101 protein-coding genes and 5 pseudogenes are annotated in these 112643 nt (G+C 57.8%); 76 read left to right on the plus strand and 30 right to left on the minus strand.

Features of this window, described 5'->3' with window-relative positions:
- The 4 genes and pseudogenes from ACQUQ1_RS16105 to ACQUQ1_RS16120 form a co-directional block, all read left to right on the plus strand.
- Positions 1–441: pseudogene (locus tag ACQUQ1_RS16105) on the plus strand (hypothetical protein); the annotation flags it as partial.
- A gap of 63 nt (positions 442–504) precedes the next feature.
- Positions 505–2946: a DUF262 domain-containing protein gene (locus ACQUQ1_RS16110; RefSeq protein ID WP_435065339.1), complete on the plus strand. Its 2442-nt coding sequence runs from the start codon at positions 505–507 to the stop codon at positions 2944–2946.
- Between the two features lie 394 nt (positions 2947–3340).
- The gene (locus tag ACQUQ1_RS16115) at positions 3341–4159 is read left to right on the plus strand and encodes a ParA family protein (RefSeq protein WP_142987585.1); all 819 of its coding nucleotides are present in this window, start codon (positions 3341–3343) and stop codon (positions 4157–4159) included.
- Positions 4156–4563 (plus strand): hypothetical protein, encoded by a 408-nt coding sequence (locus tag ACQUQ1_RS16120; protein WP_435065340.1) that lies wholly within the window; start codon positions 4156–4158, stop codon positions 4561–4563. The genes ACQUQ1_RS16115 and ACQUQ1_RS16120 overlap by 4 nt, the downstream gene beginning before the upstream one ends.
- Positions 4564–4637: 74 nt before the next feature.
- On the opposite strand, the gene ACQUQ1_RS16125 is transcribed toward ACQUQ1_RS16120, so the two are convergent.
- Positions 4638–5681 (minus strand): hypothetical protein, encoded by a 1044-nt coding sequence (locus ACQUQ1_RS16125; RefSeq protein WP_435065341.1) that lies wholly within the window; start codon positions 5679–5681, stop codon positions 4638–4640.
- A 370-nt stretch (positions 5682–6051) separates the two neighbouring features.
- Between ACQUQ1_RS16125 and ACQUQ1_RS16130 the strand changes: the two genes are divergently transcribed.
- From ACQUQ1_RS16130 to ACQUQ1_RS16160, 7 genes are all read left to right on the plus strand, one after another.
- A complete protein-coding gene (locus tag ACQUQ1_RS16130; RefSeq protein ID WP_435065342.1) occupies positions 6052–6816 on the plus strand; it encodes an SDR family oxidoreductase in 765 nt (254 codons plus the stop codon).
- Between the two features lie 87 nt (positions 6817–6903).
- Positions 6904–7578 carry a helix-turn-helix domain-containing protein gene (locus ACQUQ1_RS16135; RefSeq protein WP_435065343.1) on the plus strand — a complete coding sequence of 225 codons (675 nt, stop codon included), beginning with the start codon at positions 6904–6906 and terminating at the stop codon, positions 7576–7578.
- Between the two features lie 130 nt (positions 7579–7708).
- A complete protein-coding gene (locus ACQUQ1_RS16140; protein ID WP_435065344.1) occupies positions 7709–8473 on the plus strand; it encodes an SDR family NAD(P)-dependent oxidoreductase in 765 nt (254 codons plus the stop codon).
- Between the two features lie 153 nt (positions 8474–8626).
- A complete protein-coding gene (locus ACQUQ1_RS16145; RefSeq protein WP_435065345.1) occupies positions 8627–9670 on the plus strand; it encodes a zinc-dependent alcohol dehydrogenase family protein in 1044 nt (347 codons plus the stop codon).
- Positions 9671–9729: 59 nt separating this feature from the next.
- The gene (locus tag ACQUQ1_RS16150) at positions 9730–10515 is read left to right on the plus strand and encodes a glucose 1-dehydrogenase (RefSeq protein ID WP_435065346.1); all 786 of its coding nucleotides are present in this window, start codon (positions 9730–9732) and stop codon (positions 10513–10515) included.
- 193 nt (positions 10516–10708) lie between these two features.
- Entirely contained in the window at positions 10709–11089 is a 381-nt protein-coding gene (locus ACQUQ1_RS16155; protein ID WP_435065347.1) for a cupin domain-containing protein, read from the plus strand.
- On the plus strand, positions 11090–12067 hold the full coding sequence (locus ACQUQ1_RS16160; protein WP_435065348.1) for an aldo/keto reductase: 978 nt from the start codon (positions 11090–11092) through the stop codon (positions 12065–12067).
- Positions 12068–12860: 793 nt separating this feature from the next.
- Here the strand turns inward: ACQUQ1_RS16160 and ACQUQ1_RS16165 are convergent.
- Both ACQUQ1_RS16165 and ACQUQ1_RS16170 read right to left on the minus strand, forming a co-directional pair.
- Entirely contained in the window at positions 12861–13883 is a 1023-nt protein-coding gene (locus tag ACQUQ1_RS16165; protein WP_435065349.1) for a threonine ammonia-lyase, read from the minus strand.
- A gap of 75 nt (positions 13884–13958) precedes the next feature.
- Entirely contained in the window at positions 13959–14657 is a 699-nt protein-coding gene (locus ACQUQ1_RS16170) for a helix-turn-helix domain-containing protein (protein WP_435065350.1), read from the minus strand.
- Positions 14658–14795: 138 nt separating this feature from the next.
- On the opposite strand from ACQUQ1_RS16170, the gene ACQUQ1_RS16175 reads away from it, so the two are divergent.
- On the plus strand, positions 14796–16418 hold the full coding sequence (locus ACQUQ1_RS16175; protein WP_435065351.1) for a transposase: 1623 nt from the start codon (positions 14796–14798) through the stop codon (positions 16416–16418).
- Between the two features lie 273 nt (positions 16419–16691).
- Here the strand turns inward: ACQUQ1_RS16175 and ACQUQ1_RS16180 are convergent.
- A pseudogene (locus ACQUQ1_RS16180) lies at positions 16692–16862 on the minus strand (type II toxin-antitoxin system PemK/MazF family toxin); the annotation flags it as partial.
- A 132-nt stretch (positions 16863–16994) separates the two neighbouring features.
- Entirely contained in the window at positions 16995–17396 is a 402-nt protein-coding gene (locus ACQUQ1_RS16185) for a hypothetical protein (protein ID WP_435065418.1), read from the minus strand.
- A gap of 430 nt (positions 17397–17826) precedes the next feature.
- On the opposite strand from ACQUQ1_RS16185, the gene ACQUQ1_RS16190 reads away from it, so the two are divergent.
- From ACQUQ1_RS16190 to ACQUQ1_RS16210, 5 genes are all read left to right on the plus strand, one after another.
- Complete coding sequence (locus ACQUQ1_RS16190; protein WP_435065352.1) at positions 17827–22299, plus strand: PAS domain S-box protein; 4473 nt, start codon at positions 17827–17829, stop codon at positions 22297–22299.
- 3 nt (positions 22300–22302) lie between these two features.
- Positions 22303–25011, plus strand: a complete 2709-nt coding sequence (locus tag ACQUQ1_RS16195; protein ID WP_435065353.1) for a response regulator — start codon at positions 22303–22305, stop codon at positions 25009–25011.
- A 158-nt stretch (positions 25012–25169) separates the two neighbouring features.
- A complete protein-coding gene (locus ACQUQ1_RS16200) occupies positions 25170–25493 on the plus strand; it encodes a HalOD1 output domain-containing protein (RefSeq protein ID WP_435065354.1) in 324 nt (107 codons plus the stop codon).
- 10 nt (positions 25494–25503) lie between these two features.
- The gene (locus ACQUQ1_RS16205; RefSeq protein ID WP_435065355.1) at positions 25504–26097 is read left to right on the plus strand and encodes a response regulator; all 594 of its coding nucleotides are present in this window, start codon (positions 25504–25506) and stop codon (positions 26095–26097) included.
- Position 26098: 1 nt separating this feature from the next.
- The gene (locus tag ACQUQ1_RS16210; RefSeq protein ID WP_435065356.1) at positions 26099–26482 is read left to right on the plus strand and encodes a DUF5658 family protein; all 384 of its coding nucleotides are present in this window, start codon (positions 26099–26101) and stop codon (positions 26480–26482) included.
- Between the two features lie 824 nt (positions 26483–27306).
- Here ACQUQ1_RS16210 and ACQUQ1_RS16215 read toward each other — a convergent pair.
- The 3 genes and pseudogenes from ACQUQ1_RS16215 to ACQUQ1_RS16225 all read right to left on the minus strand — a co-directional run bounded on the left by ACQUQ1_RS16215 (position 27307) and on the right by ACQUQ1_RS16225 (position 31116).
- Positions 27307–28806 (minus strand): RAD55 family ATPase, encoded by a 1500-nt coding sequence (locus ACQUQ1_RS16215; protein ID WP_435065357.1) that lies wholly within the window; start codon positions 28804–28806, stop codon positions 27307–27309.
- Between the two features lie 161 nt (positions 28807–28967).
- Positions 28968–29804: pseudogene (locus tag ACQUQ1_RS16220) on the minus strand (IS5 family transposase).
- Positions 29805–29862: 58 nt separating this feature from the next.
- Positions 29863–31116, minus strand: a pseudogene (locus ACQUQ1_RS16225) (RNA-guided endonuclease InsQ/TnpB family protein).
- 354 nt (positions 31117–31470) lie between these two features.
- Here ACQUQ1_RS16225 and ACQUQ1_RS16230 point away from each other — a divergent pair.
- The 5 genes from ACQUQ1_RS16230 (at position 31471) to ACQUQ1_RS16250 (ending at position 39683) form a co-directional block, all read left to right on the plus strand.
- Complete coding sequence (locus ACQUQ1_RS16230; RefSeq protein ID WP_435065358.1) at positions 31471–33147, plus strand: transposase; 1677 nt, start codon at positions 31471–31473, stop codon at positions 33145–33147.
- A 450-nt stretch (positions 33148–33597) separates the two neighbouring features.
- Positions 33598–34830 (plus strand): phage integrase SAM-like domain-containing protein, encoded by a 1233-nt coding sequence (locus ACQUQ1_RS16235; protein ID WP_435065419.1) that lies wholly within the window; start codon positions 33598–33600, stop codon positions 34828–34830.
- A 63-nt stretch (positions 34831–34893) separates the two neighbouring features.
- A complete protein-coding gene (locus tag ACQUQ1_RS16240; RefSeq protein WP_435065359.1) occupies positions 34894–36009 on the plus strand; it encodes an SMODS domain-containing nucleotidyltransferase in 1116 nt (371 codons plus the stop codon).
- Positions 36010–36027: 18 nt separating this feature from the next.
- Positions 36028–38394, plus strand: coding sequence for a ThiF family adenylyltransferase (locus tag ACQUQ1_RS16245; RefSeq protein WP_435065360.1), 2367 nt, complete (start codon positions 36028–36030; stop codon positions 38392–38394).
- Complete coding sequence (locus ACQUQ1_RS16250; protein WP_435065361.1) at positions 38391–39683, plus strand: SAVED domain-containing protein; 1293 nt, start codon at positions 38391–38393, stop codon at positions 39681–39683. The genes ACQUQ1_RS16245 and ACQUQ1_RS16250 overlap by 4 nt, the downstream gene beginning before the upstream one ends.
- Before the next feature lie 180 nt (positions 39684–39863).
- Here ACQUQ1_RS16250 and ACQUQ1_RS16255 read toward each other — a convergent pair whose 3' ends face one another.
- Positions 39864–40727, minus strand: a complete 864-nt coding sequence (locus ACQUQ1_RS16255; RefSeq protein WP_435065362.1) for a hypothetical protein — start codon at positions 40725–40727, stop codon at positions 39864–39866.
- 222 nt (positions 40728–40949) lie between these two features.
- Positions 40950–41249 carry a helix-turn-helix transcriptional regulator gene (locus ACQUQ1_RS16260; RefSeq protein WP_336136334.1) on the minus strand — a complete coding sequence of 100 codons (300 nt, stop codon included), beginning with the start codon at positions 41247–41249 and terminating at the stop codon, positions 40950–40952.
- A 136-nt stretch (positions 41250–41385) separates the two neighbouring features.
- Between ACQUQ1_RS16260 and ACQUQ1_RS16265 the strand changes: the two genes are divergently transcribed.
- From ACQUQ1_RS16265 to ACQUQ1_RS16330, 14 genes are all read left to right on the plus strand, one after another.
- Positions 41386–41553 (plus strand): DNA-binding protein, encoded by a 168-nt coding sequence (locus ACQUQ1_RS16265; RefSeq protein WP_004048632.1) that lies wholly within the window; start codon positions 41386–41388, stop codon positions 41551–41553.
- A 75-nt stretch (positions 41554–41628) separates the two neighbouring features.
- Complete coding sequence (gene xseA / locus ACQUQ1_RS16270) at positions 41629–42681, plus strand: exodeoxyribonuclease VII large subunit (protein WP_435065363.1); 1053 nt, start codon at positions 41629–41631, stop codon at positions 42679–42681.
- Between the two features lie 2 nt (positions 42682–42683).
- A complete protein-coding gene (gene xseB, locus ACQUQ1_RS16275) occupies positions 42684–42866 on the plus strand; it encodes an exodeoxyribonuclease VII small subunit (protein WP_435065364.1) in 183 nt (60 codons plus the stop codon).
- A 208-nt stretch (positions 42867–43074) separates the two neighbouring features.
- Positions 43075–43353 carry a hypothetical protein gene (locus ACQUQ1_RS16280; protein WP_008364407.1) on the plus strand — a complete coding sequence of 93 codons (279 nt, stop codon included), beginning with the start codon at positions 43075–43077 and terminating at the stop codon, positions 43351–43353.
- A gap of 6 nt (positions 43354–43359) precedes the next feature.
- A complete protein-coding gene (locus ACQUQ1_RS16285; protein ID WP_008364408.1) occupies positions 43360–43779 on the plus strand; it encodes a hypothetical protein in 420 nt (139 codons plus the stop codon).
- Positions 43780–43807: 28 nt separating this feature from the next.
- Positions 43808–45541 carry a hypothetical protein gene (locus ACQUQ1_RS16290; protein WP_435065365.1) on the plus strand — a complete coding sequence of 578 codons (1734 nt, stop codon included), beginning with the start codon at positions 43808–43810 and terminating at the stop codon, positions 45539–45541.
- Positions 45538–46395: a hypothetical protein gene (locus ACQUQ1_RS16295; protein ID WP_435065366.1), complete on the plus strand. Its 858-nt coding sequence runs from the start codon at positions 45538–45540 to the stop codon at positions 46393–46395. The genes ACQUQ1_RS16290 and ACQUQ1_RS16295 overlap by 4 nt, the downstream gene beginning before the upstream one ends.
- A 2-nt stretch (positions 46396–46397) precedes the next feature.
- Complete coding sequence (locus tag ACQUQ1_RS16300) at positions 46398–47459, plus strand: hypothetical protein (RefSeq protein ID WP_435065367.1); 1062 nt, start codon at positions 46398–46400, stop codon at positions 47457–47459.
- 6 nt (positions 47460–47465) lie between these two features.
- Positions 47466–48587, plus strand: coding sequence for a hypothetical protein (locus ACQUQ1_RS16305; RefSeq protein WP_435065368.1), 1122 nt, complete (start codon positions 47466–47468; stop codon positions 48585–48587).
- Positions 48571–50805, plus strand: coding sequence for a VirB4 family type IV secretion system protein (locus tag ACQUQ1_RS16310; protein WP_435065369.1), 2235 nt, complete (start codon positions 48571–48573; stop codon positions 50803–50805). Before ACQUQ1_RS16305 ends, ACQUQ1_RS16310 begins: the two co-directional genes overlap by 17 nt.
- A complete protein-coding gene (locus ACQUQ1_RS16315; protein ID WP_435065370.1) occupies positions 50798–54622 on the plus strand; it encodes an ATP-binding protein in 3825 nt (1274 codons plus the stop codon). The genes ACQUQ1_RS16310 and ACQUQ1_RS16315 overlap by 8 nt, the downstream gene beginning before the upstream one ends.
- Entirely contained in the window at positions 54619–55503 is an 885-nt protein-coding gene (locus ACQUQ1_RS16320; RefSeq protein ID WP_435065371.1) for a DNA primase, read from the plus strand. The genes ACQUQ1_RS16315 and ACQUQ1_RS16320 overlap by 4 nt, the downstream gene beginning before the upstream one ends.
- Positions 55500–57023 carry a primase-associated protein gene (locus tag ACQUQ1_RS16325; RefSeq protein ID WP_435065372.1) on the plus strand — a complete coding sequence of 508 codons (1524 nt, stop codon included), beginning with the start codon at positions 55500–55502 and terminating at the stop codon, positions 57021–57023. The genes ACQUQ1_RS16320 and ACQUQ1_RS16325 overlap by 4 nt, the downstream gene beginning before the upstream one ends.
- Before the next feature lie 197 nt (positions 57024–57220).
- Complete coding sequence (locus ACQUQ1_RS16330; protein ID WP_435065373.1) at positions 57221–57688, plus strand: pyridoxamine 5'-phosphate oxidase family protein; 468 nt, start codon at positions 57221–57223, stop codon at positions 57686–57688.
- Between the two features lie 175 nt (positions 57689–57863).
- Here ACQUQ1_RS16330 and ACQUQ1_RS16335 read toward each other — a convergent pair whose 3' ends face one another.
- Positions 57864–58220: a hypothetical protein gene (locus ACQUQ1_RS16335; protein WP_435065374.1), complete on the minus strand. Its 357-nt coding sequence runs from the start codon at positions 58218–58220 to the stop codon at positions 57864–57866.
- Positions 58221–58478: 258 nt separating this feature from the next.
- On the opposite strand from ACQUQ1_RS16335, the gene ACQUQ1_RS16340 reads away from it, so the two are divergent.
- The 7 genes from ACQUQ1_RS16340 (at position 58479) to ACQUQ1_RS16370 (ending at position 62588) form a co-directional block, all read left to right on the plus strand.
- Positions 58479–58850 (plus strand): DUF7522 family protein, encoded by a 372-nt coding sequence (locus tag ACQUQ1_RS16340; RefSeq protein ID WP_435065375.1) that lies wholly within the window; start codon positions 58479–58481, stop codon positions 58848–58850.
- Between the two features lie 720 nt (positions 58851–59570).
- Positions 59571–60011 (plus strand): hypothetical protein, encoded by a 441-nt coding sequence (locus tag ACQUQ1_RS16345; RefSeq protein WP_435065376.1) that lies wholly within the window; start codon positions 59571–59573, stop codon positions 60009–60011.
- A gap of 183 nt (positions 60012–60194) precedes the next feature.
- The gene (locus ACQUQ1_RS16350) at positions 60195–60740 is read left to right on the plus strand and encodes a hypothetical protein (RefSeq protein WP_435065377.1); all 546 of its coding nucleotides are present in this window, start codon (positions 60195–60197) and stop codon (positions 60738–60740) included.
- 73 nt (positions 60741–60813) lie between these two features.
- The gene (locus tag ACQUQ1_RS16355; RefSeq protein WP_405312245.1) at positions 60814–61104 is read left to right on the plus strand and encodes a hypothetical protein; all 291 of its coding nucleotides are present in this window, start codon (positions 60814–60816) and stop codon (positions 61102–61104) included.
- Positions 61104–61439, plus strand: coding sequence for a DUF7558 family protein (locus ACQUQ1_RS16360; protein ID WP_435065378.1), 336 nt, complete (start codon positions 61104–61106; stop codon positions 61437–61439). Before ACQUQ1_RS16355 ends, ACQUQ1_RS16360 begins: the two co-directional genes overlap by 1 nt.
- A gap of 49 nt (positions 61440–61488) precedes the next feature.
- Entirely contained in the window at positions 61489–62088 is a 600-nt protein-coding gene (locus ACQUQ1_RS16365) for a DUF7437 domain-containing protein (RefSeq protein WP_435065379.1), read from the plus strand.
- Entirely contained in the window at positions 62085–62588 is a 504-nt protein-coding gene (locus ACQUQ1_RS16370) for a hypothetical protein (protein ID WP_435065380.1), read from the plus strand. Before ACQUQ1_RS16365 ends, ACQUQ1_RS16370 begins: the two co-directional genes overlap by 4 nt.
- Positions 62589–62652: 64 nt before the next feature.
- Here ACQUQ1_RS16370 and ACQUQ1_RS16375 read toward each other — a convergent pair whose 3' ends face one another.
- A complete protein-coding gene (locus ACQUQ1_RS16375; RefSeq protein WP_435065381.1) occupies positions 62653–63435 on the minus strand; it encodes a winged helix-turn-helix domain-containing protein in 783 nt (260 codons plus the stop codon).
- Positions 63432–63635, minus strand: coding sequence for a hypothetical protein (locus tag ACQUQ1_RS16380; protein ID WP_160140710.1), 204 nt, complete (start codon positions 63633–63635; stop codon positions 63432–63434). Before ACQUQ1_RS16380 ends, ACQUQ1_RS16375 begins: the two co-directional genes overlap by 4 nt.
- 772 nt (positions 63636–64407) lie before the next feature.
- Here ACQUQ1_RS16380 and ACQUQ1_RS16385 point away from each other — a divergent pair.
- The 3 genes from ACQUQ1_RS16385 to ACQUQ1_RS16395 all read left to right on the plus strand — a co-directional run bounded on the left by ACQUQ1_RS16385 (position 64408) and on the right by ACQUQ1_RS16395 (position 67408).
- Complete coding sequence (locus tag ACQUQ1_RS16385; protein WP_435065382.1) at positions 64408–65274, plus strand: DNA-binding protein; 867 nt, start codon at positions 64408–64410, stop codon at positions 65272–65274.
- Between the two features lie 235 nt (positions 65275–65509).
- Positions 65510–66136 (plus strand): hypothetical protein, encoded by a 627-nt coding sequence (locus tag ACQUQ1_RS16390; protein WP_435065383.1) that lies wholly within the window; start codon positions 65510–65512, stop codon positions 66134–66136.
- A gap of 48 nt (positions 66137–66184) precedes the next feature.
- The gene (locus tag ACQUQ1_RS16395; RefSeq protein WP_435065384.1) at positions 66185–67408 is read left to right on the plus strand and encodes a hypothetical protein; all 1224 of its coding nucleotides are present in this window, start codon (positions 66185–66187) and stop codon (positions 67406–67408) included.
- Positions 67409–67506: 98 nt separating this feature from the next.
- Here the strand turns inward: ACQUQ1_RS16395 and ACQUQ1_RS16400 are convergent, their stop codons facing one another.
- Complete coding sequence (locus tag ACQUQ1_RS16400) at positions 67507–68061, minus strand: hypothetical protein (protein ID WP_435065385.1); 555 nt, start codon at positions 68059–68061, stop codon at positions 67507–67509.
- A gap of 307 nt (positions 68062–68368) precedes the next feature.
- Between ACQUQ1_RS16400 and ACQUQ1_RS16405 the strand changes: the two genes are divergently transcribed.
- From ACQUQ1_RS16405 to ACQUQ1_RS16445, 9 genes are all read left to right on the plus strand, one after another.
- Complete coding sequence (locus ACQUQ1_RS16405) at positions 68369–69295, plus strand: transcription initiation factor IIB (RefSeq protein WP_435065386.1); 927 nt, start codon at positions 68369–68371, stop codon at positions 69293–69295.
- Positions 69296–69389: 94 nt separating this feature from the next.
- The gene (locus tag ACQUQ1_RS16410; protein ID WP_435065420.1) at positions 69390–70271 is read left to right on the plus strand and encodes a hypothetical protein; all 882 of its coding nucleotides are present in this window, start codon (positions 69390–69392) and stop codon (positions 70269–70271) included.
- A gap of 138 nt (positions 70272–70409) precedes the next feature.
- Positions 70410–70598, plus strand: coding sequence for a hypothetical protein (locus ACQUQ1_RS16415; RefSeq protein ID WP_049908471.1), 189 nt, complete (start codon positions 70410–70412; stop codon positions 70596–70598).
- A gap of 91 nt (positions 70599–70689) precedes the next feature.
- Entirely contained in the window at positions 70690–71070 is a 381-nt protein-coding gene (locus ACQUQ1_RS16420) for a hypothetical protein (protein WP_435065387.1), read from the plus strand.
- 67 nt (positions 71071–71137) lie between these two features.
- Positions 71138–71800: a DUF6735 family protein gene (locus tag ACQUQ1_RS16425; RefSeq protein WP_435065388.1), complete on the plus strand. Its 663-nt coding sequence runs from the start codon at positions 71138–71140 to the stop codon at positions 71798–71800.
- Positions 71801–71874: 74 nt separating this feature from the next.
- A complete protein-coding gene (locus tag ACQUQ1_RS16430) occupies positions 71875–72291 on the plus strand; it encodes a hypothetical protein (protein WP_435065389.1) in 417 nt (138 codons plus the stop codon).
- A 104-nt stretch (positions 72292–72395) separates the two neighbouring features.
- Positions 72396–72887, plus strand: a complete 492-nt coding sequence (locus ACQUQ1_RS16435) for a hypothetical protein (RefSeq protein WP_435065421.1) — start codon at positions 72396–72398, stop codon at positions 72885–72887.
- 3 nt (positions 72888–72890) lie between these two features.
- Complete coding sequence (locus ACQUQ1_RS16440; RefSeq protein WP_179908205.1) at positions 72891–73256, plus strand: DUF7568 family protein; 366 nt, start codon at positions 72891–72893, stop codon at positions 73254–73256.
- Positions 73257–73329: 73 nt separating this feature from the next.
- On the plus strand, positions 73330–73725 hold the full coding sequence (locus ACQUQ1_RS16445) for a DUF7567 family protein (RefSeq protein WP_435065390.1): 396 nt from the start codon (positions 73330–73332) through the stop codon (positions 73723–73725).
- A 22-nt stretch (positions 73726–73747) separates the two neighbouring features.
- Here the strand turns inward: ACQUQ1_RS16445 and ACQUQ1_RS16450 are convergent, their stop codons facing one another.
- Positions 73748–74611: a hypothetical protein gene (locus ACQUQ1_RS16450; protein WP_336136711.1), complete on the minus strand. Its 864-nt coding sequence runs from the start codon at positions 74609–74611 to the stop codon at positions 73748–73750.
- A gap of 207 nt (positions 74612–74818) precedes the next feature.
- On the opposite strand from ACQUQ1_RS16450, the gene ACQUQ1_RS16455 reads away from it, so the two are divergent.
- Entirely contained in the window at positions 74819–75391 is a 573-nt protein-coding gene (locus tag ACQUQ1_RS16455; protein ID WP_435065391.1) for a hypothetical protein, read from the plus strand.
- 13 nt (positions 75392–75404) lie between these two features.
- On the opposite strand, the gene ACQUQ1_RS16460 is transcribed toward ACQUQ1_RS16455, so the two are convergent.
- Complete coding sequence (locus ACQUQ1_RS16460; RefSeq protein ID WP_435065392.1) at positions 75405–76769, minus strand: restriction endonuclease; 1365 nt, start codon at positions 76767–76769, stop codon at positions 75405–75407.
- Positions 76770–76904: 135 nt separating this feature from the next.
- Between ACQUQ1_RS16460 and ACQUQ1_RS16465 the strand changes: the two genes are divergently transcribed.
- The 15 genes and pseudogenes from ACQUQ1_RS16465 (at position 76905) to ACQUQ1_RS16535 (ending at position 86716) form a co-directional block, all read left to right on the plus strand.
- Entirely contained in the window at positions 76905–77570 is a 666-nt protein-coding gene (locus ACQUQ1_RS16465; RefSeq protein WP_435065393.1) for a DUF6166 domain-containing protein, read from the plus strand.
- Positions 77570–77701: a hypothetical protein gene (locus ACQUQ1_RS16470; protein ID WP_435065394.1), complete on the plus strand. Its 132-nt coding sequence runs from the start codon at positions 77570–77572 to the stop codon at positions 77699–77701. The genes ACQUQ1_RS16465 and ACQUQ1_RS16470 overlap by 1 nt, the downstream gene beginning before the upstream one ends.
- A 116-nt stretch (positions 77702–77817) precedes the next feature.
- Complete coding sequence (locus ACQUQ1_RS16475; protein ID WP_435065395.1) at positions 77818–78363, plus strand: hypothetical protein; 546 nt, start codon at positions 77818–77820, stop codon at positions 78361–78363.
- Complete coding sequence (locus ACQUQ1_RS16480) at positions 78360–78902, plus strand: hypothetical protein (protein WP_435065396.1); 543 nt, start codon at positions 78360–78362, stop codon at positions 78900–78902. Before ACQUQ1_RS16475 ends, ACQUQ1_RS16480 begins: the two co-directional genes overlap by 4 nt.
- 171 nt (positions 78903–79073) lie before the next feature.
- Positions 79074–80234: a hypothetical protein gene (locus ACQUQ1_RS16485; protein WP_435065397.1), complete on the plus strand. Its 1161-nt coding sequence runs from the start codon at positions 79074–79076 to the stop codon at positions 80232–80234.
- Positions 80235–80331: 97 nt separating this feature from the next.
- Complete coding sequence (locus tag ACQUQ1_RS16490; RefSeq protein ID WP_435065398.1) at positions 80332–80643, plus strand: hypothetical protein; 312 nt, start codon at positions 80332–80334, stop codon at positions 80641–80643.
- Between the two features lie 139 nt (positions 80644–80782).
- Positions 80783–81004: a hypothetical protein gene (locus tag ACQUQ1_RS16495; protein ID WP_435065422.1), complete on the plus strand. Its 222-nt coding sequence runs from the start codon at positions 80783–80785 to the stop codon at positions 81002–81004.
- Positions 81005–81127: 123 nt separating this feature from the next.
- Positions 81128–82129 carry a DUF6610 family protein gene (locus ACQUQ1_RS16500; RefSeq protein WP_435065399.1) on the plus strand — a complete coding sequence of 334 codons (1002 nt, stop codon included), beginning with the start codon at positions 81128–81130 and terminating at the stop codon, positions 82127–82129.
- A gap of 71 nt (positions 82130–82200) precedes the next feature.
- Positions 82201–82548, plus strand: coding sequence for a hypothetical protein (locus tag ACQUQ1_RS16505; protein ID WP_435065400.1), 348 nt, complete (start codon positions 82201–82203; stop codon positions 82546–82548).
- An 86-nt stretch (positions 82549–82634) separates the two neighbouring features.
- Positions 82635–83561 (plus strand): ArdC-like ssDNA-binding domain-containing protein, encoded by a 927-nt coding sequence (locus ACQUQ1_RS16510; RefSeq protein WP_435065401.1) that lies wholly within the window; start codon positions 82635–82637, stop codon positions 83559–83561.
- Between the two features lie 121 nt (positions 83562–83682).
- Positions 83683–84057 carry a hypothetical protein gene (locus tag ACQUQ1_RS16515; protein ID WP_435065402.1) on the plus strand — a complete coding sequence of 125 codons (375 nt, stop codon included), beginning with the start codon at positions 83683–83685 and terminating at the stop codon, positions 84055–84057.
- A 109-nt stretch (positions 84058–84166) separates the two neighbouring features.
- A complete protein-coding gene (locus ACQUQ1_RS16520; RefSeq protein ID WP_246989578.1) occupies positions 84167–85171 on the plus strand; it encodes a hypothetical protein in 1005 nt (334 codons plus the stop codon).
- Between the two features lie 5 nt (positions 85172–85176).
- Positions 85177–85626, plus strand: coding sequence for a hypothetical protein (locus tag ACQUQ1_RS16525; RefSeq protein WP_435065403.1), 450 nt, complete (start codon positions 85177–85179; stop codon positions 85624–85626).
- Between the two features lie 43 nt (positions 85627–85669).
- A pseudogene (locus ACQUQ1_RS16530) lies at positions 85670–85810 on the plus strand (DUF955 domain-containing protein); the annotation flags it as partial.
- 90 nt (positions 85811–85900) lie between these two features.
- A complete protein-coding gene (locus ACQUQ1_RS16535) occupies positions 85901–86716 on the plus strand; it encodes a hypothetical protein (RefSeq protein WP_435065404.1) in 816 nt (271 codons plus the stop codon).
- An 11-nt stretch (positions 86717–86727) separates the two neighbouring features.
- Here the strand turns inward: ACQUQ1_RS16535 and ACQUQ1_RS16540 are convergent, their stop codons facing one another.
- Together ACQUQ1_RS16540 and ACQUQ1_RS16545 are read right to left on the minus strand one after the other, a co-directional pair.
- The gene (locus ACQUQ1_RS16540) at positions 86728–87531 is read right to left on the minus strand and encodes a DUF6036 family nucleotidyltransferase (RefSeq protein WP_435065405.1); all 804 of its coding nucleotides are present in this window, start codon (positions 87529–87531) and stop codon (positions 86728–86730) included.
- A complete protein-coding gene (locus ACQUQ1_RS16545) occupies positions 87528–88454 on the minus strand; it encodes a MarR family transcriptional regulator (RefSeq protein ID WP_435065406.1) in 927 nt (308 codons plus the stop codon). Before ACQUQ1_RS16545 ends, ACQUQ1_RS16540 begins: the two co-directional genes overlap by 4 nt.
- Before the next feature lie 138 nt (positions 88455–88592).
- Between ACQUQ1_RS16545 and ACQUQ1_RS16550 the strand changes: the two genes are divergently transcribed.
- A complete protein-coding gene (locus tag ACQUQ1_RS16550) occupies positions 88593–88916 on the plus strand; it encodes a hypothetical protein (protein ID WP_092893735.1) in 324 nt (107 codons plus the stop codon).
- A 630-nt stretch (positions 88917–89546) separates the two neighbouring features.
- Positions 89547–90779, plus strand: coding sequence for a DNA replication protein Orc4 (orc4, locus tag ACQUQ1_RS16555; RefSeq protein ID WP_092893736.1), 1233 nt, complete (start codon positions 89547–89549; stop codon positions 90777–90779).
- 139 nt (positions 90780–90918) lie between these two features.
- Here the strand turns inward: orc4 and ACQUQ1_RS16560 are convergent, their stop codons facing one another.
- The 4 genes from ACQUQ1_RS16560 to ACQUQ1_RS16575 form a co-directional block, all read right to left on the minus strand.
- Complete coding sequence (locus tag ACQUQ1_RS16560; RefSeq protein ID WP_435065407.1) at positions 90919–93087, minus strand: type B DNA-directed DNA polymerase; 2169 nt, start codon at positions 93085–93087, stop codon at positions 90919–90921.
- Between the two features lie 2 nt (positions 93088–93089).
- Entirely contained in the window at positions 93090–93395 is a 306-nt protein-coding gene (locus tag ACQUQ1_RS16565) for a hypothetical protein (RefSeq protein ID WP_173231049.1), read from the minus strand.
- Between the two features lie 2 nt (positions 93396–93397).
- Positions 93398–94237 (minus strand): hypothetical protein, encoded by an 840-nt coding sequence (locus ACQUQ1_RS16570; protein ID WP_435065408.1) that lies wholly within the window; start codon positions 94235–94237, stop codon positions 93398–93400.
- A 385-nt stretch (positions 94238–94622) separates the two neighbouring features.
- Positions 94623–96536 carry a DUF262 domain-containing protein gene (locus ACQUQ1_RS16575; RefSeq protein WP_435065409.1) on the minus strand — a complete coding sequence of 638 codons (1914 nt, stop codon included), beginning with the start codon at positions 96534–96536 and terminating at the stop codon, positions 94623–94625.
- Between the two features lie 301 nt (positions 96537–96837).
- Here ACQUQ1_RS16575 and ACQUQ1_RS16580 point away from each other — a divergent pair, with 301 nt between their 5' ends.
- Entirely contained in the window at positions 96838–97524 is a 687-nt protein-coding gene (locus ACQUQ1_RS16580) for an SOS response-associated peptidase (RefSeq protein ID WP_121513809.1), read from the plus strand.
- A gap of 18 nt (positions 97525–97542) precedes the next feature.
- Here the strand turns inward: ACQUQ1_RS16580 and ACQUQ1_RS16585 are convergent, their stop codons facing one another.
- From ACQUQ1_RS16585 to ACQUQ1_RS16610, 6 genes are all read right to left on the minus strand, one after another.
- Entirely contained in the window at positions 97543–98571 is a 1029-nt protein-coding gene (locus tag ACQUQ1_RS16585) for a Cdc6/Cdc18 family protein (protein WP_092635360.1), read from the minus strand.
- A 179-nt stretch (positions 98572–98750) separates the two neighbouring features.
- Positions 98751–102389: a DEAD/DEAH box helicase gene (locus tag ACQUQ1_RS16590; RefSeq protein ID WP_435065410.1), complete on the minus strand. Its 3639-nt coding sequence runs from the start codon at positions 102387–102389 to the stop codon at positions 98751–98753.
- Positions 102390–105287 carry a DUF1156 domain-containing protein gene (locus ACQUQ1_RS16595; RefSeq protein WP_435065411.1) on the minus strand — a complete coding sequence of 966 codons (2898 nt, stop codon included), beginning with the start codon at positions 105285–105287 and terminating at the stop codon, positions 102390–102392.
- Positions 105288–105303: 16 nt separating this feature from the next.
- Positions 105304–105921, minus strand: coding sequence for a DUF7680 family protein (locus ACQUQ1_RS16600; protein WP_435065412.1), 618 nt, complete (start codon positions 105919–105921; stop codon positions 105304–105306).
- Positions 105918–109211, minus strand: a complete 3294-nt coding sequence (locus tag ACQUQ1_RS16605; protein WP_435065413.1) for an ATP-binding protein — start codon at positions 109209–109211, stop codon at positions 105918–105920. The genes ACQUQ1_RS16600 and ACQUQ1_RS16605 overlap by 4 nt, the downstream gene beginning before the upstream one ends.
- Positions 109208–109342: a hypothetical protein gene (locus tag ACQUQ1_RS16610; RefSeq protein WP_268895834.1), complete on the minus strand. Its 135-nt coding sequence runs from the start codon at positions 109340–109342 to the stop codon at positions 109208–109210. Before ACQUQ1_RS16610 ends, ACQUQ1_RS16605 begins: the two co-directional genes overlap by 4 nt.
- Before the next feature lie 218 nt (positions 109343–109560).
- Between ACQUQ1_RS16610 and ACQUQ1_RS16615 the strand changes: the two genes are divergently transcribed.
- Positions 109561–110136 (plus strand): hypothetical protein, encoded by a 576-nt coding sequence (locus tag ACQUQ1_RS16615; RefSeq protein ID WP_435065414.1) that lies wholly within the window; start codon positions 109561–109563, stop codon positions 110134–110136.
- Positions 110137–110192: 56 nt separating this feature from the next.
- Here the strand turns inward: ACQUQ1_RS16615 and ACQUQ1_RS16620 are convergent, their stop codons facing one another.
- On the minus strand, positions 110193–110867 hold the full coding sequence (locus ACQUQ1_RS16620; protein WP_435065415.1) for a hypothetical protein: 675 nt from the start codon (positions 110865–110867) through the stop codon (positions 110193–110195).
- Between the two features lie 126 nt (positions 110868–110993).
- Between ACQUQ1_RS16620 and ACQUQ1_RS16625 the strand changes: the two genes are divergently transcribed.
- On the plus strand, positions 110994–111470 hold the full coding sequence (locus ACQUQ1_RS16625; RefSeq protein ID WP_435065416.1) for a hypothetical protein: 477 nt from the start codon (positions 110994–110996) through the stop codon (positions 111468–111470).
- Between the two features lie 43 nt (positions 111471–111513).
- On the opposite strand, the gene ACQUQ1_RS16630 is transcribed toward ACQUQ1_RS16625, so the two are convergent.
- Positions 111514–112419 (minus strand): hypothetical protein, encoded by a 906-nt coding sequence (locus ACQUQ1_RS16630; RefSeq protein WP_435065417.1) that lies wholly within the window; start codon positions 112417–112419, stop codon positions 111514–111516.
- Positions 112420–112643: the final 224 nt, after the last annotated feature.

Consider the following 112643-nt stretch of genomic DNA (forward strand, 5'->3'; position numbering starts at 1 on the left):
TCGGACTGGAACGATCTCGGATTCTGGTGGTTGAGTGCCTCGTATGACCCGTACCAGAAGTGGTTCAAACTCACCGAAACGCCTGACGGGCGGACGATGCTTCAGCTCGGGAAGCAGGTCCGCGGTACTGAACACGTGCTCGCTCCAGTTCAGACTGAACACTCTCGGAATCGGGGGAAGGTTCACAGCTTGGCTTACGAGGTTGATTCAGCAGATACCTCCGCTGGCGAATGGGCAGATATCGAAAAGGCGTGGCTGGAAACCGGCTTACAGAGCACTTCGGTTATCTTCAAGCTCGTTGCAACTCCGAGCGGGGAGCTCGCTCTTTCGCTGGGAAAGTACAAGGAACACAGCGACGATGGCGAGTTCATTACCGTCTCTACCGAGTTCAAGCGTAATCTCAAAGAGAGTCTCCACGAACTCGCTAACCTTCTGGGGTGACCTGACTCGGCCCGGAAATCCGCCCACAACGGTAAATGGACGGACTACAAACAGCAGTCAATAATGTCGGACGAGGCTGACGATTTGTATGATAAGTACATCGACTACGATGGCAGAGATCTCGATACCCGGAATGTCGGTGATGGGAAGGTAGTTCGGCCGATTACGGCCGAGAATTTCGAGATGGAGAAACGGACTCTGGGGGAGGTTCTCACCGATCAGAAGTTCAACGTACCAGAGTACCAGCGACTGTACTCGTGGAAGAACATCCACCACGAACAGTATTGGTCGGACATCGAGCAGTTCGTGAATGCCGACCTGGTCGCTGACCGACGCGAAGTTTCTGACGTGTTCTTCAGCTCGATGTACTTCGCGGTCAACGACGACAAACAGGTGTATGAGGTCATCGACGGCCAACAGCGCCTGACGACGACACACCTGCTGTTGCGCGTCCTTATGGAGCACCTCGAGGACGTCGACCCAGCTTCTATCGAGGACGATACCCTGGCGGAGTTTCGGGACTACGGGATCGGACGAATCACCGATATCCTCTATGTGGAGGAGATGTTCGGCAAACGTGAGCCTCGGCTCACGCTGAATAAACACGACGCTGAATTTTTCAAAGCCCTCATGATGGGGCCCTCCGCCCAGGTGGACTACCTCAAGAACGAGGCCGACTTCAGCATTCACGGGAACAACAGCGATGCAGTACAAGTCTCGGAATGTCTGGACCGGTTCGGTACCACGGACGATGAACTCGCGGACTTGGATACTGACTCGCTGTCCTCAGGGGCGTTCTTCAAACTGTACCGCTCACACCGACGGTTGTTGAACGCTTACGAGTTCTACGACGAGAAGATTAGCGGCGTCGTCGCCGACGCCGAGACGCCGGACGAGACTGTGCGAGCGCTCGTGAATATCCTTAACTACGTCTACAACTCCTACCACGTCGGGGAGTACCTGATTCGAGAGGCGGAGTCGGACTTCCGGATGCAGATCTTCGAGATTTTGAACGACCGCGGCGTCGATCTGACGAAGATCGACCGTATCAGGGCGGCGGTCGTGAACGCGTTCTTCGATACCGACGTGAAAGACGAGTACGTCGACAAGTGGGAGGACATCGTGGTGGCGTTCGCAACCGATGGTGATGCCATCGACGACTACCTCTCGATCTATCTGAGTATCGTCGACGATGGCATCGACAGGATTGGTGACGCGAGCGCCGAACTGACGAACGCCTTCGACACGCGGAACATCGACTCGGATGTCGTCCCGCGGCTTCGGAATCTTGATGAAGCGAAGGCTTTCCTCGACTACGCACACGACCTCGTCGACTACTATCAAGATATCACGACCACGGAGCTCGCCGCTGACGATCTTGAGTTAGCCAGTCACCGAGAGCAGTGTCGGGAAATCCTTGTTCGCCTCAATAACCAACAGATGGACCAGTGGCGGCCATTCGTCCTGGCGCTCTACTATCACACCAATCCTGAATCGGAACGGGATGCAGCACAGTTCCACCGCGTACTAGAGACCATCGAGAAACTCAACCTGCGACGCCTCCTCATCTCTGAACGTCCGAGTATTTTCCGCGAGGTCTTCATCGAGGCCGTCGAGGAGTTCAATCTCGCACCAACTGCCGACGCCACTCCAGATAGTGTATACGAGGCTTCTCGAGAGTACCTCATCACCGAGATGCGTTCCTCTACGCCGACGCTGTTCGGCGACAGGTTCGTCGATACGGTCGTCCAGACGCAGTCCTGGAGTACCGGAACGGCGCGACTGCTCTTCGGGAAGATTGCCCAGGATCACTTCGACGACAGTAGTCGTGCCGTCGAGCGAGACCTGAACATGGGGAACATCCATCTCGAACACGTCCTCCCGCAGACTCCCGTCAGCGACCCGGAAGACCCGACGTGGCTTCGGGAGTTTTTCAAACTCGACTCGGAGCCGGACATCGAGATCGCGTCAGAGATCGAACGCTATATCGAGCTGGTGCAGCGCTCTGATCTCGACGAAGAGGAGGAGCGACTGAAAGACAATATCTCGGAGTTCATCACGCAGGGGTTCATCGACGATATCGGGAACTTCCTCCTGCTCCGTGACACCGATAATATCGGGGCGAGTAATCGGCCACTCGCCGAGAAGATGACGCAGTACTACTCCGAGATCGACGGTTTCGCCAGTATCTACCCCAATCGGTATTTCACGGCCGAATACGGCAACGTCGATCGCGACTCCCTCGACAAACTCCGTGAGCAGCACGATGGCGGTGACGTTTCGAATGTGGACGCCGATGTAGTGGCGTATTTCAACTCCTTCTGGACCTACGAGACTCTGCAGGATCGACGAATCGAGCTCCTCTTGGATATTCTGTCGACGCTTGGGTTCGATTCGTTTGAGGACGAGTTCGGGATTGAATCTGACCAAGATGAGGTACGCCACGAAATTCGAGAGAAGACGGACCAAGAGTTTGAGAAACGTCTGTCCGTCCGATCGCTTTAACCCCCTCTGAGAAGTCGGTTTTGCGAGTACCTGTCGAAGCCTTCTCAGCTGACTATCCTATCCAGCTTCGCCATCCACACAGAAGGTACGACCTCCTTTGCCGAAACGAAAGGAACGAACAAAACGAATGGAATGAAGGGAATGAAGTAAACGAGGTTGATGAATTGGATTCTCCAAACGAACTGGTTTGTCTCTGGTTGGCTTGTAGTAGAAACGAACAAAACGAACGGAACGAATTGAGTGATAGAAATGAACGCAATTAGTTCAACGAGCGAAACGAACAGTTGGTTTTAACACCGTAGTAATCCTCTCACCGAGTGAAACACCCTCACCGAACGCACCGAACTAAACGAGAAAAACGAACGAAACGAACACAACGAGAGAAACGAAGATAATGACCGACACCAACACCGCACGAATCACGGTGGCGAATCAGAAGGGAGGCGCGGGGAAGACAACCGACGTCATTCATACTGGCGGCGCACTTGCCGCCCGAGGTCACGACGTCCTCTTGGTCGATATCGACTACCACGGCGGGCTCACCTGCTCGCTTGGCTACAACGATCTGTACTACGATACCGACCGTACGACGCTGTTCGACGTCCTCGACTTCGACCAGATGGAGTCGGTGAACGACATCATCGTCGAGCACGAGGAATTCGACATCCTTCCCGCCAGCGAGAAACTCGCGAACAACAAGAACATCCAGACGCTGCTTGAGGCGCCGAAGAGTCGCGAGCGGTTGGAGATGACTCTCGACGAGCTCGACAAGGACTACGACTACATCATTGTCGACACGCCGCCATCCCTGAACGTCCTCACCGACAACGCCCTCGTCGCGACCGGCAACGTCGTCATCCCTGTCATTCCCGAGAAGCTCAACGCCAACAGCCTCCAGATTTTCGCAAAGCAGCTGAGCTCCCTCGAACAGGCGTACGGGGACATCAATCGGCTCGCGATTGTCTGTAACCGTGTTGAGCAGAACGCCGAGCATCGCGACACTATCGAGGAGATCAAGTCGGCGTACTCTCTCCCAGTGTTCGAGATCCCGAAGCGGACTGACCTCTCCCAGTCGATCGGCGAGGGGGTGTCCGTCTTCGGCTTCGGCAAGGAGAACCAGCGCGTCGAGGATGCACGCGACTTGTTCAACGAGATCGCCGACCTGTTCGACGAGACGTTCGAGAAGACCGCGCCTGAGGAGGTGAAAGCATGAGCGACGGCTGGGGCGATGCTTCCGGCATCGAGGGCAATTACGAAGAGGAGGACGATGAGGTCGATTCCGGTGAAACGAGTGAGGTGAGTGAAACGGTGGAAACTAGTTCATCGACCGAAACGACCGAATCGACTTCAACGAGTGAAACGAACGAAACGAGCAAAACGAAGACGAACATCAAGGACGAGTGGAACGGGCGCACGATCTACATTCCCGACGATGTCCTCGACGAGATGGAGGATACCTACCTTGAGTCCCAGCTGAAGCTCCGCAAGGCGGGCCAGGACGAGTTCAAGAAGAACCGCCACTTCTACCCGCTACTCGTCCAGTTCGGTGTTGAGGCGCTCTCTGAGGCGGATGCTGAGGAAATCCAGGCACGCCTCTCAAATCTTGGGCACGAATAGCTTCCGGCGAATGGAATTCAGGAATTCGTTGACGCCATTCAAATAGTCGGCACGTTAGGACTGGAGTCTCTTGACTACTCCTCGTTAGCGTATTCCCCCTTTCGTGCAAGGATATCGATATCCGTGACGTGCATCTCGTGATACTCGCCAAATTCTGTATCTTGGAGATCTCCCAGTTCGATTCGTCCATCAATAAGTACCTCATCCTTTCCAATGCTCTTCCGGGAAGCGTACTCGGACTCGAACTCCTCAATGGATGGCCCACAATCTTCATGCCAAAGATCCTCAAATTCCCACTCCTCCTGTTCACCTTTGTACTGATTTCGAGTCACCACAGCTACAGCCCGAACAGCAGTGCCTGGGTCGAGGTGATGTTGACGCTGCTGCTTTTCTATAAGCTCTCTTTCCTCCGGGTGCGTACTTCCTTCAGGAAGCTCCCCAACGTGTTCACACTCGTCGAAGAAATGCGAGCACGTTAGTCCACTCATTGGATTGGCGGCATTGATCTCACCAATTACGTCGACCAAATCTCCTTCAACCATCCGCTGAATTTGCTTGTCCTCATCAGGCTCGAGATCCGGAACTTCCCACGGATCTCCATGCACCTCGGTTACATCGATATCTTGGTCTTCGTGCTGATACAGCTCTACGTCTAACGTAGGATTGATGAAGTAGGTGGAAGGCGACGAACTGGTCATTAGGGCCAGAAGAGCCTCATATATGCCCTGCATCAGCCGTTCAGAAGCCAGTGGTTCCCTCACCGGGTGGACAAGGTTCAACATGTTCATCCCGAGCGATTGAGATGGGTCATCGACATCCCGCAAATCCCACGAACCTGTTGTTACTCTCTCAATCTCGAACTCTCCTTCGTGACCGTCTTGGATCGGATTTCGATTATTATCGTACGCCCGCAGGTGGGTATATCGAACCGCCTCAATTCCGTAATCACGATCGAGTCCAAGTGCTATTTCGAAAGCGTCCGCGTCTGAATTGTAATTCTCCTTCTCGAAGAAAGGGGAGAACAGTTCCTCAAATTGCGTCAGTGACATCCTTTCCAGCTGCTCGGAGGCTGCCAGGAGTTCATCACGAGTTATCTCCTCCATCTCTTCATAGCTCATAGCCTGTCGTATCCATTCAATCTCTATAGAAATTCTGTTCAGAATTCCAAAATAATCTAAGCCGGCAAAGTTCTCAGCTCTCTATTGGGTCAGGGACCGCTGAAGTTGCGACTCCCCTTCTCAATGCATACGCTCGAGTCTTAATCGGCACCTCCTGTATACTGGGGAGGTCACATTCGGGCCGGTTGGTAGATCCATAATTCATGGGATATCTACTGAGAAGGAATACGAGGGAAATCCCCACATAAGCGTGATGATCAGTAATTACGCTTGAATCAAGGCCTCACATCTTTCGTCGAAATGACTCTGACTTAAACACCCTTTCCTGATAGCACTATTCTAATCTCCGTTCAAGCCATCATCCCTAATGATGTCAACGGAATCCGTCTCCGAACTGGAAGGGCAAGTAGCAATTGTAACGGGCGCATCGTCCGGGATTGGGGAGGCCACAGCCAAGACCCTCGCTTCCCAGGGAGCGAGCGTTGTCCTCGCTGCTCGGCGTGAGGAGGAACTTAATGACCTTGCCACTGATATCGAGAATGATGATGGTGACGCGTTCGTCGTCCCGACTGATATTACAGAAGACGACGACATCGACCAGTTAGTCGAAACTACGACCGATGAGTACGGTCACATCGACATTCTCGTAAATAACGCGGGAGTGATGCCCCTTATCAATATCGCAGATGCGGATCGCGAGACACTTCAGACGACTATCGACGTCAATCTCAGTGGTCTGATTAAACTCACGCACGCCGTCATTCCGACGATGCTGGAGCAAGAGAACGGTCACATTATCAATCTGTCTTCAGTCATCGGACGGATCCCGATAGAGAACGGCTCACATTACAATGCGACGAAAGCCGGTGTGAAGATGTTCGGCGATTCTCTCCGGCTGGATGTTGTATCAGAAGGTATTCGGGTGGCGACAATTGAGCCTGGTTCGGTTGCTACAGAGCTCCCTGAGTCCATCGCTGACGAGGAAATCAAAGAGGAGATTCTGAACTCCGGAGGGTCGATGCGCCCACTCCAGCCGACTGACATCGCCGAAACGGTTGAGTTCATCGTCACACAGCCGAACCACGTGGATATCAACGAAGTTCTGATCCGGCCCACCGATCAGGTCCAACCCTAACTCCACTGAAGCGGGCGAAACTACCGAACTTCCAAATATGGAAAGCAGACAAATAGATAAGCCTGTCCGGTCTATGTTTCGTAGACAATGACGATTACTGCTGAGGTTCACCTTCGTTCGTCTTTGCTGCCGCTCGTCAGCGTCGCCGAATTGGAACAGGCTAACGAGGTCCAATGCCCACACGTCCTCGGACTGGACCAGGGACTTCAGATGTTTGTCGTTGAGATAGACTCCAACCAACCCCTCTCTGAAGAGGATCTTTTGGCACTCGATGAAGTAATTGAGGCGACTGAACTCGGTAATGCGAGAGGCAAAGAGGTATTCAAGCTGACCGCTGTGTTAAGAGAGTCAGTCGCAGAAGCGTTTGAGGACACGCCCGATGCAGGCCTTGTCGATGCGATACGAATCACCACCGAGGGCTGGTACGAGCAGAAAGTGTTCAAGGACTATCCCGCGTTTAAAACCTTCCAGACCAGCTGTGAGGAGCAAGACATTTCGGTCGAGATTCTTTCGATCACACAAGACTCCTCGCCGTCCGAGGAATCGGCACCGTATGGATTGACGGAGCGTCAATACGAGGCGCTCTCGCTCGCGCTTTCGCGTGGCTATTATGAACAGCCACGGCAGACAACTGCACGAGAGCTCGCTGACGAACTGGATATTTCTCAGCCCTCGCTGTCGGACCTCCTCAATCGCGCCGAACGCCAGCTTATCTCCGCGACGGTTGGTCCTCAGACACGGTTAGAGGTGCTTTCGCAGTAACGAACTGCAAATTTCAGAGGTGAAGAAGAGTTCTTTGAGAAGCCAGATAATTGGGCACTGGTTTCAGTGACTTAAACACCCTTTCAGGATAGCATTGAACTCATTGTTACGACTCGCTTTGAAGGAAGTGATGTCAGCAGAGTTCGGTTCAGAACTTGATGGACAGGTAGCGATTGTGACTGGCGCGTCGTCCGGAATCGGTGAGGCCACAGCCAAGGGCCTCGCCTCGCGGGGAGCGAGCGTTGCCCTCGCTGCCCGCCGCGAGAACGAACTTGAAGCGCTGGCCGACCAAATTGAATCGGACGGCGGTGATGCACTTCCTGTTCAGACCGATGTCACTGATGAAGACGATATCGATGCGCTCGTCGAAGCCACTATCGAAGAGTTCGACTCGATCGATATCCTCGTAAACAACGCCGGTGTGATGTTGCTCGAACCCGTCGAACGAGCCGACCGTGAGAACTTCCGGCAGATGGTCGAAGTCAATCTGCTGGGGTTGATGAACCTCACCCACGCCGTACTCCCGGTGATACAGGAAAATGGCGCTGGCCACATTGTCAACGTCTCGTCTACGGCTGGGCGGGACGCGAACGCGAATAACGCGGGCTACAGTGCGACGAAGTTCGGTGTCAACGCATTCACCGAATCCCTCCGTCAGGAAGTCACTACTGAGGGAATTCGTACGACAATCATCGAACCCGGTGCGGTCGAAACGGAACTTCAGGAACACATCCCGGACGACGAAATCAAAGAACAGGTCGAAGAGGGCTTTCTCGAGTCAATAACCCCGCTCCAGAGCGAGGACATTGCACGCGCGATTGTGTACGCCGTGACCCAACCCCAACACGTCAACGTTAATGAGATGCTTATCCGGCCAACCGATCAACAGCTCTGACGAGACCTTCAGCTCGTCCGGTCCACATAGGGGTGATTCCTCAAACGTTTTCCCCGGTGTCTGTCGCTTCTGTCTTCGTTCATACTTAAACGCCCTTTCAACATAGCATCGAATCTATGGGATACAGGCCTCAAATTGAGGCTGCATCAACGTATGAAGGCAGCAACCTACCATGGCCCAGAAGACGTCCGTATTGAAGAACATCCCATCCCGGAAATAGAGGAGCCGACAGACGCAGTCATCCGCATTACGCACACCGCGATCTGCGGCTCGGACTTATGGCCCTACCGTGGTGAAGATGAGTACGATGAAGGGACCCCCATCGGTCACGAACCGATGGGGATCGTCGAGGAGGTCGGAGCGGACGTCCGTCACGTCCAACCGGGCGATCGGGTGTTCGCCCCGTTTGGGACCAGCTGTGGTCAGTGTGAGTTCTGTCGTAAAGGACTCCACACCTCTTGTGTCAATGGTGGCTTCTGGGACGGCTTGGGCGTCGGTGGCGCACAGGCCGAGAAGCTTCGCGTTCCGTTGGCCCACGGGACGCTCGTTCGCGTGCCCGACCGGTATGCCAACGACGAAGAGACGCTTGAATCGCTCCTACCGCTAACAGACGTGATGGGAACGGGCCACCACGCCGCTGTCAGCGCGGATGTCGGCGCTGGTGATACAGCCGTCGTCATCGGCGATGGCGCGGTGGGACTGTGTGGTGTCCTTGCCTCGAAACGCCTCGGTGCCGAGCGCATCATTGCGGTCGGCCACCACGAGGAGCGTCTTGAACTCGCCGAGGAATTCGGCGCGACAGAGACCGTCTCCAGTCGCGGCGTTGAAGCGATCGAGGAAATCCAGGAGCTCACGTACGGCGGCGCGAACCACGTGCTCGAATGTGTCGGTGCTGAATCAGCGCTGGAGACGGCCGCGCAAGTGGTCCGCCCCGGTGGCGATATCGGCTACGTCGGTGTTCCCCACGTCGAGAGTTCCGAATTTGTCGAGCAACTGTTCTTCAAGAACGCCTCGTTCACCGGTGGCCCCGCACCTGTTCGAGCGTACGCCGAAGAGCTCATGGCTGACGTCCTGCAGGGTACACTCGACCCGTCGCCGATCTTCACGAAGACCGTCGATCTCGATGGCGTCCCGGAGGGATACGAGGCGATGGACGAACGAGAGGCAGTGAAGGTCATGGTGAAACTCGATGCGTAGCGTCCTGATGAACGTCCAACGTACAGTTCAACCGAACGCGCACCAAACGAGGGCAAACGATGTCACGTAAGCAAGAGCAGGTATCGACGAGCGAGAAATTTGATTTTGAAGACAAAGTGGCGTTCGTCTCCGGTGCGGCAGGCGGCATTGGACGCGCTACGGCGCTCGCATTCGCCTGCGAAGGGGCCAACGTCGTGGTTGCCGATATTGACGAGGTAGGCAACCAGAAAACAGCGGAGCTGATCGAGGAGATGGGGAGTCACGCCCTCGCCGTAACATGCGACTTGCGGGAGTCCGAGGACGTCCAGGCGGCGCTGGATGCCGCAATCGAGGAATTTGGGCGTCTGGATTACGCCTGCAACAATGCTGGCGTCGAACAGGGACCAGAGAAGACGGCGGAACTGGACGAGGACGAGTGGGATCGGATCGTCGACACCGATCTACGCGGGGTCTTCTTGTCCATGAAGTACGAAATCCCGCTCATCAAAGAGCAGGGCGGTGCGATCGTCAACATTTCCTCAGGTGCCGGAGTGAAGGGGTTCCCAGGAGCGGCGTATTGCGCCGCGAAACACGGCGTCGTCGGCCTCACGCGGTCGGCAGCGCTGGAGTATTCGGAGACTGATCTCCGTATCAACGCTGTGTGCCCCGGCATCATCGACACCGAGATGATCGATCGCGTCTTCGGCGACGACGAGGAGGGCCATGAGGAAGCAGTCAGCCAAGAGCCGATCGGACGGAAAGGTCGGCCGGAAGAGATCGCCGATGCCGTACTCTGGTTATGTTCTGATGCTGCTTCATTCGCCCTCGGTGAAGCCGTGGTCGTCGACGGTGGCCAGACGGCGTAGTGGGCCCTCACCAGCCATGATCCACTCAGGCTGATCTTGTGCATATAATCTCGATGACCGGCTATCATTAGATCACTGCTGTGGTCGGCACCACCCGCTTCCACTGGAGGACGGCTCCGGAGAGCGAAGGGGCACTTAAATGGGCTTTCTAGATAGCGCCGAACTCAAGCAACGAGCCGTCGTTATTCGATCTATGGACGTGACGAACGTTCCGTCGGCCGACAGAGAAGAAACGGACCACCCGGTGCAAGTCGGGTCGCCGCTTATCTCGGACGGTGTCGAGAGCGCCTTCAACGGAGTGTCCGTCAACGCCGCAGAGGTCACCTTCCGCCCCGGAGAGCGAACCAGGTTTCACGCCCACGCTGGCGTCCAGATATTGTACGTCACGAAGGGCATCGGGGTGGTCGGAAACCGCGAGGAGGAACACGAGGTGTCGGAGGGGGATATCGTCGTCTTCGAGCCTGGTGAGGAACACTGGCACGGGACAGGCGAGGATGCCGACTCTGAGTTCAGCCACGTCTACTTCCTCGCCGAACCCGACGAAGGCGAACTAGAGATTCAGGAGGCTCCCTGAATGGAGTACACAACACTCGGCTCGACCGGGATGGAGGTCTCGAAGATCTGTCTCGGGTGCATGAGCTTCGGATCGAACGAATGGGACGAGTGGGTTCTCGGCGAGGAAGACGGTCGCGAGATCATCGAGCGAGCGATCGACCTCGGCATCAACTTCTTCGACACCGCCAACGTCTACTCCAGCGGCACGAGCGAAGAGATCCTTGGGAACGTCCTCTCTGACTACGACCGAGACGAGCAGGTCGTCGCGACCAAAGTGCGGTTCCCGGGCGAAAAGGAGCACCAGAACGCCGAGGGGCTTTCACGGAAGACTATCGAGCAGGAACTCGAACATTCGTTGGACAGGTTGGGGATGGACACCGTTGATCTATATCAAATCCATCGGTGGGACTACAACACCCCGATCGAGGAGACACTGCGAGCCCTCGACGATGCGGTACGCCGCAATCAGGTCCGATACATTGGTGCCTCGTCTATGTGGGCTCACCAGTTTCAGGAGGCGTTGCACACCAGCGATCGCCTCGGCCTCGAACGGTTCCAGACGATGCAGAACCATTACGCGCTAGCCTATCGGGAGGAGGAGCGCGAAATGCTCCCTCTCTGCGAGAAAGAGGAGATTGGCGTGATCCCGTGGTCGCCACTCGCTCACGGCTACCTCACGCGTCCCCACGAGGAGATGGACGCGACAAAGCGTGGGGAGACACACGACCCGCTCTACGCCCATCCCTACGAGGAGGGCGGCGGCATTGAAATAAACGAACGAGTCGAAGAACTCGCCGAGGAGAAGGGCGTCACGATGGCCCAGATCGCCCTGGCGTGGCACTTCCACAAGGACATCGTCGACGCTCCGATCGTCGGAACGACGAGCGTCGAGCACCTCGAACAAGCGGTCGAGGCACTCGACATCGACCTGTCTAACTCGGATATAGAGCACCTCGAAGAACCCTACGAACCAGTTGAAGTCACCACACACGAGTAACTGATAACACAAATTACGATCGAACGATATCGAGACGATCTATCTGTTCTACAGCGGTTTTCTGAGCAGGCACCCACAACAAGCGCTCATTACGATCCCGATCGCAAAGATATAGAATTGTCCATATTATAGTCTGAAAACGTCTATTCCGCACATCTGCCACACCAATTCCATCGAAATTGTGCATCTGTCTCAGTTATACTCGCCGCAGTCTTTACTTACACAATCTCGGAGGATGGATTTGATGCGTGCCTTATATTCAGTTTTTAGAAGTCGGATGTATTATCCGTTCTCGGCGTTTAGGAATGTATCAATCCCGTTGAAGAGTTGTTGAATAGTCTTCCCGCCGGTGAATGGATTCAAGATGACGACTCGAAGTCACCGGCTATCCCGATAGGTCGGTAATGACACGAAAATGTCGAGTTTCGAAGCTACTTCTCCCCTATCACCTCGAAAGTGAGAGGTGGTCAGTATCGTTTCCATGTGGCCGAAGTACCCATGATGAGTGGAATTCGCCGATCCTTCGATGACTGTCTCGAAGTCACAGAGCAGATCGTCCTGGCATCGTGGGAAATCGGGAATCACTACGGAAGGAACAGTCGGGTCCGCTGGTAACGGTAACCGGTCGTCAGCGGCTTCAAATTGTACAAGAAGCTGGTCGAGAATCTTCCCCACAAAGTCACGCACAGCCTCAGCGTTGGCCTCACTCCGGTCCATAAACCCCGCCTCGGGCAGGTCGGAACGATTCGTGCGTGTCCTCTCGTGACTCGCCCACTTTGAACACGTAGTCTCGTCAGCTCAACAACACCTGCTCGACCTTCGGCGCAGGGAGGTTCCGGCCGGTGACGGGAATCGCGACCGTTCTGTCAACAATCTCGTCGCGGAGTTCCTCCAAGATGGCGATCGGTGGCGCACACGCTCCTTCCATCAGGATGCGTTCTTCGGCGAACATTGCGGCGACTGTCTCGACGATCGCCTCCTCACTGACGGTGTGCATCGCATCCAGTTGCTCCCGCATCACCGCAAGCGGGAGGGCGAACGGGACGCGAGCCGCGATGCCCTCCGCGAAGGTATCGGCCTCGTCTTGCGGAGTGGGCTCGCCAGTCTGCCATGCCCTGTATACAGCGTCCGCGTTGGCTGCCTGTGCACCGATCACGTCGGCGTCGGTGACCGTCCCGACCGACAGCGCGTAGCCAGCGCCGATGCTGCCAGCGCCAATCGGTCCGAGAACAATGTCGACATCGGGTAAGTCCTCGGCAATCTCTAGGCCGCCGGTGCCTGCGCCAGCGATGACGAGTCTTTCGTTGCCGGGATGGACGTACCGATAACCCTTTTCGGCAGCCAGATCCTCGGCCCACTCAGCTGATTCGTCGTAGTTGTCGCCCACCACTTCGACGCGGCCATCGAGGCGTTCGATCCCATCTATCTGATTCTGTCCGGCATCTTCGGGAACAGCCACGATCGCCTCAGTGTCGAACCAGCGAGCGGCCTGTGCCACCGCTCGCCCGTAGTTGCCGGTGCTTGCCGTAATGACGCCGTGATCGCGGAATTCATCGGCCAGATTGGCGAGGAGATTCGTCACACCACGTATCTTGAAAGAGCCCGTCGGGAGAGTGTCCTCACGTTTCAGGTAAACTTGGGCGTCGTACTCTTCGGAGAGCCACTCACTTTTGATCAGCGGCGTCTGAGGCAGATACTCGCTGATCGTTTGCCGCGCTCGGTATACGTCTGTGGTCGTCGGGGGGGTTAGGTCGTGGTACTCAAAGACCGCAGATTCGTCCGGCGAATCAATGCGTTGGTATGTTGGCGGTGACATACTCGAGGTAGGTGCTCAAAGGGGCTGAAGCTACCCCTCACATAGTCGGGGTCGGGCCCCAGGATTCGCGATCGTTCAGCCAGGGTCCAGCAGCTTCGATTCGGCCCGCCGGAGGTGTTCAAGAAACGTCGTTTTCGCCACACCGAGTTCGGCGGCAAGTTCTCCCGCCGTCACCTCCCTCGGCCATTCGTAGTAACCCCGCTCACGTGCCAGCGCGAGGGCTTCCTGCTGGCGCGGTGATAGGTCACGTTCCCGCTCATCCATCGAGTGAGTCGTCGGCGACTCCACACCAGCAATCCGTTTGAGGCTGATATCGGCGTCTCGCTCGGCCCGAATGGTATCCAGTGTCTCGAGGACCTCTCGGCGGGAGGCATGGACCAGCACCGACCACTCTTCGTGACCGTCAACCATCTTCGGGAGCCCGTCGTAGACGAACCCGCGCGTGACGAACGAGGAGTCGATGCTGTTGGCGGCATCGAACTCGACGAAGATTTCGCGGGTGTGACTGCCGATAGCCGGGCCTTCCGGAGTCGCTCCCAGTTCTGCAACCGTATTCGTTAGCGAGGAGTCTCGGATCGTGCCGACGGTCTGGTCGAGGGCGGCCTCAGAGTCCCCGGATACGATGTATCGTTCGCGAGCGACTTGCCCGTCAGTTAGTGACCCGTACGCGAACAGTTCGGAGTCGACGGTGGCGGTCACCTGGAGGGCCCAGCACTCGGGGTGCCAGAGCTCGAACGACAGCGAGAGCAGTTCGGGCTGGGCACGGTCAGCCATACACAAAATTCATCATTGAGACATAAGATTCCTTCGCCCGGCTGGAAAATGGGTGAGAACAGTTGACATCAGCAGTAGCCATTATTGCTCCGATCAGAGATCAGCAATAGGGAGTGCCACCTTAGAAGTCGTATAAATATGCAGAATTCGCTGGATCCACTCTCGGATCGTGCCTGCCGGATGACCCAGGCCTACAAGACCGGAATCGAGCTCAGAAAAATACTACGAGATAGAGCGTGTCTTCGGTCTGCGGTGAGCGAGGTCACCATCTACACGGAGCATCTCAAAGACAAATATTCGGAGTGGCACCCAGCGCCGGATTCGTTCGAGGGAATGCTCAGGCTGTTCATTTACCGGAAGATCACGGGCGACAGTTACCGAACGCTCGAAACGTATCAGGAGCTCGCCGAGCCGTTCGGCTTGGACCACGTCCCCGACGAGTCCGTGCTGTCTCGCACTTGGCGAAATCGCTTCGACGACGGCGTCTGTGAGTACGTGACCGTCGCCGCCCACTTTGTTGTCAAGGAAATCCATGACCACGGTCCTGCTGTCTCGGCAGTGCGCCCGAAAGAGGAGGTCACTAACTCGAAGCTGGAGTCAGCTGAAGACGATGAGCAGGACGAGTTTGGGGGCGTTGAGTTCTCGGACGAGCAGATCAGCCGGACGACCCGCCTTGCACGAGACCACGGTTTCGATGGGTTCGACTCCGGGCGAGCGCAGAACGCCTCCTACGAGGACGTGCAATTCTTCGAGTTGCAGACGTTCATGGGAATGGTTGGGTGTGGAACTGCGCAGGGTGCCGCTCGGTTTCAGTTTCGTCGTGGCGAGGAGTACGGTCCGCACGGGGACACGCATCTACGGGCGATCAAGCAATTTGAGCCGGAAACACTAATAAAGGGATTTGATGAGGCGAGCGACCGATTACTCTCGGCTATCGCCTCGGAGGCATCGTTCCGTCGGCCAGTGACCGCAGCAATCGACATCACGACGATCCCTTACTACGGCGACGTCGAGGGAATGCCGATGGTCAGTGGGATGAAGGGAGAGGAAGAGCGGGCGTTCAAATTCGCGACACTCTCGATTGTCGGTGAAAACATCCCGCTCGTGCTCGCTGTGGAGCCGGTTCGGGAAAGCTCAGCGTGGGATAGGAATCCCCCGAATCAGGTTCACCGTGTTGTCCGGCAGCTCGTTCAAAGAGCGAAAGAACACGTCCCTATAGAGACAGTGCTGTGTGACCGCGAGTTCGATTCTAAGCGCGTCTACCAGACGCTCTCGAATCTCGGCGTGAACTACCTCGTTCCCACACGAATCAACAGTACTGAGCGGGAGGTCATCGAGACGATGGATGCCGATGGACAAAGTGTGGCGGTTGAATCGGCGTCCGTTCACGTCGAATCGGGACGTCACTCGATGCAGTTCCTGTACGTGCCGTCGACGAGTGGTGAGGGGACGACTGTCTTCGCCACGAATCTCCGAATCGGCCCGGAAGAGGCTGAGTCGTTCTGTCGCCGCTACAGCCGCCGCTGGCAGATCGAAAACGAGTACAAATCTATCAAGGGCGATTTCCTCGCGAAGACCTCCTCAAAAGACTACCGCGTCCGACTGTTCTACTTCGTGTTCGCCGTACTCCTCTACAATATCTGGCGACTCACAGATTTCCTGCTGAAAGCGGGCGTCGATGGCGAAATGGACTATGCGCCGGTCCTGACCGCGGGTGAGTGTGTCGAGATCGTCGTTTCGGCATTGATCCCGCCCGACTGAGTGACCGATTCTCCACCGTGGTCACCGCTTGGGAGTGGCGACGCTCTGTAGGAGCACAATAATCCGCGCAATTTCCCATGCTCGCCCGATTATCTCGTTCTGAATGAACAGGAATCGAGCTATTCGTTGGGAAATAGAATACGAACCGGCGGAGATTCGACTTGGAACTGGCCTATCCTCCGAAACTGTGTACTTAGCGCTTGCCAGAAGTTGAGACTGGTCGCCTCAATGCATACGGATCTGACACTGATTTCTTTGTACAGGATCTCTCGATCAGCCGAACCCTTGACTTAATTTGAGCGCGTCGTCGAACTCGGCCATTGTCGAGTCGTCGAGACTGCCAGCCACCGAATGGATTCGGTTCTCGACAGACACGACTCGAATTTGGTCAAGCCGCACGGAGGGGCTTTTTTCAAACAGTGAGTCCGACGCTTCCACAAGTAACGCCAATCAACCCGTCAAGAAGCGAGAACGATGATACCCGACCGAGGACTTCTTCCGTCCGACATACTACGGTCGGTAGCGGCCGAAGCTCACAATAGACACTGGATATTGAACGGAGCAGATAAAACGATATCAACACCTAGGAGTTTGCGTGATGAGAATAAACGGATCGCGCTCGCGGTTGTAGTCGGCGACGTCTCCGGCGACCGCCTCGATGAGTCGGCGATGAACTTCTCTGGCTGCTCGTCCCTCGTCTGGACTCAAGTAGCGGAGCCCGCCCAGATCCGTCCAGAAACCACCGTCAAGCCAAAAGAGTGTCTCATCGTCCGACTGGTGGATGATGTCGCCGTTATCGGTCAGTCCCTCGGTGTCGAGTTGGTGACCCGAGAGCTGGGCGCGTGCCAGCACCGCCACAAGTTGCCGGCGTGAAATGGATGTATGAACAGCAACACCGTCGATCAAACTCCCAAAGTAGGCTTCGACAATATCAATCGTTTGGGAGAACTCATCAAGCGTAACGGAATCTAACGGTATTGTATCTCTTGGTACTTCTCGAGTTTCCCAAGATCGAGAGCGGTTAAGTAATACGCCAGATGCAAGGTTGAGTTCAATACTATCCGCCGTTCGACAGTACTGTGTTCTATCCCTGCTCTCGTCCGCAGTGACCTCTTCTAAATACATATTCTCAGAGAGTTCCTTCGCACGTCTATAACAGGTGGCAATCGGGATATCTAGCTCTTGACTCAGCCAGCTAACTGATCGCGGTTCCTTCGCCGCCCGCAGTATATCTACGCTGTATTTCCGCCCGAGTACCGCAACTGCTTCCGTCGACATCTTGTTACCACAATTGATTCTCAAGGATGAATAGATGTACCCTATATTTATCGGACCAATTCTATTGGGGCCGATATGAAATGGTTCTCTAATCGAAAACATAATACAGCGGAACAACAAAATCGGATGTATGAGCGATGGAGACGCGTACACGGAACATACCCCCGCAGGACTTCTCGAGTTGTCTTCGGAACTGAATCAAGCTGGTTCTATCGAGGACATCTCTGTCGTTGCGGTCCGAATGTTGGATCTCAATTTTGATGCGCCTCTTTCGGCGATCTGGGAGTACGATGAAGAGGGAAACGAACTCCGCCCAATCGCCGAATCAACTGAGGCACAAGAGGTGATTGGCGATGCACCTATCCTTCCACTTGATTCTCTCGCCGGGCGTGTGTACAGACAGAATCGTCCGGAAGCGTTCGACGATGTCCACGAGGCCGATGGCACGTATAATTCAGACACCCCGATTCGGAGCGAAATTCTTGTGCCAATTTCAGATTTCGGCGTCTTGAGTGTCGGAGCTACTGAAGTAGATGCGTTTACCGAAAAAGACGCAGAACTGGCAAAACTCGTTGCTTCGAATCTTGAAGCTACAATCTCACGAATCCGACGACACGAGGAGCTACAGGCTGAACGTGATTGGACACACACGTTGTTTGAAGGCTCCAACGATGCCATTTTTATTAGTGATTCAGATGCGAATTTCGTCCAAGTGAATCAGGCTGCTTGCGAGTTAACTGGCTATGAGCGAGAGGAACTCCTCTCGATGCGTATTCCCGATCTTCACGACGAGGTTGACTTACATACCTATCAGGATTACCACGACCAAATTTTAGCTGGCGAACCGGCAACCACTGAAGCGAAACTGCTTCGGAGCGACGACAGTAAAATCGATGTCGAGTTCTCGAACCGTCGGATCGAGCGCGATGGGGCGGCCTATATGCATACCGTGGCGAGAGATGTGACGGAACAGCGGGAACGCCGACGTCGTCTGGAGTCATTTCAATCAGCTATCGAGAACGCGAGTGATGGGATTGCCATCTTAGACGACGAGGAGTACACGTACGTCGACCAAACGCATGCCGACATGTACGGGTTCGAGGACAAAAGCGAGTTACTCGGCCAGACCTGGCGTGATTTGTATACTGATGCCGTTGAAATCGAGCGCATAGAGGATGAGGCGTTTTCAGCGCTCCGGTCCGATGGAGAGTGGAGAGGCACTGTAACTGCATCTCCAGAAGGCAAGGGAGAATTCCCGACCGAACTATCGCTGACACGCTTGGAAGACGATCGAATCGTCTGTGTTGTCCGTGACGTGTCTGAAAAATATCGGCGTCAAGCGGAACTTCGGGAGAATGAGCGGCGTTTCGAGTCGGTGTTCGAAGATCCTGAGATGCTGGTGGCGTTATTAGAAACTGATGGTGAGACGATTGAGGCCAATGAAACAGCGCTAGACTACGTTTCGAACGACAAATCCGATATCTTGGGGGAACCGTTCTGGGAAGGAGACTGGTGGTCGCATTCCTCGGACCTACAAGAAGATCTTAAAGGCTGGATCGAACGAGCGGCTGCTGGCAAGTACGTCAGTTTCCAGGCGGAACATCCGGACCGGGACGGTAATATGCGGTTCGTTACGGGCACAATCCGTCCGGTTACAGGGGAATCAGGCGTCGAATCACTCGTTATTTCCAGTCGGGATATCACGCCCCGCGAGCAGCGCCGTCGCGAATTGGAGACGTTCCAACAGGCTGTCGAAGATGCGAAAGACGGCTTCGCCATCCTCGAAGATGGAGAATACACCTACATCGACAAGACACACGTGGATATGTATGGATTCGATGATACTGACCAACTCATCGGGAACTCCTGGCGGATGCTTTATGACGAAGATGAGGTAGAGCGCCTTGAGTCAGAAGCCTTCCCTGTTCTTGAGTCGGAGGGGCACTGGCGGGGCAAAGTAACCGGATCCCAACCAGACGGAACGACGTTCCCGGCAGAGATCTCTCTAACTATCATCGATGATGGTCCCCTCGTGTGTACTGTGCGCGATGAAACTGAAAGACAGCAACGGGAACGTGAACTCGAACTCAAGGAGCAAGCGATTGACTCCTCGAATGTTGGGGTTATGATCACCGACCCACAGCGAGAAGGCAACCCAATCGAGTACGTAAATAAAGGATTTACCGACATTACTGGCTACGAAGAAGACGACGCGTTGGGTCGTAATCCACGTTTCCTCCAGGGACCCGAGACAGACCCCGACGAAATATCGAAGCTCCGAGAGGCGATTGCGGCCGGTGAACCGGTGACAGTAGAATTGAAAAACTACCGAAAAGACGGGAGTGAATACTGGAATCGATTGTCCGTCACGCCAGTCACTGATGTAGATGGGACGCTTTCGAAGTTTATTGGCATACAGCAGGACGTAACAGGTCGGAGGCAACGGACTCGGAGCCTGGCAGAACAGAACCGGAGACTCGAATTGGTTCTTTCTGGAACGGACACTGGTATTGCAGAGTGGAGTCTTGAGACGGATCAGATATCGTTCGACAACACGCTTGTCGATTTACTTGGCCATGATCCGGACAACTATGAAGAGTTCGTACAGATCGTCGCGCCGGAAGATCGGGACCGTGTTCGTGAGTCACTAGAACGAGTCGGCGATATCGACGACTTGTCTGCGGATTTCAGAGTTATTGATGCCAACGAACAAACGCGATGGATACACACAGATGCTGTTCTGATACCCGATGACGAAACTGGAGAGAGACTTGTCGCGATTGCCACGGACATAACGGATCAAAAACGACGGATTCGGCAGATTCAACAGGAGCGGAAGCGATTCGAGATCCTCTCGGAAAGTCTCGAAGAATACGCCTTTGTACTTCTCGATGACGATGGACAGATCGACAGCTGGAACGATGGAGCAGCCGACATCTTTGGATATGACGAAGAAACTGCAATTGGTATGCCAGCAGCAGAGTTACACCCTGAACAGGATCAAAAACGTGGGATTGCTGATCGGTTATTAAAACAGGCATCACTCGCAGGAGAAAGTACTCACGAAGGACAGCGAGTCCGTCAGGATGGATCGTCGTTTCCTGCAGAAGTCTCATACGTCCCGCTTCAAACTGAAGATGGAGTGTTCCTGGGATACGGGATGGTCATCAGAGATCTTACTAACCAGCGTCAACAGCGGCGTAGAACAGAGCGGTTCGTTGAGGAATCAGTCGACGTCGTGTCTATCTTAGATCGCGACGGGTGTTTCACCTATCTTAGTGGCTCTGCTGAACGGGTTCTTGGATATGATCCAACTCAGCTAAATCAAGAGAGTGTCTTTGATATTATCCATCCTGAGGATCGGGAACGTGTAATGAAAGCGTTTTTCGCCGCCGTGGAGGATTCCGATTCAAGCGTTCAGCTAGAGTTCCAAGCAATGGATGCGGATGAGGAGTGGATTACTGTAGAGGCACGTGGACGGAATCTCTTTGACGATGAAGCAATTGGTGGGTTTCTGTTATATATACGTGACATCAGTAATATAAAAGAACAGACGAAAAAATTCGAATCCGTATTCAATCAAACGTTCCAATTGACGGGACTGCTGACCCAGAGTGGTGAAATCCTCGAGCTAAACGACCCCCTCACGGAGTTCGGCGGCACAGGTGTCGAAGAGAGCAGAGGCACACCACTCTGGGAGTGTCCTCTGTTCGCGCATTCGTCTGAAGTGCAAACTCAAATCAGACAAGCAGTTACTCAAGCATCTTCGGGTTCACTCGTTCGGTTCAACGTGGAAGCAGAAGGCGTTGATGGACTCGCCAGCTTCGACTTCTCGGTCAAGCCGATCTCAAGCCAGCACGGGGAGCTTAGCTTCTTGGTATTCGAGGCACGAGATGTTACAGCTCAGGAGCAGCGTCGGCAACACGTCCAGGTCTTACACCGGATTATGCGGCACAATATCCGAAATGATCTGACGAAACTGAGAGGGTATGTCGATCTGCTTGCGTCGGACACAGAGACAGACACTCGTGAACAGCGCGCTGCGACGATCCGAGACATTCTCGACAAGTGGGAAAGAATGGCAAACAAGACCCAAGAGCTCCAGAATATACTCACGAGCGAGAGCGCTCTCGCTTCCCACCAGAGTGCTCAGCAAATAGCTGAGGATATTCAAGCCAAAAAAGAAGACGAGCATGCTAATGCGAATATCACTATCACAGCCGACCACGATATAGAATCACAAATACCGAGTGACCTTGAGAAGGCGATTTCTGAGCTCGTTGAGAACGCCATCACAGCGAACGATACTGAGCATCCATCCGTACAGATCAGTGTCTCGCAACCCGATGAACGGTGGGTAGAGGTTTGTGTGTCCGATACTGGGCCTGGACTCCCGGAAATGGAGAAAAATCTCCTCGAAACTGGCGAAGAAACACCGCTAAGTCACGGTCAGGGGCTCGGATTGTGGATGGTGCGGGCACTGGTGACTCGTGCTGGGGGATCGATTTCAGTCGACACCTCGGGCGATGGGAGTGAGATCAGACTGGAAGTCCCCACCCAACCGGCTCGAGAGGACTCACAAAAACCGGGCACCGTGTCGTAAACTATGACCCAAAACGGAAACACAAAAATCCTAGTCGTCGAGGATGACCAGAGTTTGGCTGAGCTGTATGCAGAGTGGCTCGCAGACGGTTATGTTGTCGAAACCGCGTACTCTGGCGAAGAAGCCTTAGAAGCGTTTGATGCGACTGTCGATATCGTCCTTCTGGATCGGATGATGCCTGGGTTATCCGGCGGAGAGGTTCTTACGCGACTCAGACAATATGAGTCGAACTGCCAGGTGGTTATCGTCTCTGCGGTGACACCGGGCTTCGATATCGTCAAAATGGGATTCGATGCGTATCTCGAAAAGCCCGTTGAAGCTGACGACCTCGAAGACGTTATCTCCCAGATGCTCACTCGTGCCGAGTACAACGAGGATCTGCAAGAGCTGTTCTCGCTGATAGAACGCCAATCGACCTTGGAAGCGGTCATGGACGCAGATACCCTCGAAACGAGCCCGAAATACCAGGCACTCACGGACCAAATCACAGAACTCGAGGATAAAGTCGAACGGTACCTTCAGAACCTGCCAGACAGGGATTTTCGAGTGGCTATTGAGCGCCTGCAACGAACAGCAGCAGAGCGCAGGGAACAACAGCAGTACCAGTCCCTCACTGAAGACGTCCTGGACACATCAGAGGAAGGGATCGTTGTAGTTGATCGCGACGGACTGGTGGTGTGGGCAAACGAAACTACGGAAGAATTACTCGGAGTTGACAGAGACGATATCCAAGGGTCTGACTACAGTCGCATTGCTTCTGAATCGTACAAGGAATATCCCTCAGGTGAGCAAACACTGTCTGACCTCGTAACTCATTCTCTAGAGAATATGAATTCCGAAGTCGAAGCCGTCGTCCGTATCCCTGAAACGGCTTCGAAAGAGCAGCAATGGTTGGAGTACTGGAGCGGGCCGATCCAAACTGGTCTTTATGCCGGTGGGCGGATTGAACACTACCACAATATTACAGAGAGGTACGCGTATGAACAACAGCTTGAGGATCTGCATGCCGTTTCTCGCGATCTAATGACAGCGGACTCGGAACGTAGCATCGGCGAGACCGTGACAACTGCCGCAGTCGGGGAACTCGGATTCGAGCTTGCCGCGATATATACACGAGAAGAGCACACAGGACGCTTGGTCCCACTAGCACACGCATCCACGGAAGATGTTATTGAAATTGACCTTCCCACTATCTCTGAAGGAGACACACCAGTCTGGACAGCCTACGTGACTCGAACAGAACAGTTGAGTCCCGAAGACGAAGACGTTACAGATACCCAGTCAAGCCAGTGGTTGACAGAGGAGTTCTCGTCGTGGCGACTCTACTCACTAGAATCAGAGGGGGTTCTGTTGGTGGGTATGACCACGACGCCAGAGATTCCCTCGAGAAAGAACAAATTGGCAAAGACGTTAGCAGCGAACGCAGCAAGCGCATTCGAACGAACAGCTCAAGAGGCGGCCCTTCGGGAACGTGACCAGCGGTTAAACGAGCAAAACGAACGGCTGACACGACTGGGTCGCATCAACACACTGATACGGTCGATAAGTGCCACGGTTATCAGTTCAAATACACGAGAAGAACTGGAGCAAGAGGTCTGTAATGCTCTAGCTCACTTGGATCTGGTTAGTGGGGCTTGGATCGGTAAAAAAGATATTAATACGAATACGATCGAGGTCAGAGCCAAAACGGAGTCGCTCCAATATCAAAACGTGGGAGCGGACGACGGTCCAGCAGATGACAATACCCAACGGAGTAACTCTACATTGCCACCTGCTGAACGGGCATACAGGATTGAAGATTCGGTCGTGGAGAGCGACTTAATGACCGCTCGCTCCGAAACGGAGTGGGAACAAGACGCACTGAAAAATGGCACCAACTCGATTGTGGCTGTACCACTACAGAGCGAGGCTTCGATCCTTGGCGTATTAGAAGTCCACTCCAAACTGCCAAACGCCTTCGCTGAAGAAGAGGTGACAGCCCTCACAGAGCTCGGTCAGATAATAGGTCACGGGATATCAGCACTCCGGCAAAAGGCGGCGCTCCTATCCGGTGGGGGTACACTCCTCGAGATCCAGTTTGAGGACGATACTGGCCTTGCAACTCTTGTTTCGGATATGGAGACTGATCTCGAAGTGTTGAATGTAGTGACTGAGAGTCCAGATCACCTCCTGTTCGCGCGAGTGACCGGTGAAAACGTGACCCCCGAGGCGTTCGAAGCCGCTGGTTTCGATCCAGAGATGGTCATTTTGAGCGACTCTCGAAATGGTATCTACTGTAAAGTCCCGGTGCGGAACAGCAGCTTTTGCGAGAAACTGACCGACCAAGGAGTTGCGATAAATCAAATCACAAACGCTTCCGAGTCCGACGAGATCGTTGTTTCAGTAACTGTGCCATTCACGGTCGATGTCGGGGAATATCTGAGTTCACTCCGGGAGGACTACAGCGATCTCACCCTGTTATCCAAACTGGATAGTGAGCGAGGAGAAACCAATACCTCTCTCTCAGCACGGCTTGATGGAGCTCTTACTGCCCGACAAGAAGAAGTCCTGCAGACGGCGCTCTACGCAGGGTATTTTAATTGGCCGCGGGATGCCGATTCGACGTCGATTGCCAAGACTCTCGATATCGCACAGTCAACGTTCAACCAACATCTTCGAGCTGCTGAGTCTAATCTGCTGACGACTCTCTATCAGGATTCAACCGAGCCGTGACCTGCCTCAGTATCACGTTCTACAGTACTCGGGCTGTCCTGCTTATCGACATTCGGAAAACTGGTTCCAAATAGTGAGCCTTTCCATATAGGCATTAAATTTGACAACCCGATATTAGAGGGTAGAAGACGTTTTATTATAGAATAGATCTATTCTGTATGGCAGAAAGCTCTCCGCACCGAGAGTCCAGACCCGAAGGATGGAGTACAGACTCCCAAATAGTGCGTGAATTTGATAGACCTGTCCGTGTCTCGGAGGCGGTCATTGAGACACTTATGGAAGCTGTCGAATACTGGCCGGACCTCAATAGATCTCCTCCAGTATTCGAATTCGTGGATGCAGACAAGTTAGATGGCTTGTTCAAAACGCGTGCAGTCGACGAGACCAGTCATATGCCCTCTGTGGAGTTTCTCTTTCAGGACGCACTTGTGACGGTCATGTACGCATCAACGGTGCGTGTCATCGTCGAACGAGATACGTGAGTGAGAATAGATGACCCATTCCAGTACCGTTCTGATCGTCGAAGACGAAGAGAATCTCGCTGACTTGTTTGGCATTTGGCTACAGGAGCAGTTCGAGGTTCATGTGGCCTATTCCGGGGAAGATGCACTGGAAATCTTCGCTGAGGAACCGATTGATATTGTCCTTTTAGATCGTCGAATGCCGGGCCTCTCTGGCACGGAGGTGCTACAATCAATTCGTGAAGGCGGCGATGCCCAGCAGGTGATCATGGTAACAGCTGTTCAGCCAACGGAAGACCTAGCGTCCATCGATGTGGATGACTATCTTCTCAAACCAATCGACCGGACGAAGCTTCTTCGAGCTGTGGAAGCTGCGGAGCTGGTTCTAACATACGAAGATTCACTCACAGAGCTTCTCTCACTCACCGCGAGGAAAGCCACGTTAGAAGCGAACCTCGACAAAACAGAGCTGGGACAGGACGAGGGATACGGCGACCTCCTCCAGAGAATACGGGAGTTGGAGGAGGAAGCTGATACGACACTTCAGCGTCTCGAAACAGATTATCAGATCGATATGCTGGTCAGAGACCAGCGTATCGGATCCCAACCTGTAGAACAGTTCTGATATGGTGCGAGGAGCCGTGGCATCCACTAATTGTGCTACCAGCAGCAGCATCGAAGTACTCGCAGAAAATAAATATCCGCTGCTCATCGGATTGGTCTTCGTACGAGCTATAGATGCGAGTCTCACGTACTATGGGCTAAGCATCGGACTGCGAGAAGCCAATCCGATTGTCGTACTTACTGTTGAGACTCTCGGAATCATCCCCGGCCTATTCTTTCTCTCGTCGGTGTCACTAGTGTTATTATTCTTTCTTGGTGAATACTTGCTTCCCTGGGTCGCACAATCGAGACATAATATCGATCTGTGGAGCAATGTAGCATACCTTTCAGTCTTGGTCGTATGGAGCGCTGTGTCGCTTCATAACATGGTACTCATTTGGATATGAGATTGATCGAGTTTGTCGGTTTATTATTGTATGTTTCAATTGTGTTAATTATATCATTTGCTATGCTGCTTTCTCTGCTTTAATTTCCGCAATGAAGGTCCAAACCCTCATTTTATAAACGGTTTAGGAGGATGCCTTATCGCAGCGGCAATTCACGGATTAAAAATGGATAGAGTATTGACACCTATTAGCAGAGGCAATCTACGAGTTACACTATACATGACATCCTCCGCGCCGTGAACGGCGCGGTTTCTCAAGCGTTGGGATATTATGGCTCTGTTGAAACCCTCTGAATTTGACAGGAGTGGCGTGCAAATATAAAGTATAGATTCAGCAGATAGTTCTCGCGCAGACTAAACCCGCTCGCGTCTTCGTGTTCGGGAGGTATCCTGTCAACTGATTAGTTCACAAATGCGATGGCAATTTATCCTTTCTGGATCTACACGGCTCACATTCGTATTGATCTCCTCAGAATGTCTCGTTCAGTCGGCACATTTTTTATCAGTTCGACAATCAGCTCAGTCACTGGTTGTGGGATATCGCTCACTCTTGCTCACTACGATAATTCGTTAGTTAATATTCAATTCTGGCCGATAACTCTGAGTCAACGGTACTGACAACAACAGACGCACTGGCTGATTCAGGGACAGGGAGTTCTATCCCGCACTGAGTACATCGGATTAGACTGATTGTGTCTCCCTTTCCGAGAAGATTGTATCCCCTCGGCTGACTGTTCTCCTCACGCTGGAACTGTTGCGTACAGTTCGGACACTCGGTGTCTGGAAGTGGTTCCATACTGAAATATATCCCTCTCTGCCAATCTGTTATTCTAGCTGGATAAACGGAGGTTCGGTCGTATGATCCACTAACCGGACATCGCCGACTGCCCCAACGTCCCCCTTTTGTAATTGGAGATACTGTAGTCCACTCGCTTCACGCCACGTTTCAATAACCTGTGAGGCAGCATCCTCGAAAAAGTCCGCAATTTCTGCTCCCATCACCTTCGGGTTATGAATGTCCACTAGCGTGTGATTCTCGTTGAGCAGATTAGCCTCCAGCCAGTATCGAAACTGGCGAGCCTCTTCACGTCCCACAGTATGCACCTGTGCTTCGGTGTTAAACAGCATAAACAGCCCATCTCCATTTTGCCGATTCTCAATCTCTTGTATCAGATAGGTTAACCCGGCGTCCTCGTCCTGTAGGTCGTAGACGTTTGGCCCACTTCCCCATGCACCAACCGCATCGAGAACGAAAAGACGGTTCTCGTCTCGCAGGTCAGTAAGCGACTCTCCAGACCGTTGTAACCACTTCGCGACATGTTCGGGCGGTGTTTTAACACGTGGAACGAGCACAACCGAGAGATTCTCGTCCAGCGCAGTAGACACCATGCTGAACAGCAGTGGATCCAGTTTCGCCTGCCCCCCATGGGTCAGCACAGTCCCACTGCCGAATGGAAGCCCACCGCCTAGCAAGTCATCTAACCCCGGAATGCCTGTGGGCAAATCCGTTCGAATTGCCAGCTCCTCCGGCGTCGTCCGGTTGCGGGGGATAACACGAATCCCTTCAGTGCTGAATGTGAGTTCGAGCTGGCGGGTGTCATGATTGACGCCTCGCATTTTCATCACATCGAGGAACCGCCGGAACGAATCACGAATCTGTTCCCGCCAGAGCCGAATGACGCCATAGACGTTATACTGGACGGCATCAGGCGTGGACAGCGACTCGACATGGTTGCTCCGAGGGCCTGAGCCGAGGTGTTCGGCGGTAAACAGTGCAGTTGCGTCGAAGTCGTCATTGAACAATTGGATGAGATCAAGGACGCCCCGTCGGTACACATCAGGGTTTTCTGACATGGGTCGAAGCCCGGAGATACTGTCAAGGACAACACGGTCTGCATCGGAATATCGCTCAAGTACCTGTGGGATGCGCTCAGCGTTGAATGGAGCAGAGAACCCTTCCCCAATTATCTCGCCGTCATCGAATGTTTCGATGACGAGTTCGGGGTCGTCGCTTTCGAATGTCCGACCGGTGCGGGCATGGAGGGATGTAATGTCGAGATCCTCGTGAGTCAGGTCGAACGTGAACGGTGCAAAGGCCTCGTGTAACTCGTCGATTGGCTGTTCGGTACTGATGAACAGACACGAATCGCCGTTTTCCAGCCCGGCTTGAAGGAACTGCATTGCGAGGGTCAATTTGCCCGTTCCGGGTGTCCCAGTAAGCAGTGTTGTCCGCCCAGCAGGGTAACCACCGGCCAGTATCTCGTCCAATACGTCCGACCCAGTCGAGTATTGCTTCGGTTGGTTCGAAGCAAAAGTGTCCACCATTACGCTCTAATTAAAACGGCTGTCATATAAACGTAGGACTGGTGTCATTATGCTGATGAAAATCACAACATTATCTTGGGTAGATCACCAGTGACCAACGCAGTATCACCCTGTGCCAGCGCATTCAGTGACCTATCATGATCAAGATGCTGACGCTCTTACTACTCAGGGGAGATAGTGAGACCCCGTTCTATGTTGAGAACGACGCATTTGATGACGAGTTCGCGGAATTGCTTCCACCACCGGCGTGACCGTACGAACGCACCGAACTTCTGTTTGATCGCCGCGTTGACTGTCTCATTCATGTTTCGGCAATGGTAGAGGTCGCCGTCCAGCCGTGCATTCTACGCCTTGTGTAGTGGGGTAAACTCCCGGTGCTTGATCATCGGCCGAATAGCGTGATCTCGGGCGAGACGTCGATGTTTCTGGTCGTCATACCCCTTGTCACCAATTAACACTTCGATGGACTCTGCATTTCGTTTCACTACCTGTGATGCAATCTGTGTATCGTGCTTCCGCGTTGTCGTCACGTGAATGTCGAGCACGGCGTTTGTCGCCGTATCGACCAATAGAGTCGTCTTCAATTGCTGGATGGTGAGGTTTGTTCGCTTCGTGTAGTGGGCTGAAGTGTGGGCTCGTTCAAACCCAGACGCATCGATACCGGTGATTCCGTTGACCGGCAAATCTGTGATCGAGACGTTCAGCAGAACCCGCCAGACGGCCATCTCCAAGCGATCGAACGCCTTGCAGAGTGTCGAGGGTGCGGGAATCGAATCGAGCTCAAGGGCCTCACGAATGCGAGGCATCTCGATGAGTTCGTCAACCAGATCGCGGTACGTGGTCGTCTTCTTCACTTTCAGGCAGAGCAAAACGACGTGTTGGCGGAGCGTGAACCGTTTCCGTGAATAGCGTGTCGAGAACTGTGCCACAGCACGGCGAGCCAGTATCATAGCCCGTTCAACGAATTGAAGGAGTCGTGATTTCGGGAAAGCATCCATTTTGTCCTGCACTACTCGCCAACCATGTTAGTCAACAAGGGTTTCAACAGAGCCGATATTATGGTTCGCGGGACGCCCACTCTTGTGGGGCGACTTGCCCCGTGGATTTGTCGAACAGGCGCACCGCTGGCTGTGCCATCCAGCCGTTATCCCTATCTCCCCCGTCACAGACGAGATTCGGGAGTACCTTCTGTCGGATGTTCTCGGCTCCGTTCACGTCGGCGTTGGCGACCACCCCGCACTCGTCGCAGACGTACAGCCCACGTTCGACGCGCTGGCTGTCGTCGGTCGTCCCACAGGATGCACACGATTTGGACGTGCCGCGCTCGTCCACGAGCTCGACGCTGATGCCGCGCTCGGCGGCTTTGTATTCCAGCATCTCGATGAAGCGGTCGAACGCCCATCCGTGCAGGTCCAGATTGCCGTGGTCGCCCCAATCGGCGTCCTCGCGGATACCAGAGAGGTCGCCCACGGCAATCGTCCCGACGTTGCGGGCCGCACACTCAGCTACCACATCCTTCGAGACGGCGTGCAAGAAGTGGTCACGCCGCCCCCGGCGCTTCCGGTCTAGTCGTTGCGCTTTGTGGGAGTCGCTGTCGTCTCACGTCGCTCGCTCCTTCTGGAAGTAGTAGTCGTCCTCTTTGAGTGCGCCGCCGGGGTACAGCAGGGCCTCGTCTCCGACCGCGACGGCGGCAAAGTTGCAGATGCCGAGGTCGATACCTGCCACCCGGTCGCCGGGAGGGTCCGGGTCGCCAGTGTCGACGCGACAGACGATGTGCAACTCCCACTCCTTACCGGTCCAGACCGCCCGGACCTGCTGGACGTGCTGTACGTCCACATCCGGGTCGGTGGCGTACTCGCAGAGAACGAAGTCCGACCACGACTTTTTGAGATTCGCTCCTTTCGAGAGTCGAATCCTGTTGTGGTCGGGGTCGTGTTTGAAACCGTCCTCTTTGAACGTGACCGTCGAGCGGGGATGCTCGTCGCCCTGCTTGCGGTAGCCGGGTGGGTTCGCGTCCCCGTTGCCCTTTTGACGGTGGGCGTACCACGAGTCGAACGCTTCAGCCAATTCTTCGAGAATTGCCTGACTGGATTGAGCGTTCAAATCCGCGTAGCGTTCGTGACTCTTGAGGTACGCTTTGAGCGTGCCGTGGTCTGGAATCGTGCCGGTTTCACTCCAGATACAGTCGCAGGTCCACCGGGCGACGTTCCAGAGTTTCGAGGCGGCGAACCCAAGCGAATTGAGGTCGTCGCGCACCTGCTGGTGGTTGCGAATGGACGCAACGTAGGTGCGCGTGACCAGATTCGCCATACATAGCCTGTGGCGGAGTGGCTACATAATGGCGTGCCAACCGGAGTGAAAGTGGAATATCCGGCCCGACAGACCCGCGTGGACTGTGGCACCGGGCTTACGCGATTCACGCCCGGCGTGAACGCCGGGATTCTCTCGCTGTTAGAAGATAGTAAGGCCAACACTTAGACGTTGACAATATTGATCAGGTATATCTATTGGGTTCAGAATTATGTTCTTCCTCAATAATAATCGAACCGGATACCTCTCAAACTGGTATCCAGCGAAGCGTCAGAGGCACACCCACCCCACCCCCCACCCCCGTTTAATTAAATATAACACGCGTTTTGAGTTCGTTCTACTTTCTATAGACTGATGCCCTACACCAGTCAGTCCTGTCGGACTGTGTTTCGACGGATCGCCCAACGACAATATAGTGAGTGGCCGGCGTACAATTCGACACCACTGTACGATCGAACGTCGCTCGCTGGACTGGAATCTGATATCCGGACAGTCTCAGAGACGTGGTTCGATCACGATAGTCACGACTCTATCGAGGAGTTCGTCTGTGCACTCCCGCTAGCCTACTTTCGATTTAGCGCCCATGATCAGTATGCGGGGTCGACACGCTACCAGATGGCCACTCTCTTCCGGGTGTTCGTCCTGCAAGAATGCCATAGGTGGGAGCACGAAACCGCACTCGTTGGCTACCTCAGGAACCACCCTGAACTCCGCGATAAACTGGGGTTCGAGACGATCCCGTACCAATCGACACTGTGGCGAAGCTGGCACGAGCGGTTCACCCCTGACCTCCGAGAGACTGTCGAGACAGCGGCTCGAACGATTCTCATCAAAGCACAGAATGCAGGTGTCGCGGTTCCGCGTGAGCCGGCACGAAAGCTCCGATACCACGGGAACGAGTCTGGTGAGTCAGACCCGAATGATCAAACTACGTTGGAGCAGGCAGAGAAGATCACCGGACACGTCAGCTGCATCGTGTTCCCGGCGTTTTCGCTGGAACGTGGTGAGGGCTGTGAGATACACGAGAACGCCTACTGGGACTTACAGACATATCTCGGACTTCGCGAGCGGCTGGCTGCGAACGAAGGGGCTCGTAGTTTCCTCTACGAGTCGACTCGGGATCGGACGCCGCTGGGGCACGCCCATCGGGAGCACATCCGTGACCTCTCGATTGAACAGATTCGAGCGATGTACCGGCAGGCCGTCACTCGGCTCCTGAACGAAGTTGCCGGGACAGAGCAGTTCTTTCGAGCCGGAATCGTCGCGATCGACATTACCGAAGCTGATCCGTTCACCGGCGATAGAACGGGCCACGAGGACGAGATCATCGGGACGAAGGAGAAAACCGACGAATACGCCTATCAGTGGGCGACAGTCCAGCTGGTCGGCAACGCCGTTCCGATTGTGCTAGACGCGCGCCCCGTCCGAAAGGGAGAGACACGACTGGAAATCGTCGAGGACTTGCTGGATTCGGCTGAGGACTTCGTTCACGTCGATAACGTGCTGATGGACCGGGAATTCGATAGCCAGCACGTCCTGGAGATGATCAGCCAGCGTGGACTGTCCTACGTCGTCCCGAAACGGATGCAGACCAGCGAGAGAGCCCAGGCCAAGCGATTGCTCCAGCGCGATCAAGGCCGATATGAAACTGACCGGAAGCTCCACCTCGGCAAGAATGAGTGGCACGAGACGACGCTGATCTACCGACGGAAAGAGGACTCCGCGCACGACGATCACCGGCAGTACTCGGTGTTCATGACGAACCGGGGGAGCGGACACCTCACGGAGTACGGGTATCGGTGGGAGATCGAGAGCGGCTATAGATCTATAAAACGGTTCATGGCGGCGACGACGTCGAAGGATTTCGGGCTACGGTTCTTCTACTTCGCATTCGCCTGCCTGTTGTACTCGATCTGGCGGGCTGTCGATCTGCTCGTGCAGGTTGAGTTGACTGGTGAGTACGAACATTCACCGATCGTAACAGCCGACAACACGCTGACGCTGCTGAAGAAGGAGACTGGAATCGGATAGTGAGGGAGCTTTCTCCGTGTTAGCGCGGCGTCTGAGTGGCTACACTGTTGGAAGTCGCGAAAATTCGCCCATACAATTGAAGTATGACAGGAATGACCGCTTGGGGAGTGATTTGAGGGGGTCTGCGTTGACTGAACCGGCCAAAAACACGCATTACAGCCCCGCTGAACCCGGTGTAGTCTCAACTTTCAGCGCTTGCAGATTGATATAGCGATATATGATTTATGCGTTCTACAAGTATGGTGATTTGGGGATAGAGACGTTGTAACGTGCGAATTAGACCGATTAGGATCTCGATCCTATTGGTCATGATTATGCCCGTAATCACGACCACTTTGAAGTACCCCGACGCCGTCGGTGAAGCACGAATGCTGCAACCGCCTCACGACGGCGCTTCCCCCGGAGTAGAGGCACCGAGACCGGGCCCGCAGGACTGTGGAGGGCCGGTGGATGTCTGACCGAGCGCTTTCGACGCCGCTCGACGACAGCTTCGAGCGCTACCTCCAGGACAAGGGGAAAGGTCGCGGCGGCGATGGTGGGAACTATCGACGCAACGCAGCCCGCGAGCTCGAACGGTTCGCCGAGTGGGCCGCCGGCGACCGCGGCGCCGACGACTGGGCCGGGATCGTCCCCAACGACGTCGACCGCGAGCCGACCTTCGACGATCTCGACGAACGCGTGTTCCGGGAGTACGCCCGATATCTCGGTGGAGATCGGGGACTCAAGCAGAACACGGTACAAACCTATTACCGCTATATCTCTGCCTGGTGTGGCTGGTGCGTCAACGAGGGATATCTCGAGGCGCACTACGCGCAGCGGGCGAGTGCGATGGCGCCGCTGCCGGAGGACGACGGCCGCAAGCCCGGCGACCAGCAGGCCTGGACGTCGGAACAACGCCACGTCCTCACCCGCCACGTCGACGAACAGGCCCGCGACGCCGTTGAGGCGTACACGACACTCCCAGAGGATACTGACCCCCTCGACAAGCAGCGAGGACGCTACGCGGCGCTGAAGGCGGCTCGTGACCGGGCTCTGGTGTTCGTCCTCGCGTATACCGCCGTCCGCGTCGGCGAACTCCTCCGGGACCCGAATGACCCGCGCCGACGCGGTGTTCGCTGGGAGGACCTCTCCCTCGACGACGGGAGTATGGACGTCTACCGGAAGAAACAGCAGTGGGACGCCGCCAGTCTTCCCGACCCGGTGATCTCGCCGCTTCGGAGCTATCGCCAGCTGATGGACCCACCAACGGAGCGCTGGCCGGTGTTTCCGACGTTCGACCAACGGACGCTCGCAGAGCTCGTCCGGGAAGAGCTAGCCGAACGAGGGGAACGCCCAGAAGCAATCGCTGAACGCCGAGCGGAGTACGCTCGCGACCTGCTGCTGGCGCTCGATGAGGACATTCAGCCGCCGTCGATCACGACGGACGGCGCACGGTCGATTCTCCAACGGCTCTCAAAGACCGCAGAGATCGATATCGACCATCCGAAACACGATTATCTTGCTCCGCATGGTGGCCGTCGTGGGATGGGCGAGGTGCTAGTCCGCGCGTTCGGGTATACAGTCGCGGCTCGATATCTCGACAACTCCGAAGAAATGGTCCGTGAACGGTATTCGCATATTGAGGCTGGGGAACTTGGTGATGTGGCTACTGAAGCTCTCGAGGAAATCGATTCTGGCGTATAGAAACTATTCCACTTTCACTCCCCTCTCGTGACCATTATGAGCCAGTAGGGGCATTGTTACTATATGGCAACCCTCCCATCGCTTTTTGAGACGTTTCTGACGAATATCCGTCCCTCGGACCAGCATATTGAGGATTACAAGGAGGGGCACGAAACCTTGCGTGATTTACTTAGAAATGACGACATCATAAGTGAATTCTATGTGGGGGATTTCCTCCAAGGGAGTTATCGACGGTGGACTGCTGTCAGACCAATTGGGGATGAAAAATCGGATGTTGATATTGTATTCGTCACGGACTTGGACAAAGACGAGGTGACTCCACGAGAAGCTATGGAAAAATGTGAGCCATTCTTAGAGGAGCACTATGAGGGCCAATGGAGCAGGAAGGATCGGGCTTACCAGATTGACCAAGACCGTATTGAGATTGATCTAGTGTTGACTGCATCCCCCAGTGAAGCAGCTAAAGCAGCTCTTCAGCCAGACGGTTCAGTTGGCGGATTAGAGGTCGGCGAAGGATTGGATACAAACCAATCAAGCCGAGTTGCCGAAGCGTTTGGACTAACCCTCGACAAGAATGAGGAAGAGTGGCGAGACGAGCCACTTGATATCCCGGATCGGCGGCTCGAAGAGTGGGATAAAACACACCCAATCGCCACAATTGAGTGGACTCTAAAAAAGAACGACCTTACAGACGGCCATTACGTAAACGTCGTCAAAGCAATCAAGTGGTGGCGAAGAACCCAAGTCTCTGAACCTGAACGACCAAAGGGATACCCACTCGAGCATTTAGTCGGCGAGTGCTGTCCTGATTATATCGATAGCGTTGCTGAGGGGATTGTTCGTACTTTCGAAACTATTGAACAGCGCTATGCAAATGAAGCTCGGATGAATGATACTCCCACTCTCCCTGCTCGAGGACTCCCGCAGATTGACGTATTTGCTCGAATTGACGGAGACGACTTTGCTGCCTTCCATGAAGCAGCTGGAGAGGCAGCAACGTTAGCTCGAGATGCATATGAAGAAGACGATAAGTCAGTATCACGGGATCTATGGTCTAATCTTCTTGGCGATTCCTTCCCTGAATACGGAAATGGCGATTCAGATGATGGTGGAGAAAAAGCTGTCAATCTCGACTCCTCCTCAAAATCAACGAGTGTCTCGGATCAGCGATTTGCGTGATCCATCCTTAGATTAGTGATGCCACCCTCTGAACTCACAGCAGCTGTCTCTTCGCTCGATTCTCTTGATGGTGTCACGGTTGTTGAAGGCCCGTTTCAGCACGAAGGGGGATCAAAATGGGTTCTTGAAGTCAAGCTTCAACCAGACGAAATTGAGGCCACCTCCCAAATTCCGCAGGAGTCGACATGGTTCGTTCTTATCGACTCGACCTATCCTGGAGGTAGCATTCGGATTTACCCTGCTGAGGAAGGGAGTATCACAGCCACCTACCCTCATCAGCGCCTCAACGTAGCCGGCGACGAAGATACTCCTTGGAGAAAAGGGAACATCTGTGTGGCTCGCTACGGACATATTATCGGGCGATCGGGCGCCACAGGGGAACCAAATTCCCCAGATGAACGTCTTCGATGGCACTTGGAACGGGCTCTGTCGTGGTTAGAAGCAGCGTCAAAGGGAGAACTCCGTCAGGAAGGAGAACCATTTGAACTTCCGATATTCAGCACGAATACTGCTCCTCAGAATCGAGTTGCATTCAATGAAACAGCGGAATCCCTCGAACTTTGGCGATCCGAGTTTGGTAATTGGGGGTTCGTTGACTTAGTAGGGCTTACCGAGCCGTCAGATGTCTTCCTTACGGAGCAGTTCCGAGATAAAAACGACAACGTCGTACATCACCCGAAGTGGGGAGAATACATTAGCTCAAATATCTGTTCTCAGACTCGTGGAGCATGGCTATTATTAGAGGAACCCCCAATCGAGCCTCCTTGGGAGGTGCCTGAAACTTGGAGTGATTTGGCAAACTTACTGCAAGATTCCTCTATTGATCCATTTGAACTCCGGGCAAATATAGATTCTATCGTCGAAGATGATGCGTTCAATTGTCTCCTCTTAGGGTTTCCAATTCCTAGTGAGGTCGGAGGGTCCTCGGAACTCATCCATTGGCAGGCTATCGAACTCTCTGATGTTAGACCGGCATCTGAGTTACCTGGATTTAGGGAAACCCCCAGAGGAAAGGAAATCGCGGCTAGAGTAGATCTTTCTCGAGATTCTATCCGTTGGCTTGATTCAGACAACTGGGCTCGCGAACAGCTCTCTCGTCGGGGGCACATCCAAGATCCACTTCGTGAAGCCAGTGTGCTTCTCATTGGTGCCGGTGCACTCGGGAGTACCGTTGCTGAGGGACTGGTACGCGACGGGTGTCACGACCTCGCTATCGTTGATGGGGAAACCCTGGAAATCGGCAACCTGGCGAGACACACGTTAACCCTCCCTGACGTGGGAGAAAATAAAGCTGAGGCGCTCGCGAATAGGCTCAACTCGGTATCACCGCATGTCGATGTTGATGGATTTTCTCTTTCATTCCCCTTGGAGGAAGACGAGCAATTAGAGGTGGTTGAATCTGCAGATGTAGTAATCGATTGTACGGCCTCGAATTCTGTTCTTCAAGCACTAAATTCCTGCAGGTGGGAAGAGCCGGTTCTCTTCTGCTCGGCGTCTATAGGTAGACGGGGGAATCGGCTATTCTATTTCGCATCATACTCTCTGAGTTTCCCGGTTGATGAGTTTCAAGAAGAATTCGAACCGTGGCGGTTGCAAGAACAGATCGAGTGGCAACCCGATGAAGACGCTGTTCCTGAACGCGTTGGCTGCTGGCATCCAGCATCGGTGATTCGTATGGATCAGGTCATGACATGGGCTGGAACGATCACACGCCTACTTGAACAGGATGCTTCATTAGGTCTTCGCGGAACTGAATTCAGAGTCCTCGAATCTCGGGATGATGGCACTCCCACCGTTTCAGAGGCAGAGCCCCCATTTCAGGATGTTGAACAATGGGTCGCCCCAGATTCTGGAGTATCGGTAGAAATCCCTGTCGCTTGCCTTAAAGCGATTGTTGATATCTGCGTCGACGCAAATCCTCTTGAGACAGGGGGGATATTAGCCGGTAGCGCATTAGAAGAGACAGCCGCACGGATTATCCGTGCCAGTGATCCGCCACGAGACTCTGATCAAGGGCCTACAACTTTCACCAGAGGTACTGAACGCGTTGACGAGTGGTTACGAGAGGCCCGTGATAGTCTGGGTATTCACTATTTGGGAGAATGGCATTATCACCCCGGCGGATCTGCGGAGTTGAGTTCTCCAGACCGGGCACAAATGAACGAAATCGCTTCGACTGATGAGTATGGATGTCCCCATCCGATTATGTTTATTGTCGGGGGAAACCCGTCAGAGACGCTTGCCGTCAGAGCGTATCTCTTCCACCGGAATCGGAGTTATGAGGAACTTGTGCACATCGGACCGTCAGATGAGCCAAGTAGACCAACGAATAGTTTTGATTTAGATATTGACTTCCCGAATGCGAGAGTAGGTGACTCTCAATGACTAATCCAGCTGGGGATGTCTTCATTAGCTACAAACATTCACAACAGGACTTAGCCGAAAAGCTGGAAATCTCCCTCCGGAATCACGGGATACCTGTTTGGCGTGACGTTCACGACATCGGTCCAGATCCATTAGAGCAACAAATCCGAGAAGATCTCCAAGACTCGAACCTTGCGGGTGGTGTCGCAATTATTAGTAGTGATGTTACTCAATCCCCTGTCATCCTTAAAACAGAGCTTCCTGAACTTCACAAACGGTGGCGGGGTGATGATGAGTTCTTTGTTGTCGTGGTGCTCGTTCCTGGTGTTGATTATGACGAGGGGGAAGCAATCTTGTCCAAAGCAGAATCTCCATACGACCTTTCCCATTGGTATATGGAGTCCTTGGAAGTGAAGGGGACTTCTTCTTCCTCCTCAGCTATTGGCCGAATCATAAACTCGATACTAGACAGAATGGGACAGAACCAGAAGACCAGCGGTCAGCTTCCCCCTCTTGATGCTGTAATTGATGCTGTATTGGAGCGTCGACTGCAATGTATCCACAATCATCTGTCGTCTAATTCCCCAGTAGAGTGCTCGCTGGACACGTATAGCAAACCATCTTATGATATTCAGCTGGCCGTGAGTATTGATTGGTCGCCTCACTTTGACGACAGTATACCGGAGGAATCCCTATGGAATGAGGAGCTGCTCCCAGCGTTACGCACAACGACCGATTATCTTCAGCAAGAGACTCCAGGGAGAGAGCTTCGTTTTCGAGGACGAGCCCATTTACCAGCAGTTTTCTCGCTCGGATACTGCCTTCCGGAGACACGAGGGATTAGTACCGCGTGGATGCAACCAGACCAGGATGGCAATTTTTCGCCGTGGCGTCTTGATCGGAACTTGGAAGAGAGCAACTTACAGAGCGACCTCGAAGAGATCGACCGAACCGCTTCGGACCTAGCCGTCCTAGTGAACATTACCGACGATGTGAAGCCGGAGGTTGGGAATACGAAATCTTCGCTCCCGGACTTTAATGGGATTCTGGAATTAGGACTAGGGCAGGACTCAAAAGGGCGATTAACACCCTCTGAAGCAGCACATGCGGCAAAAGTATTTCAGGAGGAGCTTCGTGAGGCGATGAATCGTCTTCCAGAAACGTCTACCTTACATCTATTTATGGCAGTACCAGCTGGGCTCGCATTCTTACTCGGACAGAAAACAAACACTTCTCCTGCGATTCAGACTTATATCCTAGACACTGAAAGTGGGAACAGAACCTATCAACCTGCTGTCCGGCTCTCATAACACCGTATACTCTACGATACCGGTTGCGGTACCTCGTCCCACCATACACCGACAGGGGACGGCTTTCCCACCCTCGATACGGGTAGGGGCGACTGTCACAACAACCTCGGAAGAGCAAATCGGCAAAGACCATAAGCAAATAATCGCTCCCAGCTGTAGCCCAGTACAAGATGGAACAGGTTAGAGCGGATCCTCAAGTCCGCAGGAGATACACCGCATACATCCGTCCTCACGTTCCCAAATGTGATCGCAGTACTGGGGATCTGCGGTCGTCATCTCAGAGAAGTCCTCGAACGGATCATTTGAGATGACCTCCTCTCCGTTGTGCTCTTTGAGACGGGCGCCACACCGGCACCGATAGCGGTTCTCTCCTCGCGGCTCCCAGACGTGTTGATGGTCTTCTTTCTTCTTCTCCTTTTCTCGCTGTTCAAACGCTGCTTGAGCAGCTCTGTCAGAAAGATCGGAGTTTGTCTTGATGGTCGACTCATCGTAGATATACTCCTCTACCGTAGTGTCTTTCCAGCGCTCAAGCCGACAGTGTTTACAGAAATCCCGGTCGTGGAGGTCACTCCCTCCGTATTTCCAGGTATGGTCACAGTCCGGATTTGGGTCGGAGAAAGTTAGGGAGTCACCGTTCACGAACCGCTCCAGATACTCCTCAGGAGGATCTACCTCTGGAGGGTCTGCCCACGAAGCTGCGAAGGCGGCCTCAGCCCGTTTGTCGAATGCGACGACCATCTCCTCAATACGGAATCGGTCGTTCGTAAAATCGTCAGGGCTGGCCCAGTAGACGCTATATCCGGCCGAGAGATAGTCGTGCGTGACCGCGTCCAGGTCTTTGTCTTCGTTTGCGTATTGTACCTCAACGATCAATCCACGCCCAAGGTAGTCGTTTGTGTCATCAGCGGGAAATTCGACGAGGGCATCTGCCCGGCGAGAATCAGTGAGCGTCGGCGTATTGGGGACATCGACGGTGACCTCGGGTCCACAACGGACATATTGGTCAAACCGCTGCCGCAACGCTGATACTGCGAGTGATTTCATCTTTCGATGCGGATCCGACTCTCCTCCGGAGCAATTGGCCGTCGAATCCCCTGAGCCCGCAGTAACGTGATAGAAATGGCGGGCGCGGCCATCATCAAATGGGCCCCGTGGTCGCATCGTTCCGCCACAGGCTGGACACACGACGTCAGTACCGTCCTCTACCTCTTCAGGAAGAACTGTTCCTCCCTCCTCGCCTGTAGAAGACTGTGCGATAAATGGCATCTAGGTCGACGGAGCGACTTCTTCTGTAGACTCGATATATTCGTCTTCCCACTCTCGACGTGCCTCAATTTCGCGGGAGCCTCGTTGCGTTAGCGAGTACAGATTGGTTCGCTTGTCGAGTTCGCCTTTCTTGAGGAGCCCTTTCTCGACGAGGTCGTCGAGATTCGGATAGAGCCGGCCGTGGTTGATCTCCTGTTCGTAGTAGTCGTCGAGTTCGTCCTTTACTGCGAGCCCGTGTGGTTCCTCGAGCCCGGCGATCACGTACAAGATGTCCCGCTGGAACCCAGTTAGATCGTGCATCCGTCCGTTCACTATTTTTGAGGGGTGGCATATGTTCTCTCTGGTGCTCAAAGGCCAATATTCGATACGACGAAGCGAGAACCCGGCGTGAGACCTTCGAACCTTTATATGGTGGACAAGAGAAGTCCGCGATGGAATGTCTGACCTAATCGTCAAAGCAGCCGTGAAGGACGCACTTTCGGACCACAACGTCTCGGCAGATTTCTATGACGCCCTCAACGAAGAGGTCGCCGAACTGCTCGACGACGCCGCAGAGCGTGCTGAGGCCAACGACCGGAAGACGGTCCAGCCGCGCGACCTGTAGGCCTGCGTAACGAAGCCCACCCCGGCACTCGAACGTAGCTTTTTGAGGTTCCTGTTCAGAAGTTAGGAAACGGAGATGGCGGACGCACCGGATACCGAACGGCAGGCGGTCGAACCCGATGCGAGAGAGGTCCTTAGCGTGTCCCAGCTGAACGACCGGATCGCATCGGTCGTCCAGGACACGCCTGCCCTCAACGGCGTCCGCTGTATCGGAGAGGTCACTGACCTCCACAAGAACAGTACGGCGCTCTACTTCACGCTCACCGACGGCGAGGCCGAGCTCCCCTGTATGATCTGGGCGAACCGTTACCGGGAGATGGACGCCGACCTCGAGGACGGGACCGAAGTCATCCTCGAGGGTGATATCGACTACTGGGTCGAAGGTGGGAAAATCGACCTCAAACCGTGGGAGGTGATCGTCGTCGGCGACGGCGACCAGGCGGCTGCCGTCGAGCGACTGCGAAGCGAACTCGAAGAGCGTGGCTGGTTCGACGACGAGCAGAAACAGCGCCCGCCGGCGTTCCCGGAGCGGGTCGGCGTCGTCACGTCCCTTCGAGGAGACGCCCGGTACGACATCCAGAACGCGATCCACGGACAGGACCCCACCGTCGACATCCTGGTGAAGGACGCAACCGTCCAGGGATCGAACGCGCCGACGTCCATCGCGAACGGCATCCATCATCTCGACCGCTCGGAGGACGTCGACGCCATCATCGTCGGGCGGGGCGGTGGAAGCGATTCGAACCTCCAGGCCTTCAACACCGAGCGGGTTGCGGAGGCGATCTTCACCGCGAATACCCCGGTGGTCACCGCGATTGGACACACTGATGACCGACTCATCGCGGATCAGGTGGCGGACGTCGCGACGATCACGCCGACCGCCGCCGGCGAATATATCGTGAACTCCCGCCAAGAGTTCCTTGCGAGTGAGATCGAGCCGCTGGAGCAACAGCTCGACGCCGCGTACGAGACCTTCCAGCAGGACCACGAACACGAACAGGAGCTCGCCGAAGCAGTCGATGAAGCGACCGCACCCGAGGGCCTCCCACCGATTTACTACAAGGTCGCCATCGTAGTGCTGCTGTTGCTGTTGTTGGTCATCACCGGACTTTGGCTGGGGGTGATCTAACCGTGGTAAACGACTCCGAAATCCACGATCGACTGAGTCGCGTCGAGGAGATCATTGAACAGCTCGATGCGGACGAGTGCGACCTTGATGAAGGTACTGCACTCCACGAGGAAGGTGAGGAACTCTTGGCCGAAGTGCGAGAGATCCTCGACGAGGGGAGCGGAGAAGTTGTGGAGCTCGAGTAAGCGATCTGATTCTCAGCTTTAACCAACAGACTCCCCACCGCACTCGGCATGTGTTGGTTAAGTCTTTTCTACGGGGGCAACAAGTAATTTGGTTATAATTTACTCAACAAATTTGCAGTTATTGCTGGCCAGAAAGCATTTAGGCATCATCCAGCTACCGCGCCAATATGTACCGGGACTCAGCCGGTGCATACCCATACCCGCATGTATGATTACGAGGTCAGTCACCATCGAGGACATCGATGACCTGTACCTGATGTGGAACGACCACATCAACGCCTCCGCCCTCTATCGCCGCGCCCTCCGCGAGGAAATGGAAGTCCGCGGTGTTGACCCCGATGAACTCCGCGACCTCCTCGAACGGGCCCGCGAGCAGGGCTACACGCTCGAAGAGATTGCAGAAGACACCAACCGATTCGACGACCTCCAGTCGCTCGTCGAAGAGCAGCAGAACCAGCCAACGGCTGGAGACGCCACTGACGATTAACCCGCTATGTCACAGGATCAGACTCCCTCCGACCCTGAGCGTAGCGTCGAAAACCAGTCACCGCTGACCGGGAAGATCCCTCGGCAGGCAGCGCTCACCGTCGTCCTCCTGAGCCTGTTCGCTGTCCAGCCGGTCGCCGCCCAGAGTAACGCGGTCTGTAGCGCAGACAACCTCCCGAGTATGATTGAGGGGTTCTTCCAGCTGACCACTGCGCTGGGGATCGTCGGCCTCGCCATCGTCTGGCAGGCTGACTCCCTCATCGAGATGTTCACCCTCAATCCCGAGCAGAAGAAGGGCCTCAAGCGCCACAAGCGCTCGGCGATGAAGTCCGCGGTCGTCCTCGTCGTACTCGGCCCGCTCTATACGGTTGCCGGGTCGATGATGGGCCTCCCGCTGGCACAGTGCGTCGACCTCGTCCCCTGGTAACCACCCCACAGTCCCCGTTGCGAGCCCTATGAACCATCGAGAGCTCTCCGTGCTCATGGCCGGCTTGCTCGCGACGAGCCTAGTCACGGGTATCGTCGCCGCTGACCCGCCGCGACCGGGTACGGAGGGGAACGGGCTCACGGAAAACGAGTCGGCGACACTGTGGTCACGTGATGCGGACAACTACATCACGCAAGAGGAGTACCGCCAGCGGTACGGCGAGGACCGCTCCGCCGTCCATCAGGTCGCCAACGGGACGGACATTACGTTCAAACGGCCGCCAGCGACTGCGGCGACTTGGACGCGGAACGACTTCGAGGACCTCGACGCCGGCGGCCCAGATACGTCTGTACATCCACCGCACGCGGACCTCGAGGACGGCGTCTTCATCGAGGATGCCCACGCGACGATCTTCGCGGTCCAGCCCTCTACTCGTGGCCACCTCGAGTCCGGTGAAACCCCACTGTACATCGCACCGAATGGGACGATGCGCGGGTTCGTTGATTACCGCGTTCGCGTCCCCAACGGGAGTTCCTCCGGCAACACGACTATCTCGTGGTCGCTCACGGAGCACGAGATCGAAGAAATCCGGTTGAAGAAGGACGGCGAGACCATCGCCGAGTGTGACGGGGCCCATACGCCTGCCCTCGACTACCAGATCGAGGACGACTGGAGTGCGAATCTCACGCTGGAAGCGGAGATTAGCGTCCGGCTGAAGAAGACCGTCAGGACCGACCTGGGTGACCGGACGGACGTCGACGTCACCTATCGGACGGAATCACGCAACGTCTCCGATTCGATCGCCGTCGAGATCTACGATCTCTCGGCGTACCCCTACTACGCCGAGTACCCGAACGGCGATGCCGGCGTGGCCATCTTCCAGTCGCGGCCGTGGCAGGGGTACACGCTCACGGAGGACGGTGAGGCACGGGTCCGTGGCATCTGGCGGTTCTACACCGCTCGGAACACCAACTGGGACACGCTCGTCCGGTCGAATCGCACGGATAGCGTCACCGTCGAGTCAGACGCGATTCCGGTGTACGTCCACGCCTATCCCTCGCGGATCGGGCCGCGTGCCGAGCCGGTTCGAGACGGGCCGGAACTCATCGAGACTTGGGGAACTGACCGTCCGTCTCCGGTCGGCACCATCGGTGAGAACATCAATATCGACATCGTCAACCAGTCGTACACGACGACGTACGGCGTCGCCGTTCGAGCCGAGAACGTCGATCGAGAGGCGCTGCACGTTGCGGGAATCGTCCGGGGCGTGAATGCGTCAATCGTCGAGCCGGACGCCGGCTCCGAGCGGCAGCTCCGCCGCAGCAATCTCACTGTCGAAGTTATCCAGCAGAATCAGTCGCAAGCGACGATCAGGGTCGAACTCCGGGACAATCAAACTAGTGCGCCGATTGCGCTCGACGATAGCCGTCAGTATCCAATTGGCGGCACCACCCGAAACGGGTATATCACGGTCGCGGATCAGCGCGTCGAGACCAACGCCTCGGGAGTGGCGATCGTGACCATCGACGAACCGGGCATCTACACGGCTCGGTACCATCCGGGCTCGTGGCTCGGTCACGACCCGGCGTACGTGAGCGATACCGCGACGGCCCGCTGGCACCCACTCGGGACGATCGACGGCTGGTTTGCGCTGGTGTTCGAGGTCGGCTGGCAGCTCCTGCCGTTCTTCGTGATGTTCTACGCTGGCAAGCGCCTCCTCCGGATGCTCGGCCCAGAAGACATCTTTGGACAGAAACCATGACTCAGGACAACCCCCACCTCAGTAGACGGACCGCCCTCCGAACAGTCGCCGGCGCCGCTCTCGCGAGCGTGGCCGGTTGTATGGATGGCAACGGAAGCACCGGTCCTAACGGTAGTTCAAGTCCAGGAGGCGGATCTGGTGTGTTCCGGCAGGTGACTGTAGAAGGCACAGAACTCATAGTCCAGTTCGATTCGGACTCGGAGTTCGACCAGATCAACCTCATCCAACCGGACGGCGAACTGTTCGGACAGCGGGAGGTTGCTGCAGGTTCCCAACAAGTCTCATTTGATCTCGGCACAACGTACACTCCTGGCGAGTACGAAATAGTAGCCCTCAGTGGTGAGGAAACAGTTGGTGAAAGCTCGCTTTCAGTCCAGCCAAACCTCGGGATCGTCGAGATGGGCATCGGTAGAAATCAGCCTGAAGAGATGTGGGATGGACCAGAAAGCGAAATCGAAGAAGAGGCTTTCGTCACCCTCGAAAACCAGGGGACCGGCCCCGATGCGGTTACAAAATTGCTCTTCATCGGTGATGTCCCCTATCCGTCCGACGAAGAGGGGACGAACTATGTCGATGATGAAGACGTAAGCGGGATTTACGATCCGGAGTCCGACTCCGAGGTTGAACAAGTCATTATCGGCCCGGGGGAGCAAATTACGCTCTATAGTTCACGCTCGCCGTTCGCTTTCGTTCCTGGAGCAGGCACGTCCTGTTCGGAGGAGTCGAAAACCGGTGAGTTTGAACTAATACTCGAGACGCGAGTTGGTGGGGACCGAGTCACCAAAACGTACAGTATCCAGTATTCAGGCTCCCAAGAAACCGATAACTGCGAAATTTCCATCAGTGAGGCTTAACCATGGTTGATCTAATCGACGTCGTCCTTGAGGGATTCAAAGAGGTCGTCGATTGGATTGTCGGCCTCTTCATGGACGGGCTGCGTTCCGGCTATGAGACCCTCACCGAGGAGATGTTCGGGACACCAACGCCGGAGACGGATGGTGCATTCGTCTTCGGAGAGCCCAGTAATGCTCCTTGGCCGTCAATTCAGGACGCGCTTGTAGGTGGAGAGATCATGTTGATCTCGCTGCTGCTCCTCGTGATGTGCGTTCAGGGGCGTCACACGATCCGTATATTCAATATTGGGAGCGCATACGAGGCCAGGCGCACCAAGAAAACAGCTTGGGTCGGCGCGTTTCTGATTATCAGCTGGTACTGGGTCAGTATTCTTGGACTCTATATCGTGGACGGGTTCACTATCGCCCTGATGCCGAGTCTGGGTTCGCTAGGCGATGCGATGCTCAACTTGCTCGAAGTCTCAATCACAAACCCTGGGCTTTCACTCGTATTCGCACTGATTGGAGGACTCTCAATGTGGGCGTTGGAGGCACTCTACTACATTCGCGAAGTCTTGCTCTACATCTACGTGTATGGAATGCCGATTGCGTTCGCGCTGGCCTACGGAAACATTCCCGTGCTCTCGGATATCGCGATGGGGTTCAGTAAGAAATTCGTCCCGTTAGCGGTCCTGCCTCTGCCTGCAGCGGTGGTATTCAAAGGATACGACTTGCTGTACTCTCAGAACGCTATTGCTCCGAGTAGTCCGTTTTTGCGGTATCTAGTCGCGGCTTCGCTTCCGCTGATCGCACTCTACCTAACCTGGAAGACGTTCAAGTACGCGACCCCGCTGACGGCGAAGGTTCTCGGTGGTGCGACGAAGGGAGCGGCCCTCATTGGCGGTGTCGCCGCTGGGGCCTACATCGGCGGCGCCGGCGTCGCGACGACCGCGGCCCGATGGGGACCGAAGGCCGCTGCCGGACACGCTGTGGCGCAGAAAGCTGCAGCTCGGGGCGCGAATAGCGACGAAGACAGCGGGACGCCGTCCTACCGGCGGACCGAGAACGATCCTGGAAGCTACTAACAATCCATGTCCATCGACCAAGACGCAGCCGCACGGCGCATCATGGACCAGTTCGGTGAGGAGAGTCGCATCCCCTACCTCAACATCGAGGAAGGCGACGTCGGCGTCCTCATCGCCTTCCCGATCGTCGGCCTGTTTATCGCCGGCCTCACCGGCATCGAATCACTCGCCCTGCCGTTCGTCGCCGGTGGGTTCGGGTTCGGCGTCGCGATCGTCTACGTCTCGCCCGACCACCTCAACGCGTGGACGTGGACGAAAGATGTCTATCGCTACATCAAGCGCCCCCAGATCACGTTCAGCGCCCCGGAGGAAGCCGACAGTAGTACCAACGAGACAGAGCGTAACGAGGGCGGGCTCGCGAACTACACGCCGTTCAAGCCCGACGAGCGGACGCAGGACCTCACGAACATCGAACGGGCGTGGCCGGGGGCAGGCGCAATCCAACGCGCCGACGGCACGATGGAGGCGTTCATCGAGGTCGACCCCGGCAACATGGACTTCGCGATGTCCGACGACTGGGCACAGCTCCAGGACGCCGGCGAGGAGTTCGCCAATAAGGAACTGGACTCAAAGCTCAAACTCCACGCGACGACCCGCTCGTTCCCAGTCGAACAGATTACGGAGAACATCGAAGACCGCCTGAACGACGAGGACGTCAAAGAGAACCCCATCTTCCGGGAACTCCTCGAGGAGTATCGAGAGACGCGGCCGAAAGAGATGCGCGACCGTGGAATCCAGCAGATGCGGTACTACATCGGCGTCCAAGTTACCCCGCTGGAGGTCTATGACCGCTTCCGAGACGAGGGGACACCGGCCGAGAAGCTGACGCAGTTCCCCGTCATCGGGTTCCTGTTCAACCCGTTCGTAACCCGCCGCGAGGACCTCACCGACGTCGAGCGCCGCGCACAGATGTTCGAGAAGCTCGACAGCCGAGTCAACGACGTGCGGTCGGAGTTCATCCAGCAGGCCTCAGGGTGGTCCGCTCGGCGGCTCAGCACGGTCGAACTCTTCGTGTTGAATATGGACTTCTGGAACGGCCGCGAACACGAGTACGACGAAGCCGAGCGCGTCGTTCGCGAACAACCCATCATCGGCCACTCGCGCCGGGAGGATGCCCACGATGCGTAACCTCGTCCTCCAGACGGGCAGCGGAGCCGTCGGCCAGCTCACAGAGTGGCTCATGAATCCGACCTCAGCTGAAGGGGCGGCCCTCTACATCCTGCTCGCGGTACTGGTCGGTATCGGCGGAAAACTCCTCTGGGACTGGTACACCGAAGACGACGAGGAAGAGGTCGAGTTCTCGGATCTGCTCGACGAGGAGACCATCGAACAGGGCGCGGCCGAACGCCAGCTCCTCGACGATATTGCCGAGTCACACAAGACGGTGACAGCGCCGGCAGCAATCGAGTGGGAGACGCGCGCGGCACGGGTCGGCGAGCAGTGGACGACGACGCTGTACATCGCTGACTACCCGGACTACCCCAACGACGGCTACCTCTCCGAGCTCTTCGAGATGACGGACGTGCAGTTCGATCTGACAGCCCACATTACGCCGAAGAACCAGGAGCGGGCCCGGAACGAACTGCAGGATATCGCTGACGACCTCCAGGTGGACGCTGACCTCGAACAGAGCGTCCGGAGTGCCTACCTGCAGGAACGTGCCAACGAGGCCGCAGCGACGTACAAGGCCGTCGAGAACGGCGCGAACGTCTTCGACCAGGGGATGTACATCACGGTCAGAGCCGACGAGAAGGAGGACCTCCGCGACGCCGTCCAGAAGGTCAAGAGCGCACTCCGCGACGACCCGGCGAACCTCACGCCGAAGACAGCGATCTGTCGGCAGGATCTCGCCCTCCAGTCCGCCGCGCCCATCGGCGACAACGAATTCGGCCGGACATCGATTGCGCTCGGCGGCGCCGTCGGCGCCTTGCTGTCCTCGCCGCACAACGCGACGATCCTCGAGGAGGGTGGCGTCGAGTTCGGGATTCACAAGGACAACCAGAGTCCGGTCGTCATCGACCCGTTCGCGCGGGACAACGGCTACGCGATGTTCACCGTCGGCGACACGGGGTCGGGGAAGTCGTTCAGTTCGAAGCAGAACTTCATCCGCTCCATCGAGCAGAGCAAGGACCGGATCGGCATCATCCTCGAGCCGCTGAACAACTGGGCGGGGGTCGCCGAAGCGCTTGACGCCAAACGCATCACGGTCGGCGGGACGCTCGGGCTGAACCCCTTGGAGATCCGCGAGACGCCCGAGCACGTCCAGCGGGCGATGGGCGAGGACGCGAGTCCGTTCAACGAGAAGCTCGACGACGCGATGAGCTTCCTGACCAACTTCTTCGCGCTCCGCGGCATCTCGCTGGGCGACCGCCGGACGACGCTCGAACTCGGGCTCAAGCGGGCGTACAAGCGCAACGGCATCACCGACGACATCTCCACGCATGGCAACCCGAGCCCGACGATTCAGGATATGATGGACGTCTTCGAGGAGATGGTTGACGACCCCGAGGAGTTCGTCGTCCGGTCCGACGAGGAGGCGGGGAAGATCAAGGAGGACGCGACGTGGCTCCTCGACCAGCTCCGCCCCTTCGAGGACGACGGGCGGCACGCCAACCTCGGCCAGGAATCTGACTTCGACATTCGCGACGAGAAGGTCATCTACCTCGACCTCGCTCAGCAGGAGGGCAGCGTCGACAGCAGCACGGCGCTGACGATGCAGTTGCTCATCTCGCTGGTGTACGAGCGGGCGAAAGTCTCGGAGAAAGAGGTCGTGTTCTACATCGACGAGGCACGCTACATCATGCAGGACGCCGCGAGCCTGGCGTTCCTCGAGACGGTGTTCCGCCACCACCGGCATCACGACCTCTCGATCCGGCTGGTCACGCAGACGGTCGACGAGTTCTTCGAGCACGCTGAATCCGAGGCGATTCTGGATCAGTGTGCGGTCAAGCAGTTCCACCGTCTCGACGGGATGGACGAAGAGTGGGCCGACGAGTTCGGGTTGAACTACGCGCAGATGCGGTTCGTCCAAGATGCCGTGCCGGGCAACGAGGACGCCGGCTTCTCCGAGGCGTTGGTAGGCGTCGACGGCGAGTGGCGCGGCATTCAGGTCAAAGCGATGCCCAAGGAGAAACAGGTCATCGACTTCGATCCGACTTCCCAAATTCGGTCCTCGCTGCCCGGCGCCGGCGACGACGCCGTCGATACCGAGATGGAGGAGTTCCAGGAAGAGCTCGAACACCGAGCAACGAACGGAACGAACGAAACGAGCGAACTGAACGAGGAATCAGACGCCGTCGAAGCTGAGCCAGACGGCGGGTCAACGGAAGGGATCAACGATGGCTGAGTACCTGCGCGTCACACCGACATCCGAGCGACTGAACCCGGAGAGCATCTCCCGCGTCCTCGACAGTCTCCACAAGCTGACCACGCCCGGCTCGTCGGGCCTCGGGGCGAAGCTGAACCCACTCCACAGTGAGACACCACCCCGATTCGAGTTCCTCGCAATCAGTGATGGCCCGGACGACCCGGTAGAGTTCTTCTACGGGGCCGATGCGCACCTCGATACGCTTGAGAAGCGCCTCCGCTCCATCTATCCAAGCACGTTCGACATCGAGCGCGTCGACGTCGACGTCGCCGCTCGGCTCATTCAGCCAGTCGAGTTCACACCGCAGGAATTCGTCGACCACTACGAGGCCGGGCGGCTGCAGTACGAGTTTGGCCCGGCAGAACAGTACGACATCGTCGACGAGGAATCAGGGGACTCCGAGCCAGCCGAAGCGGACCCCGTTGTCGACGGCGGTACGGCAGCCACGAGCGTCCCCGATCATCACGTGACTGTCGGCGACTCAGCCCTCGAACTAGCGCCGCCCGATGCACTTCCAGACGACGAGGAAGAGCGACGGGCCATCGAGAAGCCGACGATGACACCGGCGGGAACGATTCTGGCTCGCCCGGCACAGGATGCTGTCTCGCCGCTCGGTGTCCGGTGGTGTGGCTCCGCGTCACGGAAGCAGGACTGGATGACCTCGCTGACGCCGTTCACAGCAGAGGAAACTGACGGCGACCTCTCGTCCGTCGACGAACCCGGCGCGGCGCTGGCGTCGCTGATCGACCACCTGATGGAGGCGACAGCGCCGACCGCGTTCCAAGTCGTCTTCCAACGGCGTGCCAGCTGGCAGTCCGACGCGGAGGTGCGGAAAGAGGACCTCGTCGACGGCAGGGATACGTTCTTCCAGGAAGTCGTCGGGTCGCTACTCGAAGTCGAGGAGCAACGGAGCGACCAGGACGACCGGCAGCTCAGCGAGGCCGTCGAGAAGCGGATCGAGTACATCGACGCGAAGAACGCCAAACGGTCGTTCACGGTCAACATCCGGGCCGTCGGCGTCCCCACCGACGACACCCGCGACGATCTCGATGGCCGGATGGACTCGCTCCTCCCCGTGTTCGACCCGCTTGATGGTCCGTTCTACGAGGTCGAGGGGCAACGCCTCCGGGACAGCGGCTTCCGTGAGAAAACGAAGGAGAAGAAGGCACGGGCCGCTCTCCAGCGCCTCCTCAATCGCGAGTTGACGACGGGACGAGGGAAGACCCGCCCCGAGCTGGTCCTCAGCGGGACGGAGCTCGCGAACTTCGTCCTCGTCCCCTCCTCCGAACAGTTGACCGTCGAAGGGACGCGGGGAACGAGGGCCGAACAGCAGAGTCGGAATCCGCTCCCGTGGCCGAATCCGGATCTGATCCAGCAGTTCCAAGACGGGATGGCTATCGGCTACGCACTCGACGAGAACGGCGAGCCACGACCCGACCCGATCCGGATTCCGCCAGATCTGTTGCCTACGCATTACGGGCGGTTCGCCTCGACTGGTGGCGGGAAGTCGAAGGCCATCATCAACGACGCCCTCTCGCTTCGCGAGTCGACGGGTGGCCCCGTCGTCCTCGTCGACCCGAAGGGCGACGGGATGTGTGAGAACTACCTGCGCTGCCACTACGAACGATTTGGGGGCCTCGACGACGTCTACCACTTCCGCGTCCCGGAGACCATCCCCGCGTTCTCGTTCTTCGACATCCGCCCTGCGCTCGAAGCGGGTCGGAACCGCGAGGACGCGATTCAAGACAAGGTTGACCACTTCCACGACATCCTCCGGATGATTATGGGTCGCGAACAGTACGGCCAGGCGTTCGTCGCGAACGAGATCCTCAGCTACCTGATCAAGGCGCTGTTCGACGAGGAGTACGGGAGCGACGTGTTCGGGCTGGACGACCTCTTCGCCGCCGCGCTCCGGATGCAGCGCGACCAGACGATTCCCCCGGTCTCAGCAGATAACCAGAACATCGAGGAGTCGCTGACGCGTCACTTCGCGAAGGACAACCACCAGTTCCAGGTGTCGATGGACGCCGTCGGGAACCGCCTCGACAAGCTCAAAGAGGACGCGCATCTCCGACGGATCTTCAGCCACGTCCCCGAGCAGAACGACGCCGGCGAGTACGTCGACAACCGCTTCGACTTCCGCGAGTTCCTCGATGAAGACGCCACCATCATCTTCGACCTCGGCGACCTGCGGCCGGAGGCACAGCGAGCGATCACACTCCTGCTGTTGAGCAATCTCTGGGACGCCGTCCAGGTGCGCCGGCGCGACGGCCAGACCGACTACGAGAAGCTCACGAACCTCATCATCGAGGAGGCGGCGCCGGTCGCGTCGACGAAGCTGGTCTCCGAGCAGCTACTGCCGCAGGGCCGGTCGTTCGGCCTGAGTATAGGACTCGTGATGCAGTTCCCCGAACAGGTGCGGAATCGGAACGAGCGGGCCTACGATGAAGTGCTGAACAACATCAAGACGAAGCTCATCGGCAACATCTCGATCGAGCGCGACCTCGCGGAGTCGCTTGCCCACGAGGACCTCAGCCCGACCGAACTCCGCAACCGAATCAACACGCTCCCAAGTGGCGAGTGGATCGCACAGCTCCCCAGTCCGTCGTTCGGTGAGACTGGGCCGCCACCGTTTTCGCTGAAGCCGCTCCCGATTGCGGCGGGGCATCCAGAAAGCGACCAACCGCTCACAGAGCCTCAGGAAGACCATTTCGAGTCCGTGTCCCGGCCACGGATGTTCGAACGGACACAGGCCCAGTACGGGCTGACAGAGCCGACTGAGTCGGACACTGCTCCGGGAGAGTCTGGTTGGGGGAGTTCGGGGACCGAGACGACGGGCTCGGCTGCCGACGGCGATGCAGCGACCGACCCGACGCAATCCGCGTTCATCAGCGAATCGACGACCGAGGACGCGTCGACGTCGACCACCCAGTCCGAGACGGACAACGACCCAGAGGGAGACGAGGCAGCGATGAGCCCCCTGTTCGGGCAGGCCACCGAGACAGACGAGGATTCGACTGGTGACCAAACAGCGGAGGCGGAGAACGGGGCAACGCCCGTCCAGGAAAGCAGCGTGCCCGTCCCCGATGACGAACTCCGACAACGCGGGCTCAGCCGAGACGACGTCCGGTTCCTGAATCGGGTCCTTGACGTGATGAACCGAGAGGACGACGAGTACACGCTACTGGACAGGATGAGCCAGCTTCGGGACGAATACGACGACCTCCATGTGGAGCGGCTCACGGAGCAGGACCTCCTGGAAGCGGACTCCGCGGCGGGGCGCAAGTACTACACCGTCCTCCCGGACGGTCGAGACCTCCTCGGGAGAGAATTGAAGGCGGGACCAGGAGCGGGCGATCTCGGCGAGAAAACGCCACACAAGGTTGGCGTCCGGCTCCTCGAGCTCTGGCTCCAGCAGCGGGACGACGTGGTTCGCGTGGAACCGTACTACGAAACCGACGACGGCACCGTTCTGGACGTGGCCGGCATCGACGAGGACGGCGATCTCGTCTGGGCCGGCGAAGCAGAGCTCGCAAGTAACAACCGGCACGCCCCGGTCGAGGATTACGACAAACTCAGCGCGGTGGACGCCGACGCGATCTGGGCCTTCAACAATCGCGAGACGGCGCTCGACGTATTGGAGAGCCTTGCCGACGCGGATCGGATCGACGAGCGGGTCAGCGGGCGGGCGGCACGGTCGTTCGCGACCATCAGAGACGCCATCGACGACCTCGATGCTGCGGGCCTGACCACCGTTCGGGGCTTCAAAAATCTCGATCAAGAACTCAACCAATGACCTGGCGACAGGCGACCCGCGAGGAGATCTACGCCTACTACGCCGAGGAGTTCCCCCGCTATCTGGACGACCTGCCGGAATTCATCACGGCGACCGGCCCGAAACAGTACGCCATCGCCTTCCGAGAGTCCCACCCGGTTCGCAAAGACGAGGTGCCGGCCAAGGACTTCATCCGGCGGGATACGTGGCAAACAGATGCGTCGGGGGACCGAACAACGCCCGAGTTCAACGACTTCGAGGACGTCGTCGAGTTCATTCGACACCCAGCTCGCAACGACCCGCTGGGGCGGAGCAAATTCGCGCTTGCTGATCCGGAGGTGCTGGAGAAGCCGGATCCACGGCCCGACGCCGTCTACTACGCGCTGGATCACTGGGAACGACCCTGGGTCCTCCTCGTCGACATCGACGCCAAAGAGATCGCCCGAGACCGAGCGGACGAGATGGTGTCGGCGGCCGTCGATGATCAGGACGACGATGCGCTCCTCGACGCCGCCGGAATCCTTGACGCCGCTCCCGAGGGGTATCCGTACGCCTTCGAAGACGTCGACCGCGCCATCGAATACGGGTTCGAGGTGCGCGACATCTTCGAGGACGATTTCGACGCCGAGGAGACGATGGTCGTCTACAGCGGGCAGGGAGTCCACGTCTACCTGCTGGATACCGACCCGGCGCACCGATACGACGAGCAGAGTCGCGAGGTGTTGAACGACCTCCTTCTCGAGACGTACGACATCCCGATCGACCCCGTCGTGACGGCCGACCGCCGGCGTGTCGCTCGCCTGCCCTACTCGCTGCACGCCGACGTCTGTAGCATCGTTCAACCAATCGAGAGCCCGGCGTTCGACGTTCGGTCGGCGACACCCGAGGTGATCGACGAATGAGTCCGAGTACGCCCACCGACGACGAGGACATGGCGTATCGGGTTACGGCACTCCCGCTGGAGTACGGTGAGACCCGCATCAACCAGCTGTTTACGCGTGGCTACAACCGATACGTCGTCGACGGCGAGGACCAACCCGAGGACCTCGTGAACGACGTCGAGCGGTTCGGGACGGCGGCGTTCAAAGAGCAGGTTCGTGCCGACGCCGCCGAAGAGCCGTTCGTCGACGAGCCGGGGACGCTCGCCGTGCTCGCCACGTTGAGTGCGATCTGTGTGAAAGAGCACCCGAAGTTCGAGCACGCGTCGCCCCGGAACATCCAGGTGCTCTACGACATCCGGGAGCTGTACGTCAACAATCTCGCCTCCCTCATCCGCGCCCACGGCGATGGGTCGCTTCAGCAGGACATCGCCGACGTGCTGTACAGCAAGGAGCCCGGTGAGGATGGCCCGCATCCGGGTCGAGTCTGTACGGGCATCACGGAGATGCCGGAGTTCGGGGAGGGCCTGTACCTCGAAATCCCGATGGCGGCGGCGTCACGCAAATGCCTTGTTCGGGAGGACGAGGCGTCGACGGGGAGTGAGGATAGTGGGGAGATACTGACGCGAGTGAAAGACAACAAGCTGTACGTCCCGGTCGGTGATTTCGACAGCAAGTATCGGAACTACGCTGAGCGGGCGTTCAAGAAGCTCCTGCGGGTGCAAGAAGACGGGCTCTCCGACGACCAGCTATCGTGGCTGACCACGAACGAGTCGGCGATCACGGAACGGATCGACCGCTTCCTCGAGACCGGCCATCACGAGCGCATCTGGCGGAACTGGGACCGTGGGGAACGGACGATCCGCGTCCTCCGGCGGGCTCTTAGTGATGCGCCCGATGACGTGGCGCAAAAGGGTGAGTTCCACACGGCGAAGGAGCTCTATCGAGCGGTTGAGGCGTATGAGGCTGAGGACGAGTGGGAATCCTCTGTAACGGACTGGATATCGAGTCCGAGCAGTCTCGCGAAGACGCTGGCCGACCACGAGTCACACTCGGCCGTCACGATCGATCGCGACGGGCGCGTCAATACTTACCGAATCGGGCGAGCCGGAACCGGCGCCGAACAGATCGAGGTCCGGGAGATCGAGGACCTCTTCGAACTTCCCTGTATGGCGAATATGGAGGAGCGGCTACACGAGAAGAAGCCCGTCCGGAAGGACCTCTACAACTTCGCGCGGATGGTGATGTGGCTCCCGCAGTACCAAAACAGCAGCCTCGACGAGATCGTCGCGGACCTCAAGGACGTCTTCTCCCGGTGGCCGTGGTACGACGAGCAGGAGACCGAGTACCAGGTTCGCTACGAATTCTCGAATACGATCGACGGCGACACCCCGTTGCCGATGAACTGCGATAACGATGATCTGCAGCGCTACTGTATCGGCCAGGACCAGTGTCCCTACTCGATCTGGGGCAGTCTGCCGTTCCCGGATGAGATGTACGAGCAAGTTGACGAGGAATCAGCTGGGCCTTCTGAGCAATTCTGAATCATAGACTCCCCCGAATCTGTGGAACCCTAGAGAGTGATTGCTTTGGCGATTCTGGTAAATAGAGAGAAATCGGATCGGCCATCGCATTGAATCGCTACGTACAGACGAGTAACTGCTCGTAGTAGGCCATTAGTCGTTCAGATGGGAGTGAGACAATCCAAGAGTCTACATAGACGTAATCACTACCCCGACATATGCAGGAGTACGGGGTTGAGATGACCGATACGGAGGTCGCTGAGTTTCTGACACGGCAAGGCCACGGTGTCCTGTCGTTCGGCGGCGAGGAACCCTACGGGTTACCGATTTCGTTCGGCTACGACGTGGTTGACAATCGCTGCATCTTCCAGCTGGTATCAGACGCCGACAGTAAGAAAGAAGCAGCCTTAACGGAGTCCAATCGCGTGAATCTGGTCGCCTACGAATGGAACGACATTGATGACTGGAGAAGCGTTATCATCACCGGTGAGCTGTCGCCCATCCCCGATGACTCCATTGAGGCTGTCGATGCAGCGAGTATTTTCGCTGAATATGCCTCAGTCACGTCTCTGACCGTCTTTGATGAGTCGCTGTCCGAACTCACTGTTGTCTGGCACGAACTCGATATTGCGGAAATGACTGGTCGCCAATCCCCCACCGTCACGAAAAACAAACTCGAAGACTAAGCCAATCCTCACCTCCACGTTCGGGACTGCAAACTAATCCATAGGCCCACATACTAATCAGTTGTTTCACGTCGAATCCAGTTAGTGAGAACCTGTTTATATAGTCTGAGTAGCTTCGGTAAGTATAGGTGAAACGGTAGCAATAGTGGTAGGTTCTTCGACTATATGTCGTGAGTTAGGTGGAGAGATACCAGCCGAACAGCAATGGTGAAACAAGCAGCGTGGCAGGGACTGCAATCCAGACTTGGCCTGCCAGCACGTTGTACTGGCCGAGCGTAACTGAAACGGGTGTTTCTTCGACGTATCCGACGAGGAACTCGAACCCGACCGTGAGTACCGTCCAGAGCACTCCGATTAGGGCGAGTTCGGCCTGTGCGTAGTCGATGGGTGTCCACGAAAAGTAGGCGAACGAGATGAGAAGTATCGCGGCGACCAGCAGCCCTGTGCTCAGCACATGGCCGGTGTATTCGCCGACGCGTGGGATGAGGAAAGTTTCTCGGACCCCGCCGTTAATGACAGCGACGACTGCCATCACCACCCAGACGCCTAACGGATACAAAAACACGTGTGGCCGGACCGAGTCGATCTCTATCCCAACCATGGTACGTCGGCCAACTTCTCAGTGAGAGAGCAAAATTGTATCGGCGATTCTTCCCAGCCCGTCTCGCTTAGAGTCGGGATTTTTACTGTGAAACGACTTGTACAGGTGGTCGATTCGGCTACGGATTTGCCGCTCTTATTGACGCAGTGTGGGCCTAATTACTATATCTCCGGCCTGATAGTTGTACGTATGGATACAACCGCTGAGGCCAACCTCTTAGAGTACTTGGAAGACCGAATGGGCGAGTCGCTTCGTGGTGTTCTGGCCTACGACGATGATGAGTACGAGACTGTGTTTCTGCGGTCCGATGTCGAAGCTGCTCACGGAGCGGACTACGGACGCCGTGTCACGGACGTGTTCCGGAGTCGGAATGTGGAGACTCAGGCGATTGAGCGGGAACTGGAGTTCTCAAATGAAACTGCTTCACTCCAAGTATTCAATGAGGCGATTGTTCTCCACCTTCAGGGAGACAACAAGGGTGTCGTTATTTCTATGGAACATGATGTTGGGGCTGATTTCCTCACCTTCATCGACTCATGCCGCGATTACCTCCCTTATTAGTATGCGTGTTATCATCTCTTAGACCATAGTTTTCGAGGCGGTCTAGCGATATGGCCTTTAAGTGAGTACTCCGAGTTAACGGTCAATTTTCCATCAAAGATGCGAAGCAAACATCGGTAGCTTCTGTATCTATCCGCTATATTCAGCAGGCCGGTTGTGAAAGGGTGGTAGGTTTCAGCAGATCCACTCCTCTCAGTATGTCGAAAATTATACTGTGGACTAGAATCAAGTTCTTCAAAACTTCCGTCGAGCAATTTTCAGCGTCTAACACGGGCGGAGTCGAATGAATAGGGGGTATTTCACGATTCGAGGTGCCGAGCCGAAGAACCTCGAGAGATATACAACAGGAGAAACAGCGGTTCCCGGGTATCCAGATACGTCCGAAATCACCTTCGTTACCACGTCGTCGAGCAATTTTTGAGGTTAATGTATCATCCCGGAATTCGTCGAGGTACTTTCTACGCTCTCAAATCGGCCCGACGAGGTTCTTCTGCAATTTGAGTCCGTTATTTCGGCTTGCATATCGCGGTTTTCGTCCAAAGAAAGAGGCGATATGCAGTGTGCGAAGGCCGCCGGCTCTCTCAGGCCGAGGGGCCATCACAGGGGTAGCGGAACGACGGAAGTATCAGAATTATCGCATAGGTTGACGGGGTGCGTTTCGGTGGGGTCTATCGCCCCCACGAGGGGGTAGCGGGGCGCATCACGTGCCCCCGATAGACGATGGCTTCGGAACAACGCAGCAGGGAACGAGCAGCGGATCACGCAGCAAGTACCCCCGACGATGAGGCGCCGTGGGCGGACCTCGAGATGGCGGTTCCGACCGACCGGGATCACGCGTCGGTCGTCGCCCTTGTGGAGTGTGCCCTCGTCGAACTCACGCACGAAACCGTGGGGGCCGTCTTCATCTCCCGGCAGGTCGGGCGGTCGACGCGGACGCAGTACGTCGCCCGCGACGACGTCGGCGAGCAGTTCCAGAAACGGCGCTTCGACGACCGACTGGGCTGGCACGAGACCACCGTCCCTCGACGAACCGTTCGCGACGAGCTCATCACCAAGCTCACGCGGTCGCCCTCGGCGTCGGCGGACCAGTCAGGTGAGAGAGCAGCCAGCGAGCCAGACACCTTCGTGGTGAAGCCAGTTCGAGAGCTCCGAACGCCGTAGCAGCTAGACTTAACCAACATTCTCGGTCGATACCGACACGGTGTTGGTTAACGCTGGGGGTGGATCCACTCCCTTGCCCCCACCCTCCGCCCGACTCCTCGAGTGAGTGTATCCTGGCGGCCGGGGCGACTCGAACGGCGGTCGCGACGGGTTTTATCGGGGCACTGTTCGTCGAGATCGAGTATGGTCGTCGTCGAGGAGGTCACCAAACTGAGCGAGCGCCGTACCCAAACCTCGTCCGAGGTGTTTCCGGATGATTCGTTGGCGTCGATTCGGGAAGCCGTCGAGGCCGTCCCATCAAGCGTCTTCGACGGCTCGACGAAGCACACAGAGGTCGGTGGGTTCGATGCCGCGATCGCCGACGGGCTCTCGCAGTACGAGTACGAAGGGGACGCCGCCGGCGGCTATAACCCGAACTGCAAGCTCTGGTCGCATCAGGGGTTTAATTACAGCGTCGACCTCTACGACGCCGACGCCCGCATCGCCATCGAGGTCGAGAAGAGCGAGCGGAAGAACGTCAGCGACGACCTTCTCAAGTTCCAGAAGGGGTACCGCACCCAGAAGGACGGGCGGCCGAAGATCGAGTTCGGTTGTCTGGTGGTGCCGGTGAACTATCTCGGGCGGCATAACCTCTACCAGCACAGCCTGACCAAGCTCGACTTCATGAAGGGCGTCCTGTTCATCGACGACGTCGCCGTCATCGGCTATCGCGACCCGCGACCGGACTGATACTGTCGGCCCTGACTGTTTATCTGCGCCAGGAGGCGTGCAGCGCGCAACAGCGTGCGCTGCGTGACTCACCATGCCTGGTCCCGATCCGCACGACGACACGAGTCGCGACTACGAACGGTTCGAGAAGGAACAGCTCGCCCAGGACCGCGACGCCACCAGCGTCGACACGGCGGACATCGACGACACGACGGCCCAGCGCCTGGTCAGCGACCTCGTCGACGCGGACGTCGTCACTCCGGTTCCCGAAGACCAAGTTCTGGTTCACGAGCCGAGCGGCACCACGTTCGACTCGACGACGCAGCTGGCCGTCTTCCATCGTGGCTGGACGACCGGCCGCGACGCCGACACGGAGGGCGAGTGATGCAGCAGACCCTCGTCGGCTGTGCATTCTGCGACGCGCCGCCCGGTACCGAGACTGGCGAGGCCCACACTTGGGGACAGGACGAACGGGTCACCCACCCAATCTGCGTCGACTGCGCGATTCAGACGGAGCCGGATCCCGACGAGCGCGATCACGTCGCCTGTGACGGCTGTGGGCTGGTCGTCGACACGCTCGCAGCGCTGACCCGGTTCCGGGTCGAACTCGGGCATCTGGAAGGCCCGTTGCAGCTGTGCGCCCGCTGTAGCCCGGGTGGCCTCGCGACGTACTGGACGCGCGACCTCGAGGAGCATCTCGTCACGACGCCGGCGGAGTGACCCAAACACTCTTTACTGATTCGCTGTAAACTGTAATCAGGAACCAATCGTGTCACGCACCTCAAACCGCGCCGACGGCGACATCGTCCAGGACTTCCTCTCGGTCGCGGACCTCCTCGAGGAGCCACAGCTCGCCCAGCTGTACGCGTACTTCGCTCGGGAGGGGGAGGCGACCGTCCAGGACGTGATGGACGACCTCGAACTCGCCCAGGGGACGGCCTACAGCTACGTCAACCGGCTCGTCGACGCCGGCGTCGTCGACGTCACCGACGACGAGCAGCCACGCCGGTACGCTGCCCAGGAGATCGACCTGACTGTAACGACCGCCGCGGGCGACCGCGAGTACACGATCACGCCGGCGCTCATCGACGCCGTCGGCCGCCGCGAGACGGACGCCGACATCGACACCTACATCGACCGACATGGCGTCGCCGGTCTCGCGACGGCGCTCACCTACGCGGTTGCTCGGGAGCGTGGGGAAGTGACCCATCGGCTGATGGCGGAGGACCTCGACATCTCCCCGCTGGCTGCGGAGATGATCCTCCAGGCACTCCGGCCTGTCGTCCACGAGCACTACGACATCGAGGAGGCTGGGGCAGGACTCGACGAGTTGGATATCGACGACGGCGACGGCACTGACGACGCGTGAGCGCGCTCCACATCGCCGACACCGGCCTGTTCGTCGCGATGGGACAACCCTCGAACAGCCGGTACAAGGCTGTTCGGCGGTTCGCTCGCCGGAACGACGTCACCTTCGTCCTCCCCGAACGGGTGTACGGGGAACTGACCGTCGACGACCCCGATGTCGAGGCGCCACCTATCGACGCTGTAATCGACGAGGGGTGGGCAACGGTTGCAGCGCCGCTGGAGTTCTCCGAGCCTGTCGTCTCGCGGGTGATGGATGGCGTCCAGCGGTATATCGCGAACGCCGACGACCGCCCTGCCGACGAAGTCGAGCGTGCCGACGCCGCCCTCGCCGCCCTGGCTGCCCAGTATCTCAGTGCGGGAACGGCAACCGAGGTCTACATCTACACGACCGACATCGCGGCCGGCGAAGGCTCCGAAACCGTCCTCGCGACCGAGGGCTACGGGGACTCGGTGACGTACGTGAACGGGTTCCGGTTCATCGAGGACCTGGTTTCGTCGTAGTAAGGGATAGGGACGGAAGGAGACGCATCTTACGAGGATTTTGTGGTCGCTCAGCATCTCCCCCTTATTCGATTCCAAGTACCATCGCTACAAGGGCGACCAAAAATAGACCAGCGACAACCGTCGCTTCGAACCACGAAAACGCAGAAGATGTAGCTAACCCCGCTTGAAGGTCACTTGCAGCACCAACGAGTGCGCCGCCGATGAGCACGAGCACAAAGAGGCCAACGATGAGGCGACCATCGATCTGACCACGTTGGCTGGATGCTGCAGCATCGGCTTCTTTCCACGTACGTAGTGATTCTCCAGTCAACCGCCAATAGACGACGTGTTCAGTAACAATCGTCGCGAGCTGTGTTCCACCTCCGACGAACCACGCTGCACCCCCACCTGCAGCGATTCCGTATCCCCACACGAGGAGCATCTCTGCGAAGGGATCAACCGGCGTTGCAGCGAGTGCCGTGCTCAAGCTCGTGAAGATGATGGCGAAACCGGTGAGGAGAATGTACATTCCCAATCGGCGCGTCATCGCAAATTGATCTCGGATTTGGTCGAAGGTGTGAACAAGGCGGTCGATTTCAGGCGGAACTACGTCTCGCCGTTCATCTGGATGCAGATCCCAAACGAGAACGCTGCCGATTTTCTGTGACTGGACTCGATTCTCGAGTTCGAGCTCGTCTAATCGGTTCTCGACGCCCTGTCGAGACATATCTACTGCATCGGCGATATCCTGCGTTCCCATCGCGATACGGTCGTTCTCACGGAGGACGTTCAGGATCTGCTCATCTGGAACCTCCTTTCGGTCATTCGTCGAGACGAGGTCGACGAGAAGTGAGCGTAGTGTCATACAACCTCCGAGATGACGGCACCGGCTGCAGCTGCAGCGGCCGTTACGAGGACAACGATACCGACGAGGACGTAGACAATCCCCCAGAAGCTGAGATCGATCAACCCCGTCGTACCCAGAGCGCTCCCGAACAGGAGGAAAATGAATCCCCCGCACACTAGCGCGATAGCGCCCTCGGCGGCATCAAGCAGGTCACTCATCTGGACATCACCCGGTTATGATTCGAGTACGTTAATCGCATCGTTCAGTAACACGTACATTCCGAGGGTACAAAGGTCATATCGACCGTTTTCGTGATTTTACGGTCTGGATTGGACTGGGGATAGACGAAGTGGCATTTTGCCCCTGCAAACACCGTGTTGGTCCAGAGCAAATCGCACGAATGCAGCGTAATAGACGGTTCATCACTCATCGATGAAAGCCCTCGGCCGCTCGACGTCCCGCGACCGCCGCTGCGCGCCTCGTCCCTGCGGTGCTTGCGGGGTCGGGGGACGATCGAGACGGCCTCGCCCTTTCTGAGTCCGCCAGGACTGTTGATGGCCCACCGAGCGACGTAGCCGGTTGAACAGGTGTGTACGTAGCGGCCCGCCCCGCTCGCCGCTGCCGCCCTCCGCGTCGCTCGCGACCGACCATTCCGGGCGTGCGGGCGCTCTCCGCACCGCCCGCGCCCGTTCCGGGCTAAAGTGCATGTGCCCTCGGCGCCAGCGGGTAAGCGCGAGGGGTTGCGCGGCGTGGCTGCTCACCCCCCACGCTTACTCCGCTGGCCGCTCGCTCCGGGCGGGTCGGCGCGCGGTGCTGGTTGGGGCCACCTCATGCAGGCGCGCTCTCGCTCGCGCCCGGTAGGGCGCTCGCGAAGGCGCGAGCGAGAGCGCGCAGATGATTCTGTCGGTCGTTGTCGTCGGAAAACCGCGATGTAGGAGCATCGCGGTGTCGGCGCGTGGGCGCCTTCAGTGGTACCTTGGAGAGATACCAATGTCCAGTAACAACGCTAGCGGAAAGGTCGTTTCGGTCGATGAACAGGCATTCGAGAAAGCGGGCGGTCAGGCGGTCGATGAAGACGGCTTCCCAGTCGTCGACGAGACGCCGGAGTTCGAGGCGGCGGTCGAGCAGGAGACGCAGGCGAAGGTGGATGCAAACCACCCGGACGGGATCGCGGACACGAGCCAGGATCGGATTCACGGTGTCACCCTCGAACAGGAAGAGCGCATTCGGGCGCGGGAAGCCGAACTGGAGCGCATCAGTGCCCAGGCCGAGCTGGGAACGCAGGACGGTCGTGAGCAGCGCACGCGAGAGGTCGTTCGCGAGCAGTGTGGTCGTGACGAGCCGGCGCCGGCGGAGCGCACGGATCCCCGAGAGATGCTGACGCAAGAGGAACTCGCGGCGGTCAACGAGCAGGCGATGCGGATCAGCGACGAAGTGCAGGGCGGCTGGTCGAGAGCGGTCGTCGCGAAGCAGCTGGCCGAGAAGGTGCAGCGCGGGCGGGACGTCACGAAGGCGGTGCTGGAGACCCTCGAGGAGTTGAAGGCGGCGCCGGGGGCGATCGTGCCCATCGCGGACGTGCCGGACGTCCCGGTCGGTGAAGTGACGGTCGAAGGTGAAATCACGCAACTCTGGGATCCGAGTGACACGTCGATTTCTCAGGTCGGGTTAATCGAGGACGATAGCGGGAAGATCAAGTTCACTATCTGGGAGGCCTCTCGGAAGACGGTCGTGAGTGAAGGTGAGACGGTCCGGTTCCGGGCCGTCAAGAAGAACTGGTACCAGGGGCGGTGCAGCATCGCCATCACGGGCTGGAGCAGGATCGAATTCCCAGAGCGCGGTCGGTGGTGGGAAGAGTAGGCGAGCGCGTCGCCCTTCTTTTTTGGTGGGTGCCGGACCGACCCTGACCCCGCCACCCCACCCTCCGCTCCGTGCTCGCTTCGCTGCGCGCGCAGCCACGACCTCGAGAACCGGATTTTCATCCAATCCAGAAACCTTGCGAAAGAGTGAGCAATCCAAGAGACTTGATCCGGATCCGGAGGGAGGAGACGAGTGTTCGGGGTTTACTTTCTGGCAGCAGATATCGTTCGGTAACATGGAGCCGTCAGGTATTGTCGACGACTCGTTCCGTAGCCTATTCGATAGGGTGGCAGAGATAATCCACGAACAGGGCGGCTTTGAGCAGGCACATAAAACACTGAACGAGCATTTCCGGTACTTGGAAAAGGGAAATAGCCGGGCAGTATATGAAATTCCGTCGAAGGTAGCAGACGAGGCTAATCGCCTCGTAGTGAAGTTCGCTCTTCCTGAATCCGGTAACTCTGGGACGGAAGAGGCACTATATCCCGAAGAGTATACGGAGGGCTGGATGTCGAATTGGCACGAGATCATTTTAACCGATTTTGCACCACTGGAGGACGTGATTGTTCCAGTACTCGATCACCACGAAGACGCGTTATGGACTGTGATGCCGTATGCTGAAACGTTGCCTCAATCTCAGGAGGTAACGCAACGGCTTGGGCCACTAACCGCTAAAATCGAGGAGACGAACGTGGAGTTCGTGAGCCACGGTCAGACGACTGGTCAACCTGAAATATACCAAATCAAGGCGTGGGGGAATTACCAGGATGAGTACCGGCTTCGAGATTATGGTGGGATCGTGGTCGCTGATGAGGGATTCCTAGAACAGCTTCCATACCCGTTGTCAGAGCCGGATATCTAAATCTCAGCGGGGCCTTGATGGTCCCGTATTTCTAACTGCTTTGTAAGAATGGCTGAGGAGGAGGCTAAGGAATTTGATTTTGACGAGTTCATGGAGACGATTGAGGAACGGCGAAGGGAGCGCCGGGAGCAGGTTTCCTTCGAGTGGGTGGAATCCATCCGTGAGGCTGGCGAACTCTACCGGAAATTGGAGGATATTGACGCTGTGTCTGATGAGCTGAATCGCCCTGAGGAACGCATCAGGGAGGCTGTTACAGTCTACCGGTTGATTTTTGAGGAGCCCCCGGAGGAAGTCGCAGTGAAAGCGTCGACGCCTGGTCGAGCGTTCTTCTCGCTTGAGCAGGACGTTACTGAAGAACTGGATGATGACGAGGAGGAACCTATCGGAGACCTGCTACGGGAGTACGTGGGTGCGGTATACCTAGAGCATAACGTGGACGAAGAGCCAATAGGCGAACCTCCAGAGGGATCAACGCCACCTCCAGCGGTGGACTTTGCGGAGATCGGTGAACAGATAGCAGATAGCTTCACGTTTCCTACAGAGTCGATATTGGCTGCCAGTAGGATCGGGGAGTTTCAGGAGAGTATCATGGAACCGTTCGCCGCGAGTCAGGCGAGTATCCTCGCCAGTATCACGGAACCCATTGCCACTCAGCAAGCGAGTTTGATCGCGAGTATCGCGGAGCCGATGATAGCTCGCCAGGAGCGTATGGTTTCGTCATTAGTAGCTGCCAGTCTGCCAGATATGACGAAGCAGCTCCAGCTGCAGCAGTCCATCGTGAACTCGGCGATCTCGGGGGCGTTATCGGATGCGATGGCTGACATACAGGTTCCAGAGCCTATTCTCGCTGATCTTGCTTCAATTCAGCCAGCAATCAACGCCGCTGCTGTCGCCGGAAGAGTAGAAGGTCATCCGGGCACTGGAAGAGAAGGTGTTGTTGAAGCTTCTACGACCACAGCAGAGGTGGAGGCACCGGGATCGACGATTTCGTCGGCAGGGCCTGCTGATGCGACGATGGAAGCCGCGACACCGAATGCCAATGCGTTCTCAACGGAACTAGCGTTCGAGATTCCGGCGATGTTGGTCCAGTCAATCCTGGGGACTGGGCCAGCTCGTGCCTGGTTTAACGGTCTGTCCAAAGGAGCACAACAGTCCGTAATTGGGGGTCTTATGGTCGGTTTGTCCTACTACTTCACCCAAGATTTGACTCTTTCCGGTATCGCAGCTACCGTCATGACTCCTGGTATTCGCGATATTTTGACCGATGACTAACGGCGTTTTCCTCAATCAGGTAGAAACCTATCGACAGACGTGTTCTGTATTTCGCAGCGTCGGAGGTCAATTACTGAAGCGAAGTCAAGATCCGGAGGCTACAATCCGCTGAGAGAGATGGACGTAACTCGGTTGATGATCCTCTTGGTGTATTCAATTGGTTCGAAGTCCTCGTACTCTTCCTCGGTAAGCACTCGTTCTTCGGGCGTACCCGAGGAGCCACCGGAACCACCGGTCTTCCGGTAGTATATTTTCTTACCAACAAAGACCATCACTGCTTCAAGCAGTGTCACCATGGCAATGGCGGTTACGACTGTAATCACCATTCCAACTGGGCTCGTTGTCGTGAACTGGTTGAGCGTCATATCTGGTGCGATATAGGGATGGACGAACAGCTTGATTGCTCCACCCCCAAAGAGTGCGAGGAACGCCCAAACTGACAGAGTTTTTAACTCATCGATGGGCGACTTTGTGAGTGCAATTAGTGCAGCGAACGGTGAGAGGATGGCGAGGAAAGCGAGTACCGGATGGACGCTTCCGTTGAGGTTCGCCAAGTAGAGATCGAGCCCGCCGATTCCTGCAGCACCCACAAGAATGTGGTGACGTCGCTCGAAACCGTATGACCACTTCACTAATCCACGTATGTCAAGCATAGCGACAAATTCGACTACAGTCCACTTCAATCTTCTTCCGCACAGAAATATTGAATGTGGGTTATGAGCGCTACATACCGGGTATCCGTCCATGGATTTCTTATCTCTGACATTAGCTCACCAGGGTTGAACCTCGATGGCGTAAAGATGATTTGAGAATTGACAAAGAGACTCTGCGGTCAACACAAATAGATCCGGCCACGTTTCGGGACTCCTCGTTACTGAAGTGAAGAGTTGGGTGTCTATCATCCCCTCAATGGGTGAGGGGCTCGCTGTACTGGCGAGTTCCCGAAACACGGTGAGAACGATGGCAACTAGAGACATCTACGAGAGCGGATTCGACGAAGACGTCCGAACAGAATCGAGTGCGAACCAATGCCCCGAGTGCGACGGCCGAGTCACCACGAACGCGGTCGAAACGGTCTGCGAGGACTGTGGCCTGGTCATCGACGAACAGCGTATCGATCACGGGCCGGAGTGGCGGGCGTACGACGAGGAGGAGTGCAAGCGAACGGGTGCCCCACTCACTGCAGCTCGCCACGATCGCGGCCTGTCGACGGAGATCGGTCGCGGTACCGACGCAAAGGGGAACGAGATCTCCGGGCAGAAGCGACGGCGACTCGCACGGATGCGCCGTGAGCAGACCCGTGGGCGCTGGCGGTCGAAAGCAGAACGGAATCTCGCCCACGGACTGGGCGAAGTGCGTCGGTTGGCGAGTGCCCTCGAGCTCTCCGATTCGGTTCGCGACCAGGCGTGTCAGCTCTTCCGGAGCGCCCAGAACGAGGATCTGCTTCGTGGCAGATCCATCGAGGCCATCGCCGCGGCCAGCATCTACGGGGCCTGCCGGTGCAACGGCCGCTCGCGGTTGGTGGATGAGGTCAGCGAGATGGCCCGCGTCGCGGAGTCACGAGTCACGAACGCGTACAAAACGCTGAACGAGGAGCTGGGCCTCCCCGCTGAGCCCGTCTCCCCCAGCATGTTCGTGCCGCGCCTCGCCTCGGACCTCGAGTGTCCGGACGAGATCCGACAGCGGGCCCGAGCCCTCGCGGAACAGGCCGAGGAGCGCGGCGTCACGACGGGCGTCCATCCGGCCGGGTTCGCCGCGGCCTGTCTCTACAAGGCCGGTCGCGAAGAGGGGCGATGGTTGACGCAATCCGAGGCCGCGGATGTGGCGAACGCCTCGAAGGCGACCGTCCGGGCACACCGGGATACGTTGGAGGAACAGGTCGCCTGACGCAGCCTACTGTTTCTCCGTCTGTATTGCATATCGTTCGATCCACGCTACGATTTAAACACGAAGACGAGCCATGTTCTCTGTAGACTACTCTATGAACGGTCGTTACTCCGACTTTGAGGAACTGCGGCCGACCGGCGAGGCGTCCCACATTCCGGACACGAGGCTGGACGACGGGTGTGAAAGTGACCCTCGGCGGCAACGCGTCGCGACGAGCTCTGGTGGCTACCCTGATGTGGCGACGGCCGCCGATAGCGAGTGCCGGTCCTGTGGGGCGTCAGTCCCAGACGGCCAGACGAAATGCCGGTTCTGTCTCAGCAACCATCTCGGGAGTGACGCCACTCGCACGGACGAGGCCGCGTCGACGACGTGCCTCGGCATCGTCCACCTGGTCGTCGAGTCGACCACGTTCTACGGCGCCGTGGCGAAGGGCGGCGCCGCGGCAAACCTCCTCTCTGCCAACGAGGCGGAGCCGGCCGTCGACGACTACACGCTCATCTACGATCTCGACGAGGCGCCGGCGCGCCAGCTGGCCGAGCAATGGCCCTCACTTCCCGACGCGGTACAGGTGGCGTCAGAGGAGGGAGAGCGGCTTCTCAGTGCCGCCCGTGACCGGGCTGGGTGGCACGGGCAGGAAGCGTCGAAGCGTCAGGAACAGGCCCCGACGCGCCTCTACGACCAGCGTGGGGACGGCATCCGCGACGCGTCGCGTCTCGACGCGGTCCTCGACGACGCCGACGATGCGGTGTGGCTGGTTCCAGCGATAGCGCTGACCGAATCTACTGGCGAAGCTGCGGCTGATCGCCAGGCGTCGTCGGTACCGACGACGCAGGAACTCGAGTGTCAAACCTGTGGACGGGCGACCGACCATCGGTTCAAAACGCATGAGTCGGTCCCGGATGAGGCGTGGACAGGACAACCGATCTGGGAGTGCCGGGTGTGTGGCTCAGCTCGCTACGGCCCCAATCTCGAGTAGCCCCAGTGCTCGGCGTCGATTAACCAACAGCCTGCGAGAACTGTCGAGGTCCGTTGGTTAAGGCTGCGATCTCCTGAAAGCCCGACGCCAGTCTCGACGGTGGGTCTTTCCGCGCCAGCGAGCGGTGAGGCGCTTCCGATGGAGCAAGAGTTCAAACAAGGGTACCGGATGCATCGTATACTCAGCAATCTCAACCGACTCGACGTCGACCGATTGGACGACGCGGATCGAGAGCGAGTCGAGACCGCGAGAGACCTCCTGGAGGAAGTGAGCCTTCTCACGCGGCCGGGCGACGGAGCCGGGGCGGACGCCCACGCAGATTCCTAACTGGCGTCGCCGGCCACGCCTCGGGAGACACCTCTCGCGTCGGTTTATCGCCCCCGACAGGGGTGCGGGGGCGACCTCGTGAAGTCCAGATATGGCCACACTGCAAGCTGCGACGACGTCGACCGGCGCGATCGTATCGGATCCACAGGCAGTCCGCGAGCTCTGTGAGAGCTACTGCTTCGGGACGCTCGACTGGGAGGTGACCGAAGACGGAGAGCTCACCATCTGGGGGTACGACGACTTCGAGGTGTACGAGACACGGGAGAACGGCCTCCCGGACTACGAAGGCGGGATCGTGACCCACGAATTCCTGCGAGAACTCGCCGACCACCTCGAAACTGACGAAGAACTCGATATCCAGGCGGCGGGGTTCACCAAGTGCCGCTTCCCAGTCCTGGCCAAGCGGTACGTCGTTCGCCATGGCGAAGTCCTCCACGCGGACCTCAGTTCCCCCGACCCGATCGACGAGTAGCGTTGTTCGTCCCCCGGGAGGGGTGCGGGGCGATCCAGTCGCGGTCGCCCCGTGAGGTGATTGCTCGATGGGACACCGCGCACTCGTTGCGTATGAACGCACAGACGGACAGTACACGCTCCACTACAGCCATTGGGGCGCAGCGAACCTCAAGCTCAAGCGCCGAATTTCGGCTGAATCGCCGTTCGGTGGCGACGACACCGACTCCAAGTGGGCGAAACAGCTCCTCGCAGAGCTTGCCGATGGCCTCGAGGCAGATGCGGTCGACGCCTACCTCGCCGGCGAGGATCGACCGTCGACGGTCGTCGAGCCGAAACCCCGCGCCACCGGGCTCACCCTCGACGAGATCGTCGCTGACCATCTCGACTACCTCCACCACGAGGCGTTCTTCGTGGTGTCGACGACGTTCGAGGTGACCGCCTATCGGACGCTGTGGTTCGGCCTCCAGTACGACTCGGAGACAGTCGAACAGGGAGAGACGGTCGGGAACGGCGCGCTCGCGACGGTGCGCTGGTACGACGGCGAGCCGGTCGGCGACGGCCACCTGCAGGGCCAGTTCGCAGCCCTCAAAGACGTCGTCGGCGACATGCTCGACAAGGGCGTCTTCACGCCGTCGACGGCGAGACAGTACCTGAAACGGAAGCTCGCTGAGCGGGTCGGGGACCGACAGGAGCTGCTCATTCCAACCGGAGAATCTCCCTTCGAGAAGGCGAGTTTGAACCACTCCTAGTTCGATCTGCTTCGTAGCAGCTGCTGTTTTTCAGGGGTCGGAATGGGTGAGCCCCGCCGTAGGCTCGTGATTCGATGACCTCAGACGACGACCCGTTTCACGACTGCGAGTTGGATCCCGAGGCGATCCTCGGGACACACACCTTCGAAGGCGTCCTGTTCACCGACGAGACGGAAACCCCGGTGAACGTGCTCACCGGCGAGACACCGGCACATTCGCAAGCAACCGTCGAGGAAGCGAAAGAGTTCGCTGCGAGTATCGACACGGAGACGCCCCAGATCGCGCTCCCCGCATCCGTCGAGTCGCAGGTCGAAGCACAGAGCAAGCCCTACACGGCGGCCGCATTCTTCCACTTCAAGGCGACTGGCTCGCTCGAACGCCACCGCGCCTACCACGCCGCCTATGAGGCGGATGCGTTCGCGGTCGACTTCGAGGCAGATTACGCGTCGGGCGACCTGACCATCACTGTCGAACGAGCGGACGAATCCTAAGAATCCGCCGTCACGAGGAGAGTTTTTCGAGCGCCGGCGATGGGTGCCGGCGCAGCTGGAGCGAGCAACGATTCCCGGTGCGTCGGCGTTTCGAGGTGTTCGAGATGCATATGGTGATTTACGCTCTGGTAGAGGCATCGACGCACGACGACGCGCTGGCCACCGGAAAGTCAGTGTTCGACCGCTTGGTCGGCGCGGACCCACACGCCGGCGCCGTCTTCGATTACTATGTGACCTTCGACGAGGAGGACACGTCCGTTGCGGGGAAGGCACGATGGGGGGAGTTGCCGACGGCAGCCCCCGTCGACTCCGATGACGGCGAAGACCTGCTCGAGCGTGGCTGGGAGGCGACGAAGGAGGAATTCGAGCGTAATCTCGACCGGGTGAAAGAGGCCATCGAGGAGCTCTCCGACGAGGAGATCATGCGCGACGAGGACCTCGCCCGGCACGCCTTCCACAAGGTCGGTGCGTACGACGGCCCGACGATCTTCCTGTACACCGAACACGGAACCGGCATTCGCCACCGTGGACAGCTGGATCGACTCCTCGAGGAGAGTGAAGAGCTCTGGATCGTACCCGCTGATGTCCACTTCTGAATAATGCCTCGCATCACCAACTGGCGACGCGAAAGCCGCTCCCCGACGCTTGTGTATCGGAACACCGAGACCGGTGCGCGAGCCGTCCTGCATCGAGCGCCGGACTCCTACCGGTACAAGTGGCGCGGAGCAATCCTCGTCGACGGCTACCCGGTCTGGTCGCGGGGGTACGAGACGAAGGACGCGACGTCGTTCCGTGACGAACTCCGGGAGCGGCCGGCCCCGGACCTCAGCTGCCCGGAGTGTCCGAACAACGACGTTCGCGTCGGCGAGAAGGCAGCAGACGGGGCGAAAATCCAGCGATGGTACGACTGCCCCGACTGTGGGTACGAAGCCCCCTCACGCATCGTCTACGGCGCCGAACGGTGAGTGAGTGAGCGGTGGGCGCTGTTTTTCGGCCGGGCACGAGGTGGTGGCCCGGTACGACCGGGTGAGTCAACCAATGAGTCTCGAAGTACTTGACCGACACAGCGAGGCACTGTTCGAGTTCCTCTGGTGTCCCGTCTGCGGGCAGGAGGTCTTCACCCACATCCCGTTCGAGGGGGTGTTCTGCAAGAACTGCAACACCCAGGTCGAACTCCAGGAATCCCGAGAGACGCGCGGCTACGAGGAGGCCGTGCTCGCCTGCTTCGATTCAACCACGACCTGGAACCTCCACGTCGACGAGAAACTGCGGCGCGACCTGCCTGATGGGTCGGCCCGCGTGAAGATCCTCGGCGCACCGGGCGCCTACAAGGTCGACTGGTGGAGTCCAGAGCCGGGGGAGGACTGGGAACCTGTCGAGCGCGGCGAGTTCGACGACGTCGAGGAACCATCAGAGGTGTCGCATCTGGCGTAGAGCACGCGTTAAGGCGGTGAATTTACGCCTGACACACGTCGCAGGACCCGCATCCACGAGGGGTTCGCTCGTCGAAGTAGAGACGGCGCCATCGAGCAAACTGATCCGCATACGTGTCCTTGCTGTACGGGAATTGGTACAGATTGACCCCGTCCGGCAGGTCTGTGATTTCGGGCGCGTCTACGCCGGGGAATCCGTTACGAAACACGAGATCTTCTGTTTTGGACACCAGCTCAGGAGCAACTGTGGATGGGTCCGAGGCCTTCAAGAAGTAGAGTGATGGGATGAACTCTTTCGGGTCGAAGAATCCGTTGGCGTGCAGAATCCACCCACAGAGCCACAGATACGCCTTCTCACTGGAGAAGAAGACTCCGTAGTGGTTGTCCGATTGCCGGCGTTTATACACGAATACGGGGAGGCCATAGCTGAAGCCGACCCGCGTTGGTTCTGCGTGGATATAGCAGTCCTCACGGTCGATGTAGTGGACCAGTGGAGCTTGACACAGCTTGCCCGGGTGCTCACCAGTACCGATCTGCTCCCACAGCTCCGAAACGGAGGCCACGTCCGCGCTCTCGTCCTCGAGAGTCGTATCATCGATTGCACGATGGACGGGCGCAGCAGACTGAATCTCCTCGGGGAGATCGTCGCTGGACAGCTTCGCCGTCTCTCGGTCAGGGAGTGTCCGATAGAAGTGTTTATAGAAGCCCTCACGACGCCGCTTATCGGCGAGCGCTTCGCACCGGGCGCAGTCCTCGATGAACATCGCTGGCACCACCCGGTCTGGATTCTCGGCGGCCTCCTCGTACAGACTACGCTGCCGTTCGGCCCGCCTGGCAATCTCATCTGGATCGGGGAGTGGTGAGCCCCTCTCAGACTCCGATGACATACGCATACCTTTGGGCTGGAACAGCATCAGTTTCCGAGCAAGGACCCCACCCGACTGCAGTCTTGCGAATTTCGGAATCCATTTTTAACCGGGTTTAAGTTATCTAGTGACAACCCTTCGTCGAGATTCCAGCGACTCCACTCGATCCAGGAGAGGTTGTTTCTGCGCCGGCGATGGGTGCCGGCGCACAGGCGTCGGCGGTGATCGATGTCGACACGAAGTCAACTCCGATTCATCCAACGGAGCGAGACCGCAGGCGAACAGTCCGATACCGACCGCATCGCACAAATCTACCGACACTCGGACGGGTATCCCGATAGCGTCCTCCGTGACCTTAATCAGCTGAAGCAGCTGCTCGACGAGACACGAACAGAGCGCGGGCCTGCGTACGCCGCTGCCCAGTTCCTGTTCCTCGACACACTCTCGACGATGACCCTCTACGTGGACGAAGGGCGTGATCGGAGCATCCACGCTGACCAACCCTCGGATCTCCTCGAGCCGGACAATATGGAGCACCTCAACCAGCCGATGTTCCTGCTGGGACACGGTGTCGAGAACCCGGCTGACGGCATCCACGGCGACGAAGAGTACCTCTACGTCGTTGAACTCCCGACCCGGAACCCATTCGAGGAGCCGTCCGAGTGGACGGTCAAGGTGAGTGGTCATTCCGCGTTCCCCCGGTGGGATGGTCCGACCGAGGACGCCTTCGAGCGGGCCAGCTGGCAGTTCCACGGCGCGCTTGAGCACGCGCTCGAAGAGCTGGTCGCTGAGCCGGCGTGAACGCTTAGCCCGCTCAGATGATGCCGCCGATGACGAGTAGTCCGACGACGACCAGCAGCGTCGCGACAACGCTTCCCCCGGCCAGCCACTTGTTTTCCATCACCTTCTCATGGATCGGCATCGCGGCGTACTCCTCGCGGAACGCTTCGAGGTTCTCCTCGTCGTAGAAGTACTTCGTCTTCAGCGCGAACCGTTCCGTCACGGCACAGCCCGTACAGATCGGCTCGCCTTCCAGCCGCTCCGTTTTGATGTGGCTGGAGCAGGCGATGGCCCCGCAGTTCGGACAGTAGGTGTACGTCTCGTCGCCGCCGCTCGTGTCACAATGAACGCAGCGGTGGATGCCGTCCTCGGCTGTCACTCTTGACGGGCCTGCCGCGTAGTACTCGTAGGGGTAGGTGTACTCCTGGATGTCGGTGGTGTGCCGAACTTCGGGGAGGTACACCGGCTCAATCGACTGGACGGAGATGTCCGAGCGGTTCGGCTCGCAAGTCTTGTTGTACGTGACGTTGTTGTCGCCGGTGTAGGTCACCGTCGTTGTGTGGTGCTCCTGGAGCCGCTCGACGGCCCAGTCCTTGTACTCCGTCTGGGTCTGCCCGAACCGGCGCTCCTCGACGTCGTCGAACACCTCTCCGAACTGCGCGGTGTCGAGGTCGACCGTCGCGTGGAGGTTCTCGGTGACCAGCGTCCCGACGTCCTCATCGACGACCTGCGGCTGCCCGCGTTCGGCGTGGGCAACGAATCGCGTCCGGTCGTTGATCCGGTGGATGACGCCCACCGACGTCTCGAAGACGGCGTTCGTGTCCGCGGTGACCGCTACTACCGGGCGGAACGTCACCGATGAGTGCGGTTCTGAGAGGTCGGCGGCTTCGATGTTCTCGATGTCGCGGAACGCCTCCGCGACGGCGGCGTCGACGTCGGCGGCCGGATCGTACGGGCGCAGGGTCTCGTCGCAGAGAATCTCGATGCGACCGTTGTAGAGGTCGAGGCCGATCTCGTCGGCGATCTCTCGGAGGTCCTCGCCGTCGAGCAACTCGATTGGGTGCGGGTCGTCGTTCTGCTGGAGGCGGTCGGCGTACTCCTGAGCGGGATTCGTGAACCGGCCGGTCGTGACGACCATTCCGCGTTTGGGGCCGTCGAAATCGAATGTCGCGATGGCGGAGTGGAGCTTCTGGACGACCGGCCGCCCGACCGTCCCCGTGTGCTTGCACTCGACGATGATCGCGCGCCGCGTGCCGTCGACGACCTCCTCCATAATGACGTCGCGACCCTCGTCAGCCGTGCGGTCGGCCTGGCGGACGTTCTCGTAGCCGAGGTTCCGGAACACGTCCTCCATCACGTCCTCGAACTCGAACCCCGAGAGATCGTCCAGTACAGCCATCCTCAATTATGTGGACAGTACGTTGCAACTGCCAAATACGTTGCCGAACGCAGCGCCGTCCTGTTTGTTGAACCCCTGAGAGGGGTGCGGGGGTCACCGAACCGCCCGCGAGCAACGATGAACGGGAATGTACCTATGGCCAGTTCGGAATCGGTTCCAGTCGCATCGCCAGGTCAGGCTCACCGAGACGCAGTCGAATACGTCGGCTTCCGCGTCGACGGCCAAGCCGTCGTCCTGAACCTCTCGGAGCATCGGCGACTCTCCCTCGAGCGCAGTCTGGACCTCGTCAACCACAGTCCGAGCGGGTTCGAGTGGGGGTATAGTGGTAGCGGGCCCGCCCAGCTCGCGTGCGCGCTCCTCCTCGACTACTACGACGATGAGCAGTTCGCCCGTGAGCACTACATCGCGTTCCGGAATCAGGTGGTTTCGCAGCTGGAGTGCGACGGTGCCGCGGCGTGCTGGCACCTCCCCGGCGAGGAGATCGACACCGCGATGCCGACCCTTAAGGACGACGTCGCGCTCCCCGACGGCGGACGGCTGTCGCCGGCCCTCCCCGAGAACTGGCGAACCGTCTCCCGCCCGGACCGACGGGTCTTCCAGCGCGCTGATCGCGACCACTACATCTTACTCGGGGATGGAAGCGACGAGTGGCTGGTGGTTCTCTGCAGCCAAGGCGACCGTGCGTATCCAGCCCCGCTCGTACATCGAACTGTTGCCGAGGATGGTGACGTGGAACGAGTGATCCGGGAACTCGCCGAAGAATGCAACGACCTCATCGAACCCCCGGAAGGGGAGCACTGATGGAGACGCTTCGGCTGGCGCGAGTCACCCACCAGCTCCTCGAACGAGGTGTCGAGGCGCTCGAGAAAATCGGGCGCGAACTGGAGCGATACAACGACCGACAGGAGCGCACCGACGACACCGACTCGTGACCGAAACTCACTCTCTAGACCAAATACGGAGTACCGGATTCCAGTATACGCCTACCCCCGATGGGTGTTCGTGTCCCATCCATCGGGAAGGCCAGCCGGTCACGGCGCCGCTCGGTTTGCGGTTCGCAGAGCGCGTCCATATCGAATCGATCCCGCGCCATGTCGCCGGCGCGATCTACGAAGCACATCACTCCTATATGGACGATGTCCCCCGGACGAATCTCGTCCATCACGGACTCTGTTACCAGGACCAGCTACTAGGTGCGATTACGTGGCGCTATCCGCTGATTCGCTCGCTGGAGTACGACGGGACGCGATTCGAGGGCGACGAAATCGTCGAGGCTGCACGGATTTGCATCGGCGTCGATTTCCCCAATCTCGCCTCTGCCGCCCTCGCCCGGTCGATGGAACAGTTCGTGCGTCGGCACGGTCGGCGACGAGGCGTTCGGCTCCTGCTGACGTTCGTGCGAGCCGACTTCGACGGCTCGATGATCAAAGCGCTCAGAGACAAGGGCTGGCACTGTGCCGGTAAAACGGATCCCGGCCAAGCAGGAAATCGCCCCGATAAGCAGATCCGAGAGCAGCCAAAGTGGCGGTTTCTGTGCGAAGTTCCAGCTGAGTCCGACCGGGAACAGGCCTCACTCGGGAGGTGGTCCCCGTGACCACGAATGCCAGTCTCGATGAATTCGTAGCGGAGGCTGATTCGGACAGCCAGACAGATGACGACCCATCGGTCGTTGACCAGCTTTTGAAACCGGTATCGCCGTCTCTCGGACTGCGGCTCGTACCGGGCAGGGGTGACCCAATATACCTCCAAAACAGGGGGACCGAACGCTACCTGTTCCGAGATGACCACGAGCGATGGTTCATCCTCCAGCCCTCAGCCAAGAAATCGGTCGACGACTTCGTTCGCTGGGTGTATCTCCCCGAGGACAAGCCAACCGAGATCGCCCGAACAGCGATGGGCCAACGGACGGTTCTCGGCTACAGGTACGTTACGCGGAGCGAGGCCCCCGAGCCGGTGGCGACGACGGTGACAGCGATGTTCGTCAGCGAGCCCTGGCCCGATGCCACCTACGAGTGTGGATCCTGTAGTAGAGAGTTCGACTCACCGCAAAGCCACGCTCGGCATTGCTGGGAAGCACACCCCTGGGTTCCAAATCCTGAGCAGGTCCGGGTACGGAGAGACGAATCTGAGTAGTTCCGACATCTGATCCGAGCCGTGGACTGGACCTAGATTAACCAACATTCCTCGACGTTCAGAGACGGGTGTTGGTTAACGTGGTGTTGTTTTTGCGCCCGGGAGAGGGGCGCAGGGCGCGAGACGATGCAGTCGCACGTCGACGAGGATTCTTGAAGTGAGGTGACTGAGATGAAAGATCCAGAGTCCAGAACCATCTTCGCTGGCGTCGATGGGCGTACCGACACCGAACTACCCGAGTGGTACCGAGAGCGACACGGGGATGCAGACCCTGTGACCTTCGCCGAGGCGGTCCGCGATCTTCCGCAGGCCGTCGAGACGACCGTGGCGTACCAGAATCCCTACACCGACGAGTGGGTCGAGACGGAGCGGTTCAACGCGCTCGTCGAGCCGAGTCGGGCTCAGGAGCAGGCCCGAGATGAGGACGCGGACACGGACCCGTTGTTCCACGTTCCCACTGACAGCTACTCGATCATCAACCCGGTCGACGTCTACGAGCCGCTGGAGGAGGTCCTCCGCGAGGAGACCATCGACGGGGCCCCGCTGGGCGAGGTGATGTTCGGAGAGATTCGGCGCTACCGGGGCGGCGGCGAAGTCCATATGGACATCATGTTCGACGGCCTCGAGGTGCGCCTGCCGGGCCGGTCGGACCCAATCACGATGGGCGTCACGTCGGGCTACGACTTCTTCGGTGAGCACGCGGTCTACGTCGAGGGCTTCGCTCAGGACGGCTACTGTTCGAACACGATGCGCTCACTCACCGACAAGGAGGTCATCAAGCACGTCGGCGACGTGCGGAACTTCCGGACCTGGTGGGAGGAGATCCTCGCACAGGTCGAACTCGTCGCCGATGACCTCTTCGAGTTCATCCGGGACGCCCAGGACATCGAACTCGACTTCTCCGAACTCCCGTTCACCGTCACGGAGTTCTACACCCTGCTGGGCTTCCCGGACTACCTGGCCGAGCGTGCCGCCGGCGATGCAGAAGCCAATGCGGCGTCCCCCTTCGAGATCGATATGTGGACGCTGCATTCCGGCGCGACGTACGCCCTCACCCACTTCTTCCAAGGGAAAGAGGGGACATCCCTCGATCAGTACGTCCGCATCGCCAACGACATCCTGTTCAACCCGGAAGGCACGATCGAGCGCGTCGAGCAGGCGTACGAGCAGCAGCTAGAGGCGGACGGTGACGACGGGTCACAGGCCTCGCTGGCCGGCGAACGAGCGCTGGCGAGCATCGAGCGCGTCAGCGACGACCTGCAGGAGAAAGTCGAGCAGTTCGAAGAGCGAGAGGACGCGCTGCGTGAGCGGTTCCAAGAGGCGATGGGCTAAGAGCAGTCGGAGAGAAGATTCGCCAGGCGTGCTTCCGTTCTAGCGGCTGGAATCCACTGCTGACAGTATTAAGTGAGTAGGGGCGTACCCAGAGACCATGTCTATTGAGCATAATCCGACTCTCGACGCGCGAGAGCCACAGCAGGGGGATATAGAGACTTTTGAAGAGTTGGAGCCTGGTGACTCGGTCAAATTCTTTGAATGGCCCGTCGAGCCGTTGACCGTGATCGGCTGGAAAGAAGACGATAATGTCGGGAAGCGGGTACGAGTTGAAGCAGAAGGCGGCGAGTCGTTTCTCTACCAAGTAGACGGCCACCTCTGGCATTACGTCCCTGAGGACGAGTTCGCCGGCGAGAATAACCCATACCCTGTTCAGAACCTCGTTTTGCTCGAATCCTCGGAAGCCTGATTGGGCTTCGAGACAGCTCGAATCCTGTCGTGAAGGCCTCTATTTTGATGGTCTCATTCGCAGTGGGTGCACCTTCCCAAGATCTACTGCTTCAATTCTCTGCTGTTGCTCGTGCCCTCAATAGGTGGAGGCATCCGTTATGGGTACTTCTACAGACGACTCAGAGGCGTCAGGCGAATTTCCGCCTGAAAAGCGGCTTGAGGCACCGAACACGCGCCTGATTAAGGCAGGGATCGCGACGATTCCGGATATGGAAACCCTCCAGGAGTGCGTTGCCTACGAGAACGCCCACCAGAACCGAACGCAGATTCTGCGCCGGCTCAAGTGGAAGGCTGAAGAGCTGCGTGAGAACGAAGAGTAAGCTCTGTTCTTAACCAACACACTCCACGTGAGTTCCCCTATTGTTGGTTAATACGCTGCGCCCCGGTTTTTCGGGCCCCTGAAAGGGTGCGGGGCAGCCAGCAGCGGCCTCGCGAGCCAAATCATGTCCCTCGAGCTGAGCTCCAGCGCCAGCACCGCCCGCGAAATCGCCGCCGCCAGACAAGCAGACTACGTGGCGTTTCTGCATCGAGCGCCGTTTGTCGTCGACGCTGTCGACCTCGGCTTCCTTCCTGGCTTTCGCGAGGACTGTGGGTACCAAGAGACGCAGTATCAGAATCTCAGCCTCCCCGTCGGGATGCTCGACAACGATTTCCGAAATCCCGATCTGGAGCGGTTCGTCGACCGCTTCTTCGAGTACGAACCAGAGGTTGGGGTCATCGGGGATGTCGACGAAATCGACGACGTCGACGCCCACGTCGCTGCTGCTCGTGAGATCCAAGCGAGCTATCCAGAGGCCGAGCTCATCGTCGTTCCGAAGTCGCGGGCGGTGATCGACGCGATTCCCGAGACCCTCGTCCTCGGATATTCACGGGGATACGCCGACCGTCTGGCCCACGAGTTCTCCGACCCAGGCGATTGGAGAGGGCGGCGCGTCCACATTCTCGGCGGGAGTCCGCCCAAGCAGCTCGACGCCATTCGACAGCTGACCCGACCGACACTCACTGACGAGCCACCAGCCGACATCGTCGGTGTCGACTGGAACGGGCTGCATCGCGGCGCGCAGTTCGGTGAGTTCTGGACGGCCGACGGCTGGGACGACAGCGGTCGCGACGCCGACCACGTCACCGTGCGAAAGACGGTGCGTCACAGCCTCGCTCGCGTCCGTGAGTTTTGGAGGACCCACGGAATCTGGCCCGAAACGACACCGCAAAACGAGGGGCTCAACGTCGTGTACGAGGGACCGAGCCCTGCCGATCTCGAGGACGCCGCCTGTACCGAGTGCGGGACGAACGTCTGGCGAACTCGCCGCGGCCCGTACGTGGCCGAATACGATACCGGCGCAATCTGTGGATACTGCAGCTACGAGTGCTACTTCAGCCACCGTCATCGAAATAACCTGGAGGAGATCGCCGGCGAGCAGAGCGTCTACCTCCCGCCGGCGTGACTTCGCGACCTGTTTTTCGTGCCCCCAGAGAGGGCGAGGGCTTCTTCGAAAGCTCTCAGAGGTGACTTCCAGTGAGTCAACAACAGCGTCCTGACAACGTCTCGATCGACGAGATTCCGGTCGATATCGACAACACGCAATCAGCGGAGGTCGATCCCGCCGACGTCCCCGACGAAATCGAATCTATCACCCGTGGGCTCGCCGGCGAGCAGCCGCCGACGAATCCGCTCGTCGTGCTGAAAGCGGCCCGGTGGTGGTACATTCACGGCAAGGGCGGCACGGATCCCGCCTTCCAGTGGGCCATCGAGTGGGCGCGTCATCTTGCGACCGACACGCCCAGTGACGTCGAGCGGTTCGACGAGTTCCTCGAGTACCTCGTCTCGGTTGGCTTTGCGAACGAACGCCACGAGCTCCGCTGACCGACAGAGCGGTTTTTGAACGCCCCTGAGGGGTGCGGCGCGGTCTGAACAGACGCTGTCGCCGTGAACTCGATTCCGTGCACACAATGGCTACGACCAGTGACTCGTCGGTCTCCTTCGACCAGACCGACACGCGATCCGACGAGATGAACAGTACCATCGAACAGTGGATCGACGACCTCGTCGCCGGCGTCGACGACGCACAGGCCAGCGACGAGTTCCAGGAGTGGCTCGACGTCCAGAGTCGCTTCCACGACTACTCCTACCGGAACACGCTCCTCATCAAGCGGCAGTGTCCCGAGGCGAGCCGGGTGGCGGGCTACCGGACGTGGCAGGAGGAGTTCGACCGTCACGTCAAAGAGGGTGAGTCGGCCATCTGGATCTGGGCGCCAATCATCGCGAAACAGTGCCCGGAGTGCGAGAATTCGCCGAGCTACCACGAGGACAGCGATTGTGAGTACGACGAGACGCCACCCGAGGAGTGGTCCGAGGGCCTGGTCGGGTTCAAGCCCGCGCCGGTGTTCGACATCTCCCAGACCGAGGGCGAGCCGCTTCCCGACCTAGACACAGAAGCAACCGGGGACGTCGGCGACCTCGTCGAGCAGTTGACTGCCGCCGCTGACGACCTCGGCGTGACGGTGCGGATCGTTCCCGACGAAGACTGGACCCACGGCGAGGCGAAAGGCATCTGCGAGCAGCTGAGCTTCGTCGACGTCCAGCCGCTCGTCGAGGTGCGTGATCGGGAGAACGAGGCCGACCTCGCGCGGACGCTGATTCACGAGTACGCCCACGCTCTGCTCCACTTCGACGTCGACGACGACACCGAGCGGGCAAAACGCGAAGTCGAGGCCGAAGCCGTCGCGTACGTCGTTGGGCGGTACTGCGGGCTCGACACGAGCGGATCGGCGTTCTACCTCGCTGCGTGGGAGTCGGACGATTCCGAGGTCGTTCGCGAGCGGCTCGGCCGGATTAGTACCACAGCAGAGAAAATCATTGAGACACTCGAAAATTGAAGGATTAACCAGCACTCGATTCGGTACTCCGCTGTTCGTTTGTTACAATACTCAGAATCGCTTTGTGTTGCCAGCGTATCGGGTGGCTGTTTTTGTCACTCGGCACTTTAGACGAGATTGTATGCCGGCGCCAACGGGAGCTGATGGAGTCGGACGCGGTCTACAGGAGGTGTTCGTCCCGCCGGTCGGCGTCTTCTTGATCGTCGTGTTCATCAAGGAGTTCGTTGGGCCGGTCGTAGCAGGACTAGGGTACCTGCTCATGCTTACAGGTATCTTCCTAGGGATCTATACGTCCGCGAAATATTGGAACATCCGCTACACGACGGGGTTCGTTCTGTCCGGTATCATCCTGATTTGGATGGCTCCCGGCATTATCTCGACAGTAATCCATCCCGTATTCGGGTTTTTGGGTACCCTGGTCGGGATCATATTCCTTGGCGGAATGGCACTCCTATTGATCGAAAAAGCTGGCCTCGATGAATTGTTGAAGAGGTAGAGAGGCGGCGTTTGCTTCTGTACTAGTTCTTCCCGTAACAGCTGCGTTGCCGCCGGTCGCTGCAGCACGATTTTAAATGATATGTGGTCTAAGTATTTTAGACGAAACGATGTCATCACTAGGGCAACAAGATGAGAAAATAGCGCGGGAGATTCTGAAAGCGCTCTATGATCAGTTCAAAGACGTGCAGTACCGTGGCCTGACAGGGGATGGATTGTACGAGGCATTGGAGGAGTACGAGCAGGACGACGTGGCTTATGTAGCGGAGCGAATCGATGGAGAATACGTCGAAGTACAGGGGGCACTAGGGCAGCGAATCAGCACAATCCAGATTACTGCGGCAGGGATCGAGAAACTGCACGAAGACGGGTGCGAAACCATCATCGACGGCAACACCCGGTACGACATCCTAGAGGAATTGTACCAGCTTGATCGAGAGAACACCGGGGTAGTATTCGCCGAGCGAGACGAACTAATTGACGAAATTGGGGATGAAACGCTCGTCGACCAGAACATCTGGTACCTGAAGGAGAAGCGACTCATCGAGACGCACGGAGGGGGTGGCGGACTCTTCTACCACGGCGCCAGGATCACAGACCGTGGTGCAGATCGGTTCGAAGCATATCGGAACGATGGTGTCGAAATTCCGCGGACAGGGACGCACCGATCACTTCGGCAGGCCTCGATTGGCCCTAACGAGTCGCAACAAGCTGAGCACCTGTTCCGGGATTTCGTGGAACTTGCGCGAGATGAGGTGATTATCATCGATCGGTACGCCCGCGAAGGCCTCTATGACCTGCTCCAGCACGTGCCGAACGGCGTCGAAATCAAAGTGATGACGACGGATCGCGTGACTGGAGGGGGCTACCAGCAGCGCGTATCCCAGTTTGCGCAGCAGCACTCAGATATCGAGGTCCGGTATCTCTCGGACAGCGACTGGGATTTCCATGACCGCTACATCATACGTGACCGGGAGGATGGTTGGGCATGGGGTCACTCGTTCCACGACGCAGGTGATACGCAGCACACCGCCTCTGAGCTCCGACCAATCAATCGGGAATCCATTGAGTCCCAGTTTACGGCCGCTTGGCAGAACGGGACGGTGGTCGTATGACGGATATGGTAGTCAACATCGATTTGCCCACCGACGAGGCCGGGATGCTTCCCCGTCAATGCCCGAGCTGTGACGGTCAGTTCACGATCCATGGAGAGACCTACGAACAAGAACACTATCTGAATCTCCGGTGTCCATACTGTGACTGGATCGCGGAGTTCGACGAGTTTCTCACAGAGGAACAGGCAGAGTACGGGAATGCTGTTGCAGAAAATGAGGCGAGGCAGATGCTGGAGGACCAGTTCGCAGATATGTTTGAAGACGCATTCAGCGGTACGGGATCAAGCGATTTCATCGAAGTCGAAACGAATACAGACGATATCGATTTCGGTCACCGGAACACCCCCTCGCCACACCTGGCTATCGAAACAGACCAAGTGACGTGTAGTGACTGCGGATTCTCCTTCGCTGTCGAGGAGGGTTCAGGGAACATCTCTTGCCCTGTATGCCGGTGAATTAACCATTTTTCGGCATTATTAGCAAAGATACTTTTTCAGCACCAGTAAGTCGGTTTTCTACCTCGCTGCGTGGGAGTCGGACGATCCCGAGGTCGTTCGCGAGCGGCTCGGACGGATTAGTTCCACAGCAGAAGAGCTCATCGACATGCTCGAAGGCGAATCCTCGTCCCAACATAGTTAACCAACAGTGTGATGGATTCCTTCCGTTCTGTTGGTTAAGTTTTTCAGCGCCCGCCGAGGGGCGGAGGCGCATTCAGACCTCCGTCGAATGATGACTGAACCCAATCTCACGACGGTCCTCGAGGAAGCCGAGCACGTTGCCGAGCAGCACGACCAGGTCGCCCGAACGACAGACAACCAAGCCCACGAGTACCTCCGATACGCCGTTCTTCGGGTGCTTGAAGGCGAGGCGGACCACCTCCCAGCAGACTGGACGCCGATCAACGGCGTGACCGTCGGCTACGGGAGCGACGAGGCGATGTACGACAGCTGGAGCTCCAGCGAAGACTGGTGGGAGACCGTCCCGCCGCAGGAGGCGTGTACCCGCTTCCGGGTGTTCTTCCCGGACGACCACCAGACAGTTCCCCGTGACATCGTCGACGTGATGTCTGCGCTGGGTGCCTGGCGCGTCTGGACTGGGTGCGCAGCCGCGTGCGGCTCCTACGACCATCGCGAGCGCCGCGAGGTCCACTACCTGTGGCCGGAAGGCCATCCGGTGGAGGAAGTGCTCCACGAGCGGCTCAGGGGGCCTGCGGAAGCCGTCGCTCCCGACGGTGGCCGAACGGGGGACGTTCGCGACCGACTGGTCGTCGACGAGAACGCACAGTCGGAGGACGATCTTGAGCCCCGCACGAAGCGTGCCGTCGCCGAAGCGATGGATGTCTCACTCCTCTCGAAGGGTGGCCGCTACGAGGTGCAGTCCGCGTCCGGCAACAGGTACGAAGTCGACGTCATCGACGAATCGTGTACCTGTCCCGACTGGCAGCAACGTTCACCCGAAGGCGGCTGCAAGCACCTGCGCCGCGTCGATCACGAGATCAAACGGGGTCGCGTTCCCCGACCAGACGGCCGCCTTCCCTCCCCGTAGTCGTGGCCAGACTACTCCACGGGACGGACTGTGTCGCCATCCCGACGGACCCGGTCGAACGTTGAGAGATACGCGATCCGGTCGTGAACCTCCTCGTCATCCAGCTCCAGTTCCGCGGCCAGTTCGTCGACGGTCATCGGTTCATCGAGTGCCTGGAGGACTTCGAGCCCCCGGTAGTACCTATTCGTGAGCTCTTGGACGTGGCCCTCGATCGGCGTGGTCACTCCGTACCGCTCCTCGAGTTCGACCAGGGCCTCGTTCGCGAACGTGGCGAACTGATCGTCACCCAGGCGTTCGATCTGGGCTTCGAGTTCATCCCGGACGACGTCGTAATCGAGGCCGGCCTGCACGAGCATATTCATGTCCTCGATGTCGTCATCGCGGCCTGCGATTGCCTTGAACAGGAAAATATCCTCGTTGCTGACCAGCCGGATCGTCAGTCGATCCGTGTCGAGGAACTGCTCGCTGCGCTGTTGCATCCCGTCGGTGAGCACGAGCTTGTTCGCGACCTGCTGGTTGAAGATGTCGAGGCGACACCCGTCGTCGTTCTCGACGCAGCTCGTCGCGCCAAGCGCCCGGTAATCTGGATCCAGCGACTGGACCTCCGCATACCCGAGGTCCATCAGGACCGCCCACAGCTGACCGTACGCGTCGCCATCTGGGACGACCAGGTCGATATCTTTCGTCGCCCCCTTGAGGTCGCGCAGCGACATCGCGCCACCACCGATCAGGTAGACCGTGAGCGGTTCAGATAGCCCGTTCCCGATTCGCTGGAATTCGTTCTCGATGTACTCGCGTCCGAATGTTGGTCTCATTGTGGTAGTGGCACCTCGTAGTCAGCCGCCAGTTTCCGAAACTCGTCCCACTCCGGGAGCCGGTCGTCGTCGACCTCGCCGTGCGTCTCGAGGTAGCGGAGCAGGGCGTCGATTTCGTCTTCGAGACCATACTTCGCCGCCTGCTCTCGGAGGTCCGCCTCGTCGACGTCGACGTGGCTGAGCAGGAGGAGACAGTACGAGCGGTGGCGGCTGCCGTCGTCGATCAGTAGTGTGTGACAGCAAAGTTCCGCCGGCGAGACTGCGTCGAGATCCTCGGAGTAGAAGTAGTAGCGATGGCCGGTGAGCAGGAACTGGAGGTCGAAGCCCGCGAATCGAGCGAGGCCGGTTTCGTGGAACGCCTCCGCATCGATCTCCGTCTCGGTCTGGGCGAGGAATTCGTCGTAGTCCTCCCAGAGAATCGTGCCCTTCGGGGCGACGGCTTCGAGGCGGTGGCGATGCAGATGGTGTGCGAGTTCACGGGCAAACTTGTGGAGGCGGTCGAAGTCGGCGTTGAACTCGTAGCGGCCGTCGGCCGTCCCGACGAGCCCACGGTCGCGAAACCGCTTGAGGACGCGGTTGACCGTGTTGCGGTAGTTATCGCTCCGGTCGGCGATCTCAGAGACGGTTCGCGGCTGATCGAGGTAGTACAGGACCTCGAGTGCCTTGCCCGTCAGCAGTTCGGGGAAGTCGATGTGGGAGTGCTGGCGGACGAGGTCCTGGTAGAGTTCGACGGCGCGAGCATCCGACGGGACGACTCGTTTTCGCCGGCCATCGCGTTCCGTGTAGACGAGCCCTTTCTCGACGAGGTCGGCGACGGCACGAGAGAGGTAACTCTCGCTGTGGTCGAGCTTCGTCGCGAGTTCGGAGATCGTGTCGCCGCGGTCGACCGTGGCGAGGACCTCGAGTTCGATGCGCCGGAGCACGGTGTAACATAGTACGAAACTTATATATAAAGAAGTTTCGAGTAGTGTTACTGCCAGCGGTCGCGAGAACTGTCTCCATCGGCTTAACCAACAAAACTATGGATTCGTGGGGCGTGTTGGTTAACACGAGAAGAGCCGATGTCCTACGAACCCCCGACCCCACCGGCGAACCTTCCGACGGAGATCGTCAACACGCTCAACGAGTCGGACCCGGAGCAGCTCCGAGACGTTGCGACGTACGCTGAAGCGCTCGCCGAGCACAAGGAACGAGAGGCCCGTCTCGAGGAGTCGGCAGATCAAGAAGAGGTCGAAGAGCGACCGGACGATCTCCCGGACGACGTCCCTGCCAAAGCGACGATCACGATCAAGGAGATCAACGACAACCGCTACTACTACTGGCAGTGGCGGGAGGGAGAGAAGATTCGTTCTCAGTACAAGGGTCCGGTCAACCCGGACGAGTAAAACTCGATGATGGAGGACACCCACCCCACGTTTCCGTCGTAACTGGATGTTGGTGGAGGGGGTGACGCTGATTTCGAAGGGACCACACCCCCCGCGTTTCCGTCGTTTCTCCACGACGGCGTAGGGAGAGGCTACGATAGTGCTATACAGCCACTAATTCTGTTGACCTAGAACCAATCTAGAGATGAACTAACTTCTGCAACACATAGATTAAAGTGGTATAGCTGAGAAACGCTCATTAAGTGTACTTCAACCAATGAGGGGGCGAAGTACTTCGCCCCCTCAGATGAAACAATCCTTTCCAGCTGCTTCTGTAGACGGCCAGTATTGGACGGATAGGCCGCTCTCGTCTTTGGTATCTCGTCGTGGACGTCTTCTTCGAGTCCCCTCCCCACCTGTTCGGTGATTACGACGGAAACGTGGGGTGTGTGGGTTCGGGATTCGACATCGAGGCGATGCTTCCGTCTACGGGTTTCCTCTCTCACGTCGGAAACGCGGCTATATTGTCAGCAATCCAATTTCACCGAATGACGGCATTTTACGGCTGATATCGGACAAGGAACGTCGGAAACGTGGGGTGGCGTTCTCCACTAGATTTATACTCCCCCCGCTCACACCGTGTGATATTCAATGACGCCCGACTCTTCACCCAGTTCTGTCGACGATCCACTCTTTGAATCCGGGCATCGAATCTTCGCGAACAAGGATCTCCTGAAAATCGGCCACGTGCCGGAGGCTGACCGGATCGTCGGTCGCGACGAGGAAATCTCGAAGCTCGCGAAACGTCTCAACGGTGCTGTCCACGGGTACTCCCCGGAAAACGTGATGATCTACGGGAAAACGGGGACCGGCAAATCTCTCGTTTCAAAACACGTCTGTCAACGAGCTCAAAATGCCGCTCAGGATGGCGTCGAGATTGGAACAGCGTATATCGACTGTGCTGAAGACAATACCGAAACCCAAGCAATCTCCTCACTGGCCGCGAAGCTGAACGATGAACCTTCAACTGGAATCTCCGTCCCCCATACCGGCCTCAGTACGTCGAAATACTACAAACTCCTCTGGAAGACGCTCGACGCTCAATTCGATTCTGTGATCATCATCCTCGACGAGATCGATCTGATGAACGACGACAGCGTGTTGATGAAGCTCTCACGCGCTGAGGAGGCGGGGAAAATCGACTGTAGCGTCGGTGTCATCGCGATCAGCAACAAGATCCAGTACGTCGACAACGTGAACGAGCGCGTGAAAAGCAGCTTCCAGCACAAGGAGCTGTTCTTCAAGCCATACGACGCCAACCAGCTCCGGGAGATCATGTTCAATCGTGAGGACGCCTTCCAGGACGGCGTCCTTTCCGAGGACGTGATTCCGCTCTCGGCGGCCTTCGCCGCGCAGGAACACGGCGACGCTCGGAAGGCGATCGACATTCTTCGTCACGCCGGGGAGGTCGCCTACGAGGCCGGAGCAGAGCAGGTGACGGAGGAACACGTCCGCCAGGCACAGCAGCACGCCGAAAAGGACCGGTTCAGAGAACTCGTGAACGGCGCACCCACGCAGGCGAAAGCGGCGTTGCTGGCGCTCACGGAACTGAGTGTCAACAGCAATGACGATGCGTTCCTCACGAGCCGGGTGTACGACCAGTACGAACGCATCTGCAACCATCTCGATATGGATATCCTCTCAGTCCGTCGGTTCCGCGACATCCTGAAAGAGCAAGCCTTCCTCGGGGTTGTCGAAATCGAGAAGATCAACAAGGGGAGTGCGGGCGGCATCCACCTCCAGAACCGACTCATCGAAGATCCCCAGGTCGTCCGCGAAACGATCCTCGAGGACAGCCGGATGCAGGACTGGACTCGCGAGTAGTGACCCCCTACTACTGAGTGGGTGCGGACGACGGAAATCTGGGGTGGGGCGTGAGGAAACGACGGAAACGAGGGGGGTCGAAAATTACGTCGGAAATGTGGGGTTGGATCGAAACGACGGAAACCAGGGGTGGGGTCCACTACGACAGTTCGTTGGTGGCTCCGAACGAGCTCAAAACGGCGTCCCTCTCACCGGAGAGCTCTCGGCGAATGTCGGACCGATCCCACCCAAGCGGTGAAAGCACGCTCTCGACCGCTCTGACGAGCTGCGTCTCGTAGTACGAGGCGTCGTAGGTCTCGATCTCCTCGTGGGCGAGGGCGACCCGGTCTCGCGAGGATTTCTCGTCGTCGACGACCACGTACTCGATATCTTGGCCCGGGTGGACTGCCAGGTCCTGCTCGCGAGCCCGTTTCAAGGCGGCCACGTTCTGTGTATTCTGTGAGTAGCCTTCCAGGGGCTTGGAGATACGGTTCCGCTCGACGAGCCGCTCTACTGCTACGGTACCCGCCTGCAGTTCGTCGATTGCTCGTTCGAGCCGTCCGAGCACCGCGTCCGGTGACCGCGTAGCATCGAGCTGGTCGAGACAGTCTCGCTGGACGTTCTCGATGAACGGCGGGGTTGAGCGCTGCCGGGCTTCGATGCCCCTGATCTTGAAGTCGTCGTCGCCGGCGACCTTCCCGAAGTACTTCGTTAGCGCGCCGGCGTCGCTCTCGCGCTGCGGGACGAACGCCACCCAGTCGTACTGAGCTTCGTGTTCGAGCCGAATCTCGACGCGTTCCGTGATCTCCGTCGCGAGCGTCTTGAGGTTCTCGCGGTCCTCGTCGTCGACGTCGGGGTCCGGGGTCACCCAGATGGAGTCGACGATGCCGTGGACGACGCGCCAGCCACCGGCTTCCAGCTGCTGTTTCGCCGTCAGCAGAATCTCGCGAGCGAATGCGTTGATTGCCTCGTGGCACTCGATACGGCCGAATTTCGCGTTGCTGAACCCTTGATAGCCGAAGCAGGCGACGAGAATCCACTTTAGCGCTCCCGACCGTCCCTCGAGCTCCGCCAGCCGGTCCTCCTCGGGGTCGTTCCGTTCCTTCTCGCGACGGATGGCCGCCTTGATCTCGTCGCGAGCGTCGATGATCGGCTGGAGCACGTCGACGAGGTAACCCCGATCGTCGCAGATCGAGTATCCGAGGCCGGGGACGTCGTTGCGGTCGCTGTGGCAGTCACACCGGATGACGTCCGGTGAGACGTTCCGGGTACAGATGATGTTCGGGTACAACGAGGAGAAATCGAGTTCGTGGACGTTTTCATGGAGGCCGACCTCGGGAGCGAAGATGAAGCCGCCGCGGTCGGCGTCGTGGAGCGTCCCCATCTGCTTGTAGAACTCGTGGCGCCAGGAGTTCCACGGGACGAGGACCCCGCGGTCGTGGGCCTCGCAGATCTGGATCGCCGTGAGCACGTTCCCAATCGATGCCCACGCAAGCTCCTGGACGGGCTTGTTCGAGCGCGACACGAGGTCGAGGACGCCGTCGAGGTTCGTCTCCCCGTAGAAGAACGTGTTCGACTCGTCGATGATCGCCCGGCCGGGGATGTTGTACCGCGCCGGCGAGTGGCCGACGCGGCCGTAACTCGAGTACGTCGACCGGCTCGCGAGCTGCTGGTAGTCGACGTTCGGCCACCGACTCAGCGAGAAGTCGTCGACGCCGGCAGCCGTCGCCATCTCGTACAGAGTTGGGACGATCTCGCTGGTTGAGCAGACCAGGACGTCCGGATCGTGCGCTTCGAGTGCCCCTTGGACGGCGGTCAGGATATCCGTCGGCGAGCCGGTGACGGTGTCGCCGGCGACGGACAGTTCCTCGTAGACGTCGTTGCTCGTTTCGGTCACCGGAACACTGAGCCGGAGCGTCGACAGCTCGTTCGCCGGCGTCGGATCGGCGCCGGTCTCCAGACAGTACCGGAACTCTCGCGAAAAGTCCACGTTGAAACAGGCGAGATCCCCGACTGGATAGGCCGACAGCTGACGCGCCTGCCGGGCGAGTGGAGTGACGCGATCGATGTGGGCAACGTCGACTGCGAGAACGGCCTCCTCGTCTCGTCGAAAGCCGGGGCGTCGCGCAACTATCTCGGTCGCGACGACGTCCGGGTGCTGGTCGTACACCGACTGGAGTGTCGTGAGGTCGAGGTCGGCATCAGGGTCGCGAGCGGCGACGTAGAAGCGTGGGGTGTAGTCTTGGCGCTCGGTCGCGACGGCGCCGTCGGCAGTTGCCTCCCACTCCAGGACGCGGCCGTCGTCCAGAAAGTCGATACTGAACGGCATCGTCACGGGTTCGCGTCCGGTGGGGCACTCTCCTGGTCATCGCTCGTTGCGACCGCGGCTTCAAGCTCCTCGAGACGCTCTTCGTGGTCGTCGAGGCGGGCCTCCTGTTCGAGATCGATGCTGAGTAGCGCCGGCAGCAGCGGGTTCTGGTGGTTCAACAGCCCGCTCGCGTCGGCGTGCTCGCGGGCGTACTCGAACAGCTGGTCAAATCGTGGCTGGTCGCGACGCCGCAGTGCCCGGCGGAACTCCGCCCACCGCTCTTCGATGGCCCGGAGTGCATCCCGGTACGTCGGGTTTGTGCGCCCCATCGCTATCGCCCTCCTGTCCCGGTCGCCGTCCACGCATCGAGCAGGGGATCCGCGGTGGCCGCCACCGTCTCACCGTCAGCGGTGACTCCTGTCCCGACACCCTCCGGGGTCGGCGTCGACGGCGTCGGCGTTGTCGGTTCCACGCCGACTTGCGTGGCGCGTGCCGCGAGCAGCTGCCGCCAGTACGCGAACGTCGTCTGGTAGTACGCGCCGTCGTCGACGGGATAGACGAGCGTCTCGAAGTCCTCGCCGACGACCCGTGGGCCCATCCGAGTTTGCTCGCACTCGAGATGGTGGTCCGCGACCGTCGCGACTGGCTCGGTGAATTCGTTTCGTTCGTTTCGCGTAACGAGCACCGGGATGTCGTACCCATCGGCGTAGGTCGCTAACCTGGCGAGGGTGCGGGCTTGGAGGGTTTTCGCGTGGGTCTCGCCGAGGGTATCGTCGGTGCGATACTGGGCGTCGACGGCCGGGGCGACGATGAGGGCGGGCGTGTGGGGCGACGTATCCTCGTCACGACCTGGTGCTCCTCGACCGGCCGTCCCGGCGTCGGTGGTGGATATCTGGATCGACTTGTTCACTGCCGTCGGGAGATCACAGACGGCGCCGTAGTGCTGGTAGGCGGTGAATCCGCGGGCGACGTGAATTCGGTTGAGCAACCGTTGACTGGGCGCGATCTGAGCGAGTGTCGTCGTCGTCGCGTGGCCGTTTGCGTCGACCCAGAAGGCGGGTCCGGCGTGCAGGAGGAGATGGTCGAGCACGAGCGACTGCAGGATCGGGACGCCGCGGCCTCCTTCGACGTCGAGTAGGGTGATGCCGTCGTCGAGTTGCGGCAGCAGCATTTCGTCCGTAGTCGGATCGGCCTGGTCAGCGAGGGACCGATTGCGGTCAGCGCCCCGTGTCGGCTGGTCCACCGCCAATCGGTTCGACGTTGAGTGTTCTCCCATACTCGACTAGAGGTCCACATTCCCGATAAGCCGCGGCGTGTCGCTTCCGCGTTTCAGGGAATCGACCAGAATACAACGAGTGGCGTCGCTGTTTGCGTGTTTTCGTGTTAGGATGTACACTTCCGAGAACAATTCCGATATGAGGCGCCTCCTCCGTTAACCAACAATTGGATGCATACGCCCTCTGCCTGTTGGTTAATACGTGGGGAGCTCAGTAGGCCGGTGTCTCAGTTTGATTTCTGTGAAAATTCTAAGGAAACTGCGACTTGCAGTTCTCTCTTTACTTTACGTATTTGTCTATCAAGTAGTCGGTAATCTGCTCTTCGCGAGCCTGAATAAACGCTTGTGCGTTCTCCGGGGTCGGCTCGATATCGGGATACTGATTGACACGTTGGATACGCTCAGCCTCGGCGTTGCCGAGGTCGTCCAACCAGTCGTGGGGCCACTGGTCGCTTTTGATCTCTTCGTTCATCTCGTGTGGCAACAGCTGTAGATTCCCGATTCGATTAAGATCAACAGTCTCTCCAATAGATTCGGATACGGACTCTTTCCTGCTTTTCGGGTAGATGTGGTCAACCGAGTAGTCGCCAATACTGGTGGACGTCGATTGCGTATACGATTCCTCGATGAGGCCGAGTACTGCCGTGACGTCTGTGTCGGTAAATACAGGCTCTCCTGGACTGCTCTCGTAACGAGCGTTGGCTACGACTCGACGGATGTCTTCAGCAGATGGGCTGATGTTCTCTGATTCAAATAGTTCGTCTCCAGGGAAAACGATTGGTTCGTTGGTGTCTGGTTCCCATTCACGAAGGTATCGCATCCAGTTGCGGCACTTGCCGTAGGTCAGAACCTGGTAGTACTTGTTCAGCAAGAGGGCTCTTGCGACGAACTGGAAAACACTCTCGCGGTTCGCGTCGGAGACCTCAGCATCCGGGTTCTGGTAATAGAACACGCCAAGCAGGGCGAAGATCGGCATTGTGTTCATAACCGAGCTCCGAATCCCGCTCTCGATTACTGTCTGGAATGCCTTCTCGAGCGATGTCCGAAACCACTCGAAGCGCCGTCCGGCAACGACGGGCTCATTATACAGCCACCGCTCGCGCATCTCGTCCATTCTTTCTTCGTCGATACTGCCAAGATTGCTCCGGAGGAGGTCTGTTCCGACTAGGTATGCGGTATACCGGAGGAACAGCTTTCGATCGATTTCTTGTTCATACTGAGGGAACTTCTGTTTAAATTCGTCAATCCAATCTTGGATGACCTCCCGAGGATTGATTCGCTCATTCTCCTCTTCCGCGTACGGCCAATAACTCATTAGTTTTGAGAGAAGGAGCTGGTAGGGCTTCGGATCAGAGCCCTCCATATTCAGCCTCGTGAATATCTCGGGAATTTCGGATCTATCCTTGTTCGTACTGTCCGTTTCGAGATCGTCTTGTAGAACGTTGCTCGTAATGTCTCTCGCGACGGCCATCGAAATACTGCGCAGTTGATAGCGGGTTTCGTTGTCCGCCCTCAGTTCGGCGGTATCCACGTATTCATCGACGACTTCGCTCAGTGCTCTTCCTTCAAGTACCGTGGAGTTCCCGGAGCCCCCTTCGTCGTCTCCGTTCCATAACTCCCCGACCGGCATCCACAGGTGTCGCGTCTCGCCGGTCAAAGAATAGCCGGTCTCGTCCGCGCCCCCAAACTTCCCTGTTGATTTGAACTCAAACTCGTAGTCGCCTGCTGTATCGTCGCGATCGTACTCTGGGTGGCCGAATAGGTCAACACACAGCCGCTGGCCTTCCCAGTACTGAAGCTCATCACTGGGCTTCCCCCGTCCGCCATTATATACGGTAATTCCACCCTCGACACCGATATAGAGCGAGTTCAGGCGCTGCTGGCCGTCTATAATCAGAATCTCCGGTTCTTTGTCTTCAACCTCCTGATTGTAGAGGTCGTATTCCGCCAAAACTGGATCCGGCGGCCGATAGTCATCGGCAACGTACATCCGCAGGAAATTATACGAGTTGTAGTCGCTGATATTGGCCGCTCGAACTCTCCATTCCGTTATGGCTCCGATTGGATAGTCTCGAATCAATGAATCGAACAGTTCCTCAATCTGCCTGGGATTCCAGACAAACTCCCGCTGGAGGCCGGGAAGAAAGATATGGTCATTTATTTCAGACAAATAATCCGAGACCTGTCTGGACATAGTCACCAGAACGGAAGAAGAGTATAAATACTCTGTCGTCCCCCATCGAATTCTGGGGGTATACTGCCCCGGATCAACTCGAAGACATGGCTGAACTGCTGAGTTACGGTGTGGGTGAATTTGTCACCGAATTTTCGGGATTGTGCGCCTGGTTCGGAGAAGTTTCCAGATCTGGCTTCTCTAGTACTGCCTCCGTTAACCAACACTCTGTGCATAATGGGGCGTATGTTGGTTAAGTACGTCGGTACCGCGAAGTTCCTGTGCGACCACGTTGAAGATGCCTCCCTCTGAACTTTCAGGTATGTGTGGCCGAAACTCGCTTTTCATCGACCAGGCCGACCTCGAGGCTCGCTTCGACGCCGAGGTCGTCGCGGACGGCGGGTACACACCTCGATACAACATCGCGCCTGGCGACGACCTCCACATCATCACGAACGAGGATCCCGACGAGATTGACGCCTACCACTGGGGGCTGATTCCGTTCTGGGCGGACGAACCCGAGGAGGGCATCATCAACGCTCGCTCCGAGACTGCCGACGAGAAACGCGTCTTCGAGCGGGCGTGGGAATCACGTCCCTGCCTTGTCCCCTCGTCAGGGTTCTACGAATGGAAATCGCCGAACGGCGGATCGAAGCAGCCCTACCGGATTTACCGGGAGGACGACCCCGTATTCGCGATGGCCGGGCTCTGGGACGTCTGGGAGGGCGACGACGAGACGATCTCGTGCGTCACGATTCTCACGACAGAGCCGAACGACCTGATGAACTCAATCCACGACCGGATGCCGGTCGTCCTCCCGAAGGACGCTGAGTCCGACTGGCTCGCCGCAGACCCGGACACCCGCAAGGAACTGTGCCAGCCGTACCCGAAGGACGATCTGGACGCCTACGAGATTTCGACGCGGGTCAACAACCCCGGCAACGACGATCCCCAGGTCATCGAGCCACTGGACCACGAGCAATCGGGCCTCGGCGAGTTCAGTTCCTGATAGCTGACGGGGTCACCGTTACTGCATCGGCGACGCCGCCGCTGAATCGACGAGCGAGTACTCTCGGTCCCGACTCGTTCCTTCCGCCTCGAGGAGGTTGTACTGCTCCATTTTCGAGAGGTACGTGCGGATAGTCCGCTTCGTCCGCGGATCATCGACGTCCTCGGTATAGCGCTCGTGAATCTCGCTCGGCCCGACTGGGCCGTGCTCGCGAACGATGTCGTAGACGACGCGCTGGTGCGGCGTGAGCGAGTCGAGGCTCTTCTGCTTGATCTGGGCCCGAGCATCCTCGGCGGCGTCCAGGAGAATATCGTCGGTGATGCGCTCGTGGTTCTCGCGATCGGCCTTGCCGGCGGCTGTTCGGAGGATGCCGATTGCGAGGCGGGCGTCGCCGGCGGCCGCGTCGGCGATCCGGTAGAGCTGGTCGTCGGTGATGACGTCCTCATCGAGTCCCCACTTCGCCCGCGCACTCAGAATGTCGTACAGCTGCTCGTCGTGGTACTTGTCCATCCGGACGTGTTCGCTGGAGCGCAGGCGGCTCACGAGGCGGTCGTCGACGCGGCTGAACAGCTCCTCTTCCTTGTTCGCGATGCAGATGATCGCGAACTGCGGGAGGCTGTGGAGGTCGTAAATGACGCTGGGGTCCTCCAGTTGGTCGACCTCGTCGAGAATGACGACGGTTCGCGGGCCGTCGTGCTGCTGGAGGCGGTCGACGAGTTCGTCGTGAGGCGTCGACTGTCGGTGGATGTCGATGGTCGCGCCGAGGTCGTCGAGGATCTGGTAGAGCGTGCGGAACCGGGTGTAGTTGCGCCAGCAGTTGACGTAGGTGGTCTCGACATCGAGGACCTCCTCACGTAGGCGTTCGGTGACGAATTGCGAGATGCACGTCTTGCCGGCGCCGCTGGGTCCAGTGACGATGGCCGTGTCGGCGGGTTCTCCGTTCGTGATGGGCTCAAGAACGCTGGAGAGGTGGTTAACTTCGGCGTCGCGATGCTCAACTTCCCGAGGGACGAACCCGGCGCGGAGAACGCGAGCATCGCGGATCATCGTTGCTTGATAGACTGGTTTTCTGGCTAGTACTAAAAACGTGACCGGGTTGCTTCCGGAATTACCCCATTTGACGGCTTGATAGCTACCTCAATCACGGTGACGTCCGACGGTTTTGTTTGTGGAAGATTCGTGCTTCCGGGAACTTCCGGAAAGCCCTCTGCCCCCCGAAAGTGCCTCTACTCAGTAGCTGGAAGTTGGGATAACCAATTCAGTACAGTTTGCTCTGCATCGTCAATGTCTGAGACTGAGTTCGTCCCCCCGAGGAGATTTTTCACACTCTCACTCGTTACAGCTGGTTCTACAACAGTCGCTTGTTTGGCTTCGGCGACCCGACTACTTCGGGTAACAGACGATCCACTCTCTCCACGCTGACCACAGACGAACTCCACATTATCGACTTCTGTTGGGGCAGCTTCGCGGACGAGCGCTTCGAATAGTGGATCTCCAGGTAGGAGCAGCCGAATCGACGGGAACTGCTCAGCAATCTCTGGGTTGAACGTCACAACAACACCGCTACCCCCTCCAAGCTCTGCCTGAGCTGTCTCTCCGAGCGACTCCGGCATTGCTACTGCATCCTCCTCTGGCAGTTCCAGAACGTATGCATCGTCGACGATATCTTCGAAGTCGTCGGCGCGGTCATGGTTCCGGAGGGCAGTAAACGACCATTCTGTCTCTTCGAGGCGGTCGCTTTGCGTAAGCTGTGTCTCGATCGTCTCTAAGCTCACCAACGGTTCATACGACCGATCACCGGTCCCGATCTCATCGAATGCGGGATAGCAATAGGGTTCCCACCCGTCAAGTCCGGAACTCTCGATTATCGCGTCTTTCGTCGATACCTCTTCTGGCTCATCTGCTAGCCCGGTCTCCTCGGCTTTCTCCTGGGCACGTTTTGCCCGTGAGTCCGCTTCTTCGACGACTTGCTCACTTGGCTCTCTGGTGGCATCCGATCCGGAACTACCCATAACGGCGTCTTTGATGTCCTGCTCGATGCTGTTCAGTACCGGACGCATCGGCCCAACCACATTCTCGAACAGCTGTAACCGTCCCTCCAGTTCCTCGTAGATGTCGCCGTCGATGCTGTCCTTGTAGGCGTAGTTGATGATCTTCACGACCTCGTTCTTCTGGCCAATACGGTCGATTCGACCGATGCGTTGTTCAACCCGCATCGGATTCCACGGCAAATCGAAATTGATCAGCGCATCCGCGGTTTGGAGGTTCAGCCCCTCACTCGCGCTGTCTGTACAGATCAGGATATTGGTGTCCCCGTCAGTGAAATCTCGCTTGATCGCCTCTTTACCGACGTTCACCCACTCTCCGGTTGTTTCGTCGTACTGCATCCCGCCACCACCACTGTACGTACCGACGTTTGGATGCGTGTCTGTCAGCGTCTCACGGATATGCTCGAGGGTGTCGTGATACTGCGTGAAGATGATAATGTTATCACGGGCGCTCTGACGGAGTGAGCGAATGTCGCGGCGCAGCTGCGCTACCTTCGGGTCGGTGTGGGCTTGCCTGAGATCGTCCACGAACTCTTGGAGGGCCTTCCGCTCCGCCTGAATCACGTCAGCCGCGCCACGACTACTCGGCTGATAGGCGTCGAGGGATGCTTGGCCGATCGCCTCGTCGATGGTCGCCTCCGTCACTCCGGCGTCCCTACTAAGCTCGGAGACCTCCTCGGTCATGTCCTCAACCTTCTCGTCGAGTTTCTCCATCCGTCGCTGGAGGCTCTGCTTGATGGCGTGTAGACTGCTCGTCAGGCGTTGACGATACGTGGTCATCACGAAGCCCAACGCGAGCTTCTCCTTCCCTGTCAGGACTTTCTGCGACTGCTTATACGTCTCATCAATATACTGCTCTACCTGGTCGTACAGCGGGGCCGCGTCACCCAGCTCGATACGTTTTGTCTCGACATCCCGAGTCGGAACCGTATCGTCGAGCAGCCCGAGATCCTGACACTGCTCCAAGACCGCTCGAGTATTCCGGAAGATGCGGGACTGAACCGGTGTCGCCCACTGAGAAGCTTCCACTAGTGCGCTCCACTCTGTTGGTCCACAGTCGAAAATGAGCGAGCGCGGATCGTCAAAGCGAGGTGAGGTTTCGCGCACGCCGACGAGCTTCTCGAGGGCTTTCCGCTGTTGAATCGACTCCGTGTCCGTCGCCTCGACTAAGGCCTTCGCCTGATCGTCGTAGCCGGGGTTCGACGTGAGATGTTCGTGAATGAGTTTCCCGAACCGTTCGATTCTTGGTCGGCCTTCGTCCTCCTCCAGATCGAGCTCTTTCTGGAACTGTTGGAGAACCTGTTGCTGTCCATCGGTTATATTCTGATAGCGAGAGCCGACGGTGCTGAGGCTGTCCTCGAGTGCCTGCCGTGTTTCGAAGAACTCGACGAATCGGTCCTTGTCGTCCCAACCCTCTGGAAGATCGCACAGTCGAAGGAGATCGTAGAGCTCGCCAACATTCAGCTGCATGGGCGTCGCCGTGAGAGCGTAGAGACACCGGGAGGCCTCCTCGGCTTGTCCGAGCAGGTCGTAGAGTTTCGTCTCCTCGCGAGCACTGTGTGCCTCGTCGACGACTGTGAGGTCCCACACGTTCTCGTCGATGCGTGGGGCGACGTGTCCCTGATTACCTTCGCGGCGGGCGGTATGCCACGACTCGATCACGACGGTTGGCTCATCTCTATCCGTAACGAACGAACCAATTGGCGTGTTCTCCCAGGCATCGGCGTCGACCGCTCCAGATGTGGGGATACGGTGATCCTCTGCGTCTCCGAGAGGACCGATCATGTAATCACCGTCGTAGGACCGTTCGTGATAGTAGGCGTGGATATTGAAGCGGTCGAGGAGTTCGTTCTGCCACTGCTGGACCAACCCTGCAGGAACCAGAAATAGCGCCTGCTCAGCCTCTCCGACCTGCATCAGCCGTGAGAGGGTCAGGCCTGCTTCGATGGTTTTGCCAAGGCCCACCTCGTCACAGAACAGGAGGTTGTTCGGGTAGATACTGACCGCGGTATCGGAGATTGTTCGCTGATGGGGCCAGGGCGTGACAGTACTAATCTCCTCTGCGAGGTGGATTCCTCCCGGTGTCCGTCCGGCGATCGAGACGACGCCGGCGGTATCGTCTTCGGGCACCGTCGTCTGGGGGTCGTGATTCTTAACGCGCTCGACGTGTTCCTCGAGCGTTCCATCGGTGTCCTTCCAGTCGATGAGGTCCTGGCGTGCAGCTTCGTCGAGCTCGAAGACATCGACGGAGGGGTGGAAGCCGTTCCAGAGTGCGTTGAACGTCGAGACGTCTTCCTCGACGTACTTCGCTTCGCCGCGACTCCAGGAGCGATGAACTTTGAAGCGTTCGTAGTTGTACTGCCACGCACTGAGCGTCTCGTTGATACTCCCCTCGAAGCTAATCTTGTTGCCCTCGCGATCGACACCGATGCCGAGCTTCGGGTGGAAGAGCCCGTCGCCGCCTTTGGGGTCGCCGACCTTGATTTGGAGGTCGCCGCGGTCGAGGAGGGTCGCGATGATGGTGAGCTGGGACTCAACCCACGGTTCCAGAGGTTCATCTGCGTCAGGGAACATCGCTCCCTTCTCGCGCTTCTGGAGGTCGGCTCCAGCGATGACACGTACTGTTCCATCAGTCTCGAGGATGGAGTCAACCCCTTCGAGAGCGTGGGCCAGACTACGCAGACTCAGATAGCCGGCGAGCCGGTCGTAGCGGATGACCTCGTTGAGGAATGGCCGGTAGAACGTCTCCATGAGCGTCCGGTTGGTCCGGAATTCGCTCTCGTACACCGGCTCCCACGAGACGTTCCTGAGGGTCATTTATTCGAACTCGTTGAGTGCTGCCTGATTATCTCCGTCGTCCTCGCCTCGAACGTTGAGATTGATGTTGCTGATGTCGATATTGAGATATTCGCCTGTGCGTCCCGAGAGCATGTCTCGAAGGGTTTCCGCGGTATCGTGTTCTGGGGGGAGTACCTCGAGGAGAGCGGTGACGGTGGTACGGAATCGCTCGTCATTCTTCAGGCCGCGATCGGATAGCCACTCCCAGGCAGCTTCTGGACCTTTGGTTTCGTAGACGTGGATGGCAGAGTGTACTGCATCGATTCCATAACTGAACCGTTCACTAGTCGGGTCAACCGGATACTTCCGACTGGAGACATCCTCTCCATTTTCGACACGGACGATGTCCTGCACGCGGTGGCTATGCGTTTTGAGTTGGACATCACCACTACTTTTCCCCCAGATCTTTGTGTCGCGTTTCACGTCATCGATATTGACACCAACACCGATGCCGAGCTGACGAGCTTCGTCGTATGGCATTGTATCGGAGTCGTAGATGAGCCACGAGAGGACGTACCACCGGGTAAGTCCGTCAAGGTCGTCAAAACCTTTAGTTTCCAGATAACGTTCTGAGAGGACTTCAGCAACAGCGTCACGGGCAGCAGTGAGAGCATCGCGTGGCGGAACTTCATCTCCTTTCTTGTCTACAACAGGGTAGTTGTCTGCGAACACACGTAGCGTCGGACCGAACGCTGCAATTATAGTATCTGTCTTGGTGAGGCTCAATCCAGAATCCAACAAGTCTCGCGCAGCTCCTTTTGCGGCTTCGCGGGTCTGCGACTTCACGTCTTCCCACAACGTGGCCTCGACAGCTGAATTATCCTCCTGCGTAGGCTTTCGCCCAGTAAGCAGGATGGTGCTGTCCGCGCTTTGTGTTTCTCGCTTCCCCGCCCTAACCGGCATTTCGCTCGTTATCGGGTGCGTAGCCGTGATGGTGAATCCGGATTCGATCAGCGATGTAGAGAGTGTGTCCCAAGCATCGGTCTCCTTGTGCGTGAACATGATCGTTAAGACGCCACCCGGTTCGAGACTCTTGTAGAGATCAGAGAAAATGTCAGCCATCTTCTCTTCGTAGTCATCTTTTGCAAGTTCCTTCTTGGACTTCTCACCTTCTAGACCTTCGAACCGCGAAGGGTTCGCCACGGCCTCATCGGATTTATTTGTGAGCTCAGATGCGTAGAGTTCTGGGTGGACATCGCTGAGGTAGGCTTTCTGCATCGTGTAGAATACGTCGGACAGCTGTGCGTACATGATGCTGTCATAGTACGGCGGATCCACCACTGCCGCCTGGACTTCGTTTTCTCCAACCTTCGAAGAGAGGTCTGCTGCATCCCCACAGTAGAGGTCCGCTGCATCCTGACCGGTAATCATCGCCGCGAGTTCTTCGTATGAGTCGATGACCTTCCGGGACATATCGTTGTACCCCATAGTGTCCGCTGCGAGGTTGTTGTCGCAGAAGATTCGACAGAACGAGAAGTTGCTCCCAACGAAGATCGGATTTGGATATCCTTTTCCAGTATGCCACGAGGATAGTCGGGAGTTGTAATCCACCATTTTGCTCGCGGCCACTGTGAGGATGGTGAGGATGGCTTCCGCGGTCAGATCGTCGTGTTCCGCGCGGATTTCATCAGCAGTCTCGTGGAATGCTTGGCAGTACTCGTAATGGGAGACCAGCTGTCGGGGACTATAGAGATCTCGCCATTCTTCCATTCCATAAGTAGCTGGGTCAGTGATTCGACTGCTCACTTCGACTTTCTCCGGAAGGAAAGTGAGGAGATCGAAGTCGGATTCTATACGCTCTTCGGCACGCTTGAGCGCTTGCTGGTCCATTTCCTCACCAGCACGGTAGCCGGATCCTCCACGTGGATCGTCGTACTTCACTCCGTAGATTTGGTACTCAAACTCATCGTTCTTTAACAAATCGCGCACCTCCTCGTACTCTGTAACTACTCCACAGTGAGGACATTCCACGTCTGACCTTGAAACCGGTCCATCAGATGGGTCAAAACTAGAATCGGAGTTCTTTGCAAGTTCTACACACTCATATGACACATCTCCGTTTTCGTAATCCGGCTTGATCGCGACGCCTTCGCCGGCGCTACGCTTGTGGAGCCACCACTTCGGTACCAACGGGACCGTCCCAGCACAGGACTCACACTGAATGTGGTACGTACAGGCTGACGCCAGCACTTCACGACCCTCCCGCTTCGTAGGGTACAGATCGTCGAGCTCCTCGCTCGCCTTCTTTTGGATTTGGTCGCGCCATTGGTAGAGTTCATCTTCGAGCGACCCGACCTCAGGCGCGTACTCCAACATCACCTTCAGAATCATCGACGGGACGGGATTCAGCTCGTTCGCGATGGTGGGCAAGCCGTAGCGGATGGACTCGAAGGGAATCACTCCGCCACCAGCAGTCGCATCTAGAACAGTCGGTAATTCACCATCCCAGGTCTCTCGCAACGAGGTATGTAGATCTGCCAGCTCGTCTTCGGTCGGAGACTGCGTAAACGGTCTCGGATAGCCGTACCACTCGCCGAGTGTCCCGTCACGTTGTCCTTCAGTCGTCTTGCGCTCTTGAACGTACTCGCTGATGTTCTCTTCCAGACCGTCTGGCCCGATCTGCATCAGCGACAGCAGTTCATCCGCACTCGTTCCCTCCTCCATTACCGATCCAAGAATCGCCAGACGAGCCGCAGGGGTGGGGCGGCGAGCGAACCACGGGTGAATGTACCGGTGTGGCGGCATGTGCTTCGGGTTCGCTTCCTTGAGATTCTCAATCCCCACGGCTTTCAGGGGGAGTTCGCCCTCGATTGCCAACGAGGTGTACTCATTGTCAGATTCGGATTCGGTCTCGGATGTCGTGTGAGAGTCGCTCATAGTATCGGAAATATCGTTAGATGTGGTCGGCGAGCAGGACGCGAAGTGCTTTCGTACCGCTTGGTGAGGACGGTGAACGAGCCTTGGCGTGCCAGTAGTAGCATTCACCCAGGCTCATCTGGTCGATTCCCTTTGCGACTTCACGGAGACGGTCTCGGCGTCGCATCGGCTTCATCGCACGGAACGCGATCGAGAGCCGAACACCGGCCGCTTCGGGGAGACTCACGCTTGCTGGGTCTCCTGTACAGACGGTCTCGGGATCAAGACTCAGCTCACGGAAGGTGGATTCGATGAGGAAACTCACCTCGTTGAACGCCCCGCCGCGTAACGTCGCGATACGAATCGCACACCAGTCATCCCAATCGTACGCCGCGTCATCTGCCCCGGGAAGTTCGGACGGTGAACGGTCGCCGATAATGGCCTCCTCCAGTTCACGTACTGAGACGCTTACTGCTTTTTGCACTCTCTCGAACCGTTCTCGTCGAGCCGTCGCGATATCACGGGGCGCCAGCTCGTAGAGCGTGATTTCGTGCTGGTCGTCGACCCGATCACGCGTCAACACGAACGTCGGTCGATTCCCGTACGCGCCGGTGGTGAAGGCGAACGAATTCCCCTCGGCGATGCCCTGGCTCATACTTGAGTCACCTCGCTGGATTCGATCACACGGATCTGCGTGTGCATCGTGACGGTGAATGCGTTGTCGACCGCGAGGAGCTCGTCCAGGAGGTCGAAGGTGTCGCCATAGAGACGGTCATCGCCCTCGTCGAACTCAATCGCGAACTCGGCTTCAGCGGTACGACCGCCATCCGGATTCGCGAGATCTTCCGGCTCCATGTTGAATCTGAGGTGGCTCGCGAAGACCTCCGGGCGTCCATTGAAATCGACTTCGAACTCCGATTTCGAGTCGGCTCCGTCGTTGGCCTCATAATCGAAGTCCATCGTCGTGTCCTCTGCGAAGTCCTCATCGTTGCTGAGTTTGTTTGCAGTGAACCACGCGCCCTTCCACGCATCGGCCCCGTCCAGATGAATCCAGACGCCTTCGACGATGGGCGTCAGTTCGTCAGGGTGTCCGTCGTACTCCTCGCGAGCGCTGGTAAGCTCATCCGCGATGTCAGCCCGCATTTCCTGTAGGGCCCTAGAGACGTGTGCGGGCTCAGAGGTGCGAACTTCGATGAGTTTACTGAACGGCTCAGGTTCGTCATCGCCACCTGAACTGCCGCCGCTACTGCCGCCAGTCTCCTCATCATCGTCGTCAGGAGTCTCGTCCTCTTGCTCTTCGTCTTCGTCGGGTTCCTCCCAGTCGATCTCACTCCCGACGTCGTCGACCAGCTCATCGAGCGAGGTGTAGAGTGTGTGCGACTGCGAGAGCTTCACGTCCTGATAGCTGAGCCCCGTGTGCAGATTCTTCGCGTCGTCGAGTTCGTGATCGGTTGCCGTGAGCGCCGTCTCGGGCGTGTAGTACCCGGTCTTCTGCTCCTCGTCCCAGTAGGCGTACCCGTCTTCACGGACGAGCTGGGCGATCGTCTTTCGCAGTGGGATGGGTGACAGGAGAATCTCCGCATCCTGGCGCTTCCCGAACTGTTCTTCGATTGCTCTCGTCGTCATCGAGGTCGAGCCGACGTTCCAGATCGTCGCCTCGAACCAGTCAACACCGTAGGCGTCCTCTCCTTCGGGGATGATCGCGCCTGCTTCATCGAGCTTCTCGATGACACTCTGATGGATGGTGCTGTCGGTGGTGACGTTCCGATGAGCCAGGCCATCTCCAGTCGGGAAGTAGAGATGCGTATACGCCTTTTTGATGTCCTGATCGAGCGTGCCCTTCGCGCTATCGAGGCGTTCACCGAGCTTGTCCTGCTGTTCGGTGTTGAGCTCGTACTGGTCGCCGAGATTATTCTGGATGTGTTTGATGGCAGCGACGCGCTCTGCGGTCCGCTTCGCGTCGGATACGTCGTTCGCGCTCGCCGCGAGGAAGACGACGTTATTCTTGAACACCCGTGGCGTCTTCTGTCCGCCACTCGACGATGCTGTATTCTTGAACAGCGTTTGGATTGCCTCGGGGACGGTCTCGTAGTCCGTGATGGTGACCGTATCGAAGTCCATCACGCACAGATGCGCTTCGTCGGCCGTATCCGGGATCTCGTGTGGCTCTTCCGGTCCGACAATCACATTCAGACTGCCCTGACCGAGTGCCTCGTCAAGGGCTTCCTCGAGATGCCGTCGGGCGAGCCCGTCTTGTAGTTGCTCGACGACGGAATCGATGAGTTTCGTGAGGTTCGGCTCTGACTTGAACTGGATCTTCTCACCGTTGTCTCCGTGCAGGTAGAAACACGCAGACCGACGTCCCTCTCCAAGGAGGTTATTGAGCGCGTCGTCGTAGTGCGCAAGCTCGACTTCGGTGTTGGCAATCGCGTGTCGAAGAGGCCGGCGTGTAGTGCCGCGCCCGTCGGCGCCCTTCACGATGCTCTTCCAGAGGATTGCCGTCGTCAGATGTGTTCCGAGTGGGGGGTGTCCGTTCTTGACCCAATTCCGGTCCTCTTCCTCTGCGTTCGCCGTGCCATCTTCCGAGAAGATGTCGGCTTTGATCGCGGCCTCGAAGTCCATGTCGACCGACGAGAACAGCCGGAGAAGCGTCGAACGAACGTCCCCATCGGAGGGATGCATATCGAACAGACGAACGAAGTGGCGTTCTTGGTAGTCGCTCTGGTGCTGCCAGAGGCGGTAGACTGCGCGGGAGAGGAGCTTGAGCGCACCACGAGTGCGCTGGAACGACGGGAGGGAGTCCAGTTCCTCTGTGAGTGTATCGATGACCGTCGGATGAATCGGGTAGCTGTCTTCCAGGCGGTCTCGGTGTTCCGGGTTCGTTGTACTGTCGGGGAAGGAGTCACGATCACCCGTGTAGAGGGACATGTAGGCATCAACAGTTGCATCGCGCCCATCTTCCGCGACGCTCTCGAACAAGCGGTGTCGCAGGACAGCGGCAATTTCGTTGTCCTCCGTCGGCGTAATGGAGCCCTCGACACGGTCGCTGATACTGTTGAACTCAGAGATGGTCTCGGAGACGAGACCACGGACGTCTTCGGCTTGGTCGGCGAAGGCGGTGTCCGCGATACTGAGGACAACAGTGACCTTGTCGTTGTTCTGCGTCGCGGACAGCAGCGACATCAGGAAGGTATTCGTCTGCTTCGCGAGCGTCGAATCCCCGATTTCGACAGCGGCAGCTTGCTCGAGATATGCGGCGATCTCGTCGATGAGGATGAGCGATGGATTGTCGTTCCGCTCGAAGAGCCGCTCGAGTTTGGTCGTTCCTGGAGGCGTTCGGTTCTCGTCGTTTTCACGCAGGAACTCGTAGCCTTCCCGCCCGAACAGCTGGTAGGCCATTTCGCCCCACATCGTCTTCGTCGCGGGGGCGTCAGGGTCGTCGTAGTTCGAGCGAGCGTCCTCGGCGTCGACGTGTGTGCCCACGAAGACGGCTGAGTTGACGTCGAGACCGAGTGCAGCGGCGTCAGTATACTCATCGGCGATGTCTTGGTCGAGGATGAAGTCAGACAGATCGGGGACAGCACTCGGCGACTCTGCGAGGTGATACGCGGCGATCTGGTTGTGGGTTTTCCCGCCACCGAAGCTCGTATCGAGTCGGAGAATGCCGTTCGTGCCGGTGTAGTCGTCGTTATGTGCGCCGACGAAACGGGTTGCGAGACGCGTGAGAAGCTCCTGCAGACCGCTAGTGGGGTAGGTTTTCTCGAAGAAGAGTCGGGGGTCCGCGTAGACATCAGGAGCGTCGTCGCTGTGGGCGACGTCCGCGAGGCTAGCCGCGAATTGGTCCTCAGCGAGCTCACCGGTGAGAACGTCCTGGCGAGGTTCGCAGGAGTCGAAAATACTCGGCGGGCGATTCGTCGTGCCGGTGGTTGTGGGCGTATCGCTCATTCGTTTGTTGAGGTGGTTTCGTTGGTGCGTTCTTTGAGGAGCGTCTTGATTACTGAATCGAGGGACGTGTGGTCTTCCTCGTCCTTGATCTCCTCTAGCTGTTCTTTCGTCCAGTCCTGTACCCGTATCATCGGCATAATTGTATCACGAAATGTCCGGTCCCCTGAGTTTCCCGCACAGTAGGTTATCACGATGTATACAGACAGTTGACTTAGTCATTTGGTATTTTAAAGGTGAGTAGAGTGCGACAAGCCTGAGGTTCGACTATGATACTGTCCCTCTGGCCAATCTCACATTCAACCCCGAGCTATTAGCCATCTCTTTGTAGCTCCAATTAGACTCGGACAATATGCCGAAGCCGGATATCGAAGTCCTCGACGACGGCGACGCCTATCCGTATTCATCGCATATCAGCGTAGACGGTACAGAACTCCAGCTGGGCGATCTTCTCCTTGTGTTTGATTCTCCTGACGATAATGGTGTCAGCTTCTTTGAGCGCATCTATGGGTTCACTTGGCCGGGAATTATCACTCACGTCGTCGATGGGCCGGTTCCTGCTGAGTTCCACAATTTCGAGGACTTTGCTGCGGATCTCGACAGCGGGAAGATCGCGGTCGCAAGCGAACGCGAGCAAACGAGCTTTTTCGTCGACGAAGATACCGTCCGCACTATCACCCTCTACCGATACCAGTATCAGGGCGGGTGGCAGCCGATCCTGATTAATGAGCGACGAGATCCACTTGAGGACACTCCTCTCGCCCAATCTGTAGCTCTTTGCGATGACGGAGAGCAGGTGATCGAAGAACTACTCCTGTCAAACTCTCCAGAGGGAGAGCAGGAGTATGAGCACATCCAGGAGTTCCTTACGTCTGCTGGCTATCAGTCTGAATTGATTCCATCCGTTGATGAAGCCCTCGGGGGGTGATACTGTCCTTCCAGAGTAGAACTACTGCACTAATGCTTTAGCCCAGATAGAAGACCTCAGCCATCAATATATGGATAGGGATTCTCAGGCTGCCCGCGATCAAGAAGTTCGTCCAACGTCTCGACGAAGGAGCCAGCTCCTTGGTCGGCATACTGGTCCCGCATCGATTCGGCTACCTCACGCCACGAAATGCTATGAATCTGGTACCATTCCGCCGGCTGAAGTAGGTCGGCAAACATGTGGCCAAAATCTTCGTAGTGATGATCGCAGAGCGGGGCGAGGTTTTTCAGCTCCCGAGAGCCGCCGTACCTCGGCGGTACCATCCGTTTCACATACTCCGCGTCGTTACTGCACGCGATGCACTGCCCATCGTGTTCTTCGAGTGCTTCTTCCCGCTGATGTTGTGTGACGTTCTTGATGTCGTCTTTCGGTGTCGGTTCGTACCCTCGTGCGCGGATGTGCTGATCGCGACCGATAGAGGGATATTCGTCACAGGCGGGGCACTTCTTTCGACCACCATCACGCCATGATTTGCAGTTCGGCCAGGATGACTTCGACTCATCCCCTTTGTCGAGTACCTCGGCAGTCAACGTTTCACCGCACTCGCAGGTATAAGGTTCCGGCTGAATCCGCGCTAGTCCGTGTGACTCGGCGTTTAGCAAGACGAACACCAGATGATTTGTCCGATTATGGTGTCGGTTTCCAGGCTCCGTCAACGAAGCGATATACATACTCGCGGTGTTTCGAAGGCAGTTATAAAATCCGTATGGAAACTCATAGCAGACTCCTCAAGGGCCCGCCAATAATTTGAATCAGTTCCGGTAAAACGAACTTCGGGCAACGACCATCCTCACCAAATGGTCGGGATAGAAACGCTTGCTACCGTAGGCTTGGGCCTGGATGCTGCTGGTGCCCTGATGGTTGTCCTTCCTGAGTTCGAACAATTTCGGGCATACAAAACACCTGAGGATGAAATCCAACAAATCGAACAGGGCCGGGTAACTCTCCTGAGCGAAGGGAAACTGACCTCGGATAATTCTGGATTTGAGGCCGTGTGTGAGGCACTCGACGGGCGAGTCGAGGTACATGGCCCGATAAAGGAGATCGTCGTCGTAAGCCTGGAGGACGAGCCTGACGCTGTCGAAGTTCGATATCACACCGATGGGGATTCGATTCACGCTCGGGACGGACGAATTTCTCGAACACTCGTCGATCGATATATCGAACGCCACGTTCACCAGCTTGAACAGCGGGCCCGCGAGTGGTATCTTCGGGCTGGCAGTTCTCTCCTCTTATTCGGCTTCTTGCTCCAGATTGCTGCGTCTCTCTTGTGACATCTGCTCTCGATAGGCGGCGGAAGGGTGTGCGGTGGCCGGGTTACCGTTCTAGTGCTTCTCTGAGGTCACTTCCAGGAGAGCCAAAGATGTCGTCGAACTCATTGGGTTGGTCCTCTACAAATGTTCGGAGTTCCTCTCGCGATGTGATCCCGTATTCGAGCGCTAGATAATCCTTGGTCGCCGCCCCAATTCGGGGGAGTTCGGCGAGATCGTCCTCGTATTCCAGCTGATGCGCTTTCAACCACGCGTGAGACTGTTCAAGGGCTTCCTCGGGGGTTAACGAATCATCAGGTCCCGCTTCGATTGAACGGCCTTTTCGATACCAGGCGTTCCGCTCTGCTTCTGGCGCGTTGCACGCGATTGTAGTACTCCCATCCGGCGCCGGACTGATGGTAAGGTTGAATCGCCCGGCCGAAACCCATCGAATCCGGTTTGAGGACGCCTCCACGAGGTCCCATCCAGTGAACGAGTCCTTTGGATTCAGTTGCTGTAGCGGGCCTGTATCACCGAATGCACTCCCCGACGAGAAGCCATCGAGATGGTTCGTCGCGATACTGGAGACGACATCGCGATCCACACCGGTATCTTTGGAGATATCGATCGGATCCGCTGTCCCCAGGAGGTCGTCGACCGTTGTGTATCCTGCGTCAGCAAACGCCACGAGCCGGTCACGATTCATTAGATCCTCGTGATGCAGCTGGTCATCAATCCCTGCTTCCTTGAGGTGGTGAAGATACTCCTGGGCGACCGAGTCCTCGAAGCGGACGTTCCCAGCTTCTATTCTGTTCGCTTTGAGCGCTTCAATGAGTGCTGAAAGGGAGTACGAGGATTTGAACAGCGGATTCCACTCTTCCTCGTCATCGTCAAATACCTCTATGTCGGTTTCTGGTTTGAAGTAGATGGGTCGATTGGCGTTGGCAAATTCGAGAAGTGAGACTGACACCATTCTCACTGTTGGCTGACTGACTCTCGGATTAAATAGATGTACCTCTCAAACGAGGGGCACAACAGGGGTATTATTCTAAAGCTGGGCTGCTAAACTGCGACAACTAGTATGCCGTTCTTGGCCCTCCACGACGGTACCGAGGTCATCCCGAATCAGGTACAGAAAGGGGATCTCCTCGAGTGCCCGAAGTGCGGCGATCAATTGAAAATTCGCGACTCCCATCG

This window comes from Halobaculum sp. EA56 (assembly GCF_051195075.1).
Classification (GTDB): Archaea; Halobacteriota; Halobacteria; order Halobacteriales; family Haloferacaceae; genus Halobaculum.

Coding starts and splice junctions, on each gene's coding strand:
- ACQUQ1_RS16450 (WP_336136711.1), bottom strand. CDS start 74,611: ATGTCATCGGAGTCTGAGAGGGGCTCACCACTCCCCGATCCAGATGAG.
- ACQUQ1_RS16465 (WP_435065393.1), top strand. CDS start 76,905: ATGGCCAGTTCGGAATCGGTTCCAGTCGCATCGCCAGGTCAGGCTCAC.
- ACQUQ1_RS16120 (WP_435065340.1), top strand. CDS start 4,156: ATGAGCGACGGCTGGGGCGATGCTTCCGGCATCGAGGGCAATTACGAA.
- ACQUQ1_RS16125 (WP_435065341.1), bottom strand. CDS start 5,681: ATGAGCTATGAAGAGATGGAGGAGATAACTCGTGATGAACTCCTGGCA.
- ACQUQ1_RS16380 (WP_160140710.1), bottom strand. CDS start 63,635: ATGAGTGACCTGCTTGATGCCGCCGAGGGCGCTATCGCGCTAGTGTGC.
- ACQUQ1_RS16190 (WP_435065352.1), top strand. CDS start 17,827: ATGAGCGATGGAGACGCGTACACGGAACATACCCCCGCAGGACTTCTC.
- ACQUQ1_RS16285 (WP_008364408.1), top strand. CDS start 43,360: ATGTCACAGGATCAGACTCCCTCCGACCCTGAGCGTAGCGTCGAAAAC.
- ACQUQ1_RS16305 (WP_435065368.1), top strand. CDS start 47,466: ATGTCCATCGACCAAGACGCAGCCGCACGGCGCATCATGGACCAGTTC.
- ACQUQ1_RS16145 (WP_435065345.1), top strand. CDS start 8,627: ATGAAGGCAGCAACCTACCATGGCCCAGAAGACGTCCGTATTGAAGAA.
- ACQUQ1_RS16350 (WP_435065377.1), top strand. CDS start 60,195: ATGGTCGTCGTCGAGGAGGTCACCAAACTGAGCGAGCGCCGTACCCAA.
- ACQUQ1_RS16330 (WP_435065373.1), top strand. CDS start 57,221: ATGCAGGAGTACGGGGTTGAGATGACCGATACGGAGGTCGCTGAGTTT.
- ACQUQ1_RS16205 (WP_435065355.1), top strand. CDS start 25,504: ATGACCCATTCCAGTACCGTTCTGATCGTCGAAGACGAAGAGAATCTC.
- ACQUQ1_RS16565 (WP_173231049.1), bottom strand. CDS start 93,395: ATGGGGCGCACAAACCCGACGTACCGGGATGCACTCCGGGCCATCGAA.
- ACQUQ1_RS16265 (WP_004048632.1), top strand. CDS start 41,386: ATGTCTGACCTAATCGTCAAAGCAGCCGTGAAGGACGCACTTTCGGAC.
- ACQUQ1_RS16170 (WP_435065350.1), bottom strand. CDS start 14,657: ATGGCTGACCGTGCCCAGCCCGAACTGCTCTCGCTGTCGTTCGAGCTC.
- ACQUQ1_RS16560 (WP_435065407.1), bottom strand. CDS start 93,087: ATGCCGTTCAGTATCGACTTTCTGGACGACGGCCGCGTCCTGGAGTGG.
- ACQUQ1_RS16620 (WP_435065415.1), bottom strand. CDS start 110,867: ATGTATATCGCTTCGTTGACGGAGCCTGGAAACCGACACCATAATCGG.
- ACQUQ1_RS16235 (WP_435065419.1), top strand. CDS start 33,598: ATGTCTGACCGAGCGCTTTCGACGCCGCTCGACGACAGCTTCGAGCGC.
- ACQUQ1_RS16535 (WP_435065404.1), top strand. CDS start 85,901: ATGACTGAACCCAATCTCACGACGGTCCTCGAGGAAGCCGAGCACGTT.
- ACQUQ1_RS16255 (WP_435065362.1), bottom strand. CDS start 40,727: ATGAAATCACTCGCAGTATCAGCGTTGCGGCAGCGGTTTGACCAATAT.
- ACQUQ1_RS16135 (WP_435065343.1), top strand. CDS start 6,904: ATGACGATTACTGCTGAGGTTCACCTTCGTTCGTCTTTGCTGCCGCTC.
- orc4 (WP_092893736.1), top strand. CDS start 89,547: ATGACGCCCGACTCTTCACCCAGTTCTGTCGACGATCCACTCTTTGAA.
- ACQUQ1_RS16390 (WP_435065383.1), top strand. CDS start 65,510: ATGGAGCCGTCAGGTATTGTCGACGACTCGTTCCGTAGCCTATTCGAT.
- ACQUQ1_RS16150 (WP_435065346.1), top strand. CDS start 9,730: ATGTCACGTAAGCAAGAGCAGGTATCGACGAGCGAGAAATTTGATTTT.
- ACQUQ1_RS16210 (WP_435065356.1), top strand. CDS start 26,099: ATGGTGCGAGGAGCCGTGGCATCCACTAATTGTGCTACCAGCAGCAGC.
- ACQUQ1_RS16400 (WP_435065385.1), bottom strand. CDS start 68,061: ATGCTTGACATACGTGGATTAGTGAAGTGGTCATACGGTTTCGAGCGA.
- ACQUQ1_RS16230 (WP_435065358.1), top strand. CDS start 31,471: ATGCCCTACACCAGTCAGTCCTGTCGGACTGTGTTTCGACGGATCGCC.
- ACQUQ1_RS16525 (WP_435065403.1), top strand. CDS start 85,177: ATGGTAGTCAACATCGATTTGCCCACCGACGAGGCCGGGATGCTTCCC.
- ACQUQ1_RS16415 (WP_049908471.1), top strand. CDS start 70,410: ATGGAGCAAGAGTTCAAACAAGGGTACCGGATGCATCGTATACTCAGC.
- ACQUQ1_RS16405 (WP_435065386.1), top strand. CDS start 68,369: ATGGCAACTAGAGACATCTACGAGAGCGGATTCGACGAAGACGTCCGA.
- ACQUQ1_RS16320 (WP_435065371.1), top strand. CDS start 54,619: ATGACCTGGCGACAGGCGACCCGCGAGGAGATCTACGCCTACTACGCC.
- ACQUQ1_RS16550 (WP_092893735.1), top strand. CDS start 88,593: ATGTCCTACGAACCCCCGACCCCACCGGCGAACCTTCCGACGGAGATC.
- ACQUQ1_RS16295 (WP_435065366.1), top strand. CDS start 45,538: ATGACTCAGGACAACCCCCACCTCAGTAGACGGACCGCCCTCCGAACA.
- ACQUQ1_RS16155 (WP_435065347.1), top strand. CDS start 10,709: ATGGACGTGACGAACGTTCCGTCGGCCGACAGAGAAGAAACGGACCAC.
- ACQUQ1_RS16510 (WP_435065401.1), top strand. CDS start 82,635: ATGGCTACGACCAGTGACTCGTCGGTCTCCTTCGACCAGACCGACACG.
- ACQUQ1_RS16355 (WP_405312245.1), top strand. CDS start 60,814: ATGCCTGGTCCCGATCCGCACGACGACACGAGTCGCGACTACGAACGG.
- ACQUQ1_RS16610 (WP_268895834.1), bottom strand. CDS start 109,342: ATGATACGGGTACAGGACTGGACGAAAGAACAGCTAGAGGAGATCAAG.
- ACQUQ1_RS16435 (WP_435065421.1), top strand. CDS start 72,396: ATGCATATGGTGATTTACGCTCTGGTAGAGGCATCGACGCACGACGAC.
- ACQUQ1_RS16315 (WP_435065370.1), top strand. CDS start 50,798: ATGGCTGAGTACCTGCGCGTCACACCGACATCCGAGCGACTGAACCCG.
- xseA (WP_435065363.1), top strand. CDS start 41,629: ATGGCGGACGCACCGGATACCGAACGGCAGGCGGTCGAACCCGATGCG.
- ACQUQ1_RS16585 (WP_092635360.1), bottom strand. CDS start 98,571: ATGATCCGCGATGCTCGCGTTCTCCGCGCCGGGTTCGTCCCTCGGGAA.
- ACQUQ1_RS16240 (WP_435065359.1), top strand. CDS start 34,894: ATGGCAACCCTCCCATCGCTTTTTGAGACGTTTCTGACGAATATCCGT.
- ACQUQ1_RS16490 (WP_435065398.1), top strand. CDS start 80,332: ATGTCTATTGAGCATAATCCGACTCTCGACGCGCGAGAGCCACAGCAG.
- ACQUQ1_RS16470 (WP_435065394.1), top strand. CDS start 77,570: ATGGAGACGCTTCGGCTGGCGCGAGTCACCCACCAGCTCCTCGAACGA.
- ACQUQ1_RS16580 (WP_121513809.1), top strand. CDS start 96,838: ATGTGTGGCCGAAACTCGCTTTTCATCGACCAGGCCGACCTCGAGGCT.
- ACQUQ1_RS16430 (WP_435065389.1), top strand. CDS start 71,875: ATGACCTCAGACGACGACCCGTTTCACGACTGCGAGTTGGATCCCGAG.
- ACQUQ1_RS16345 (WP_435065376.1), top strand. CDS start 59,571: ATGGCTTCGGAACAACGCAGCAGGGAACGAGCAGCGGATCACGCAGCA.
- ACQUQ1_RS16515 (WP_435065402.1), top strand. CDS start 83,683: ATGCCGGCGCCAACGGGAGCTGATGGAGTCGGACGCGGTCTACAGGAG.
- ACQUQ1_RS16165 (WP_435065349.1), bottom strand. CDS start 13,883: ATGTCACCGCCAACATACCAACGCATTGATTCGCCGGACGAATCTGCG.
- ACQUQ1_RS16110 (WP_435065339.1), top strand. CDS start 505: ATGTCGGACGAGGCTGACGATTTGTATGATAAGTACATCGACTACGAT.
- ACQUQ1_RS16130 (WP_435065342.1), top strand. CDS start 6,052: ATGTCAACGGAATCCGTCTCCGAACTGGAAGGGCAAGTAGCAATTGTA.
- ACQUQ1_RS16160 (WP_435065348.1), top strand. CDS start 11,090: ATGGAGTACACAACACTCGGCTCGACCGGGATGGAGGTCTCGAAGATC.
- ACQUQ1_RS16590 (WP_435065410.1), bottom strand. CDS start 102,389: ATGACCCTCAGGAACGTCTCGTGGGAGCCGGTGTACGAGAGCGAATTC.
- ACQUQ1_RS16245 (WP_435065360.1), top strand. CDS start 36,028: ATGCCACCCTCTGAACTCACAGCAGCTGTCTCTTCGCTCGATTCTCTT.
- ACQUQ1_RS16395 (WP_435065384.1), top strand. CDS start 66,185: ATGGCTGAGGAGGAGGCTAAGGAATTTGATTTTGACGAGTTCATGGAG.
- ACQUQ1_RS16605 (WP_435065413.1), bottom strand. CDS start 109,211: ATGAGCGATACGCCCACAACCACCGGCACGACGAATCGCCCGCCGAGT.
- ACQUQ1_RS16300 (WP_435065367.1), top strand. CDS start 46,398: ATGGTTGATCTAATCGACGTCGTCCTTGAGGGATTCAAAGAGGTCGTC.
- ACQUQ1_RS16630 (WP_435065417.1), bottom strand. CDS start 112,419: ATGGTGTCAGTCTCACTTCTCGAATTTGCCAACGCCAATCGACCCATC.
- ACQUQ1_RS16520 (WP_246989578.1), top strand. CDS start 84,167: ATGTCATCACTAGGGCAACAAGATGAGAAAATAGCGCGGGAGATTCTG.
- ACQUQ1_RS16615 (WP_435065414.1), top strand. CDS start 109,561: ATGCCGAAGCCGGATATCGAAGTCCTCGACGACGGCGACGCCTATCCG.
- ACQUQ1_RS16325 (WP_435065372.1), top strand. CDS start 55,500: ATGAGTCCGAGTACGCCCACCGACGACGAGGACATGGCGTATCGGGTT.
- ACQUQ1_RS16340 (WP_435065375.1), top strand. CDS start 58,479: ATGGATACAACCGCTGAGGCCAACCTCTTAGAGTACTTGGAAGACCGA.
- ACQUQ1_RS16175 (WP_435065351.1), top strand. CDS start 14,796: ATGCAGAATTCGCTGGATCCACTCTCGGATCGTGCCTGCCGGATGACC.
- ACQUQ1_RS16310 (WP_435065369.1), top strand. CDS start 48,571: ATGCCCACGATGCGTAACCTCGTCCTCCAGACGGGCAGCGGAGCCGTC.
- ACQUQ1_RS16260 (WP_336136334.1), bottom strand. CDS start 41,249: ATGCACGATCTAACTGGGTTCCAGCGGGACATCTTGTACGTGATCGCC.
- ACQUQ1_RS16440 (WP_179908205.1), top strand. CDS start 72,891: ATGCCTCGCATCACCAACTGGCGACGCGAAAGCCGCTCCCCGACGCTT.
- ACQUQ1_RS16335 (WP_435065374.1), bottom strand. CDS start 58,220: ATGGCAGTCGTCGCTGTCATTAACGGCGGGGTCCGAGAAACTTTCCTC.
- ACQUQ1_RS16410 (WP_435065420.1), top strand. CDS start 69,390: ATGAACGGTCGTTACTCCGACTTTGAGGAACTGCGGCCGACCGGCGAG.
- ACQUQ1_RS16445 (WP_435065390.1), top strand. CDS start 73,330: ATGAGTCTCGAAGTACTTGACCGACACAGCGAGGCACTGTTCGAGTTC.
- ACQUQ1_RS16115 (WP_142987585.1), top strand. CDS start 3,341: ATGACCGACACCAACACCGCACGAATCACGGTGGCGAATCAGAAGGGA.
- ACQUQ1_RS16595 (WP_435065411.1), bottom strand. CDS start 105,287: ATGAGCGACTCTCACACGACATCCGAGACCGAATCCGAATCTGACAAT.
- ACQUQ1_RS16425 (WP_435065388.1), top strand. CDS start 71,138: ATGGGACACCGCGCACTCGTTGCGTATGAACGCACAGACGGACAGTAC.
- ACQUQ1_RS16600 (WP_435065412.1), bottom strand. CDS start 105,921: ATGAGCCAGGGCATCGCCGAGGGGAATTCGTTCGCCTTCACCACCGGC.
- ACQUQ1_RS16570 (WP_435065408.1), bottom strand. CDS start 94,237: ATGCTGCTGCCGCAACTCGACGACGGCATCACCCTACTCGACGTCGAA.
- ACQUQ1_RS16460 (WP_435065392.1), bottom strand. CDS start 76,769: ATGGCTGTACTGGACGATCTCTCGGGGTTCGAGTTCGAGGACGTGATG.
- ACQUQ1_RS16420 (WP_435065387.1), top strand. CDS start 70,690: ATGGCCACACTGCAAGCTGCGACGACGTCGACCGGCGCGATCGTATCG.
- ACQUQ1_RS16495 (WP_435065422.1), top strand. CDS start 80,783: ATGGGTACTTCTACAGACGACTCAGAGGCGTCAGGCGAATTTCCGCCT.
- ACQUQ1_RS16140 (WP_435065344.1), top strand. CDS start 7,709: ATGTCAGCAGAGTTCGGTTCAGAACTTGATGGACAGGTAGCGATTGTG.
- ACQUQ1_RS16625 (WP_435065416.1), top strand. CDS start 110,994: ATGGTCGGGATAGAAACGCTTGCTACCGTAGGCTTGGGCCTGGATGCT.
- ACQUQ1_RS16195 (WP_435065353.1), top strand. CDS start 22,303: ATGACCCAAAACGGAAACACAAAAATCCTAGTCGTCGAGGATGACCAG.
- ACQUQ1_RS16280 (WP_008364407.1), top strand. CDS start 43,075: ATGATTACGAGGTCAGTCACCATCGAGGACATCGATGACCTGTACCTG.
- ACQUQ1_RS16360 (WP_435065378.1), top strand. CDS start 61,104: ATGCAGCAGACCCTCGTCGGCTGTGCATTCTGCGACGCGCCGCCCGGT.
- ACQUQ1_RS16575 (WP_435065409.1), bottom strand. CDS start 96,536: ATGTCCAGACAGGTCTCGGATTATTTGTCTGAAATAAATGACCATATC.
- ACQUQ1_RS16215 (WP_435065357.1), bottom strand. CDS start 28,806: ATGGTGGACACTTTTGCTTCGAACCAACCGAAGCAATACTCGACTGGG.
- ACQUQ1_RS16500 (WP_435065399.1), top strand. CDS start 81,128: ATGTCCCTCGAGCTGAGCTCCAGCGCCAGCACCGCCCGCGAAATCGCC.
- ACQUQ1_RS16455 (WP_435065391.1), top strand. CDS start 74,819: ATGTCGACACGAAGTCAACTCCGATTCATCCAACGGAGCGAGACCGCA.
- ACQUQ1_RS16485 (WP_435065397.1), top strand. CDS start 79,074: ATGAAAGATCCAGAGTCCAGAACCATCTTCGCTGGCGTCGATGGGCGT.
- ACQUQ1_RS16540 (WP_435065405.1), bottom strand. CDS start 87,531: ATGAGACCAACATTCGGACGCGAGTACATCGAGAACGAATTCCAGCGA.
- ACQUQ1_RS16375 (WP_435065381.1), bottom strand. CDS start 63,435: ATGACACTACGCTCACTTCTCGTCGACCTCGTCTCGACGAATGACCGA.
- ACQUQ1_RS16385 (WP_435065382.1), top strand. CDS start 64,408: ATGTCCAGTAACAACGCTAGCGGAAAGGTCGTTTCGGTCGATGAACAG.
- ACQUQ1_RS16250 (WP_435065361.1), top strand. CDS start 38,391: ATGACTAATCCAGCTGGGGATGTCTTCATTAGCTACAAACATTCACAA.
- ACQUQ1_RS16200 (WP_435065354.1), top strand. CDS start 25,170: ATGGCAGAAAGCTCTCCGCACCGAGAGTCCAGACCCGAAGGATGGAGT.
- ACQUQ1_RS16290 (WP_435065365.1), top strand. CDS start 43,808: ATGAACCATCGAGAGCTCTCCGTGCTCATGGCCGGCTTGCTCGCGACG.